A 95,771-nucleotide genomic window follows, 5' to 3' on the forward strand; every position below is an offset into this window, starting at 1 on the left:
TCGGGGGACATAGGCGAATCGCTTCCTGGCACGGAACATACGAGACTATTTCATAGGGGGCCAGTCGACTATAACAGGCGCTTCGACTTCGAACAGGACGGAACCTGGCGTACGAACCCAATAGGACAAAGTGGAGTGCCAAGCCGTGAAACGCCAGTAGGGGCGCCGCGCATCGCGCGGCGCCCCTACTGCTGTAGCTGGGGGTCAGGTCCCTCGTGCTTAGACGAGGCCCTTCTTCTCCAGTGCGGAGCAGACGGTGTCGACGATCTTGCCGGTCACCAGGTACGGGTCCATGTTGGCGTTCGGGCGACGGTCTTCGAGGTAGCCCTTCTTGTCCTTCTCGACCTGCCACGGGATGCGGATCGAGGCGCCGCGGTTGGAGACGCCGTAGGAGAACTGCGAGTAGTGGGCGGTCTCGTGCGCGCCGGTGAGGCGGTCGGCGATGCCGTCGCCGTAGAGCTTGACGTGCTCTTCGGCCTTCTCGCCGAGGGCCTCGCACGCGGCGATGATGGGCTCGTAGTCCTCGCGCATGGCCTTGGTGGAGAAGTTGGTGTGGCAGCCGGCGCCGTTCCAGTCGCCCTTGGCGGGCTTGGGCTCGATCGTCGCGGAGACGTTGAAGTCCTCGGCGGTGCGGTACAGCAGCCAGCGGGCCAGCCACAGCGAGTCGGAGACCTCGAGCGCGGAGGCCGGGCCGACCTGGAACTCCCACTGGCCGGGCATGACCTCGGCGTTGATGCCGGAGATCGGCAGGCCCGCGGCGAGGCAGTTGTCGAGGTGCTTCTCGACGATCTCGCGGCCGAAGATCTCGTCGGAGCCGACGCCGCAGTAGTAGCCGCCCTGGGGGGCCGGGAAGCCGTTCTCGGGGAAGCCGAGCGGGCGCGAGCCCACCATGAAGGTGTACTCCTGCTCGATGCCGAACCAGGACTCCTGGCCGGCGAACTGCTCGGCCAGCTCCGCGGTCTTGGCGCGGGTGTTGGTCGGGTGGGGGGTGAAGTCGGTGTCGAGGACCTCGCACAGGACCAGGATCGAGTCGCCGCCGCGGATCGGGTCCGGCACGACCTTGACGGGGCGCAGCACGCAGTCCGAGGAGTGGCCCTCGGCCTGGTTGGTGCTGGAGCCGTCGAAGCCCCAGATCGGCGGCTCTTCGCCGGCGCCGAGGATCTTGGTCTTGGAGCGGAGCTTGGCCGTCGGCTCGGTGCCGTCGATCCAGATGTACTCGGCCTTGATAGCCATCAGGTAGGAGCCCTTCGATGCGGTGACGCGGTCCAGCCGGGCTCGAACCGCGCCGTGAAGCAGAGCCCTGAGCCGTAAAGCTGTGCTGCCACGCTCCCAAAAAGCAATTTCTCGCTCGTTGATGTCTTGTAAACAATGTGTTAACCGCTGCTGTGCGTGAGCAACGAGACGCTGTGAGTCTGGCTCACCCTATTTTCGGGGATAAAATCTCTTTCACCCCGTATCCCCTATCAGTCCCGTTTCGTTCTACCAATTGCGAGCGGCGAGACCGCCCGCGCTCAGGTTCAGGACGACGGGGGAGACGATGGGAAGCATCGCCGGAGGCAGCGAGGTCACTCGCCGCTTCAGCGTGCTCCGATTCCTCCTCGGCGCCGCGCTCACCGCATTCGGCTCCCTTCTCTTGGGGGCCTTCGCGATGGCCGCATCCGCTTGGGCATCAGAGGAGTCCGCAGCATCGCAGGGCCTTGCCGCGATGACCGACCCCCTCACCGCAGAGGTGTCCGACATGTCGCGCCTGGCCGCGCGACTGGTCCCGCAGAACCAGCTGGGACATCGGGCAGCGGCGGCGCAGGGGGAGGTCTCGGGGCTGGTGTCGGGCCTTGAAGCACCTGTGGGATCACTGGTGGACGAGACGGACGGGGCCGTCCGCACTGCATTGCAGGGCGACGCCGGAACTGGCCTTATCGACTTGGATGACGAGTCTGTCGGAGACAGCACCGCTGAAGTAGTGGCACCTCTGGTGGGAAACCTGGTGAAGGGAACGGCCTCCCCAACGGACGGCCCGGCCCCCGTGGTGTCCGGTGTCTACGAGACTGTCGCGCCCTCGACCGATCCGGTCGACGTACTGGCGCGACTGGTGACCGATGGCCTGCGCCTCGGCGACGGGACGACGCCCGGGAGCGTCCCCGCCGCTGACGCAGGACAACCGCTCACCACACCTTCGGCGCAGCTTGCAAGCCGTCAATTGGCGCTGTGGGCGCAGCAGCTCTCCAACGAGGTGGCGGCGTCGCTCCATGGAGCGGACGACGGCCGGCCGGCCGCCGCCGCCGAGTGCTCCGCCGAAGACGAGCGGAGGACGGACCGATCCGAAGTCGAGGACGTGCGCGGAGCTTCGCGCACCTCGGCCAGACCGTGGCTGTACGACGGCCCCGGACTGCCTGACCTGAAGATCATCCCCGGTGGAGCCACAGGCTCGACCGTTGGTATCAGCGTCGACAGCGTCCACACTGCTGTCTGCGTCTCCCCGTCCGCCGGGGGGGAAGAGGTGTCACTCTCCCGCACGGTGATCGGGGAATTGGGGCGGCCGTTGGACCGCGCCGCCGAGCAGTCCGTCGCCCCAGACTAGGGCCTCCGCGCGTCGGTGCGCGGGGAACTTGAAGTCCGCCTTCAAAATCTCCCTCCGGTTGCAGTGCTTGGGATCTCGTATCCCTTGCGCTCCGGCGTGCCGACGCGCGGAAGCCTGTCGCACCACCGCCCCGAACGGGGCGGGAGATCAGATCGCAGACGCCCGGATCCCCGGGCGCACAACCAAGAAGGAAACGAACAGCATCATGCGCAAAGTTCTTACCGCTGCCACGTTCGCCGCCGGTGTCGCCGTTCTCGGAGCCGCGGCTCCCGCCATGGCCGAAGGCCCGGGCGTCGCCGCCGGCGACCTCAGCCTCGCCAACGTCGACGCCTCGGACGCGGCGCACTGGCAGATCTGCGGCCAGAACGTGCTCGCTCAGCCCGACGGGCAGGACTGCGACAACAGCGACGCCGGCAGCGGCGGTTCGGGTGTGGACGCCGGCTCCCTGTCGCTGGCCAACGCCGACGCGGGGGACGCGGCGCACTGGCAGATCTGCGGCCAGAACGTCGGCGTCTCGCCGCTGTTCGGCCAGATGTGCGACAACGGCCGCTAGACGAGCCGCGGGAGCGGGTCCGGCGCGGCCCGCTCCCGTTTCGAAATCAATCTCAGGAACAAGGTGGACATCCATGCGTAAGTCAATCGCTCTCATCGCGGCCGCCGCAGGCATCGCCGCCATCGGTGCCGCGGCTCCCGCCATGGCCGATGGGTCCGGCGTCGCCGCCGGCGACCTCAGCCTCGCCAACGTCGACGCCTCGGACGCGGCGCACTGGCAGATCTGCGGCCAGAACGTGCTCGCCCAGCCGGGCTGGCAGGGCTGCGGCAACGACGACGCCGGCAACGACGACTCGGGTGTGGACGCCGGCGCTCTGTCGCTCGCCAACCTCGACGCCTCGGACGCGGCGCACTGGCAGATCTGCGGCCAGAACGTCCTGACGCAGATCAGCGGACAGCCCTGCGACAACGGCAACTGAACTCGCTCGCCGGTGCGCAACCGGCATTGAACTTGGGACGGGTCGGATCCCGGTCCGTTCCGCCAACGAAAGGAACTGCAACATCATGCGCAAGACCACAGTCGCCGTCGCCATCGCCGCCGGTTTCGCCGCCATCGGATCCGCTGCCGCGCCGGCCATGGCGCAGGTCAGCCCGGGCGACCTCAGCCTCGCCAACGTCGACGCCTCGGACGCGGCGCAGTGGCAGATCTGCGGCCAGAACGTGCTCGCCCAGCCGGGCGGGCAGGACTGCGACAACGCCGGCTCGGACCAGGGCGACTCCGGCGTCGCCGGCGGCGACATGTCGCTCGTCAACGCCGACGCCTCGGACGCCGCGCACTGGCAGATCTGCGGCCAGAACGTGCTCGCCCAGCCGGGCGGACAGGACTGCGACAACAACGACGGCGCCGGCTCGGGCTCCGGCTCGGGCTCCAGCGACCTGTCGCTGGTCAACGGCGACGCCTCTGACGCCGCTCAGTGGCAGATCTGCGGCCAGAACGTCCTGACGCAGATCAGCGGGCAGGACTGCGGCAACGGCGAGCAGGACGGCCCCGGCAAGGGCGACGACCAGGGCGACTTCTAACCCGCCCGGTCCGAATCCGCTTTCCGTTCGAGCCGGATCCGATAGTTAGGTCGAAAGAGTCATGCAATACAGGACCATTGTCGCGGCTTCGGCCGCCGCTGCCGCCGCTGCCGCCTTCTCATACGGACAGGCCTCGGCATCGACGCCGGACTGGCTGACGGTGGCCTCGGTCGAGACAGGGCCGACGCCGCTGACCGCCGTCTGCGAGGAGGAGGCCGCCGGGACGTTCGCGGATCCCGCCTGCGCGAGCATCCTCGGCACCGGGGAATCCCCCGATGCCGAGGCGTTCGGGGCGGCGACCGCCGAGGCCCCGGAGGGCGGCTCCGGCATGGCGGTGGCCAATGTCGACATGCGCGACTTCGCGAAGTGGCAGGTCTGCGGCATCGCGGTCGCGTCCACCACCGAAAGCGTGGAATGCGACAACTCGATCGAGGACGAGCGTGAACCGATGGCGACCGGAAGCGGGGTCTCATTGGTGAACGTCGACGCCACAGGCGCGTTCGATTGGAGTGTCTGCGGGATCGCGGTGCTTCAGAGCGGTGCCACGGTCGACTGCTGATCCGCTAGACGACCTTCATACCCAAGCGGCCGGAGCCATCAGGCTCCGGCCGCTCCCTTGTGTCTTGACTAGATCGTCGCGGACCAGGTTTCGCCTTCGACCAGGCCGACCGTTTCGCCCAGGACCCGCACCTTGGTGTCGCATGTAGACGTCAGCGTCAGCGCCGTCACCTCGCCGCCGCTCCAGGCCAGCCGCTCCACGGTCACGCCGCCGCGGGCCCGCAGGCCGCGGACCTCGCCCTCGGCCCAGGCGCTCGGCAGCGCGGGCAGCAGCTCGATCACGGGCATCCCGCCCGCGGTGCGGTGCGACTGGACCAGCATCTCGGCGATCGCCGCGGTCGTGCCGAAGTTCCCGTCGATCTGGAACGGCGGGTGCGCGCACAGCAGCGAGTTGTAGACACCGCCGTCCGAGTACTCGACGCCTTCACCGCGGAAGCCGACGGGCGTGAGGAACTCGCCGAGCAGGCGGTGCGCGCGGTCGCCGTCGCGCAGGCGCGCCCACAGCGCGGTCTTCCATGCCAGGGACCAGCCTGTGCCGGCGTCGCCGCGCGCTTCGAGGCTCTTCTTCGCGGCTTCGAGGAGTTCGGGCGAGTCCGCGAAGGAGTCGCCGGGGTAGACCCCGTACAGGTGCGAGACGTGCCGGTGGTGCGGCTCGGACTCTTCGCGTTCGTCGGCCCATTCGAGGAGTCGGCCGTCGGCGCCGATCTTCGGACCGGCCAGGCGCGGCATGACCTCCTTGATGCCCTTGACGAGCTGGAGGTCGTCGCCGTGCAGGGTCTCGGCCACCACGTCGGCGGCTTCGAGGACGAACGCGAACAGTTCGCGCACGAGCGTCGCGTCCATTCCGGTGGACTCGTCGACCGCCGAGTTGCCCTGCGGCGTCACGAACTCGTTCTCGGGGCTGGTGGCCGGGCTCGTCACGAGCGAGCCGTCCTTGCCTTCGGAGAGCCGGTCGAACGCGAACCGGGCCGCTCCCAAGGCGATCGGCAGGTGGTCGGCCAGGAACTCCTCGTCGCGCGAGAAGCGCCAGCGTTCGGCGAGGTGCATCGAGAGCCACAGGCCGGCCATGGGCCAGTTCTGCCAGCACGCCCGGTGCTGCACCGGCGTGGTGATGCGCCAGTAGTCGGTGTTGTGGTGGCAGCACCAGCCGCCGGCGTCGTAGAGGCGGCGCGCGGTCTCCACGCCGGTGCGAGCGAGGTCGCCCACGAGGTCGAACAAGGGCTCGTGGAACTCCGGGAGCGCGCAGGTCTCTGCGGGCCAGTAGTTCATCTCCACGTTGATGTTCGTGGTGTAGTCGCAGTTCCACGGCGGGGTGACGTGGTGGTTCCAGATGCCCTGCAGGTTCGCGGGCTGGGTGCCGGGCCGCGAGGAGCCGATGAGGAGGTAGCGGCCGAACTGGAAGGCGAGCACGGCGAGGTCTTCGTCGGTGCCGCCGGCGGCGCGGCGGTGCAGGCGTTCAGTGGTCGTCGTGCTGTCCACAGTGGCCTGTGGGAGGAGGTCGAGGGCGACCCGGTCCATGATCTCGCGGTGCGCGGCGACGTGGGTTTCCAGAACGCTGGACCAGCCTGCGGCGGTGGCCCTGCGGGCCTCGTCGCGGGCCGCGTCGAGCGCGGTTCGCTCGTCGAAGTCGGAGCGGAGGCCGATGTAGACCTCGATGCTGCGGGCGCCCTGGATGCGGTGGCCGCCTTCGATTTCGGCGATGTCGCCGTCGCAGCGCACCTGGGCGTTGAGGCCGAGTCGGCGCACGCCTTCGGTCTTGGAGTAGTCGGGGTCGCCGCCGACGACGCTGATCGGCGCGAAACCGGTGAAGTCGAATTCGGTGGCGCCCGCGGCGGCGGTGCCGCCTTCGTGGGGCCACTCGAAGCGCAGTTCGAGGTCGAACGCCTCGTCGGCGGTCCAGCGCAGGGCGATGACCTGGTAGTCAGCGGAGGCGAAGGCCTGGTGGGCGACGCGGCCACGGGTGATCGTGGCGACGCCGTCGCGCAGGTCGAGTTCGCGCCGCTCGGACTCGGCGTCATCGGAGTGGGTCACGACGAAGGCGCCGGCGGGCTGGTAGGCATCGGCCTCTTTGCCGGTCATGCCGGTCACGAGCTGGTCGGCGGCGAAGTAGTCGCCGCGGCGGACCGCTTCGGCGGCCTGGGCCGCGAGGCCTTCGGCGCCTTCGGGAACGCTCCAGGAGCCGTCGCCCGCCCAGAAGCCGTCCTCGTTGAGTTCGATGCGCGGGCCCCACAGCATCGCGCCGATGCGGCCTTCGCCGATGGGAAGGCCTTCGTGCCAGGCGCCGGGGGCGGAGTCATACATGAGCTTCAATGCTGCAGACATGCCGTAATCCTATAGGATCTTCTCGCCAAGGGCCGGAGGGCGGATCCGACTTTTTCATCCCGAGCGGCTTCGCCGCGGGGCGCTGTCGTCCGCCGAGGGGAGCACGGCGGAACTCCGTTATCTGATCGTGCCGCAACCTCGCGTTCCTCGTGCGCGTGTCATGAGTGCCCATCACGAATCCGGCGCATTCGTTTCCTCATGGCAGACGGAAAATGGAGCCTCCACACGTGGAACTCAAGCAATCCTTCAAACACGCAGGCATCTTCGGCGTAGCCGCCGCGGCGGGCCTGGTCGGCTCGCTCGCCTTCGCCTCGGCCGCGCAGGCCGAGACCGTCATCATCCCCATCAACCCCGGCAACGTGCCCACGACCGCCGAGGACTTCGAGAACTCCTGCGACAACCTGCCGGACGACCTCGCGGCCGACCTCGACGGCTGGGTCTTCGTGCTCCCCGCCGCGGCTGGGGCCGAAGGCAACTTCATCTCCGTCACCGCGACCTTCGCGGACGACGAGGGCATGGAGCAGACCCGCACCACCGGCGACGACGGCGGCATCGTCGACGGCTCCGGCGACAACAAGGCCTACATCCTGGCGCCCGCCGGATGGACCCTGCTGGACGCCGACGCCGAGGTCACCGACCCCGTAGAGGACGCCCAGTTCAACCTCACCCACACCTGCCCGGGCACCCCGGGCGAGGAGGAGACGAGCCCGGCCGAGGAGACGTCCCCTCCCGGTGAGGAGCCGACCTCCCCGGGCGAGGAGAGCCCGACCCCCGGCGAGGAGTCGACCCCCGGCGAGGAGTCGACCACGCCGGTCGGCTCGAACCTGCCGACCACCGGCACGCCGCTGACGATCGCCCTGGTCTCGGCCGCGGCCCTCGCCGCGGGCGGTGCCGCGCTGTTCATGATCCAGCGCCGCCGCCGCGAGGCCCAGGACTGGTAGTCCGCCGACACTGCACCGACGACGCCCCCGCGGGTTCTCCTGCGGGGGCGTCGTCGTGTTCGGCACCTTCGAACCGTTTTGGCAGGTCAACCGTTCGGTCGAGCACGGAATCAACCGAATGAGACGCAACCTCGGCTTCGCCGTCGACGTGGATGCAATGCCCACAGCCCACTTTGCGCAGTCGAATCCGGCACGTTCGACTTCCTCCGACCACCCGTCACGGAGAACAGACCCTTGAGACTCACACGCCGCCGCAAGGCCATCGGCGCGGCAGCCGCCGCGGGACTGGCGGGAGCCGTCGCGCTCGCCTTCGCCGTCCCCGCGCTCGCGGGTGACGACGCCACCATCGACATCAACCCCGGCAACGTGCCGACCACCGCCGCGGACTTCGAGACCCAGAGCTGCGACCAGATCCCCGGCGACACCGCCGACTGGTTCGACGGCTGGGTCTTCGTACTGCCGAATTCGGTTCCCGCCGTAGGCAACTTCAAGTACATCGAGGCGGTCTTCCAAGACGAGGACGGCAACGTCCTCCGCTACGACACCGACGGCGACGGCGGGATCGTCTCCGGCTCAGGTGACAACAAGGCGTACATCATCACGCCCGCCGGGCTGACCCTCATCGACGCCAAGGCCACGGTCGAGCTCGAAGAGGAGGGCGACGGCGGGAAGAACAAGGGGAACAAGGAACCCGAGTTCAACCTGACCCACGCCTGCCCCGCGACGGAGGAGCCGCCGGGGGAGGAGACCCCGAGCGAGGAGCCGACGAGTCCTAGCGAGGAGCCGTCCTCGCCGAGCGAAGAGCCTTCCAGCCCAAGCGAGGAGCCTTCCAGCCCGAGCGAAGAGCCCTCTTCGCCGAGTGAAGAGCCCTCCAGCCCCAGTGAAGAGCCGTCGTCCCCGAGCGAAGAGCCTTCCAGCCCTAGCGAAGAGCCCTCGTCCCCGAGTGAGGAACCCACCTCCCCGAGCGAAGAGCCCTCCAGCCCGAGCGAGGAACCCTCGTCGCCCGTGGAGGAGTCCTCCAGTCCGGCTGAGGAGCCGTCGAGCCCGGCCGAGTCGACCTCCGAACCGGCCGCGTCCAGCTCTGCGCCCGCCGATGCCTCGACCACGCCGGCCGGCTCGAACCTGCCGACCACCGGTGCGCCGCTTGGCTTCGCGCTGGCCGCCGCCGGGGCGCTCGTCCTCGCGGGCGTCGTGGCCCTGGTGTCGATGCGCCGCCGCAGCGAGCACGGGCAGGCCTGACCTGGGAAGGGTGCGGGGTTGCGAGCAATCCCGCACCCGTTATCGAAATGTTATGCAACCGCCCGTGTCACCCCCGCGTTTAGCAGTTGTCTCAGGGCAGGAAGCCCGGCGCACGAGTGCCGGGGCAGAGACGACCGACTACCGCCCGCTGCTTGACGGTGCGGTCCTTGTCGAGCCCCCGGAATCCTGCCACCGGGGGCTCGACCCTAAGTCGACGCCCCGGAGCCGTCCCCCCCTTGGCTCCGGGGCGTCGCTTGTTTTCCACGTCATATCGGGCGCGTAAAACTCACATTCGCAGGCCCCGAAGACTTTCCTAACCGTGGCGGACCCGGTACATTACCCGCAGGTTCAGTACCTGCCCATACCCTGTTTCCCGAGGTGCCAGCTGCCCGGCATCGCACCGCGCCTGCACAGGAGTGCCCGCCACATGGCCACCGAAGCCACAGAGAAGAAGGACGCGCCCGAGCTCGGACGCGCCGACAAGTTCTTCGGGATGACCGAGAACAAGACCAACTGGAAGCGCGAGGTCCTCGCCGGGACCACGACCTTCCTCGCGATGGCGTACATCCTCGCCGTCAACCCCGGCATCCTCAGCTTCGGTCTTTCCGACGCCGGGGTCGACGCCCCGAACCCCGGCGCGGTCTTCACCGCGACCGCGCTCGCCTCCGCGCTGGGCTGCCTCGTCATGGGCCTGTGGGCCCGCTACCCGATCGCCACCGCGCCCGGCATGGGCCTGAACGCGTTCTTCGCGTTCACGGTGGTGCTCACGCTCGGCATCCCGTGGCAGACCGCGCTGACCGGCACGCTCGTGTCCGGTGTGCTGTTCTTCATCCTCGCGGTCACCGGTGCGCGCGAGGCGATCATCAACGCGATCCCGGCGCAGCTGAAGCTCGCGGTCGGGGCGGGCATCGGCCTGTTCATCGCGTTCATCGGCCTCAAGGGCGGCGGCCTCGTCGTCGACTCCCCGGCCACGCTGGTCACCATCGGCGACTTCACCTCCGGCCCGGTGCTGCTCACCGTGTTCGGCCTCATCGTCACCGCCGTGTTCATGGCCCTGGGCTGGAAGGGCGGAGTCTTCTACGGCATGCTCGCCACGCTGGCCCTCGGCGTCCTCACCGGCGTGATCGACTTCGAGCTCACCGAGGGCTTCACCCCGAACCTCGACTCGTTCGGCGCGGCCTTCACCGGCTTCGAGGACGCCTTCACCGTCCACATGATCGCGGTCATCCTGACCATGCTGTTCGTGGACTTCTTCGACACGGCCGGGACGCTGTTCGCGGTGGCCGGGCAGGCCGGGCTCGTCAAGGACGGCAAGCTGCCGCGCGCCGGCCGCGCCCTCGCCACCGACTCGATCGCGACCTCCGCGGGCGCGGTGCTGGGCACCTCGACCACCACGGCCTACATCGAATCGACCGCGGGCGTCTCGGTCGGCGGCCGCACCGGCCTCACCGCCGTGACGACCGGCTTCTGGTTCCTCGTCTCGCTGTTCGCGTTCCCGGTGTTCGGCCTGGTGGCCAACAACCCGGAGGTCACCGCCCCCGCGCTCATCGTCGTGGGCGTGCTCATGGCGAAGTCGCTCGGCGAGATCGCCTGGAACGAGCTCGAGTACGCGATCCCGGCGTTCCTCATCGTCGCCGTGATGCCGCTGACCTACTCGATCTCCAACGGCATCGCCATGGGCCTGGTGTTCTACCCGGTCATGATGTCCGCCAAGGGCCGCTGGCGCGAGGTGCACCCGATCGCATGGGTGCTCATGCTCGCCTCGATCGGCTACTTCCTCTTCTTGACCGAATAGCCTCGATCTGACCGAAGGGCCGGAAGCGTTGCGCTTCCGGCCCTTCCTCGTGTCCCTAAGCGGCCCTTCGCAAGGCCTCGGTGAGCTTCAGGCGCGAACCGGTGTACAGCACGCTGCGCTTGTACAGCTGCGAGCCGAGCGCCAGCGCGCCCGCCGCGGCGAGGACGAGGAGCCCGATCGCGGTGACGATCTCCCAGGTCGGGACGGTGGTGATCGCCATCCGGGTGGGCATCGTGATGGCGGAGAACGGCGGCACGATCGACAGCACCTGCGCGAAGGTGCTGGTGGGCGCGTTGAGGGTGAAGATCGCGCCGATGTAGCTCAAGGTGAGCGACATGATGAGCGGGGTCAGGACCGACCCGGACTCCTCCTGGCGGGAGACGAGCGAGCCGACGCCGCCTGCGAGCGTCCCGAAGAGGACGAGGGCGATGAGCCACCAGCCGATCGTGGAGAGCGCCGCGGAGGCGGTGCCCGGCGGCAGGTCGCTCAGGACGCCGGTGGCGGCCGAGACGCCGAGGCCGACCGCGACCATGGCGACCAGGTTGACCAGTGAGATGACGCCGAGGCCGATGACCTTGCCGCCCAGGAGCTGCCAGGGTTTGAGGCTGGTCAGCAGGATCTCGACGATGCGGCTGGACTTCTCCTCGACGACGCCCATGGCGATGTACTGGACCGGGGTCATGAGCATCATGAACATGATGATGGAGATGACCAGGCCGGTGAAGTAGCTGGTGACCGAGTCGGTCGCGCCTTCGGCGAGGGTGATGGTCTCCAGGGACCGCGGGGTGAGCGCCGCGGCGATCTCGGCGTCGCTGAGTCCGGCCTCGTGGAGGTTGGTCTGGACGGCGGCGGCCTGCCAGGCGGAGTCGAGCCGGGTCTGGAGCCCCTGGTCGGGGTTCTCCTCGCTGTAGAGCTTGCCGTCGGCGACGGCGGTGTCGACGGTGCCGTCCTCGACGGCCTTCTCGGCCTCGCCGACGGTGTCGTACATGGTGATGTCGAAGCCGCCCATGGCATTGAGCTGGCTCTCCATCGCGGTCGCGTTGGTCCCGGCGAGGCCGATCTTCTCGGCTCCTTCGTCGCCGCCGCCGAGGATCGTGGGCAGCGCGGCGAGCACGCCGACGATGAGGACGGTGACGATGAGGCTGACGATGTTGGACTTCGCGAGGCCGCGCACGCGGATCTCGCGACCGGCCACGAGCATGAGGCCGCGCAGGCGCGAGGTCTCATGGTGCCGAGTCCCGTTGGGCTGAGCGGTCATCGGGTCACGGCCTCTCGGAAGATCTCGGCGATGGTGGGCTGGTCGTAGGCGAAGTGGGTGACGCGCCCGGCGGCGGCGGCGATGCGCAGCACTTCCTGGTCGTCGGCGTCTTCCACGAGGTAGTCGTCGCCTTCGCGGGTGACGGTGCCGGGGAAGGCCGCCGTGAGGTCGTCGGGGGTCTGGACGCTGACGCGGAGTTGCTTGACCTCCTTGGCCTTCAGCTCGTCGACCGATCCGGCGGCGATGATCTTCCCGTTGCCGATGATGACGACGGAGTCGCAGAGCCGCTCGATGAGGTCGAGCTGGTGGCTGGAGAAGATGACGGGAGCGCCGCCCGCGGCGCGGTCCTTGAGGGCGGTGCCCATGACGTCGACGGCGATCGGGTCGAGGCCGGAGAACGGCTCGTCGAGGATGAGCGCCTCGGGGTCGTGCACGAGCGAGACGGCGAGCTGCACGCGCTGCTGGTTGCCCAGCGAGAGGTCCTGCACGAAGTCGCCCGACCGGTCGGTGAGGTTGAGCTGCTCCAAGAGGTCGGCGGCGGCGCGCTTGGCTGCGGCGCGGCTCATGCCGTGGAGTTCGCCGAAGTAGGCGATCTGCTCGGCGGTCTTCATCTTCGGGTACAGCCCTCTTTCCGAAGGCATGTAACCGAAGCGGCGGCGTGCTTCGACGCCGAGCGGGGATCCGTTGTAGACGATCTCGCCGGAGTCGGCGGCGAGGACGCCCATGGCGATGCGCATGGTGGTGGTCTTCCCGGCGCCGTTCGCGCCGACGAACCCGACCACTTCTCCGGGGGCGGCCGAGAGCGACACCCCGTCGAGGGCAACGGTATCGCCGAACCGCTTGTGCAGGTCCTTGATTTCGAGCATGGTTTCACCCTAGAGCGACGGCCGGGCCGGTTCCTCCGCCTTGAGAGGGATTCCGGCCCGGCCCCGTTCCTTCGCGAGGACTAATCACGTCGGCGCGGGGACCGTCCGGAACGCCGCCAGTGCGAACAGCCCGACCAGGTGCCGGGCCGTGGGTGACGCTCGTGCAGTATGCCGATTCGTCCTCTTCGGGTCATTGAGTGCGCCTAATCTGGGCCCTGGCCGAAACCCGAACCGGGACCGTGGCGACTGGGGGCGAACATCGTGGCACTGAAGACGCGGCCGCGCGCTGACCCGAGTGAAGGAGATCTATGCGGCCTGCGGATGGCGACCCGACCCCGCTGAACTCCCCGACCACCTCGCGGTGGTCCTCGAATTCACGGCAGGGGGAGACGCCGTCCGAGGTCAACGTCTCCTTGAGACCTTCCAACCGGGCATCGAACTGCTCCGCGCCGCCCTCCATGACGGCCGCGGCCCTTAAGCCCTTGCCCTCGATGCCGTGGCCGCAACCCTCCCGCCCCCCGACGAAGCCCGCAGCGAGGCCCGCCTGGCCGCCACCGGACCTCCAGTAGAGGACGTCGGCCTCGACCCGTAGGGCATCGGTTCGAACCGCCAGGTCCCACTCGGCATGCCGGTGGCGTTGGGAGCCAGGCGATGAATCCGACAGCCCTCGACTACCCGCCAGCCCCGGTGGTTGTTGCAGACACCGTGCGGCTGCGGTCGCCATTTCGGGAGCCCTGGTGGATGCGGTCATGGTCTGCGTCAGACACGGCAAGATCCCCCCACCCGCCGAGCGATCATCACCATGGCGTCCCGCCCAAGCTGGACGGTCCGCTATCGACCACGATCAGCTTCTCACGCGAATAAGCGTCCAGGTCAGCGTCGAGCCACGACTCGCCCCGCCGGGCGCGATGGAACCGAAAGGTCCCGTTCGTGCTGTTCGCGCCGACAATGCACCGCACCGCGACGGGCTCAGACAGTTCGCTGACGAGCCGGGAGATCTCCACAGCGAACCCCAACCCGTGACGCAGCATCAACACCTGGTCCTCCTCGGAGATCACTGGCTCCCCGTCGTCCAAGGAACCAATCTCAACCGGCACCACATCATCAAGATGGAAGCTGCTCACGAAGCACTCCCAGCCGGTCAGGTCCGGGGACGTCCCCGGCGGCTGCCCAGCCCAGCCGGAGTACCCGGCGAACAGAAGGACCTCGCCACTCCGGATGACTCCCTCACCGACAAGTTCCCGCAGCCCCGGCGCAAGCTCTGCTGGCGGCACCCCGACATAACCTCCGGTCGGCCCAAGCACTCTGGTCGCAACGTCGTTCAACCGCACAGTCAACACAGCACGAAGCCTCTCATCGCCACGCAAGCCGATATCCACCCATGCCTGCCAGGCGATGATCGTTACCGGATATTCGTAACAACTTGCCCCTACGCTGGCAACAAGTCCGGCTGGCCCGAGCAACTCGCACGGTTCGCCGCGCTGCCAACCGAAGCGGCACAGGAAGCCGCACTGGAAGATGTCGTCGACGAGGACGAGGCAGCCGCACAACGATGGGCTCTACTGTGGAGACGGAGCGGATGAGTGGGCGCGCTCCTAACGCGGCTTCGACGAACTCTAGCTGGGTGAGGGCTTCAAACTCGATGGGTGTGAGACAGCCCAAGCCCTGGTGGATGCGGTCGCGGTTGTAGTCGATCTCGATGTACTCGAACAGGGCGGCGCGGACTTCGGCGAGGTCGGCCCAGGTGCGCAGGTTCCTTCTTGATGGTGGCGTTGACGGACTCGGCGGCGGCATTGTCGAAACAGGACCCGGTGCGCCCGACGAGGGAATCACCCGGCGTTGAAGCACTTGTCGCGGAACGCGTTCGAGGTGTATTGCGAGCCGCGATCGGCATGTACCACCAGCTGCCCGACCTCGGGCCGCAAGTCGCCCAGTGCGGCGTCGAGCGCGGTCGTGACCAGGGCGGTGCGCATGTGGTCTGCCACCTCCCAGCCGACGATCCGCCTCGAGGCGCCGTCGGTGAACAACGCCAGGTGCACGAAGCCCTCGGAGGCCGTGGGGATGTAGGTGATGTCGCCGTAGACCACCTCGCCGGGACGGTCGGGCACGAAAACGCGGCCGACCAGGTCGACCAGGCCCGTCCGGGCCGGCCCGCCGATCGTGGTCTTGGCCTTCGGCTTCGGACGCACGCACTCGATCCCGACCGTCCGAGCCAGGCGCCGCAGCCGGCGCCGGGAATGGTGTCGGCCCTCGCGGCGCGGCATCTGATCGAGTCGGCGCAGGCCGTAACGCTGTTTGTACCGCTCGTGCAGCGCCCGCAATCGCTCGGTGCGGACCTGGTCGGCTCTCTCGCGGGCTGAGGGGGCGCGCCGTTTCCACGCGTAGTAGCCCGAGTGCGAGACACCCAACGCCGTACAGGCGGCGCGGATCGCAACTCGCTCGGATCGTGGTCTGCCCTGATGCTCCTGGTCGATGCGCTCGATGAGTGCGAATCTCACAGGCTTCGGTCGGCAAACCACGTCGCGGCCTTTCCCAAGACCTCCAGCTCCTGGGCCTGGCGACGCACCGTCTTGCGGAGCTCGTCGAGTTCGGCGCGCTCGTCGGATGTCAGTTCTTCCCCCGTGATCACCGGCTGATTCTTCCTCGCCTTCTGCCCTTCATGGTGTATCCGCTGTGCGTGTGGCGTGGCCGAGTCGGGTCCTCAAATGCCCGGTCTGGCGGTGCCGTTCGCGCTGGCGGTCGTACCGGTCTTGCCGTTGTGCGCCTCGTTCTGAGCACTGCCTCCGGTCGGGGTGATCCCGACCGGTGATCTCCCACCCAGCACGGCCCCTGAGGGGGTCGTGGTCAGCTGCGGATCCCGATAGCACGAGGGGACTGAAACCCATGCCCCGTAAGGCATCGGTCTCGGAAGCGGTCCGGTTTGGGGTTCGGTCAGAGGCTTGGCTTAGTCTGCTTGCACCTAGTCGCCACCTGTACGTTTTCCGTATCCCTGTGCGTACATCAATCATCCCTCGCACAGCCCCGCCTGTCATCACTCACAAGACGAGAAGACCTTCACGTTCCACCCAACCCGCCTGCGCCCCAAGGCAAAAGGTGCCGCTCGGCCCCGCGGGCGGGAGCGTCGCCCGCCCGCCTCGAAACAAACCCGCCATCCGCCAACCAACCCCACCCCTCCTTGTCGCTGCCCGCTTGAACCCCTACCGAAACCCAACCCCGCTTCGGCAACGGCGGTCCACTTCCGCTCGAGTCGGAGGAAGGATCATGCAAACGTCACCGATTCGGAAGGGGCCCGCGAATGGCGCACGATCAGGAGGTCCGAGCGCTGCTGCGGCACGTCTATTGGATCGGCGGCGGCAGCGGGGCCGGGAAGTCCACTGTCGCAAGGGCCTTGGCTGATCGCCACGGCCTGCGCTACTGCGGCGCCGACGAGTCCATGTACGACCATGCGCGGCGGACCACCGCCGCCGAAGCGCCGTACCTCCACGAGTTCATGGCGATGAGCATGGACGAGCGCTGGATGCTCCGCTCGCCCGAGACCATGTTCGAGACCTTCCACTGGTTCAGGGGCGAGGGCTTCCACCTGATCGTCGAGGATCTGCTTGCAATGCCGCCGGGCCAGGGGATCGTCGTCGAAGGCTTCCGGCTCCTGCCCGCACTTGTCGCGCCGCTGCTCGCCGACCCGGCCAGAGCCGTGTGGCTGCTGCCGACCCCCGACTTCCGAGCGTACGCGGTCGACAAGCGGGCGAAGGCGACCAACCGGCCGGGGTTCATCCAGCAGACCAGCGACCTCGATCGAGCCGGCCGCAACCTCGACGCGCGCGAGCGGTACTTCGTCGAGCGCCTCCGCACCGAGACTCGCGAGCTCGGCCTGCAGGCGATTACAGTCGACTCGGCCGTGGACGAGAGCGAATCGATCCGGCGCGTCAGCGAGCGCTTCGGGCTTTCGTGAAGCGGCCCAGCGGAACCCCCCTTGGAAGGAACTTCCCAATGTTTTTGTCAAGCCCTGATCGTTCAAGGCGATCAGGGTCTGGGCTTGGCGGGCGGCCATGGCCGCGGCCAGGTCCTGGCCGGGCAGGACCGTCCGCTGCGATTTGGCGGCCTCGACCGCGGTCTGGGCGAGGGCGGTGGCGCTGCGGACCCTGCGGCCTCGCAGCCAGGTCTCTACGCGGCGGGCGCCGGCGCGCCAGGGCCAGGACGTCGTCGATCAGTTCAAGCAGCTCGGGCTCGTCGTTGACGACGTTGCGCGACAGCAGTTTGCGCCGGGTGTTCCGATCCTACGAATGACCAGAAGCCAACCCACTTGAAAGGTAAGACCCCATGCCCCAGATCGTCATCGTCGACATCGACGGGACTGTGGCGCTTCGCCTCGGCGAGAAGCCCCGATCGCCGTTCCATTTCCATCGAGTCGGCGAGGACGCGCCGAATCCCGCGGTCATCGAGGTCGTGCAGGCGCTGGCATTGGCCGGGCACAAGATCGTGTTCCTCTCGGGCCGTGACGAAGTGTGCCGCACCGACACCCTGACCTGGCTCAAACGGCACGTCGGCCTGGCGGACTTCGAGTTGTACATGCGCAAGGCAGGCGACCGTCGCCGCGATTCGACCGTCAAGCGGGAGCTGTACGAGACGAAGCTTGCGCACCGCGAAGTCCTCTGCGTCCTCGACGACCGGGACCAGGTCGTGCGCATGTGGCGCGAAGAGCTCAGGCTGACCTGCCTCCAAGTCGCTTACGGCGACTTCTGACATGGAGCGCAACGAAGCCGAGCGGATGCTCGCCGAGCACGCCGATGCCCGCGACGAACTCCTCCATTCGATCACCGCCGAGATCCGCACCGCCGGAAAGACTCTGTGGCAGATCGGCTCCTTCGCCCACGGCCGACCGGACGCCTGGAGCGACCTGGACCTCCTCGTCCCCGATGGCCCCTGGCCCATCGGCCGACCCGCGCTCACGTTGGACAACCCCGCCAACGGCCCGCGCGGAGGCGGCTACACCGGCGCCGCCTACCTCACCGGACCGCTGCTCGTCTGGGTCGACTGGTACACCTGGCCTGCAGCCCTGCCAGTGCCCGAAGAAGCCCGGGTCCTGGCGGGCGAAGGCCCTCAGAGCGGACTCTCGCTGAGCGAGACGCTCGACCGCCACGGCCGCGGACCCGCGCCGGACCGGTTCGACCAGGGCGACTTCGCGCTGGCCATGATTCCCATCGCCGCCAAGTATGTGGCCCGTGGCAATGCTGAGGCGGTCGCTGGAATGGTGTCCATGCTCGGCGGTGACGTCGACGCCGACCCGATCGACGGCCTGCGGGCCCTCGTGCGGGCCACCGGCGGACCCTCGCCGCTCACCGAACGCATCGCGAGAACCCTCGACGTGGCCGAAGCCTTGCGTCGCTAGAGGCCGTGGATCGCCGGGTGCTCCGCGAAGGCGATCGTCACCCCGGTGCGTTGACGCGGATCCGGAGAGGATTGGGCGTTCGCCGATCGGGAATCCGGGCGGGAACCGGCTGAATGGTCCCGCGCGCGCGTGATCGCGGGACAATGGGGCCGAGCTGGGGTCGAGGGGAACCGGAGGAGCAGATGAACAGTGCACCGTACAAAGAGTCGTTGAGCAGCGCACCGTACGTCATCGTCGGGGGCGGCCTGGCCGCCTCGAAGGCAGCGCAGACCCTGCGTGACGAGGGGTTCGAGGGCGATCTCGTGGTCGTCACGGGTGAGGCCCACCGGCCGTACGAGCGGCCGCCGCTCTCCAAGGACTACCTGCGCGGTGAGGCCGACCGGTCGGCCGTGTTCACCGTCGACGAGGACTGGTACGCCCAGAACGCCGAGCTGCGCACCGGCGAGCCCGCCACGGGGCTCGATCCCATGACGCGGCGGCTGACCCTGGCCGACGGATCGGGCATCGACTACAAGAAGCTGCTCCTCGCCACCGGCTCCAGCCCCCGGCCGCTGCCGATTCCCGGCGCGGACCTGCAGGGCGTGCACCTGCTGCGCACCGTCGAGCAGTCCGATCTGCTGCACGCCGCGATCGACAAGGCCGAGCACGTCGCGATCGTCGGCGACGGCTGGATCGGCATGGAGGTCGCCGCGTCCGCGCGGCAGCTCGGCCGCGAGGTCACCGTATTCGGGCTCGGCGCGCAGCCGCTCGAGCGCGTCCTCGGGCCCGAGATGGGGCTCGTGTTCGCCAAGCTGCACACCGACCACGGCGTGGAACTGCTGCGGCGCACCCAGGTCGCCAAGATCCTCGGCGAGGACGGGCGCGCAGTCGGGGTCGAGACCGACGACGGCCGGCGCGTCGCGGCCGACGTCGTGCTCCTTGCGGTCGGGGCGACGCCCAATACGGGCCTCGCCGTCGAAGCCGGGATCAACCTGCGCCCCAAGGAACTCGGCGGCGGGATCGCCGTCGACGGGACCTTGCGCACCAGCGGGCCGGACATCTGGGCCGCCGGAGACATCGCCAGCATTCCGTCCGTCCACTACGGACGTCCGATCCGCGTGGAGCACTGGCAGACCGCGCTCGACACGGGCCCGCACGCCGCGAGGGCGATGCTCGGCGACGAAGCGCCGTACGACAAGCTGCCGTACTTCTACACCGACCAGTACGACCTCGGCATGGAATACCTCGGTTTCGTCGCCGGACCCGACGCCTACGACGAGGTCGTCGTGTCCGGGTCGATCGAATCCCTGGAGTTCGTGGCCTTCTGGACCAAGGCCGGCCGGGTGCTCGCGGCGATGACCGTGAACACCTGGGACCGCATGGCCGAGGTCGAGGCGCTCATCCGGGCCTCGGAGCCGCCGAGCCCCGAGGCCCTGCAGTCATTCCGCTGAGCCCTTGACCAGGAAGGGGCGCAACAGGTCCGGGACGGCGTCGTCCGCGAAGTCGAGGATCTCGTGCTCATCGGCGTCGATCACCGCGTAGTGGCCCTTGCCCGCGGCGGTGGTCGCGTCGAGCGTCATCAGGCCCATGCGCCGCTGGAACACCGACTGCTGGATGCGCCAGCCGATGATCCCCGAGCGGTCGAGGTGGACGGTGGCCCTCCTGGTGCTGCCGCGCCGCGAGACCAGATGGCGCCGGCTGTTCGCGTGGCCAAGGGACGCATAGGAATCGAACGCCGTCCAGACCGCGAAGGCGGAGGTGAGCGCCGCGGCCAGGACCACCGCCGCCTTGAGCAGCGCCGGCATCGACCACAGCAGATGGGCGGTGACCAGCGCCGCGGCGATGAGCGCGATGGCGACCACGGCCCACCGCAGGCGTCGCTTCAAGGCGGTCTTCGGATGCGGGATCAGGTCGGTCCCGACCGGGCCGATCACCGCCTCCGCCGCGGCCAGTGTCTGGTCAAGGGGCGCAGCGGGAACGAGGGTACTCAGGTCGCTGCCCTCCTCGTCGGTCTTGAGGCCGATCGCGACCACGTCGAGGCGGCCCGCGCCCGCCGTGCGCACGCCGAGCGGTTCGACGATCTCGACGCCGCGGATGCGCTCCTCCTCGAGGCTGAGCGAACGGGAGGTCAGCAGGCCGCGGCGCACCCGAAGCGTCCCACCGGGTTCGCGGTCGAGTCGGTGGTTCCACCATGCCTCGCCTTGGAGGACCAGGCTTCCGACCGCGCCGATGACGAGGAGGAGGGCGAGGCCGACGCCGAGCACCGTCCAGGCCCCGTGCTCCTCGACGAGATCGCCCACGATCTCGACGGGCAGCCCGCCCTTGCCGAACCAGTCGGCGACTTGGAAGACCGCGCCGACCACGATGCCCGCGAGCATCGGGGTGAGGAACGACAAGGGCGCGTACTTGAGCCAGCCCGGCTTCCACGTGGCGAGCCGCTGCTCGCCGTCGGGGCCGAGCTCGACCGCGTTGCGGCGCAGCAGTTCGGCGCGGAGGCGGTCCGCTTCGGTGCGGTAGACCGAGTCGAGCGCGAGCGTCTGCTCGTTCGCCGAACCGGATCCGCTGCCGGTCTCGCCCGTGCCCACTTTCACCTTGGTGAGGCCGAAGATCCGCTCAAGCGGGTTGGCGGCCAAGTCGACTGAGCGGATGCGTTCGCGGGCGAGGGAACGGCGGCGCTTGAAGAGGATGCCCGAGACCATCTCGACCCGGGAGTCGGTGACGCGGTATCGGGTGGTGCGCAAGCGGATCGCCTCGGCGATGACGACCGCGCCGACGACCAGCGCCGCGCCCGGCACGACCCAGGCGAGCGCGACGAGCCACGACGTGCCCGAGGCGATCCCGATCGCGGTGGGCACGCCGGCCGCGACCATGGCGCCGAGCATGAACAGGGCCGTGACCTTGAGGCCGTCGCGGTGGAGCCGCAGCCAGGGCGTCTCGGGATCGGTGTCGAGTGCGGTGGCGGTGGGCTGCTCTTCGGTCATGTCGCGTCCCCGGGGGTGACGTCGGTCAGCTCGGTGAGGCGCGCGGCCAGCGCGGAGGCCTCGTCCTGTTCGAGCCCTTCGAGTTTCACGGCGCCGGCGGAAGACGCGGTCGTGACGACCACAGTCGACAGTCCGAAGGAGCGTTGCAGCGGGCCCTGCGTGGTGTCGACGGTCTGGATGCGCGACATCGGGGCGATGCGCCAAGTGCGCCAGAAGTACCCGGTGAGGGTGTAGACGGCGGTGTCGGTGACCTCCCAGCGGTGCACGCGGTGCCACCACACCGGCAGCGCCAGTGCGAAGGCGAAGCCGATCACGGCGATCACGACGCCCGGGCCGAGCAGCCACAGGCGGGCGGGGGCAATGAGGAGGCCGAGTACCGCCAGGGGGACGGCGACCACGGCGGTGGCGATGACGAGTTGCCAATGCCACCAAGGCTTGACGCGCGGGTCGAACTGGTTCTGGGGCGGGCGCAGCGTCGTGCTGGATGGGCTCATGCCCCGAATCGTAGTGAACGGGGGCGGACCGGACTTCCGACTCGGGACGGATATTCCGTGAGTCGGCGTCATACCTAAGTACCGGCCTCAGCGGTTCTCCAAGAGCTCCTTGAGGTGCCGGTAGCTCACGGGCGCGCCCTTCTCGGCCTGGCGGCGGACCATCGGAAGGATCGCGACGCCCATGCCGTGGGCCGCGAACTCGAGTGTGAACGTCACCCGCGAACGGGCGCCGTCGTCGCGGGGCGCGACGGTGATCGTGGCGTGGGGCCGGATGGGGCCGTCGATGCCCTTCGCGGCCCAGTGGAGGGGCGGGTCGTTCGCGGTGATCCGCTGGAGGGTGGTGCGTTCGGCGCCGACGAAGCGGCGGACCGTCACGAACTCCTCGTCGTCGAGGATCTGGACGCGGACGACGTCGCGCTGCCATTCGGGGAAGTGGGCCGGATCGGTGGCGAAGGCGAACACCTCGTCCGGGGGTCGGTCGATGTCGACCGTCGAGACCATCGGTGCCATGGTGCGCTCCTCATTGCGGAAGGCGGTTCGGCTCCCTCCAGCGTCTCACCGATCGAGGCCGCTGTCGCCCCTCCGGAGGCGGGTTAGTTCGCGGCCCGGGCGGGCATCCTTCACGGCGGCCGCACCCGAGCGGCTGCCGAGCGATTGGAGGAGGACCATGACCAGGCTGCCCATGCGCAGAGGCGCGATAGAGCGCTCCGACCCGATGTCCGTCTTGGATGACTTCGCCGGGTATATGAATCGGATGATGGGCCCGTACATGCCGTCCATCGACGTGGGTGATCAGGCGTGGACACCGCTGGTGGACATGTCCGAGAACGACACGGAGTACCACATCGACATCGAGGCCCCCGGCGTCAACCGCGAGGACCTCACGATCGCCGTCGAGGGCCAGGACTTCTCGGTGAGCGGCAAGTACCGCAGCGAGGACCACCACGAGGGCAACGACCTGCGACGCTCGAGCCGGCGCAGCGGCCAGTTCGAGTACACGGTGCGACTGCCGCACGCCGTGGACTCGGACAAGGCGACCGCGGAGCTCAAGGACGGCGTCCTGTGCGTCGCGATCCCGAAGATGGAGTCCCCGGGGCAGAAGAAGATCGCGATCAAGTGAACGTGGCGGGCCCGGGGCTCGCCGAGGGACCGAGCGGCCACCCTGACTGAGCTTCTCAGGGTGGCCCGGTCGCGGCGCGTCTAGCCGATGGCGTACTCGTCGATGGCGGCGAGTTCATCGTCGGTGAAGTCGAGGTTCCCGAGCGCGCCGATGTTGTCCTCCAGCTGCTTGACGCTGCTGGCGCCGATGATGACGCTGGTCATGCGCTCATCGCGCAGCGCCCACGCGAGGGCCATCTGCGCGAGGGTCTGGCCGCGCCCGGCGGCGATGTCGTTGAGGGCGCGCACGCGCGCCATCTTGGCCTCCTCGAGGGCGTCCTCGTTGAGGAAGACGCTGGTGCGCACGCGCGAGTCCTCGGGGATGCCCCCCAGGTAGCGGTCGGTCAGGAGTCCTTGTGCCAAGGGGCTGAAGACGATGCAGCCGGCGCCGACGTCATCGAGGGCGTCGAGGAGTCCGTCGCGTTCGGTCCAGCGGTTGAACATCGAGTAGGACGGCTGGTTGATCAGCAGCGGCGTGCCGAGGTCCTTGAGGATCGCGGCGGCGGCCCGGACCTGCTCCGAATTGTAGTTGGAGACACCGACATAGAGGGCCTTGCCGGAGCGCACGATCGCGTCGAGCGCGCCCATGGTCTCCTCGAGCGGAGTCTCGGGGTCGGGCCGGTGGTGGTAGAACACGTCCACGTAGTCCAAGCCCATGCGTTGCAGGGACTGGTCGAGCGAGGAGATCAGGTACTTGCGCGAGCCCCAGTCGCCGTAGGGGCCGTTCCACATGTGGTACCCGGCCTTGGAGGAGATGACGAGCTCGTCGCGGTAGGGCCTGAGGTCGTCGGCGAGGATGCGGCCGAAGTTCTCCTCGGCGCTGCCCGCGGGCGGGCCGTAGTTGTTCGCCAGGTCGAAGTGGGTGACGCCCAGGTCGAACGCGCGGCGGACGATGCCCCGCTGGGTCTCCAGGGGCCGGGTGTGGCCGAAGTTCTGCCACAGGCCGAGGGAGATGGCGGGCAGTTTGAGGCCGCTGCGTCCGGAGCGGCGGTACTGCATGGTCTTCTCGTAGCGGTCGTCCGCGGGGAGGTGAGTCACGAATGCAGCCTATCCGGTCCGGCAAGCGTTGTACTTACCCTCGGCGACGCTTGCGAGCCGCAAGTTAGCGACCTCGGCGAAGCTTGCGAGCCATAAATTAACAAGGTGAACGCCGGGTGGCCGACCCGAAGGTGACCACTGGGTGAACTACGCGTGGGGGTCGAACTTGTAGCCGAGGCCGCGCACGGTGACGAGGTGGCGGGGCTTGCCCGGTTCGGGCTCGATCTTGGAGCGCAGGCGTTTGACGTGCACGTCGAGGGTCTTGGTGTCGCCCACGTAGTTCGCGCCCCAGACGCGGTCGATGAGCTGGCCGCGGGTGAGCACGCGCCCGGCGTTGCGCAGCAGCATCTCGAGCAGCTCGAACTCCTTGAGCGGCAGCTGCACGTCCTGGCTGGCGACGGTCACGGTGTGGCGGTCGACGTCCATGCGCACCGGCCCGGCCTCCAGGACCGTGACGATCGGGTCGTCGGGCTCGGCCGAGCGGCGCAGGACCGCGCGGATGCGGGCCACGAGCTCGCGGGAGGAGTAGGGCTTGGTGATGTAGTCGTCCGCACCCAGCTCCAGGCCCACCACTTTGTCCACTTCGGAGTCACGCGCGGTGACCATGATGATCGGCACGTTCGAGTGCGCCCGCAGCTCGCGGCACACCTCGGTGCCCGACTTCTCCGGCAGCATCAGGTCGAGCAGGACCACGTCGGCTCCGGCGCGCTCGTACTCCTTGATGGCGGCGTCGCCATCCGCGGCGACGGCCACCTCGAAGCCCTCCTTGCGGAGCATGTAGGAGAGGGCATCGGAGAACGATTCCTCGTCTTCAACTACGAGCACGCGGGTCACGAGTGAACCTTTCTAACGGCCGACCTTGCTGGGTGGTTCCGATTTCATCCGAGTCCGGTGCCGTGGCGTCGGACGGAAGGGAACGAGCAGGCAACATCAAGGTAAACACTGATCCAGCTTCGGGCATACTGGACACTTCGACCCTACCCCCGTGGTTGACCGCCACGTGCTTGACGATCGCCAGGCCGAGGCCGGTGCCGCCCGTGGAACGCGACCGGGCCGCGTCCACGCGGTAGAACCGCTCGAAGATGCGGTCCAGTTCTTCGGCGGGAATGCCGATTCCCTCGTCCCGCACGGCGATGCAGACCATTTGCACACCGGCCAGGTGACCGCTCGGGGACGTGATCGAGGTCGACACCTCCACCGTCGTGTCGTCAGGTGAATAGGAGATGGCGTTGCCAACGAGGTTCTTCACGGCGGTCACCAGTTGCGACTCCGAACCGAGGACCTCGGCGCCCATGACGCCGGAATACTTGAGCTCGATGCCCTTCTCCTCGGCGGTGATGCGCGTCTGGTCGAAGGCCTCGGCCACGATCCGGTCGACCTCGACGGGCTCGGGGTCGGGCAGCTTCTCCGCGCCCTGGAGCCGCGAGAGCTCCAGCAGGTCGGTGACCAGGTGGTTCATGCGCTTGGACTCGGACTGGATGCGGGAGGCGAAACGCGCTGAAGCGTCCGGGTCCTCCGCGGCGTCCTTCAACGCCTCGGCGAGGATCTGCATCGCGCCCACCGGGGTCTTCAGCTCGTGGCTGATGTTCGCCACGAAGTCGCGGCGCACCCGCTCGACGCGGTGGAGCTCGGAGATGTCCTGGAACTCGGCCACCGAGACGCCGTCCGGCAGCGGCGTGATGCGCACGCTCACAGCGCTCGGCTCGCCCATGACCTGCTTGGGGACTTCGATCTCGGCGTCCCGGTAGCGGCCGGAGCGCCGCGCCTGCGCGAGCAGCGCCCGCAGCGTCAGCGAGATGATCTCGTGGTCGTCCACCAGGCCCAGATCGCGGGCGGCCCGGTTGGTGTAGAGGACGCGGTTGTGGTCGTCGACCAGGCACACGCCGGTGCGCAGCAGGTCGGTCGCCGCCTCCCATGGGCGGGAGTCGGCGACGGGGGCGGTGCGGATCTCGGGGCGGGGCGTGCCGCGGTGCCGGGTGCGCAGGAGCGCCGAGGCGGCGGCGCCGAACGCGGCTCCCGCTGCCAGACCGGTGAGCACGCGTCCTGCGCTTCTGCGCAGGGAAGCGAACGGCGGCGGTGAATCATTGTGGGCCACGACCCCAGCCTAAGCGCGAAACGGCCCGACGTCGAACGCCGGGCCGTAACGGATGTCACTTGCCGTTAACGCAGAGTGCGCATTAAGGCTATTTCTACCTACGCGCTATTTCTTTCCCTGTGCGGCGACCGCCGCGGCGGCCTCGGCGGCGGCCTCGGGGTCGAGGTACTCGCCGCCGGTGACCAGTGGCTTCAGCGTGGCTTCGTCCAGCTCGTAGCGCAGCGGCATCCCGGTGGGGATGTTCAGCTTGACGACGGCCTCGTCGGTCATGCCGTCGAGGTGCTTCACCAGCGCCCGCAGCGAGTTGCCGTGGGCCGCGACCAGCACGGTCTTCCCGGCCTTCAGGTCGGGGACGATGCCGTCGTACCAGTAGGGGAGCATCCGCACGAGGACGTCCTTGAGGCACTCGGTGGCCGGGAGGATCTCGGGGGCGAGATCGGCGTAGCGGGCGTCGCCGTCCTGCGCGAACTCCGAACCGGCCTCGATCGCGGGCGGCGGCACGTCGTACGACCGGCGCCAGGTCATGAACTGCTCCTCGCCGTACTCGGCGAGCGTCGCGGCCTTGTCCTTGCCCTGCAGCGCGCCGTAGTGGCGCTCGTTCAGGCGCCAGGAACGCTTGACCGGGATCCAGGAGCGGCCGGCCTCGGCGAGCGCCAGCTCAGAGGTGTTGATGGCGCGGCGCAGCAGTGAGGTGTGCACGACGTCCGGCAGCAGGTCGGCCTCGGCGAGCAGCCGCCCGCCGCGGCGGGCCTCGTCCTCGCCCGACGCCGACAGCTTCACGTCGACCCAGCCGGTGAACAGGTTCTTGGCATTCCATTCGCTTTCGCCGTGGCGAAGCAGCACGAGAGTAGCGGTCATACCCCTATCCTGCCGTGCCTCGCCCCGTCCTGCCGCCCGGTCAGCGCGCGGGTGTGGCGGCCGTCGCCTCCTCACTGAAGAGGGCGGCCGCCGGTGCGTTCTATCGAGCCGTTTCGGTCGGGGTTCGGGCGGCGGCGACGGGAGGTGGTGCTTCGTTCGGGCGCCGTGCGCGGCCGCCTGGTCTGGGCCGGTCGGGGTTCGGGCGGCGGCGAAGGGGCAGTAGGCCGTTGCTGCGCTGTGCGCGGCTGCTCGGCTCCGGATAGAGGCGGGGCGGCCGTGAAGGGTTCGGCTTGCGTTGCACCCCAAAAGGTTTCAGAACGTGACCCACATGACTTTGTCGTTAGTGGATCGACATTTCACGTAAAGTTATCATTGAACTACGGTAGTACAAGCAAGCGAAAACCAACAGGCCGTACGAGAACAGCGAAGGCGGTGAACCCGATGGCCGGATGCACGACTCCCACCCCCCAGGCCCGCGCCGAACAGCGAAACCGCGCCCAGGCCACTCGGGCGCTCCTCGACGACACCGCCGCACTTGTGAACGGCGCCTATGCCACCGCACTGCGCATCGTGATGGACGCCTTCGCGCACCAGGTACACCGCGACTCGGACGGATTCTCCGCGCAGCGGGACTGGCTGCTGTCGACCTTCGACTTCACGTACTCCGCCGCCGGTGAGATCGCCGCGATCGCCAAGTACGCCCCGAAGTTCACGGTCATTGCGGAAGCGGCCCTGACCGGCTATGCCCGGATCGACCAAGCCGCCTTCGCCGTCCGCTCCCTGGCGAGGACCGCCGCTGCCGCCTTGTTCGCCCGCACCCCGTTCCGGTCCCCGGTGCCTTCACCCTTCGACTCCGAGACCCTCTGTGCGACACCTGAGGCGCTCGTGGCCGAGTACGCGGCTCACGCCCCCTTCAAGGTCCTCAAGCGCCACCTGGCCGAACTGCATGCGAACCTTGCCGAAGAGGCTGAACTCCTCGACGGTCTCGGCGAGCAGTCGCTGCAGCGCCTCGAACTCCAAGAGCTCGCCGAGGGCGGCATGTGGATGGTGTCGGGCCTGCTGTCGGCCACCACGGGGATGCTGCTCGACAAGTACCTGAAGACGGCCGTCCCGCCCCCGCGCAAGGACGAGGCTGATGCCGAAGGGGTCCTGCCCCCGCAGGCCACCCGCAACGCCGAAGCCCTCCATCAGCTCCTGGCCGGATACGGCACCTCCCCTGATGCGACCACGCGCCACGGGCACACTGCCACCCTCGACCTGACCGTTGACATCGAGACGTTGCAGGGCAAGGACACCGGCCGCCTGCCATTGCTCGAAGGCCGGCCGATCTCGGTAGCTCGTGCCCGCCTGCTGGCCTGCGAAGCCAGGATCATCCCGAGCGTCTTCGACTACGCCAAAGGTGAGGCCCTCGAGCTGGGCAGGGCGCTTCGGCTCCCCAACACGTCGCTGCGCAGGAAGCTCGAACTCGAACAACTTGAAGGTTGCGCTTGGCGAGGTTGCGGCCGCCCGGTCGCTTGGGCCGAGGCGCACCACATTCGGCACTGGGTGGACGGGGGCGAAACGGTCGCAGAGAACCTGATCCTGCTGTGCCGGTTCCATCACGGCCGCATCCACACCGCGAACTGGAGCGTGACCAAGACCGGGCCCGGCAAGGCCGTGATCGTCCACCACGACCATCCGACCGGCACCGCCGCACCATGCGCGACCGGCCAGGGCACCGCCGACGCCACGAACCACGGCTCCGAGGAGCACGGCTGCGGGTGCGCGGACTGGCGCACCGACACCGACATGGACGCCCTTGTCGCCCACGATGCGAAGAACTTCTTCCCGACCGGGTTGTATCCGGCCGAGTGGTCCGAGGCCGTGAGGCCCGACCTCGAAGCGGTTGCCGCACAGGTCAAAGAAGCCAAGGCCTACTACGCGTTCGGCGGCAGCGCCGCCGAGTTCGACACCCGCGGACTTGACACCGAGCCGTCCGGGGAAGACCAGGGCAGCGTCTACCGAATCCCGGTAACCGACCCGCCCCCGATCTACGGCGACCGATCATCCTCAAGGGACTTGATCCCGTTCTTAACCTGCCCTCAGCGGGCGACTGCTGAGGGGAGCGCAGGTCACCGCCAGCGCAGCCCGACTCCCAGGAGGGACCGGGCCCCTCGGCATGTCCAGGGATGAAAGCAGCCCGGGAGGATCCCTTCACGTCCCCTGGATGGTCCCGCCCGTCAGCCACAGTGCCGCCGGGGAGGAGCAGACCTCGTTGTCGCCGCCCGTATGAAGCAGGGACCGTTCCGGGCCGACGGCCGCAGGCCGACCCCGCCATCCGTTCGCCGCTGCCGCTCGAACAGCGACCGAAACCGGCCGCCGGGGCGACCTTCGACGCCGCCCTGCCTGCCACCCCTTCGTCGTCGCCGATCTGACCGGGATCATCACGAGAGCCCTGAGGGCGCGTCCCTGGTCGGGGATGTACCAGTCCGCACTGGAGGGGTCCGCCTACCATCGGTGTCCATGCAGCACTCCTTCCAAGTCAACCTCGGCGGCATGGTCGACCTCCTCAGCCACCACCTCTACAACAGCCCCCGCGTGTACCTCAGGGAACTGCTGCAGAACGCGGTCGACGCGATCACGGCCCGGCGGGCCGTCGAGCCCGGCGCGCCCGGCGCCGTTCAGATCGATGTGGACGACGAGGGCCTGCTGCACTGCCGCGACACCGGACTCGGCCTCACCGAAGAGCAGGTGCACGAGTTCCTGGCGACGATCGGGCAGTCATCCAAAAGAGATGATCTGGGTTTCGCCCGGCACGATTTCATCGGGCAGTTCGGCATCGGCCTGCTCTCGTGCTTCATGGTCGCCGACGCCATCACCGTCCACACGCGCAGCGCCGACACCGGCGACTCGGTGACCTGGCAGGGATTCGCCGACGGCAGCTACACCCTCACCCCCGGACCGGAACGCGACGAGCCCGGCACCACCGTGACCCTGCGCCCACGGCCCGGCTCGAACCACTGGCTCGACCCCGCCACTGTGGCGGAACTGGCACGCGAGTTCGGCGAGTTCCTGCCCGTCGAAATCCACTGTGGCGGTGAACAGGTCAACGCCGGCGAGCCGCCCTGGGAAGCCGAGTACGCCAACGGCGAGGAGCGGCGGCAAGCCCTGCTCGCCTACGGCCGGGCCGTACTGGGCGAAGCACCGCTGGACGTCGTCGACCTCGCCGCCCCCGAGGCCGGACTCACCGGGGTCGCGTTCGTGCGCGGCTCCACCGCCCGGCCCACCGAGGCAGGCCGCCACCGCGTCTACCTCAAGCGCATGTTCATCGGCGACGACATCGAAGGGCTGCTTCCCGAATGGGGGTTCTTCGCCAGGTGCGTGGTCGACACCCGGGAGTTGCGCCCGACCGCCAGCCGCGAGCGGTTCTTCGAGGACGACCTGCTCGCCGCCACCCGGGAGGTCCTGGGCGGGCAGATCCGGCAGTGGCTGATGCGCCTGGCCGCCATCGACCCCGAGCGCCTCGCCGCCCTCCTCGCGGTCCACCGCTCCGGCGTCATGGCGCTGGCACTCCACGACGACGACGCGTTGCGCCTGGTCGACCGGTACATCGAGTTCGAGACCAACCAAGGGCTCATGACGCTCGAGGAATTCCGCCGCCGCCACCCTGTGGTCCGCTACACCTCCTCAGTGGATGAATTTCGCCAGCTCGCGAAAGTGACCGCAGCACAAGGCATCGGCCTGATCAACGGCGGCTACGTGCACGCCGCCGAGATCGTGCTGCGGCTGGGGCGCCTGGACCCGGACACGACGGTCGCGAGGCTCGACACCGACGACCTCGTCATGAGCTTCGAACCGGTCGACGACGCCGTCGCGGCCGCGTCCCGGGGCTTCCTCGACACGGCGCGGGCGGTACTGGAGCCGCACGGGTGCGAACCGGTGCTGCGCGAGTTCGAACCCGCGAGCCTCTCGGTGCTGTACATGGAAGGCGAGGCCCACCGGCAGGCCAAGGACCTCTCGGCTGCGACCGAGCAGGCCGAAGGTGCCTGGGCCGCAGCGCTGTCCATGTTCGACGCGCCCGCCGTCGCGCAGCTACCGCAGCTGGTCTTCAACCACCGCAACCCGCTCGTCAAGCGCATGGTCACTGTGGACGACCCCAGCCTCGCCGGGCTCGCGGTCGAAGCCCTGTACTCGCACGCGCTCCTCACCGGCGGGCACCCGCTCTCCTCGGCCGCCACCGCGACCCTCAACCGCTCGTTCCTCGGCCTCCTGGAACGGTCCATCCGATGAACCGGAGTCCGCAGGAGCTGCGAGCGCAGCTCGATGCCGCGGCGGCGCTGCCCGACAGCCTCGCGAAGGTGTCGCGGCTGCAGGACCTCGCGCGCTGGGTCGAGGCGGCTGACGACGTCGATCTGCGCATCGACGCGAACCTCGCGCTGGTGGAGGCGCTCAAGGACTCTCCCGAGGTGCGCAACAAGAAGGTCAACCAGCGGTACATCGCGCAGGTCGCCCGCACGGTGGGCCTCCACAAGGCACACCCGTACCGTTTCAGCGAGGACCAGTACCGGCGGCTGTGGGTCGGGTTCTTCTGGGCGGCATTGCGGTTCCTGGAGGACGACCCGACCCTGATCCCCGGGGCGCAGGCGCGTGAACTGCTCGCCGACATGGCCGACCACTGCCCGCCGAACAAGGAGTTCGAGCTGCACCGCATGCGCATGAAGCTGGCGATGCGCGCGGCCGACTTCGCCGAGGCCGAGCGCTGCGAGCGGCAGATGCGGTCGACGGCCCCCTACGACCTCGACCGCAGCCACGAGGCCGTGAGCCTCGGTCTCATGTGGGCGACGGTGGACCGCCACGAGGACGCCGTCCGGGCTCTCTCGGTCTACACGCTCGGCGAGGGCATCGACGACTTCTCGCGCGACTGGGCCGATCCCCGGGAAGCGCTCGGCCAGCTCGCCATGAGCTACCTCCACTTGGGACGGCGGGATGAGGCCCGCCGGGCCCATCTCGAAGGCACCGACCGCGAACGCATCCGGCACGGGTTCCTCCCGGTCCACTTCATGTTCTGCGCCGCCACGGGCAATCTCGACCGGGGCCTGGGCCTGCTCCACCGGCATGTGCACGAGTTGTGCATGGAGTACATCGGCGTCGAAATGACCTGGCTCTACGCGTCCGTCGCGGCGCTGCTGCGCCGCGTCATCGAGCAGGGGCGCGGCCACGAGCGGTGGGAGCTGCCGAAGGACGACTCCGCGCATGCGGGGCTGGCCGAGTGCGGCGGCGGTCGCGAATGGACGTACGAGCAGTTCTTCCACTCGATGCTGACCCAGGCGCAGGACTTCGCCGACCGGGTCGACGACGCGCACGGCACCACGTTCCACGGCCGCAACGCGCACCGGATCGCCTACACCGAACCGGTGGCGCCGATATGGCTGCCGCCGGGGGACTGGGGCCGCCCGGTCGCGATCCCGGTGATCGAAGGCGACCCCGGGCACGTGTTGGACGAGGCCATGCGAAACGAGGACGAGACCCGACGCGCCCAGGCGCTCTGGGACACCTGGAGGGCCGCCGAACTGCAAGGACTCGACGAGGTGGCCTTCGATACGCAAGCGGCCCTGGTCGAGACGCTGCTCGGCCTCACCTGGTCGGCCTCGGTCGCCACGCAGCTCGTGGCGACCAGTGAACGTGTCGCGGCGGGCGCGCGATCCTTTGTCCCCGAACGCCGCAGCGGGTACGTCGCTTTGCTGCTGCGCGCGGCCGTTCGATTGATCGACGAACTGGCCGCGTTCGTGCCCCTGCACCGGATCCGGGCCTTGCTCGAGGCGATCGGACGCCTGCCCGAGGCCAGCGCACTCACACTGTTTGAACTGCGGATCCGCTTGGAGGCCAATGCGAACCAGTCCGAGAAGGTCACTGACCTGTGGGACCGTGCGAGCCGTTCGGCCGCGGCCCAGGAAGCGGTGCCGATCGCCGCGGGCCGTGCGTTCGCCGAACTCGAACGCGACGAAGAGGCGATCGCACTGCTCGAACCGAGGATCGGCACCGGCGGCGTCCGCGCCGACGACCTGCTGCTCCCGTACTTGCGCACCGGCCGTGAGGCTTTCGCCCGCGAAGCGCACGAGTCCCATTGGGAATCCAGCGACATGAACGACGCCCGGCTCGCCGGGCACCTGCTGTTCTGCCTGCGCCACGGCGGCCTGGACCGCGCGCGGGAGTTCCTGCACCGCAACCTCTACGACTACGAGCTGCCCCCGGGCAATCCCGCGGCGATCCGCAACCACGCGGCGTCGGTCCTGCTCGCCAGGCGCCTCGTGGACGCCGGGCTCGGCGACGAGCAATGGACCTGGCCCGAGTCCGACCACTCCACCGGCGGGCCCCAGGAGTGGACGTACGCGGAGTACCACAAGGAGGTCGGCGTCGACATGTGGCGCCGCCTCCACCGGATGGAACGCTGCTACGGCTCCGAGCATCTGCGCCCGAGGATCCTGGCGATCACCACCGCCGATTAGCCCTGAAGAGACGCAGCTCGCCGATCCGGCTAGGCGGGCTCGAAGGCGCCCGCAGGCGTGCGCGGGCTGCGGGAGGCGAGCAGGTTGAAGGAGGTGCCCGCGGCGAGGCCGACCAGGACGGACAGCGCCGAGTTGAGGGTGTCGCTGTCGGCGCCGTTCACCGGCGGGTTGCCCGCGAGGGCGGTGAACGGCGCGCCCAGGTTGAGGATCACGAGCGGGACGAGGAGGCAACCCGCGATCAGCGTTGCGACAGCGACGGCGGGAAGCGCCAGCGCGTGCCCGAGGAGCCCGCCCGGCGGCGTCCACACCCGGATCAGCACGGTCCACAAGAGGATGATCGCCAACGGCGGCGCCGCCCATCCTGCGGCGGGTTCGCCCGGGAATGACCGCCACATCAGGAAGACCAGTGCGGCGCAGACGACGAGTGCGGCGGCCGCGACCGCGCGTTGGCCCGGCCGTCCCGGCGCCGCCGATGCCGCGCAGCCGAGCGTGAGCGCGATCGACAGGCCTGCACCGAGATACCCGGACCACAGCAGGCCGGGTTCGGTGTCAGTGGGCGATTGGATCGCGCCGACGAACGCCGCGCTGGACGCCGCGACGGATGCGGCCGGCACCAGGACGGTCCGGTCATGATGCGGCCGACCGATCGCGGCGGCGATGCACGCGGCCGCGGCCACTCCGGCGGGGACGGTCACCTGCCAGGTCGGAGCGGCGAGGTCGATCCGGTCGAGCCAGGTGTCGACGCCGATCCATGCGAGGGCGCCCGCCGTGCCGATCGCCGATCGCACCCGATCGCCCCGGCAGGACCACACGACGGCGACCAGGACCAGAAGGATCATGGACCACCGCGCCTCGCGCGCCCAGTAGGCGTTGTTGCCCACGGAGGCGAGTCCGGCCAGCTCGGCTTCGAGCCGCGGTTGCAGTACGACCAGCGCGTAACCCCACCAGGCCGCGGCGGTGGCGGCCAGGATCGGCGCTGCGACGCGTTCGCCCCATGTCGTCATGGCGCCACCCTAATCGCGGGATGCGAGGACCCGGTTCAGTCACGGGGTCTGAGGTGCTCGAAGGCCTCCAGGTTCTTCGTGGACTCGCCGTGTGCGAGGCGCCAGGCCCATTCCTGCTCGATGGAGGTCTTGAAGCCGATTTCCAGGATCACGTTGAAGACGTCGTCGGCCGCGACGAGCACCTGCCCGAGGACGAGGTCGAGCTCTGCGGCGGTGATCGCGGCGTGCGGGAGGCGGCCGACGAGGTGGATGTCCTCCATCTCGTCGGTCGCGAACGCCACGGCGTAGAGCTTCCCGTTGCGGCGCAAGAGTTCCGCCCAGACCGCTTCGCGGTCCTCCTCGGGCCGCCTGGCGACGAAGGCCTCGACGCGCAGCGCGTGGTCTTCGATCACGAGGCCGCAGGCGATGTTCAGCTTGCGCTGCCCGGGCAGGGAGACGACGACCGATCGCGGGGTGTCGGCCCGGTAGCCGGCGCCGATCTCGTCGAGGGCCGCGGTGAGTTGGTCGATCACCGGTTCAGGGTAATCGCCTGGGAGCGCGCGAGGAGCGCGCGCCGGTAGGCGCCGCCGAGGCCTTCGGCGGTGGCCTGCCAGGAGAACAGCGCGGCGTGGGTGCGGGCGCCGGCGGCGAGGCGTTCGCGCAGCGCGCCGTCGCCCATGAGCCGGCCGAGGGCCGAGGCCCAGTCGTCGGCGGAGTGGGAGTCGACGAGGAGCCCGGAGGTGCCGTCGTTGACGGCGGTGGTCAGGCCGCCGACTTTCGCGGCGATGACGGGGGTGCCGGCGGCCTGGGCTTCGAGTGCGACGAGCCCGAACGATTCGTTGTAGCTGGGCACGGCGACGGCGTCGGCGGCCCGGTAGACCTGGGCGAGCGCTTCGCCCGATCGCGGGGTGCGCCATTGGACCAAGCCGGCGAGGCCGAGATCCCCGGCGAGTTTCGGCAGCCAGTACAGGTCGGTGTTCGAGGGCCCTCCGACGAACACGGGGACGATGCGTTCGGCCAGCTGCGGGTCGGTCTCGCGAAGGCGCGCGAGGCCGCGGAGCAGCACGTCGGGTGCCTTGGCGGGTTGGATGCGGCCGACGAAGGCGACGACGAGGGCGTTGTGGGGCAGGCCGAGTGCCTGGCGGGCGGCGTAGCGGTCGCCGGGGCGGAAGACGCCGAGGTCGACACCGGGGTGGATGACCTCGACCCGGCGCGCGTCCGCGCTGTAGTACCGGTGGAGCTCTTCGGCTTCGGCGGCGGTGTTGGCGATGAGGAGGTCGGCCTCGGTGGTGATCTGCTCCTCGCCGACGACGCGGCCGATCGGTTCGGGCGAGTCGCCTTCGGCGAGTTGGGCGTTCTTCACTTTGGCGAGGGTGTGGAAGGTCTGGACGAGCGGGACGCCCCAGCGGTCGGCGGCGACCCACGCGGCCTGGCCGGAGAGCCAGTAGTGGGCGTGGATGAGGTCGTAGTGGCCGGGCCGGTTGCGGGCCTCGGCCCGCAGGAGCCCGCCGGTGAAGGCGCACAACTGGGTCGGCAGGTCGTTCTTGGAGAGGCCTTCGAAGGGCCCGGCGGGGATGTGGTGCACGAGGACGCCGGGGGCGGCTTCGACCGTGGGGGGTTCTTCGGAGGTGGTGGCGCGGGTGAAGATCTCCACTTCGACGCCGGTTCGCGCGAGTTCGCGGGCGGTGTTGAGGACGTAGACGTTCATGCCTCCCGCGTCACCCGTACCGGGTTGGGCGAGCGGGGAAGTGTGCACGGAGACCATCGCGACGCGACGGACGGTCTGCTTGCGGCATCGGGCCCTGAAGGCCGGAGTGCGCCGTTGGTTCACGTTGTGTCCTCTCTCGCGGCTGCCTATCCCCTGAAGCAACACGCAAAACCCTCGCAATCCTTCCGTGTCGCGGTGTTAACGCACAACCGCCGCAAGCGTCGAAGTGACGAACTCCGCATCGAGTCAAGTCGTTTTGCGACATGACGGTCGAGACCGCCTCGTCTCACCGGTGCGGGTGAAGCCAGAAATTCCCTCGCGACACGACCCGGAATGAGCCTCAAATCCGGGCAAGTCGTCCATGATGGGGATACTTGTCATCACAGGGGGGAGACAACACCATGAGCACTGCTACCGTGCCGGCCGCAAGGCAGCCCACGATGTCACCGGTGTCGAAATTCGGTGCCACGCATTCGCTTCGGCGCCTGCCCGTCCAGGAGCGTTCCGCCGCTCGGGTGCGCCGCATGCTCGACGCGGCCGCCGACCTGATCGAGGAGGTCGGCTACGACCGGCTCTCGACCACCGCCATCGCCCAGCGCGCCGACGTCGCCATCGGCTCGGTCTACCAGTTCTTCGGCGACAAGCGCTCACTCGCCGAGGCGCTGAGCCAGCGCTACATCGACCTGTACTTCGAGCGTCTCGCCGCCCGTTTCGACGCCGAACCGCCCGCCGACTGGCAGGGCGGGGTAGAGGCGGCCATCGCCGAGTACGTGCACATGTACCGGACGGCGCCGGGCTTCCGCGTGCTCCATCTGGCCGACGCCATCGACCCGGGCCGGGCCGACGCCGTCACCACCGGCGGCGACGTGATCGCCGACCAGATCCTCGCCGGTCTCGCCCAGCGCTTCGGCATCGGCGGCGACGACGAGCTCAACAAGACCGTCACCGTCGCCGTCGAGACCGGGCAGGCCCTGGTCCGCCTGGCCTTCCGCCGCGACCCCGAGGGATGCGCCGCCTCGATCGCCGAGGCCAACGGCGTCGTCTGCGACTACCTCGCCCGCCGCCTGCCGTAGTCTCGCGGCCTGTCTGTCGCAGGCCACTCAACCGACCGCGCCAAGACATGAGGCCGCGCCGGGCCGACTAGTCTCGTAGTCGACCCGGTGCGGTCTTTGACTTTCGAGGAGCAGCATGGCGAACACCCTTGCCGACATCCAGACGGTGCTGCGGATCCGCCCGTTCAGACGCCTGTGGACCGTCCTCGGACTGGCCTCCTTCGGCGACTGGCTGGCGATTTTCGCCACCGCCGGATTCGCGCAGTCCCTGTTCGACGACCCCGCGGCCAAAGGCGCGGCGTTCTCGGCCACGATCGTGCTGCGCCTGCTCCCGTCCCTGGTGCTCGGCCCCGTCGCGGGGGTGTTCGCCGACCGGTTCGACCGGCGCAAGACCATGGCCGCCTGCGACACCGCGCGGTTCCTGCTCATCGCCTCGGTCCCCACGGTCTACCTCGTCACCAACAACACCGCGGTCACCGTCGCCTGGCTCGCCATCGCCCAGCTGTGCATCGAGGGCGCCGTCCTCATCTGGTCGCCCGCCAAGGAAGCGGCCGTCCCGAACCTGCTCCCGGCGGAGAAGTACGAGGCCGCCAACCAGCTCAGCCTCGCCACCACGTACGGGATCGCCCCGCCGCTCGCCTTCGCCATCCTCGCCATCCTCGAACGCGGCTCCGCGGTCTGGTCGAACCTCGGCACCTGGGCCGAGCCGATGGTCATCGCGCTCTACCTCACCGCCGCGATGTTCGCGATCCTCGCCGTCACCGTCTTCTTCTTCATCCCGGAGATCTCCGGCCGCACCGGCCGGATCGCCGCGAAGACCTCCAGCGTCTGGAACGACTTCGTCGAAGGCTGGTCCTACCTGCGCACCTCCGAACGCGTGCGGGGCCTCATCCTCGGCATGCTCGGCGCGTTCAGCGGCGCGGGCATCCTCATCGGCGTCGGCACCGTCTACGCGACCACGCTCGGCGCCGGCGAAGCCGCGTTCTACACCCTCGCCGTGTTCCTCTTCCTCGGCCTCGGCGGCGGTATCGCCTTCGGGCCCAAGCTCATCGGCGAACTCTCGCGCCTGCGCTGGTTCGGCATGAGCATCGTCCTCGCCGGAGCCGGCCTCGCCATCGACGCGGTCGCCCCGCACATGGTGTTCTCCATCATCGGCTCGGTCGTCATCGGCCTCGGCGCCGGCATGGCCTTCCTCGCCGGGATCACGCTCCTGCAGCGCGAGACCGAGGACGAGATCCGCGGCCGCATGTTCGCGTTCATCGCCGTCTCCGCCCGCGTCATCCTCATGCTCTCGATGACCATCGCCGCGCCGCTCGCCGGCTGGCAGGCCGCCCGGCAGCTCGACCTCGGCTTCACCGAAGTGCAGATCTCGATGAGCCGCATCCTCCTGTTCGTCGCCGCCGCCCTCGTCGCCTGGCTCGGCGTCACCGCGTTCAGGTCCATGGACGACAAGCCCGGCGTGCCCGTCCTCGCCGACCTCTGGTCCTCCCTGCGCGGACGCCCGCTCTCGGCGGTCGACCCGATCGCCGGGACCGGCTTCTTCGTCGTCTTCGAAGGCGGCGAAGGCGCCGGAAAGTCCACCCAGTCCGTGAAACTCGCCGCCTGGCTCAAACTCCGCGGCTACGAAGCGGTCCTCACCCGGGAACCGGGCGCGACCGAACTCGGCATGCGCATCCGCTCCCTCGTCCTCGACCCTGCTCCGAACACCGGTAGCGGCGACCGCGCCCCCGGCCCGCGCGCCGAGGCCCTCCTCTTCGCCGCCGACCGCGCCCAGCACGTCGACAAGGTCATCCGGCCCGCCCTCGAACGCGGCGCCGTCGTCGTCTCCGACCGCTACATCGACTCCTCGATCGCCTACCAGGGCTCGGGCCGCGCCCTCGGCAAGAACGAGGTCGCCTGGGTCTCCACCTGGGCCACCGGCGGACTCAAGCCCGACCTCACCGTCCTCCTCGACGTCGAGCCCACGGCCGGCCTCCACCGCGCCAAGGCCGGCGGCGACGGCGACCGGCTCGAACAGGAGGAACTCGAATACCACCAGAAGGTCCGCGAGACCTTCCTCCAGCTCGCCGCCGCCGACGCGCACCGCTACCTCGTCATCGAAGCGGGCGGCACACCCGACGAGATCGCCGCGAAAGTCCGCGAAGCCGTCGCCGAACGCCTCGACATCCGCACCCAGACCACCCGCACCGAGACCGGCTGGCCCGGCCTCGACAGCGCTAAGAACGACAGCGCTAAGAACGACAGCGCCAAGACTGACGCGGTCGAGACCGACGCCGTCCCCGAGGACGCCACCCCCGACAGCACCGACCCCGCCAAGGACTACGGCTGGGACGCCGTCGTCGAGGAAGCCGGCCGGCCGTGACGGTCTTCAACGAGCTGGTCGGCCAAGACGAGGCCCAACGGGTCCTCGCCGAGGCCGCCCGCGGCGTCGGCATGACCCACGCGTGGCTGTTCACCGGCCCGCCCGGCTCCGGACGCTCCACCGCGGCCGTCGCGTTCGCCGCCGCCCTGCAATGCCCCGACGGCGGCTGCGGCGACTGCCACACCTGCCGGACCGTCCTCGGCGGCACCCACGCCGACGTCACCAGGGTCATCCCCGAGGGCCTGACCCTCGGCGTCGACCAGGTCCGCCGGCTCATCCTCGAAGCCAGCCGCGCGCCCACGCAGGGACGCTGGCAGATCCTCATCGTCGAAGACGCCGACCGCCTCACCGAAGCCGCCGCGAACGCCCTGCTCAAAGCGGTCGAGGAACCGCCGGCGCGGACCGTGTTCCTGCTGTGCGCGCCCTCGACGAACCCCGCCGAGATCTCGGTGACCATCCGGTCCCGCTGCCGCGTCATGGGCCTGCGCCAGCCGCCCGCCGGGGCGATCGCCGACCTGCTTGTGCAGCGCGACGGCCTCGACCGGCGCGAAGCCGAGCTGTATGCGGCCGCGGCGCAAGGACATGTGGGCCGGGCCCGGCGACTCGCCACCGACCCCGAGGCGCGCGCGAAACGCCACGACGTCCTCCAGATCCCGCGCCGCCTCACCGGTCTCGGGGCCTGCTTCACCGCCGCGGTCGAACTCATCGAGGCCGCCGAAGCCGAAGCGTCCGGCACGTACACCGACCGGTCGACCGCCGAGAAGGAAGCGCTCGAGACCGCGCTCGGCAAGGGCGGCACCGGGAAAGGCGCCTCGAAGGCGGCACGCGGCTCTGCCGCGGCGCTGAAGGAGCTCGAGAAGCGCCAGAAGACGCGCGACACGCGGGCGCAGCGCGACTCGCTCGACCGGGCCCTGGTGGACCTGGCGGCGTTCTACCGCGACGCGCTCGCGGCCGGGTTCGGCGCGCGGGTGGACCCGATCCACCTCGACATGGCCGACACGACCAGGGCCGCGGCCGCGAAGCTCAGCGCCGAGTCCCTACTGCGGCGGATCGACGCGATCCTGGAGTGCCGCAAGGCCATCGAGGCGAACGTCCGACCGCGCATCGCGGTAGAGGCGATGATGACGAGGCTCTGGCAGAGCTAGAGGGCGGAGCGCCGGTGTCATTGCGTCCACAAGTGCTGGATGTACGCGTCCTGCGCCTTCGGGACCGTTCCCGTTCGCTGCCAGCGGTACCAGGCCCGCTCTTCGACCACCCGCACGCAGAAGTCGCCGTCGACCTCGAAAGCCTCTGAGACGCAACGGAAGTCGTCCCTGAAGGCCCCGTCCGTCCAGTACCAGACCCGCCGCCCGATCAGGCCCGGCACGTCCGAGGCCGGGTAGGGGCGGCGCACCGGCGGCGTATCCGGGTCCGAGAGCCGCTCGATCAGGTATCCCGGTCGCGGCGACCCCGTGCCGGGTTCGGGTCGCTGCACGAACACGTCGTCGGCCGCGACGAGGCTCGCGTACGCGTCCCCGTCGCCGTCCACCGCCCGGTAGTAGTCGGCCTCGGATATCAAGGGCACCAACAGCATGCCGTCGCGCGTGATCGGGTCGTCCGCCCGCAGGTCGAACTGCCAGCCGCAGCCCGCGGCCCCCGCCACCACCCGCGACGAATGCAGGTCGAACGCCCGCGAAGCCCGGACCGGAACCAGCGCCGGAGGCGGGGCGGGAACGTCGAAAGCGCTGCTGGATGCGTTGTCGGACAGGCCCAACGGGAACTCCAGACGTGTGGTGACAGCAGGTGCCAGGGTGACCGGTGAAAAGCATAGGGGGTTGGCACACTCTGGGGATTCACGGCCCTCGCGGCGGTCGTAAAGTTCTTCTCACAAGCACGGAACACTTCTCAACTAAGGATGGAAGAGCGATGAGCGAGTACGAAGAGGCCTCGGTCGAAGAAGACGTCACCACCGACGAGTACGCCACGGAAGAGGAGACCTACACCGAGGACGTCACCGCGGAGGACTACACCGCAGAGGACGAGACCTACGACGACACCTCTGTCTCCACGGTCACCGAGACCTTCGACATCGACGGCGACGGCTATGCGGACGACACCATCACGGTCGACGGCGTGACCATGATCGACACCGACGGTGACGGCGTCGCCGAGGGCGTGGCGACCGACTACGACGGCGACGGCATCTCCGACGACCTGATGGTCGACGCCGACGGCGACGGCAACGTCGAGTCCTACGCCTCCGACTCCGACGGCGACGGCCTCATCGACACCATCGAGTCGGACACCGACGGCGACGGCTACACCGACCAGGTCTCCATGGACACCAACGCCGACGGCTACGTCGACTCGGTCGCCACCGACTCGAACGCCGACGGCTACGCCGACACCGTTGCGACCGACTACAACAACGACGGTCTCGTGGACGAGATCTCGGTCGACTCGAACGCGGACGGCACCGCCGACACCGTGCTCAGCGACAGCGACGAGGACGGCTTCCTCGACACCGTCTACACCGAGGCCACCCCGGAGGGCGACTCCTTCCAGTCGCAGACCGGTCAGGTCATCTAACAACCCAGCGTTCCGATGCCTGGACACCCCTAGGCTCGCTCGCCCCATAAGCGAAGGCCGGATGCAGCGCATCCGGCCTGTTCGCTTGCCCGGGAAGTCGAGTCGCACGGTTGAGGAGCACTGTCGGGTCAGTGCTGCGGGCGGTTCACCGTGTGGTGCCGCGCAGCAGCGACATCGCCTCGGCGCGGGTGCGCGCGTCCGACTGCATGAGGCCGCGCACGGCCGACGTCACCGTGGTCGAACCCTGTTTCCTGATGCCGCGCATGGACATGCAGGTGTGCTCGCATTCGACGACGACGATCACGCCGCTCGCTTCGAGCGAGGCGTAGAGCTGGTCGGCGATCTGGCTCGTGAAGCGCTCCTGCACCTGCGGGCGCTTCGCGTAGACCTCGACGAGCCGCGCGAGCTTGGAGAGGCCGACGATCTTGCCTGCGGGGCCGGGGATGTAGCCGACGTGGGCGACGCCGGTGAACGGCAGCAGGTGGTGCTCGCAGAACGACTGCACGTCGATGTCGCGCACCAGCACGAGTTCGTTGTGGTTCTCGTCGAAGGAGGTCTTGAGGACCTCGGCGGGGTCGACGCGCAGTCCGGCGAAGAGTTCGGCGTAGGCGCGGGCGACGCGGCGGGGGGTCTCCTTGAGTCCGGGCCGGTCGGGGTCGTCGCCGATCGCCGTCAGGATCTCCCTGACGGCGGCTTCGATCCGCTCCAGGTCCACCGCGTCTTCGACGGGGCTGCCGTTGATGCGGCCGTCGAGGAGTCGGGCGGCCAGGTTGTCGAGTTCAGCCATCGCACAAGCTTACGGCTTTTCGCCGACATCCCCAGTGGGCTTTGTCACGCGCCGGGCGCGCAAAAGGGCCCGCCTACCAGGTAGACGGGCCCGTGAACAGTTTCGGCGTCTTACGCCTGCGGAGCCTGGCCTTCGGTGGCGGGCCCGACTTCGATGCCCTCTTCGGGGCCCTCGGCGGGCTTGGAGCCGTTCGGGGTCGAGACGGGCGGGTCGCCGAGCTTGCGGGAGGCGGTGCCGTTGAACGGGGCCATCGGCGGGCGCTTGATCACGCGGGTGGCGATGCGCGCCAGGTCCTCGGTGTTCAGCGTCTCCTTCTCGAGCAGTTCGGTGACCATCTGGTCGAGCACGTCGCGGTACTCGGTGACGATCGCGTACGCCTCGTCGTGGGCGATCTCGATGAGCGCCCGGATCTCGGCGTCGACCTGGGAGGCGATGTCGTCGGAGTAGTCCCGCTGGTGGCCGTAGTCCTTGCCGAGGAACGGCTCGGAGCCGCTGGTGCCGTACTTGATGGCGCCGAGCTTGGCGGACATGCCGTATTCGGTGACCATCGCGCGGGCGACCTTGGTGGCCTTGGCGATGTCGTCGGAGGCGCCGGTGGTCGGGTCGTGGTAGACCAGTTCCTCGGCGGCCCGCCCGCCCAGGGCGTAGGCGAGCGTGTCGATCATCTCCGAGCGCGTCTGCGTGTACTTGTCCTCGGTCGGCAGCACGAGCGTGTGGCCGAGCGAGCGGCCGCGCGGGAGGATCGTGAGCTTGTGTACCGGCGCGGCGTGCGGCAGCGCGTGGGCGACGAGCGCGTGGCCGGCCTCGTGGTAGGCGGTCATCTTCTTCTCGGCGTCGCCCATGACGCGGCCCTTGCGTTCCGGTCCGGCGATGACGCGGTCGATGGCCTCTTCGAGGGCGTGGTTCGAGATCGCCTTCTCGTTGTGGCGGGCGGTCAGCAGCGCGGCCTCGTTGATGACGTTCTCGAGGTCGGCGCCGGAGAACCCGGGGGTGCGGCGCGCGATGGTCTCGAACTCGACGTCGGGGACGAACGGCTTGCCCTTGGCGTGGACCGACAGGATGGCGTGGCGCCCTTCCTTGTCGGGGGCGTCGACGGGGATCTGGCGGTCGAAGCGGCCGGGCCGCAGCAGGGCCGGGTCGAGGATGTCGGGGCGGTTCGTGGCGGCGATGAGGATGACCCCGCCGCGCGTGTCGAAGCCGTCCATCTCGACCAGGAGCTGGTTGAGGGTCTGCTCGCGCTCGTCGTGGCCGCCGCCCATGCCGGCGCCGCGGTGGCGGCCGACGGCGTCGATCTCGTCGACGAACACGATCGCGGGGGCGTTCTCCTTGGCCTGGGTGAACAGGTCGCGGACGCGGCTGGCGCCGACGCCGACGAACATCTCCACGAAGTCGGAGCCGGAGATCGAGTAGAACGGGACGCCCGCTTCCCCGGCGACGGCGCGCGCGAGGAGGGTCTTGCCGGTTCCGGGAGGGCCGAACAGGAGGACGCCCTTGGGGATCTTCGCGCCCAGTTCCTGGTACTTCTTCGGGTCTTCGAGGAAGTCCTTGATCTCGCGGAGCTCCTCGACGGCCTCGTCCGCGCCGGCCACGTCGTCGAACGTGGTCTTCGGGGTGTCCTTGGACACCATCTTGGCCTTGGACTTGCCGAAGTTGAGGACTCGCGAGCCGCCGCCCTGCATCTGCGACATGAAGAACAGCAGGAGCAGGACGATGAGGACGATCGGGAGGAGGCTCAGCAGGAACGACACGAACACGGAGGTCTCGTTGACCTCGGTGTCGAACTTGACGCCGGCGTCCTCGAGCTCGGTGGCGACGGTCTCCATCATCCCGGCGGGGAGATAGGCCTCGACCTGGTCGTCGTTGCTGAGGGTGAGCTGGACCAGCTGCTCCTTGTCGAGGAGGTTGGCCTCCTTGACGTTCCCGTCGTTGATGTCCTTGAGGACCTCGGAGGTCGTGGCCTCCTCGTAGTCCGAACCGCCGGACCAGAAGCTGCCGATCAGGACCGCGATGAGGGCGATGAGCACGATCCAGACCAGCGGCCTGCGGAAGAACCGCTTCCGCTCAGGTGTGGGTCTCCCGGCGTCGGCCACTCGTTTCCTCCTGCGTAGTTCGCGTTCTCGAGAGCGAGGCTGTCGTCATCACGGTTGGCGTGCTTCTCCGTGGCCCCACAGGGTTTCCTGGGCTGCAAGGCGTAGACAACTCGAACGTACACGGTACGGAGGTCCAACGTCCCGCAGCGTCAGCACCGCTGGCACCGCGCGACGGATACCGCCCCTACCTCGCCCGCTGATAGACCGTAATTAGTACCACGGGCAGGTTGACTTCGCCCACCCAAGCCAGCGCCGCCGACGATCGGGTGGCACCCTTGTTACATGACGTCGGAGCTAGCCAGCCCACCATCCGTTCCGTCCGCTGCAGCGCGGGACGCGGTGTTCGATCCTGATTCCTGGTTCGCCGAGCAGATCGAGCGGACCATCATCACCGAGGACGAGATCCGAGCGAAGGTCGCCGAGCTCGGTGCCATCGTCTCGGCCGACTACGCCGACGGCGTGCTCGCGGACGGCGACGAGCTGCTGCTCGTCGGCGTGTTCAAGGGGGCGGTCATGTTCATGGCCGACTTCGCGCGGGCGCTGAGCGTGCCGGTGAAGATGGAGTTCATGGCCCTGTCCTCGTACGGGAGCCACACGACCTCCTCGGGGACCGTGCGCATCCTCAAGGACATCGACTCCGATGTGGCGGGGAAGCACATCCTCGTGGTCGAGGACATCATCGACTCCGGGCTCACCCTCGACTGGCTGCTGAAGTACCTGGAGGGCCTGCACCCGGCCTCGGTCTCGGTGGTCTCGATGCTCCGCAAGCCGGGCGTGCAGCGGGTGGACATCCCCGTGAAGTACCTCGGTTTCGACATCCCGAACGAGTTCGTCGTCGGCTACGGCCTCGACTACGCCGAGCGCTACCGGGAGCTCCCGTTCGTCGGCGTCCTCAAGCCCGAGGTCTACCAGAAGTAACGCCCGGGGCGCATTGGTCGCCCCCTCGTCTCGTCCCCGACGGCCCGCGCGGTGCGCGGGCCGTCCTTCTTTATTTCGCTATAAGCGGAACGCAGCGGCCCGCGGCCCGGACTGTCGGACCCGCGCGTCAGGGTTTCGCTGTGCCAATTGACGGCTCGCAAGCGTCGCCGAGGCTGGGGCGCCGAGGACGCGGGCGCCTGAGGCGACATGCTGCCCGGGTTTCGGCGGCCTCGGATTGTCGGACCCCGCGGGCATCGCGCCCTTGGCGACGCTTGCGAGCCGTCAATTGACACGGCTCACCGGGGCCTTGAAACCAGGCAGCCGAGCGGTGTTCAGGCTGCGCCGGGACCGGCCGGGTCGCCGAGCGCCGCGGCCTCGAGCCGGCCGCCGGTGCGCCGCACCTCGATCCCTCCGGGGAGGAACGTCGGGCCCTGCCCGCGCCAGTCGGCCGCGAGCGCGTCGACCGCGTCCAGGTGCCGGTGGTTCAGCTCGGCCCCGTCGACCCCCGACTCGAGCACCCAGGCCCGCAGCGCCCGCTGCCGCACCGGCCCGGCCAGCGCCGCCAGCCGCTTCGCGTCCAGCCCGGCAGGGCCGCTTCCGCCCGCGACCCTGCAGTCCTCCAGGGCCTCCCGGGCGAGCCCGTCGAGGAAGTCCGTGTCGGCCCCGACCAGGGCCGCCGTCTGCGCCAGGTTCGCCACGAGATCGTCGCCGAGAGTCGCGACCAGCACGTCCATGGCCGGGCGCAGCGCCGACCGCAGATACCTCGGGTCGGTGTTGTGCGGGTCGTCCCAGGGCTCGAGCCCCCGTTCGGCGCAGGCCGCGTGCGTGTCCGCGCGCGCCACTCCGAGCAGCGGCCGCCGGTAGATCCCGCGCACCGCCCGCATCCCGGCGACGCCGCGCGGACCGCCGCCGCGCGCGAGCGCGAGCAGCACGGTCTCGGCCTGGTCGTCCCTGGTGTGCCCCAACAGGATCGCGCTGGCGCCGTGCCGTTCGGCGGCGTCGTCGAGGGCCGCGTACCGGGCCGTTCGGGCCGCCGCTTCGGGGCCGCCGTCGCCGCCGACCTCGACCTTGACCGCTTCGGCCGGGTCGAGCTCGGCCTTTGCCGCCCACGCGGTCACTTCGGCCGCGCGGGCGGCCGAGCCTTCCTGCAGGCCGTGGTCGACGGTGACGAGTCCGGCGCGCAGGCCTCTCCTGGGGGCGCAGAACGCGAGCGTGTCGGCCAGCGCGAGGGAGTCGGGCCCGCCCGAGCAGGCGACGAGTACGAGGGAGTCGGGAGGCAGGTCGTCGAGGGCGTCGCCGACGGCGACGCGCAGGCGCGCGACCGAAGGGGGCAGTTTAGCCATGCCCGGCGCCGAGGCGCTGCGGCGCGAGCCCCCGACCCCTGATGACGCGGGCGATCCACTGCTCGGGGTGGTCGATCTCGGTCTCGGTCGGCAGGTTCGCCGGGTGCTCCCAGACGCGGTTGAAGCCGATGACGCCGTGTTCGGCGACGACCTGGTCGACGAAGCGGCGCCCGGCGGCGTACTGGCGCATCTTGGCGTCGAGGCCGAGGAGCTGGCGCATGAACTTCTGGAGCGTCGTGGGGTGGGTGCGGCGGCGGTCGAAGCGGCGGCGCAGGAGCGCGACGTGGTTGATGGAGGTGCGGCCGACGCCGTCCATGACGGATTCGGCGTGGCCCTCCAGGAGGGTCATGAGGGCCTGGATCCGCGAGATCGCTTCGCGCTGTTCGGGACTGGTGACGGCGGACATGACGTCGGTGCCGGGGTGCTCGAGGGCGCGTCCGCCGGTGTGCTCGTCTTCGCGGGCGGAGGCGAGGGCGCGGCGGACGGCGCGGGCGAGGCCGGCGGCGGAGGACTGCTCGGGTTCGGCGGCGTCGAAGAAGGTGTGGATGAGGTGCTGGAAGTGCTCGCGCATCCAGGGGACGGCGGTGAACTGGGTGAGGTGGGCGGCCTCGTGGACGGCGATCCAGAGGCGGAACTCGCGCGCGGGCAGGCGCAGGCGGCGTTCGACCTCGACGATGTTGGGGGCGACGAAGAGCAGGCGTCCGGTGTCGGTGGAGAACGTCTCGAACTGGCCGAGCACGCGGGAGGAGAGGAACGCGAGGACGGCGCCGGTCTGGACGCCGGTGAGCTTGGCGGTGGCCGACACCGGGGCGGTGGGGTTCGCGCTCTCGGCGCCGAGTTCGGCGAGGAGGCGGCGGAATCCAGCGATGTTGACCTGGCTCCAGCGGACGCGGTCGACGACGTCGACGGGCGCGGTGGACTGGGGGACGAGTCCGGTGTAGTCGGTGACGAGGTCGATGGCCTTGCGGGCGTGGTGGTGGAGGTCGGCGACGACGTCGAGGGCGCCTTCGGGGCTCATGCGGGGGCCGCCGCGGCTGAATGCCCTGGAGCAGGAGGCGGCGGTCTGCCAGTCGACGGACGGCAGCATCGGGTTTCCTGCGGGCGGCGCCATCGGACAAGCCTATCCATAGCGCAGTCGTCTCGCCACTGTCCCGCGCTAGGGCGCCCGTATCGAGGTGTCCCGGGACCTGCGGATTCCGGCGGTCGACGCGCGGTCGCGTCCCGGGCGTGGTTTGCCGCGTTGCCAAGCGCGGCGCGGCCCATTTCACGGGCCGCATCGTTTTGCGGTGATTCGCTCCCTTGTCTGACAACGCTCCGTAGCGGTATGAATTCAAATATCGAACATCTTGAAAGTTATCGACCGGCAATGCTACGTTCTTCTCGAGTCCGCAACATCTTGCAAACTTGCGGGCAGGAATTGCAAAGGGAGCAAAGATGCCTCACCACCTCCGCAGTCGCGTACTGCCCGCGCTCGGCGGCGCCGCCCTAGCGGCCCTCATCGCCGTCGCCGCGGTACCCACCGCCCAGGCCGGGGACGACCCCGACCCGCAGCTCGAGGCCGCACCCGCCGCGGCCCTCACCGGCGGCGACTCGATCCTCAACATGTTCGAGTGGAACTGGAACTCCATCGCCGCCGAATGCGCCGGCCCCCTCGCCGACTCCGGCTACACCCACGTCCAGACCTCCCCGCCGAACGAGCACATCCTCGGCTCCGACGCCTCCCCCGGCGAAGAGAACGCCTGGTACATCCACTACCAGCCCGTCAGCTACAAGATCGAATCCCGCCTCGGCACCCGCGCCGAATACGCCGACATGATCGCCACCTGCGAGGCCAACGGCATCGGCGTCATCGCCGACGTCGTCATCAACCACATGGCCGCCGGCTCCTCCTCCCAGACCCGCACCGGCTGGGCCGGCAGCCAGTACCGGCAGTTCGACTACCCCGACGCCGGATTCGACGCCTCCGACTTCCACAACACCGGCTCCTCCTACTGCGAGATCGACAACTACCAGGACCGCAACGAGGTCCAGAACTGCCACCTCGTCGGCCTCAACGACCTCGACACCTCCCAGGCCGACGTCCGCGAGACCATCGCCGCGTACCTCGACGACCTCCAGAGCCTCGGCGTCGACGGCTTCCGCGTCGACGCCGCCAAACACATCGCGGCCACCGACCTCGCCGCCATCTTCGACCTCGTCAGCGGCGACCCCTACGTCGTCCAAGAGGTCATCGGCGCCGCCGGCGAACCCATCACCGAGGCCGAGTACACCGGCATCGGCGACGTCCAGGAGTTCAGCTACTCCTACGACCTCAAGAACCACATCAACGGCGGCTCCGAGTCCCGGCACCTGACCACCATGGGCACCAGCTGGGGCTACACCGCACCCGCAGGCGTCTTCGTCGCCAACCACGACACCGAGCGCGGCTCGCTCACCATGAACTACAACAACGGCCAGGACTACCTGCTCGGCGAGGCCTTCATGCTCGCCTACCCGTTCGGCACGCCCGCCTCCTACACCGGCTACTCCTTCTCCACCTCCCACGCCGGCCCGCCCCTCAACTCGGACGGCACCGTCGCGGACGTCGACTGCGGCTCCGACGCCTTCACCTGCATCCACCGCTCCCCGTACATGAGCGGCATGGCCGGCTTCCGCGCCGCCACCGCGGGCGAGGCCGTCGTCAACACCTGGGGCTCGGGCGACGCGCTCGCCTTCGGCCGCGGCGACACCGGACACGCGGTCGTCAACGCCGGATCCTCCTCGATCACCCAGACCTTCACCACCTCGATGCCCGACGGCGCCTACGTGGACGTCATCTCCGGATCCACAGTGTCCGTCTCCGGCGGCGCCTTCACGGCCACCGTGGCCGCCAAGACCGCGCTGGCGATCTACGCCGGCAACGAGTCGGGCGGCGGCAACGGCGGCGGCGGGACCACGAACGACTGCGTCGACGTGAACGCCACCGTGAGCGGCACGAGCGTGGGCGACGAGGTGTACATCGTCGGCTCGATCCCGCAGCTCGGCAACTGGACCGCGATCAGCTCGGCGCACCTGTCGGGCGCGTCGTACCCGGTCTGGAAGGGCACGGTCTCGGTCCCGGCCGGTACGACCTTCCAGTACAAGTACGTGATCGTGCGGTCCTCGGGGGCTTACACCTGGGAATCGGTCGGCAACCGGACGGCCACGGTGCCCGCCGCCGGCTGCCTGGAGCTGAACCAGACCTGGAACGCCTCTTAACACCAAGCAGCGCAAAGGGCCCCGGGCGAATGCCCGGGGCCCTTGACGTTTCCTGCCGCGTTCTAACAGCCGCACTGGGACACGGCCGTGGTGATCTCGTCCATCGCCGTCTCGACCGCCGACTCGCCCGTCGTGTGGCCGTTGCTGATGAGCGAGAAGATCACCTGCCGGCCGTTCGCCGTGGTCAACGTGCCGGTCAGCGAGATGACCCCGGTGGGCTGGGTGAGCGTGCCGGTCTTGGCGCGCACCACGCCCTCGCCCTCTTCGGCGGTGCCGAACCGGTCGTCGAGCGTCCCCGAATAGCCCGCCACCGGGAGCGACTCGAACACCGATGAGGCGTGCGAGCCGGCCGCGCCGAGCAGCATCTGCGTGAACGCCTTCGCGGTCATGCGGTTGTCCGGCGAGAGCCCGGAGCCGTCGTGGAACACCAGCCCGGCGGGGTCGGCGCTGAAGCCTTCGAGTGTCGCCAGATGCACGGTGGACATCGCGGCCCAGGTCATCTCGCCCTCGACTGCCAGCGCGGTCTGGAGTGCGACCGCGTCGGCGAGCAGGTTGTCGGAGGTGAGGATGAACGAGTCCGCCAGCGCCGACATGGGCGCGGAGTGGACCACGGCCAGTTCGGCCGCGCCGGCCTCGGCGGTCCCGGCCTCGACCGCGGTCGCGCCGAGGAGATCCGCGAACTCCTGGGCGGCGACCATCGCGGGGTCGGCGTGGTGGGGGGAGTACTTCTGAGTGTTGTCGGTGCGGCCGCCGTCGACCATGATCGGCGCCATCGGCGCGGTCGAGGTGTCCAGTTCGGCCATGGTCACGCCCGTCGCGTTGACGCTGTCGGTGAACACGCTCGTGTCGAGGTACACGGTGGTCGGCGCGGTGCCGCCGCGCGCCTCCAGGACCAGGTCGGCGAGGTCGGTGAGGCTCGCGCCCTCGGCGTAGTCGGTGTAGTAGCCCTTGCCGTCGACCGTCAGGGTCGGGTCGCCGCCGGCCACGAGTACGACGCTGTCGTCGGTCGGGCCCTCGACCACCGTGGTCGGGATGCGGAACTCGGCGCCGAGGTGTTCGAACGCGGCCACGGCAGTGACCACTTTCATGGAGGAGGCCGGCGCGAGCGGGGTCGTGGCCTCCTGCTGGAAGAGGACTTCCCCGGTCAGGGCGTCGGCGAAGGACGCCGAGAGGCTCCCGTTGAGCCGGGAGTCGGCCAGGAGGTCCGGCAGGACCGATTCGAGGTCGGGGAGCGGCGCTGCGGCGTCCGATCCGGCGAGCACGGGCGCCGGGTCGGCCGGGGGATAGGCCTCAGGTGGTGTGAATGTCCCGGTCCGCGGGCTGGCGACGGCCGAGATCTGCCACACCAGGCCGCCCGCGGCGGCTACGGTGACCACGACGGCGAGGGTCGCGAAGACCCAGGTGAGCGCCCGGCGACGGCGGGCCTGCCCCTGCTGGGGGGCGGGCGCGGCGGGTCCGGCGTGTGGCGTACTACTCGCGCCCTTGGGGTCGGCGTTGTCGCTCAGGGACATGCACAGAGACTAGGCCATGAAGAGCACTGCATTTGAGCCTGGAGGAGGTCGGCCGATGGAGTTCGATGTAACTGTTGAGATCCCGAAAGGGAGCGCCAACAAGTACGAGATCGACCACGAGACCGGACGGATCCGTCTGGACCGGACCCTGTTCACCGCGACGGTGTACCCGGCCGACTACGGCTTCATCGACGACACGCTCGGCCAGGACGGCGACCCGCTCGACGCGCTGGTCCTGGTGGAGCCGACGTTCCCCGGTTGCGTGATCCGCGCGCGTGCCATCGGCATGTTCCGGATGCGCGATGAGAAGGGCGTGGACGACAAGGTGCTGTGCGTCCCGGCCGAGGACCCCCGCAAGGACCGGTTCAAGGACATCGCTGACGTGCCCGAGTTCGACCGCCTGGAGATTCAGCACTTCTTCACGGTCTACAAGGACTTGGAACCCGGCAAGAGCGTCGAGGGCGCGACCTGGACCGGACGGGCGGAAGCCGAGGAAGAGGTGCGCCGCTCGTTCGAGCGCGCCAAGACCAACGGCTACCACTCGAACCACTAGCAACACGAAGGAAGGGCCCGGACGCATCGCGTCCGGGCCCTTCCTCTCGCTTTGCCCCCCAGCCACTTCAGCTTGCCTTCAGGTACCCCGGGGCAGGGTGGTCACCGGGGGCGCTCCGAACGAAACGCGACGGTAACTACCGTGATGCCGGGACCCGATTCGGGCTTCAGCGTGGCTTCAGGTTCCCCCGGGGAGGGTTGTTGCCGGGGGCGCTCGCTACTACACGCGAAGGTAACTCCGCTCAGGTGCTCACGATGTCGAGCAGCCAGGGCTTGGCCTTCGTGGCCGGCTCGCTGAGCTCGACCTTCCAGCCTTGGGCGGCGAGGAAGTCGCCGAGGTCGGCGGCCGACTCGGGCCGGGCGCCGCCGGCGAGGAGCGCGCGGGCGACCTCGCCTCGGGTGGCCTTGGCCATGTGGGTGATGACGGTGCGCCCGCCTTCGGCGTCCTCTTTGAACACGCGCACGGCGACGCCGCGGTCCTTCGGGCCCCACACTTGGGCGTACGTGCCCGACCGCAGGTCCACGATGAGTTCGTCGCGGGCGCCGAGCACCTCGGCGACGGCCGGACGCCACAGCTTCGCCAGCGAGTCAAGGCCGGGGAACCGGGTGCTCATCGGCATCCGGTAGGGCGGCACGCGATCCGAGGGCCGCAGGAGCCCCCACAACGGGGACGCGATGAAGACCTGCTCGCCGTCGGGAAGGTCCCCGAGGCCGAGCCGGTCGTAGAGCACGCCGTTGTACAGCTCCCAGGCGGCGAGCGTCGGGGCGGTGCGGAGCGCGCTGTTCGCCTGGATGTAATGGCGTCCGCTCGCGGGCAGCTTGAGGGCCTTCACGGCGGCGTCCTCTTCGGCGCACAGCTCGACCAGACGGTCGACGAGAAGCTCGCGAGTGGGGTTCAGCGCGGGTGAGGAGAGTCGACCGAGGTCGAGGGGAGGACCGTCGCCTTGACCGGCCTTCCCTTCTGACGGCGGCAGCAATATGAGCACAGCAGGCGAGTCTACCTGCTCGTCCACCTGGTGCCGTCGGGGCCGTGCCGGGCGGCGAACGACATCCTCAGATCCCTTGGGAATTCACCCGACCGGGGGTGTGCGGGCTCGACGCGATGGTTTATAGTACATATGTTCGATCAAGCGGGAGCGGGTCCGACCCCACCGAGGACTGCGTGCGACGCTGACCGAATAGGCGCGGCGGCGGTGCTCCGCGACTGCCGCCGCGCCGTCCACCAGCGGCGGTGCCGAGCCCACACCGCCCGCCGCAGGCTCCACCGCCACCGGCCCGGCGGTGGAGTCCGGCCGAAAACCGCCCCCGCCTCGTTATCCACAGGCTGTGGATACTCGTGGCGGCGCGCCGCCATCCACGACTGTCTCACCTGGCACCGACAATCCGAGCGCGCACGAGTCCCGGCGGTGCCGGCGGTTAGCGCAACGCCCGCCGGAGCGCGTGCCGATCCGGCGAGGAGCGGCGGAGGACGCCGGAACTCCCGCCGACAACGGGAAAGAGCGCCGGACCCGAAGGGCCCGGCGCTCGCATCAGTGCTGCAGGTGCTACAGGTTACGGCTGTACAGCAGCTTGTTGGGGCTGCCGGAGCCCGGGCTCGTGACCTTGCCGTTGGTGGCGTTGGACTTGATCCAGGACGTCACCGTGGCAGGCGTCGCGCCCGGGTGGGCGTCCAGGTAGAGCGCGACCGCACCCGCGACATGCGGGCTGGCCATCGACGTCCCCGAGATGGTGTTGGTGTCGCCGGTACCGGAGTTCCAGGCCGACGTGATGTTGGTGCCGGGCGCGAAGATGTCCACGCAGGACCCGTAGTTCGAGAAGGAAGCGCGCTTGTCCGCCTTGTTGGTGGCGGCGACGGTGATCGCCGTACCGGTCGAGGCCGGGGAGTAGTTGCAGGCGTTGTCGCTCTCGTTGCCGGCGGCGACGGCGAAGGTGACGCCCGAGCTGACCGCGTTGGCCACGGCGTTGTTGACCGCCGAGGACTTGCCGCCGCCCAGGCTCATGTTCGCGACGGCGGGCTTGACCGCGTTGTTGGCGACCCAGTTGATGCCGTCGATGACGTCGGCCCAGGTGCCCGAGCCGTTGCAGTCGAGGACGCGGACACCGTGGAGGGTCACCTTCTTCGCGACGCCGTACGTGGTGCCGCCGATGGTCCCGGCGACGTGGGTGCCGTGGCCGTTGCAGTCGGACGGGGTGTTGTCGCCCTGGACGATGTCGCGCCCGGCGCCGATGCGGCCGGCGAATTCGGAGTGGGTGGAGCGGATCCCGGTGTCGATGATGTAAGCGTGCACGCCGGCACCGGTGTAGGTGTAGGAGTACGAGCCCGTCAGCGGCAGGTTGCGCTGGTCGACACGGTCGAGGCCCCAGGTCGCACCGGTCTGGGTGGTGTCGATGGAGACGACGGCGTTCTGCTCGACGTAGGCGACACCGTCGGCCGCGGCCAGTTCGAGGGCCTCGGCTTCGGAGCCTTCGACCAGGAAGGTCTCGACTTCGTCGTATTCCGAGACGACCGTTACTCCGGCCTCGTCGGCGGCGTCCGGGAGCGCTGCGACGTCGTCCATGACGACGAGGTACTCCCCGGCGATCGCGTCGGGGGAGTCGGCGCCGAGGATCTCGACGGTCTGGGCCTGCGCGGGGACGGCGGTGAGGACGACCGCGACAAGGGCCGCGGCTCCGACTCCGGCGGCCGTGGCCTTGCGGATGCTGTTGTGCTTATGGGGCATAGAGGGTTCCTTTAGGGAATCAGTGCCGAGGGTGGCAGGAGACTGATGTGGAATCCGGAGTCGGCGGGGGTCGCCGGCACCGGATGCATTGATGGTACAGAGTGGATGCCAATGGCACGGTCCACCGATCGCCTTACGAAATCCGGTCGGATTCGGTGACCCCGGGCACACCCCGATCGCCTCCATGCGCCAGCCCGACGGTCGGGGGTCGAACCCTTTCGCGGGTCGATGCCGGCCCGTCAGCGTCGCGATCGCACAGCCGGGCTCAGCACTGCGACTTCGGCGGGCGATACGGTATGCTCTCGTGCGGGTCTATAGCTCAATTGGCAGAGCTGCGGACTTTTAATCCGTAGGTTGTGGGTTCGAGTCCCACTGGACCCACCAAAAGCCCAGCTCAGCTAGGGCGAAAAGAACCGAGCGAGCCCGAAAGCCCGCCCGGTACAGCACCGGCAGCTAGCCCAGCTCCTCCCCAAGACGCCGCAGCGCCTCGCGCGTGGCCTCATCCCAGGCCTTCGTGTAGACCTCCAACGTGATGTCGAACTTCGAGTGCCGATGAATGCGCGTGTGACTGCTGCCGACACCCGGCTTCCGACATGCCGGGATCCGTGGCCGGGAGACTGCCGGACCGGGCTTCGTCCACAAGACCAGCGATCCCGAACGAGCGGGGAGCAACATCGCTGCTTCAGCCGAGCCGCATGTACGGGATGGTCAGCGGGTAGTCGCCGAAGGCGGCCTCGGCGTCGGTGCTCGTCAGGCCGTAGCGGCTCAGATCGTGCTCGTGGGCGCGGCCGATCCCTGGGCCGGCCAGGACCTCTTCGAGCCGACCGGAGTCCGCCTGGGTCCACGGGGTGCCGATCTGCTCGTACAGCACCGGCAACTTGGCACGTGCGTCGGCGTCGAGCTGCGGGTACGGCACGTTGATGACGGCATCGCGCGGCAGCTTCATGCGGTCGGCGCGTGCTCGTTCGATCATGGTCGCCATGAGCTTCAGCCAAACCGCGCCGATCGCGTGCAGATCGGGGCCGCGGACATGCAGTGCCATGGACGTCTCGATCAGACTGCACGTCGATCCGACGATCGTGACCGGATCGCGGTGGAGCCAGACGATCTTGGCATCGGGGAAGATCTCCCTGATCACCGCGAAGTTGGCTAGGTTCGCCGACGCCTCCACCACCCATCGGGTGGTCGGCCGCCCGTACTGGAGGACCTGGAGCGCTGCCTTGAGGTGGCGGTAGTCGATACTGAAATCGCGCTTGTACAACCACTCGACGTAATCCGGGAGGATCGCTCGGGTGAGGTGCTGCGCGCCGTGGGGGAGCAGCTGCGAGCAGTCCCATGGCTTCTCGGCATCGAAACCATAGGTGTCGTGGAATTTCGGGGCGAGCCTGCTCAACTGCTTGTACAGAGCGGCCACCGATTTGATGCGCTCGCGCCGCTCGCGTTCGGGCAGTTCAATGTCGGTGAAAGCCATCTCCCACAGCAGTGGGGCACGGTGGTTCGCCGAGCGGGCGAGGACGCCGCGGGTGAGGGTGGCAGCGGTGCGCGGGAGGGCGGCGACGAAGATCGGCGCTACGACCTCCTCGCGGCCGATGTCCGGGTGATCGTGATGCAGTCGCCGAATCCGCAGGCGGTTCTGCAGCCGCAGTTGGATATCGGCCTGGACCGCCTGCCAGCCGATCGCGGTGAGACGGTCCATCTTCGCGAAGGCGTGGAAGAGCCGGCGGTAGTCTTCCACGAACGCCTCATCTCCTAGAGCGCTCCAGTTCGCGTCGCGTTCCGCTTTGGCGACGAGGAGATCGAATATGCGGTCCGGAGTGCGCTGACCGGCGAGGGTGGGCCGCAATAGTGCATTGAGGAGTTTCGTACTGGTCGGTATGCTCGGCATGCTTCGCCTCCGCTTGGGCTGCCGGTTATAAGGGATCAGCGATATTCTTGCACGACAGTCCGTGATCATTTCGTGGCCAAGAGTGGAATCGATTCCATTGTCGGTGGAAATGGATTGAAGTACAAGGAATTCGGTCCTTGCTGTACCGAAGGGGCGAAGTCCGGCGAAGCCCTCAGTCGTTGAGGGTCAGTTGTGGAGCCTGGCGATGCCCGCCATGGCATGGGCGACGCCCAGACGGCAGTCGCGCAATACATTCCAGCGTTTCATCGCTGCGAAGGTCGATACGGGCGGTGGGAAGCGTTGTGCTCCTCCTTGCGCGCGATGAGCGGCTCGTCCTAGAGCTTGCGGCGGTGCGGCATGACCGCGCGGGTGCCGCAGTAGCCGCCGTCAGCGATCACCGTCGCCGTGCGGGAGGCCCGGTCGACGCCAGACTCGCCGAAAGCTCGGGAGTCGTCTCGGTTGTGGGCGCCTCGGCCAGGTCGGAGGGCTGGCGAGCGAGGCGTTCTCGATCTTCTGCCACGCATCATCGGGACTGCTGATCGCGGGGATTTCGTATTGGGCCGCAAGGTCTGTGACGTGCGGCATGATCGGCACCCTGGTGTTCACGGGACTTGTCCGAGGGTTTCCTGGGGCGTAATGAGCCGGTGACACGGGCCGGTCAGAGTAGTCCGCGAGGCCCGGGAACCAACCGCGGCTCCGGAGATCCACTCCGGACGTTCCCACACGCGGATCGGGTCTCACCGCCGCACCGGCGCGGCACGCATCTCGCATCACCGCCCGGAAGGAACACCGATGGAACCCTACGCGCTCTTGGCAATTCAGATGATCCAGTCTGAGGCCCAGTCGGCTCTGCCCGACGCCCCGGTCGTCGCCGACCGCCCCACGCTGCTCGGCCGGATCGCCGGCGGCATCACCGCCGCCCGCCGCGGCCTCATCGCCCGCGACCTGCGGGTGGCCTCCGAGGCCGCGCTCCCGACCCGGGCCGACGTCCGCCGGGCCGCATAGGGCGGGCACGGCACAAGGCACGTACGTCGCAGGGCCGGGAAGCATCCGCTTCCCGGCCCTGCGACGTAGCCGATTCTTCCGGGGCGGCGGCTCAGCCTCCACAGCACCGCCGCCCCGGGCTCACGAACGCCTGTTCGGAAGGCCGAAGCCGCGATCGCGGCGCCTACGCCACCTGCTCGCCGTCGATGTAGGCCCGTTCGACCTTCGAGTAGATGTCGAGCGGGTCGCCCGACCAGATGCAGAAGTCGGCGTCCTTGCCCGCCTCGAGCGAGCCGAGCCGGTCGTCCACGCCCATGATCTTCGCGGGGTTGATCGTCACCGATCGCAACGCCGTGTCGCGGTCGAGCCCGGCCTTGACCGCCAGCATCACCTGGATGATGAGGTGCTCGATCGGGACCACCGGATGGTCGGTGGTGATGGCGAGCCGGACGCCCGCGGCGGCGAGCTTCGCGGCGCTCGCAGGCCAGCGGTTCACCGTCTCCACCTTCGAACGCGAGCACAGCAGCGGCCCGAAGATCACCGGGATCCCGCGCTCGGCGATGACGTCGGCGAGCAGGTGCGCCTCGGTCCCGTGGTCGAGCACCAGGTCGTACCCGAACTCCTCGGCCACGCGCAGCGCCGTCGCGATGTCGTCGGCGCGGTGGCAGTGCTGGCGCCAAGGGATCTCGCGGTCGAGGACCTTCGCGAGGACCTCCAGCTTGAGGTCGCGATCGGGGTCGTCCGCGCCGCGGTAGTTCTCGGCCTCCACGAACGCCTGCCGCAGCACGCCCGCCGTGCCCAGACGCGTCGACGGGGTCTTCTTCTGCTCGCCGTACACCCGCTTCGGGTTCTCGCCGAGCGCCGACTTCACGCCCGACGGCGAGCGGAGCACCATCTCGTCCACATAGCGCCCCACGGTCTTGATCGCGACGGTCTCGCCGCCGATCACGTTGCCCGAACCGGGGTTCACGTTCACGGCCAGCACACCGCCCTCCAGGGCCTCGGCGAAGCCCGGCTCGGCGGGGTTGATGCCGTCCAACGCGCGCACGTACGCGGTGTTCGGGTCGGTCATCTCGTTGGTGTCGTTCCCGGCCCAGCCCTCGGCGACCTCGTGGACGCCCAGGTGCGTGTGGGCGTCGATCAGGCCCGGCACGATCCATTTGCCGGTCGCATCCTCGACCGGGACTCCTTCGGGCACAGGGAGGTCCGCACCGCCGACGGCCTTGATGCGGCCGTTCTCGACGAGGATGACCCCGTGCTCGATGGGCGCCGCGGTGATGGGGACGATCGTTGCGCCGCGTAGCGCGAAGGTTGCCTCGGACATGGACCCGCCTTCCAGGTGGCTCGTGGGGTGGTCGACGGGGCGGTGGCCCCGCCGCCCAATCCTGCCCGACTCACTAGCCGTGCGGCTAGCGCGCTGGCGGTCTCGTGGAGCGCCCCACTCGCCGTGCGCAGTACATCGTGCGGTGTACGTCGTACTTGGTACGAAGTACTTTGTACGACGTCAGGTGGCCCAGCGGATGATCTCCTTCGTGACCGTCTCCGGGACTTCCTGCTGCGGGAAGTGGCCGACCCCGTCGAGGAGCTTCCACTCGTAGCGCCCGTAGACGTACCTGCCCGAGCCCTGCGCGGTGCGCGGCAGCACGCATCTGTCGAGCGCGCCGTGGAGCTGGAGCGTCGGCACCGGCGTCGGCCGCTGCAGGAGCTTCACGAACCGGCGCCCGGCCAGCCCGATCGCGGTGCGGAACGGCCAGCGGAACGCCTCCAGCGCGCAGAACGCGGCCTGCGGGATCTGGATGACGTCGCGGCAGGCCCGCACGTACTCCTGGAAATCGCGGCTGCCGCGCCAGCCCGGCCCCGACCAGGCGTACATGAGGTCGGCGACTTTCCTTGCGTCCCAGTCGGTCAGCTTGTGCTCGTAGCGGGGCATCTGGAAGGCGAACAGGTGCCGGGAGGCCGTCAGCTGGCCTTTCGGGTCGACCGCGAGTGCCGCGCGCTGGCGCAGCGGGTGGGCCGCGCCGAGCACGACCAGGGACTTGAACTGCCGGGGGTGGAACGCGGCGGCGGCGAAGCCGAGGATGCCGCCGAGGTCGTGGCCGACGACGGTGGCCTCGCGCTCGCCGAGGGCGCGCACGAGCCCTACGACGTCGGCGGCCATCGTGTAGGCGTCGTAGCCGTTCGGCGGCTTGTCGGAGGCGCCGTAGCCGCGCAGGTCGGCGGCGACGACGCGGAAGCCGGCGTCGGCGAGGGCCGGGATCTGGTGGCGCCAGGCCCACCAGAACTCCGGGAAGCCGTGCAGCAGCAGGATGAGCGGGCCCTCGCCCGCTTCCACGACGTGGAAGCGCGAGCCGTTGGCGTCGATGTGCCGGTGGGTCCAGGGGCCTTGCTTGATGGCGGCGCTGTCGGCGAAGGTCTTGCGGGTCACGCGCTCAGCGTACGAGGTCACCGCCCGGCGGCGGCGCGGCGGAGGTGGAACGATGACTGCCATCCCTAACCCCCACCCACCCAGAGGGGACTGTGCCGCCAATGCTCCCGCGCGGGTACGACAAGAACCGGGCCCGCCGGCGGTGCTGTCACCCGAAGGTGTGAACCGTAGGCGAACCCGGTGGGCGCGTGACAAGGCCGTGCGGGTGCGAGGCTCCGTCGGAGGCCCGGAGGCCCGGAGGCCCGGAGGCCCGGAGGCCCGGAGGCCCGGAGGCCCGGAGGCCCGGAGGCCCGGAGGCCCGGAGGCCCGGAGGCCCGGAGGCCCGGAGGCCCGGAGGCCCGGAGGCCCGGAGGCCCGGAGGCCCGAGCCTCCGGCCCCGGTCGCTCAGTCTTCCTTGCCGCTCTGCAGACCGACCTTGATGCGGCTCATCACGGCGCCGTCGGCCAGCGTGGTCACGTCGCCGATCTCGCGGTCCTCGGCGATGTCGCGAAGGAGCCGGCGCATGATCTTGCCCGAGCGCGTCTTCGGCAGCTCGGCGACAACGATCACCTGGCGCGGCTTCGCGATGGCGCCCAACGTGGTCGCCACGTGCTTGCGCAGCTCCGCGAGGTGCTCGGGGCTGGAGTCGCGACCGCCCCGCAAGATCACGAACGCGACGATGCCCTGGCCCGTGACCGGGTCCGAGGCGCCCACGACCGCGGCCTCCGCCACCGTCTCGTGGCTCACCAGCGCGCTCTCGACCTCCGTGGTGGAGATGTTGTGCCCGCTCACGAGCATGATGTCGTCGACGCGGCCGAGCAGCCACAGGTCGCCGTCGTCGTCCTTCTTCGCGCCGTCGCCGGCGAAGTACAGGCCGCCGAACCGCGACCAGTACGTGTCGATGAACCGCTCGTCGTCGCCCCAGATGGTGCGCAGCATCGACGGCCAGGGCTCGCGGATCGCGAGGTACCCGCCGCCGCCGTTCGGCACCGAGTCGGCGCGCTCGTCCACGACGTCGACGTTGATCCCCGGCAGCGGCCGCTGGGCCGAGCCGGGCTTGGTCGCGGTCACGCCGGGCAGCGGCGACACCATGATCGCGCCGGTCTCGGTCTGCCACCATGTGTCCACGACCGGGCAGGTCCCGCCGCCGATGTGCTCGCGGTACCACATCCACGCCTCGGGGTTGATCGGCTCGCCGACCGAGCCGAGCAGGCGCAGGCTCGACAAGTCGTAGCGGGCCGGGACGTCGTCGCCCCACTTCATGAACGTGCGGATCGCCGTCGGCGCGGTGTAGAGCGTCGTGACCTTGTACTTCTCGACGATCTCCCACAGGCGGCCGGTGTGCGGCGTGTCCGGGGTGCCCTCGTACATGACCTGCGTGGCGCCGTTCGACAACGGGCCGTAGACGATGTACGAGTGGCCGGTGACCCAGCCGATGTCCGCCGTGCACCAGTACACATCGGACTCGGGCTTGAGGTCGAACACGGCGTGGTGCGTGTACGAGGCCTGCGTCAGGTAGCCGCCCGAGGTGTGCAGGATGCCCTTCGGCTTGCCCGTGGTCCCCGACGTGTACAGGATGAACAGCGGGTGCTCGGCGTCGAACGCCTGCGCCGCATGCTCATTGGAGGCCGTCCCGACGGTCTCCTCCCAGCGGACGTCCTTGTCGGTCCACTCGACCTCCTGGCCGGTGCGGGTGACCACCAGGACCTTCTCCACCGACGGGCACCGCTCCAGCGAAGCGTCCACGGTCGGCTTGAGCGCCAAGGGTTTGCCCCTGCGGAAGCCGCCGTCGGCGCAGATCACGAGCTTCGCGCCCGCGTCGTCGATGCGGCTCGACAGCGCGTCGACGCTGAAGCCGCCGAAGACCACCGAGTGGGGCGCGCCGATGCGCGCGCACGCCAGCATCGCCACCGCGGCCTCAGGGATCATCGGCATGTAGATGACGACGCGGTCGCCCGCCGCCACACCGAGGTCCGTGAGGGCGTTCGCGGCGCGCTTGACCTCGTCGAGCAGCTCGGCGTAGGTGACGGCGCGGCTGTCGCCCGGCTCGCCCTCGAAGTGGATGGCGACCCGGTCGCCGAGTCCGGCCTCCACGTGGCGGTCCAGGCAGTTCGCGGCGACGTTGAGCTCACCGCCGGTGAACCACTTCGCGAACGGCGGATTGTCCCAGTCCAGGACCCGGTCCCAGTCCTTCGACCAGTCGAGCCTGCGGGCCTGGGCCTCCCAGAAGGCCAGGCGGTCTGCCGCGGCCTCCTCGTAAGCGGCCGCGGTGATGTTCGCCTGCCCGGCGAACTCGGAGGACGGCGGGAAAGTCCGGTCCTCCGAGAGCAGATTGGCAAGCGTCTCTTGCGGGGTTGATGCCACGGGTATTTCGCTCCTTACAGATCTACGCGCCGATGCGCGACTGTGAGGCGGGTCTATGTTCGGCAACACTACCGCGATGAACACGTCACGAACACCGGCGGCCACTCCGGCACCGGCATCTGGGAAGGGCCTTCGCCGAACGGCCCGCGGACGGTCGGCGGGCGGTCCGCGAAGGGGCCGATCGTGTGCGATTCCCTCGCATCGGGGACCGCGGACCGCCGATACGGGAGGTATCGTCGTTCCGGTGCACGACCGTGGACGCCGATATATTGCTGTGACTGCCCTCTAGCCCGACCAGTGCGCCGTTTGCGTGCTCCGCCCAAAAGGTAAGGTTCCGCCCGTGGATCCTCTCGCGCCTCTCCTCGAACTCTCCGAGGTTGCCGACGCCCTTGAGAACGCCAGAGCCAACGTAGACCGGATGCTCTGGCACGAGGCCCTCCGCGGCGGCGACGAACTCGTCGCGGCGGAAGTGGCCCTGCACAGCGCGTCCGCGACATTGGCGCTGGACGGGTACGACTGCGACGTCGAGCGCCTGCGCGAGCGGGACTACGACGACCCCGTCATCAGCGGCGTCGTGCGCGTCGTGGAGGCCCTGCCCGGCATCGCCTCCATGTGGCCGGTCTCCCCGCGCTACGTGCTCGCGAAGCTCCACACCCTCGCCACCAAGGAACTCCCCGACGCCGGGGTCGACTTCGAACCCGGACGCATCGAGGTGGACGAGGCGGGGATGAACCGCATCAACGCGCTGTGCGCGCTGGTCACCAACCCCACCAAGGAGATTCCGGCCGCCATGGCCGCCGCCGTCGTGCACGGCGAACTCCTCGCGGTGCGGCCGTTCCCGGTCGCGAACAACGTGGTCGCCCGCGCCGCGGCCCGGCTCTCCCTGGCCAGCAAGGGACTCGACCCGAAGCTGCTCATCGCCGTCGACGCCGGGCACCTCGAACGCGCCCCCGAGTACGTCGGCGCGCAGCGTGCCTGGTCCACGGGCACGCCCGACGGCGTGCGCTCGTGGCTGAAGCACTACGGGAAGTCCCTCGAAGCCGGTGCGGCCGAGACGCTCCAGATCTGCACCGAGCTGATGAAGGACGTCGGGTAGCGCGCAGGCGCCTCCCGCTTACTCGCCTGCGAGCTCGGCTCGCAGGCGTTCCTTCTCTTCCTTGCGGCGCTTGACGCCCGCGTCGATGTGGTCGATCATCGCCTCGCGCTGCTTGCGCAGCAGGACGAAACCGAGCAGCATCGAGCCGAGCAGGCCGATCGCGAGCGCCAGCAGCGCGTTGATGAAGAACATCAGCGGCACGGCGATCACGGCGATCAGCGCGACGCGGAACAGATAGAACTTGACGACCGGGTTGTTCATCGCGATCGCTCCTCTCCGAAAGTTTTGATTCCCGTGTGCCACAAGGGGCCGTAGACGAGTGCGGCCACCAGGCCGCCGAGGCCGCCCGAGACCATGGGCGGCCACGTCGCGGGCGCGATGATCGCGACCGCGAACCCGGCGGCGAGGCCCAGGAGCACCCCGATGAGCATGAGGCCCCAGCGGGACGCGCCGGTGTAGCGCCGGAACTGCTCCGTGTACACCCACACCGTCGGCAGGGCCGCGATCCACCCCGAGGTCTGGCCGAAGCCGCGCCCGGTGGGGAGCACGAACACCAGGTCGATGACGACCAGGACCGCCGCGCCCATCACGAAGTAGGCCAGGGCCGTGCCCAGGAGCTGCCCGAGCGTCTCCACCTTCGGGCGCTCGTTCTCGGCCGACTTGCCTTGGGCCACTAGAACTTCACCGACTGCGGCTCGGCCCGGCGCTCGCCGAGGGTCTGCGGCCCGTCGTACTCGCGCACGACCTCGTAGCGGGTGTTGCGCTCGACCGGCCGGTACCCGGCGTCGCGGATGAGCTCGAGGAGATCCTCACGGGTCATCTTGTCCGGGGTGCCGTACTCGTCGGCGTCGTGCGTGATCTTGTACTCCACCACGGAACCGTCGAGGTCGTCGGCGCCGAACGACAGCGACAGCTGCGCGACGTCGAGACCGTGCATGACCCAGAAGCACTTCACGTGGTCGAAGTTGTCCAGCAGCAGCCGCGAGACCGCGAAGACCTTCAGCGACTCGGCCGGGCTCGCCATCGTGGTGCGCGCCTGCAGCTTGTTGCGGATCTTGCCGTCCTTGGCGTCGTGGAAGTCGTGCTGGTAGCGCAGCGGGATGAACACGGCGAAACCGCCGGTCTCGTCCTGCATCTCGCGCAGGCGCAGCACGTGGTCGACGCGGTGGCGGGGCTCCTCGATGTGGCCGTACAGCATCGTGGCCGGGGTGCGCAGGCCCTTCTGGTGGGCGAGGCGGTGGATCCGCGACCAGTCCTCCCAGTGGCAGGCGTGGTCGACGATGTGCTGGCGGACCTCCCAGTCGAAGATCTCGGCGCCGCCGCCGGTGAGCGACTCCAGGCCGGCCTCGATGAGCTCGTCGAGGATCTCGTCGGCGCTCAGGCCGGAGATCTTCTCGAACCACTGGACCTCGGTGGCGGTGAACGCCTTCAGGTTCACCTCGGGGAGGGTCTCCTTGAGCGCCTTGAGGACCCGCGGGTAGTAGCGCCAGGGAAGGGTCGGGTGGAGGCCGTTGACGATGTGCAGCTCGGTGGGGGCGTCGCCCTTCATCTGCTCGGCGAGGGCCACGGCCTGCTCGACGCGCATCGTGTAGGCGTCGGTCTCACCGGGCTTGCGCTGGAACGAGCAGTACGCGCAGGACGCGGAGCAGACGTTGGTGAGGTTGAGGTGCCGGTTGACGTTGAACATCGTCCGGTCGCCGTTCTTGGCGGTGCGGACCCCGTGTGCGAGCCGCCCGAGCCAGGCGAGGTCGTCGATCTCGTAGAGGCCGACGCCGTCCTCGAAGGTCAGCCGCTCGCCGGCCGCGAGCTTCTCCTCGATGCCGGCCTTGAACTTGGCGTTGTCGTCCATGGCGCTCCCAACGTTGTGCTTGGTCTCGGCGACGCTTGCGAGCCGTCAATTAGCAGAGTCAGGGTAACCCCGCCGAAACACGGTGCCTGGAGCGCACGTTGCGGGATGTGAGGCTGTGAACGCGAACGGAGCGTCCGGGCAAAACGGACAGTCGGACGTTCCGGTCTCGGCGAAGCCTGCGAGCCGTCACTGTGCTGAGATTCGAATCTACGCGGAGGGTCCGACACCGTGTGGTGCCTGTCACGGCACGCGAGTGGCGGGCAACCGCGGATGCGAGACTTGCGTGTCTTCGGTACAGTATTCGTGGCTTCCCCCACAGAAGGACACCTCTCATGCGCGTTTCACGGTTCGGTGCCCGAGTGATCGCCGCCGCCGGTGCGGCCGCCGTTGTCTTCGGCGGCGCGATGCCCACCTTCGCCGAACCCGGCGTCACCGTCCCCGACGACGGCAACCGGCCCGCGGGCGGAGCCGTCGACGACAGCCCCGTCACCAACCCGGCCACTGCGGACGGCCCCCTCGCCGCGCAGATCAACGCCGCCCAGATCGACCTCGCGCAGCTCGCCGAGGAGACCACGGCAGCCCAGGACGAACTCCTGGAGCGCCAGGCCCGCCTCACCGACGCGCAGGCCGACTGGACCGCGACCACCGCCGAACTCGAGACCGCGCAGGCCGCCCTCGACTACGCCGCCGGCGAGGCCTACACCGACATCGCCGGCGTCCCCGACACCGAGCTCCCCGACCTCACCGGCATCACCCCGCTCGGCGGCGAATGGGACCTCCCCAGCCTCAACGCCGACCTCGAAGACGCCGCGAGCGCCGAGTCCGTCGCCCACGCCACCTACGACGCCGCGGTCTTCTCCTCCGCCCGGTCCGAAGCGCGCTACACCGCCCTCGACGCCGAATTCGACCGCGCCCAAACCGCACTCGACCAGCTCGTCGAGGAGAACCGCGAGGAACTCGAAGCGCTCGAGGCCGCCCGCGACGCGGCCGCCGCCGAGTACTCGGGCGACTTCTCGTCCGAAGTCGACGGCTGGGACGCCGCCCCCGAGGCCAAGAAGGCCGTCGAGTACGCGCTGGCGCAGCTCGGCGACCCGTACGTGTGGGGCGACGAGGGCCCGGACTCCTTCGACTGCTCGGGCCTGGTGCAGTCGGCGTACGCCTACGCGGGCGTCTCGCTCCCGCGCGTGGCCGCCGACCAGTACAACGCCACCCGCGACAAGCCCGTCGACACCGAGAAGCTCCTGCCGGGCGACCTCCTGTACTGGTGGGACGACCCGAGCGACTGGCGGTCGGTCTACCACACCGGCATGTACGTGGGCGACGGCAAGATGGTCGTGGCCCCCCGTTCCGGCGACGTCGTGAAGATCAGCTCGATCTCGTTCGAGAACTTCGCGGGCGCGCACCGCGTGGTCGACGCGATCCAGACCGACCCCGACGCCGAGGACCCGACGCAGTCGCCCGGCGACGACGACGAGACCCCGACCCCGACGCCGCGGCCCACGCCGACCAAGCCGGACGATTCCGAATCGCCCACGGACCCCGAGCCTTCGGAGACCGAGACGCCTTCGCAGTCGCCGTCCCCGACGCCTTCGGCGACGCCGTCCACGGGGCCGGAGACGCCGACCGAGGAGCCGCAGGAGACCCCGGATTCGACTACCGCGGACGCGGATTCCAGCACGTCGACGAGTGCTCCCGAGGAGTAGGGGTACTGCCCGGTAGTGGGAAGGCGCGCACGGGACGCCACCGGTTGATGGCACGATGGTTGTTGAGTTGCCCGATTGACGACGCTCCAGCCCCGAGGAGGCTCCGTGGACGGAAACAGCTGTAGCTCCTGCGGTCAGCGATTGACGTCCGGGCAGCGCCGCTGCCCCCAGTGCGGAGCGCCGCTGCCACCGCCGCTCGGAGGCTTCCCGGCCGAGAACCAGTACAGCTCGTACGGTGCGGCGCCGGCCGCGCCCGCGTACGGTGCGGCGGCAGTGCCGCAGTACGCCCCTCCAGGAGGCAGTCCGGGCTACGCGCCTCCGGGCGGCGACCCCGGTTACCCGCAGTCGAACCAGGCCTACGGCGCCGCTTCGGTCCCCGAACCGACGTACGCGCCGCCGGGCGCCTACCAGCCGACCGCCTCCGACAACTACGGCGCGAACCAGGGCTACGCGGCCGTCCCACCCCAGCAGTACGGCCAGCCCGGCGCGAACCCGGCGCCCGGCTCGCCGCCCGTCCAGCACTACGGCGCGCCCGGCGGTTGGGCTCCGCAAGCGGCGCCTCCGGGAATGCCGCCACAGGGCTCTGCCCCTGTTCCCGTCCCCGCGCAGGGCTCTGCCGCCGTGCCGCAGTACGGCGCACCGATGCCGGGCGCCTACCCGGCGGCCCCGCCGCACTCGGGTTCAGCGCAGATCCCGCCGTACCCGCAGCCCGGCATGAACGGTCCCGCCTCGGGCTCCGCGGCGGTGCCGCAGCAGCAGTACCCGCAGCACTCAGGTCCGATCGACGGCTCGCAGGGTTCCTCGCGACCGGCCCCGCCCTTCCAGCCGCCGCCGTTCCAGTCGGCGCAGTCGCTGCCTCCGGTCGCGGCTCAGCCGCCCGCCTCCGCGCCGTTCTCGCCGCCGGTTCCGGAACCGTACGCAGCCCCGCCTGTTCCCGAAGCCCACTTCACGGCCCCGCCCGAGCCGCCCGCCGCGAGCGAGTCGTTCGCCGAGCCGCCGGTGCCTTCGCCGGTGACGGGCGCGCCGTTCGCTGCGCCGCCCACGACAGGCGGTTTCAGCCTGCCGTCGGCCGAGTCCGGCGCGTTCGGCGCGCCGAACGCGGACCAGCCGGGCCTGCCGGCCCCGATCCCGGACGGCACCCAGATCCTGCGGATCAGGCCGAACTCGGCGACGCCGCCCGCAGAGGCGCCCTTCGCGGACCCGGAACCGATGGCGCCCGTTGCCTCGGGTGCGGCTCCCGCCGGTTTCAGTGTGCCGCCCGCCGACAACGTGCCCGGCGCGGCCTACGCGGCGCCGGTCCCGGCGCCCACCGAAACCCCGAGTCCGTCTTCGTACGCCGAAGATGACGCGTCGCTCGACGAGACGTCCTCGCACACCGACGACCATGCGCCGCTTGACGAGACGCCGTCGGAACCTGTCATGTCGTTCGGCGTCCCCGAGATCCCGGCCCAACCCGGACCCGCGGCCGAAGCGGCTCCCGCCGGCGGCCCGACCGTGGTCGAGGCCGTCGAGGACGATGACGACGGCGCTTGGGACGAGCTGCCCGACCCCGAGGAGGACGACGAGGACGTCGAGCTCTCCGCGGAGGAGGAGTCCTCGCTGGCCGGTCTGGGCGACGACGTGCCCGGGGAGTCCCTGCCGCCCGCCCCGGCCTCGTCTTCCAGCGCGGAGCCGGATGAAGACGAAGCGGACGAGCCCGGGATCGAACCGGAGCTCGACGCGGCGCTCGCTGAGACCGCCGTGGTCGAGGCCCCGACCCCCGGCGCGGACCTGGTCGAGGCGGCCGAGGCCGCTTCGGATGTCGCCGAGGCGGTCGGCGTCGAGGTTCCCGAACCCGAGTCGGCCGAAGCGGCTCCCGCCGGCGGCCCGACCGTGGTCGAGGCCGTCGAGGACGATGACGACGGCGCTTGGGACGAGCTGCCCGACCCCGAAGACGATGACGAGGACGTCGAGCTCTCCGCGGAGGAGGAGTCCTCGCTGGCCGGTCTGGGCGACGATGTGCCCGGGGAGTCCCTGCCGCCCGCCGAAGCGCCTGCGGCGACAACGGGTTCGGCCGAGGCTTCAGACGGGGGAGCGATCTCGCCCGTGCTGGACGCGGTGCTCGCCGAGGCCGCGGTCGTGGAGGCGCCGAGTCCCGGTGCCGACGCGGCTGAAGCGGTCGAGGCCGCCGAGCAAGTTGCCGATGCCGAACCGGTCGTGAGCGGTACCGTCGCGGACCCGATCGTGGATTCAGTTGCGGCCGGGCCGGAGTCCAGTTTCGTGGAGTCGGGGATGACGGTCCAGGAGGTGTCGCCCTCTGCGGACGCCGCCCCCGAGCCGCCGATGCTGACCGATTCGCAGCCGACCCCGCCCGGTCCGCTGCCGGATCCGTTGCCGGGCCCGGAGCCGACGCCGCCTCAGCCTCGCCCTGAGCCGGTGCCGCATCCCGAGCCCACGCCGCCGCGTCCTTCGCCGCATCCGGAACCCGTGCCGAATCCGGAACCGACACCGCCGCAGCCGGAGCCGCTGCCGCCCAATCCTGAACCCGGCCCGCCGATCCCGCGTCCGGAGCCGTCGCCGCTGCCGCGCCCGGAGCCGCTGCCGCCGAACCCGGAGCCGGGTCCGCCGATGCCGCCGATCCCGCCCGTGAACGACAGCCCGTTCTCGGACGCGGCCCCGATCGAGCCGTACCCGACGCCTGAACCGGAGCCCGCCGCGGTGCCGGAGAAGGCCCCTGAGGAGGGGCCGCAGTCGGCGGTCGGGTCGACGCGCAAGAAGGTCGTGAACGCGCCGGACATCAGCCTGTTCGAGGAGCCGTCGACGAAGACCGGCGCGCACCAGCTGCCGACGGTCAAGCCGGCCGCGGACGCGGACGGTTTCAAGCCCGGTCGCGCCCGGGTGAAGAATCTGCTCGACCGCTCCGAGCTGCCCGACCACATCCCGCTGCCCCGCCCGACCGTCTACGGCGCCAAGCCCGCGGACACCGAGGACTGACCCCCTCCGACCGCTTGCTTGCCTGACACGTTCGGGTGACAAGCGGGCCGGAGGGCCCGGTTCTTGTCGTACCCGGGCGGGACGATCGGCGCTACGGTTCTTTCCCCTCTTGTGGTGGGCGGGGGCTGGGGACGGCCTGAGGCGGAAGGCGGCGGCAAGCCCGGGGAGGCAAGGAAGCGGCGGGCCCGAGGAGGCAGCGGCACGCCCGGCGCGGCAGACAGCGGCAGGCCCAGGGCGGTATAGGGCCGCAAACGCCGACCGACCCTCTTCCCGCGCCGAGTGTCCCGCTTCCCGTCGCAATCGCCGAAAACGCGTCCGCCGTCCCCGACCGCGGTTCATCCTGGTGCTGACGGGCCGCTCGACGCGGCCCTCGAGCTTCGCGGGGCGGGCCGTTCGCGGCCCGCGGCCCGCGTGATCGGGGAGGGTGAGAAGCATGGCGGAACGCCGTGTCAAAGTGACCACGGAGGTCGGCATCCAAGCGCGGCCCGCGACGGTCTTCGTCGGGACCGCCGCCGAGTCCCGAAACGATGTGGCGATCGCGAAGCCGGGCGGAGACCCGCACGACGCCAAGTCGATCCTGCAGGTGCTGACCCTCGACGTGCGGTCCGGCGACGAGATCGTCCTGACCGGCGACGACGAAGCCGTCCTCGACCGTCTCGTCGCCCTGGTGAGCGAGGACATGGACGCGGGCGGCGTCGACATCGTCGACATCGACGAGAACTGACCGGGGTCGCGGACCGGCGAAGGCCGCATTGCAGCGAACAGCCAAGACCGAAGGCCGAACCTCGCGCGGGCCCGGCGGACGGAGACCGTCCGCCCGGCCCGTCGTCGGTGATGTCCGCGACGCCGCCTCCGCGCCGGTACCCCCTAGCCGCGCGACAGGCTACCGTCGAAGCGTGAACATCGCACGGCGCCCCAGGGTCGGCCACATCGCGTTCCTCAACTGCCTGCCCATCTACTGGGGACTGGCGCGGACGGGCGCGCTGCTCGACGTCGACCTCCACCGCGCCCCGCCCGACGAGCTCAGCCGCCGCCTCGTCGCCGGCGACCTCGACATCGGCCCGATCACCCTGGTCGAGTACCTCCGCCACGCCGATGACCTGCTGCTCATCCCCGATCCGGTCGTGGCCGCCGACGGGCCGGTCCTGAGCGTCAACCTCGTCACCAAGACCCCCCTCGCCGACCTCCCGGAAGCCCCGCGCGTCTCGCTCGCCTCGACCTCGCGCACCGGCGTCCTCCTTGGACGGATGCTCCTCGAGGACCGCTACGGCCGCAAACCCGCCTACACGGTCACCCCGCCGGAGCTCGATGCCGCACTCCAGGACGCCGACGCCGCAGTCCTCATCGGCGATGAAGCCCTCCGCGTCCACCACGACCCGGCCGGGCATCACGTCCTCGACCTCGCCGCCGAATGGAAGGACTGGACCGGCCTGCCGATGGTCTTCGCCGTCTGGGCCGTGCGCCGCGCCTACGCCGAGGCCCACCCGGGCCTCGTCAAGGACGTGCACCTCGCCTTCCGCGACTCGGTCCAGAAGAGCCGCGAGGGGATCGACGAGGTCGTCGCCTCCGCCGCCCGCTGGGAGCCGTTCCCGCCCGCCGCGCTCGCCGAGTACTTCGAGCGCCTCCAGTTCGGCCTGAGTGAGCGACACCTCGCGGGGCTGCGGGAATTCGCGTCCCGTGCGTCCCGTTATGCGGATATAGCGCCCCTCCGGGACGACGGGCCGGAGTTCTTCCAGCCGTGAACCGGTGCCGGGCCCGAAGCCCGCACCTCCGAGACGGACGACGAAGGGACCCTGCTGTGGCCGTCGAGTTGAAGAAGCCCCGCAAGAACCGCCCCGCGTGGCACAAGCTCACGGTGAGCCGCGTGCGGTCGCTCACCGAGGACGCCGTCGAGGTCACCCTCGCCGTACCCGAGGAGCTCCGGGCGGCCTTCGACTTCAAACCCGGCCAGCACCTCACCTTCCAGCGCGTCGAGCCCGACGGCTCCGAAGTGCGCCGCTCCTACTCGCTCGCCTCCACGCCCCGCGAACTCGCCGAGCACGGCACGCTGCGCCTGGGCATCCGCTCGATCCCCAAGGGCAACTTCTCCGGGTACGCGAACCGGCAGCTCCTGCCCGGCGACGTGCTCGAAGTCCTCCCGCCGCTCGGCCACTTCTGGACCGAGATCCGGCCCGACCGCCACTACGGCTCGGTCGTCGCCGGTTCCGGCATCACCCCGATCATCGCCATCGCGACCGCCGCCCTCGACGCCGGCGCGACCGTGACCCTCCTGTACTCCAACCGCACCGAGGAGTCGACGATGTTCGCCGCCGAGCTGCGCGAGCTCCAGCGCGAGCACGGCGAGCGGCTCCGCCTCCACCACGTCCGCACCCGCGCCGAAGGCGACTCCCCGCTGCTCACCGGGCGGCTCACGCCCGAGCGGCTCGGCGAGGTCGTCGACGCCGGGCTCATGGACCCGCACGAGGTCGACGAGTGGTTCCTCTGCGGCCCCTACGAGATGGTCCTCGGCGTCAAGGACGTCCTCGAGGACGCCGGAGCGCAGCGCATCCACACGGAGCTGTACACGGTCTGAGGCGAGACCCACCAGTCACGGCGCGCGGGCGCACTGTCCCGAACGGCGCTCCGGCGATACGCTTCGTGCATGGCCGAGATTGACGATGTCCTCGCCCGCGCCGCCGACGGCGGCGCCATCAGTGCCGAGGAAGCCCTGCTGCTCTACACCGAAGCGCCCTTCCACCCCCTCGCCGAGGCCGCCGACACGGCCCGCCGGCGGGTCATCGGCGACAACATCGTCACCTACATCATCGATCGCAACATCAACTACACGAACGTGTGCGTCACCGCGTGCAAGTTCTGCGCGTTCTACCGCGCCCCCAAGCACGACGAGGGCTGGGCGCACCCGATGGAGGAAGTCCTGCGACGCTGCGGCGAGGCCGTGGGCCTCGGCGCCACGCAGGTCATGCTGCAGGGCGGGCACCACCCGGACTTCGGCGTCGAGTACTACGAGGAGCTGTTCTCCTCGGTCAAGCGCGAATACCCCGAGCTGGCGATCCACTCGATCGGGCCCTCGGAGATCGCGCACATGTCGAAGGTCTCCGGCGTGGCGATCGACGAGTCGATCCGCCGCATCAAGGCCGCCGGGCTCGACTCGATCGCGGGGGCCGGGGCCGAGATGCTCCCTTCGCGCCCGCGCACGGCGCTCGCGCCGCTGAAGGAGTCGGGGGAGCGCTGGCTGGAGATCATGGAGGCCGCGCACCGGCAGGGCCTGGAGTCGACGGCGACCATGATGATGGGCACCGGCGAGACCGCGGCCGAGCGGATCGAGCACCTGCGGATGATCCGCGACGTGCAGGACCGCACGGGCGGGTTCCGGTCGTTCATCCCGTGGACGTACCAGCCGGAGAACAACCACCTCAAGGGCCGCACGCAGGCGACGACGCTGGAGTACCTGCGGCTCTTGGCGACCGCGCGGCTGTTCTTCCACAATGTGCGGCACCTGCAGTCCTCGTGGCTGACGACGGGGAAGGCCTCGGGTCAGCTGAGCATGCACCTCGGCGTGGACGACCTCGGGTCGATCATGCTGGAGGAGAACGTGATCTCCTCGGCGGGCGCCCGGCACCGGTCGCGGCTCTCGGAGCTCATCGGCCTGATCCGCACCGCGGACCGGATCCCGGCGCAGCGGAACACGCTGTACGAGCGCATGTCGATCCACTGGACCCCGGAGGACGAGCCGACCGACGACCGGATCCGCTCGCACTTCTCGACGATCGTGACCGAGCTGCAGATCCAAGCGAAGTAGAGGTGAGCGGAGGGTCCTGGCAAATCGGACATCGTCGGGCCCGGTCTCGGCGAAGCTCGCGAGCCCTGAATTGGCGCAGCCTTGACCCTGCATCAGGGGTATGACAAGACGGTGGGACGGGAGCCGATCGGCTCCCGTCCCACCGTTTCATTCGGTCAGATCAAGTGGTCGATCTCGGCCTTGATGAGTTGGGTGCTCACACCCGAGTTCGGGCAGCCGCCGAAGTGGTGCAAGGCGATCACCTCGTGCGAGTCGCGCGACAGCACCGGTGAACCGGATGATCCGAACTCGGTGTCGCAGTAGTACGAGACGTCGCTCCCGGCCACGTAACCGTCGTAGACCGCGTGCTTCACCACGCAGTTGCCGCCATCCACTGAGGACTCCATGGCGATCTCGGTGGGTCGGCCCGCGGGGTGCTGCGGGATGTAGATCGCCTCGCCGCTGCGCGCCGGGCGGTCCGCCAGATCCAGGTATCCGAACCGCTCGACGCGGTCGAAGTCGTCGACGCTGAACAGCGTGTAGTCCAAGGACTTCGAGGTCGCGAGCACCTGCGAGCCGTTCACCTTCACCGGCGTGTTCGCGATGTCCGCCCCGCACGCCACGCAGCCGTAGCCGAACCACACCTCGGTCGCCTTCGCCTCCCGCGACTCCGTGAAGCAGTGGTGGTTGGTCAGCAGCCGGTTGCTCTCGCCCACCCGGAACGCCGTGCACAGCACGGTCCCGTCGATGAGCAGCCGCGCCACGGGGTCGGCGTGGTCCACCACGTCCGGATAGGACGTCCGGTAGCAGACCGAGGCCCGCTTCTCGTCGCCCTCGCAGACGCTCTCCTCGGGCCGGGACCGCTCGGCCTGCTCCGCCGCGAAGCCGTCCACCACGTCGGCGGCGAACCCGTACGCGGCCTTGTCGATCAAAGCGCCGAGCGCCGAAGAGCCGCCGGAGTCGGACTCGCGGTGCAGCTCCACGATCGCCGTGTCACCGGTGATCGAGGTCGCCCACTGGTCGATCATCGACTCCTCGTAGCGGTACGACTCGGCCCCGTCGGGACTGGAGACCGTCACATAGTCGCCCGCGTTCAACAGCAGCCGTTCGAAGTGGACCTTGACGTAGCCCGCGTCGGGACCCGAGACCTGCAACGAGTCCGCGTCGTCCGCGTACGTCAGCGACTCCGCCACCTCGGTGACCTCGCCGACGTCGACCAGGCCGAGCAGCTCGTCGTCCACCGGCAGGAGCTCGGTGGTGCCGTTCAGCAGCGCCTCGTCGAGGACCGTCGTCACCGGCTCGTCCTCGGCGAACGCGCTGGGGACCACGACCGCGGCCCCGCCCAACGCGAGCGCCCCGGCGCTCGCCGCGAGGATCAGTTTGCGGCGCTTGCGTTCGGCCCCGCCCTGCCCGGATCGCGATGCCCTGTGCCGCGATTGTCCGGTTCGTGGTTTCCGCACGCTTGCCGCCACGGTCGGCCCCTTTCGTGAGAGATGTGTCGACCGTTCAACGAGCGAGGCGGACGGAAGTTGCGCCACGAAAGGCGGGAAGGCGTGGGTCACACGGAAAGGCGTCAGCAGGGGACTGCGCGAGCGCCGTCACGCGCCCCGGGAAGCCGCAAGGCCTACCAGTCGGCCCCGCCCGGCCGGCAGCGCTCCAGGATGTCGTTGAGGCCCTTCCTGGTCGCCACCACCAGGAGCGTGTCGCCGCGCTCGACCCGGAAGGCCGCGTCCGGGTTCCAGCTGATGGTGCCGCCCGCCCGCTTGACCGCGATCAGCCGGTGCGAGCCCACCTTCGTCGCCCGGTGCGCCGCCGCGTCGTCCATCATCGAATCCGCGCCGACCTCGAACGCCTCGATGTACGCGATGTGCCCGCGCACCGGGATCGTCACCAGCACCTTGTCGTCGGTCAGCCGCTGCGCGAACCGCGCCGAAGCCACCTCGGGCGCACTGTAGGACGCATGCGGCGGCGCGTCCTGCGGCGGCGTCGCCCGGTTCAGGTTCTGGCGGATCAGCGAAGCGAACTCCGGGTTGTAGATCCGCATCACCGTGCGCAGCCCCGGATTGCACTCCAGGCCCGACAGCGCCGCCTCCAGGTTCGCCTCGTCCTGCTTCGCCATCGCCACCAGCGACCGGCAGTGCTCGATGTCGGCTTCCTTCAAGATCTCCTGGCTCGAAGCGTCGCCCAGGAGCACCTGCGCTCCCTGCGCCCGCGCGGCCCGCACGCCCATCGCGTCGCGGTTCTTCTCGATCGCCACCACCGGGATCCGGCGCGCCCGGAGGTTCTCCACCACCCGGGTCCCCATGTTGCCCAAGCCGACCACGATCACGTGCTCCCGCACCCGCCGGGTCCGGCGGCCCTCCGAGAGCGCGTACCGCCGGTCGACCACGGCCTGCACGATCGCACCGGTCGCGAACGGGATGAGGAGCGAACCGGTCAGCACCACCACCGCATGCGTGGTCTTCAGCCACGGGTCGGCGGTCATGTCCGGGTCGATCCCGCCGCCCGCCAACAGCGCGAGCAGGTAGAACACGTCCCCTTCGCCGCCGGCCGGATTCGAGCCGCTGTCGTTGCCCAGCAGCACGAAGAACCCCGCGGTGAAGATCGCGAACAGCGACACCGCGAGGATCACCAGGCTCTTGTTGAGCATGCCCCGCAACGTGCTCGCCGACTCCTTGACGCCCAGCACCGCCTTCGTCCACCGCGGCCGGATCCGCCCCGGCCGCTTGTCGTAGGCCAGCCACAGATACCGCAGCGCCTCGGACTCGTCCTCGGGGATCAACTCGACACCGGCCTGGTTCCCGCCAGCCACGACCCATTGCGCCTCGGCGCGCTCGTCGCGCCGCCGCGCCAGGTAGAGCCGCCGCCCCCACACGTTGATCTCGCCCGGCGGCAGCTGCTGCAGCGCGGCGAGCGCGTACGTGTCGGCGACCATGTCCGCGTCGGACTCGACGTACACGCCGTCCTCGCTGTCGCCCAACAGCTGCTGGATGTTGTCCCGCAACCCGCTGTTGTACATGCGGATGACCAGCCGCGGCAGCGACTCGTCGCCCAGGTAGTGCGACATCTCGCGGATCTTCAGCGCCAGATGGAGGTTCCCGACGTCGTTCTGGTCCATGAGCGCCACGGCGTAGGCGTCGGTGAGCCCGGCCTCGCGCACCGTCTCGGCGGTGACCTGGGGCCTGGTGAAGACGACGAGGTTGCGGTTGGTCTCGGCTTCGCGGCGGATCTCGTCGCGCTGGCCGCCGGGGCCTTCGGGGAAGACGGCGATGACGCGGAAGGCGTAGCGCTCGATGAGGTGCTTGATGAAGCGGAGGGTCAGGCCGTTGTCGCCGACCACGATGACGCGGCGCTCAGCGGGGGCGTCGTCGTAGCGCGCATGCCGGGGGTGCATGTGTGAATTCTACGGACCGTTGGCGAACGATTGCGGCACAAGGCCTTCCGGGGCCTCAGCTGGGGCGGGTGAGGCGGGTGAGGAGCTTGTCGATGTCGGCTTCGTAGTCGTACCAGTCGACGTCGTGCACGAAGCCGAGTTCGGCGTTGATCCAGCGCACGTCGTCGGCGGTCTCGAGGGTCCAGGTCTGCACGTCCACGAGCTGGGGTTCGGCGCGGCGCAGTTCGGTGAGCAGGCGGGCCTTCATGGTCATCGCGAGCCCGTAGGAGCGGTGCTGGGGGGCGACGACGGTGTCGTACTGGTCGGCGCGGGTGGGCCGCTGCGCGGAGACGACGAGCTCGGTGAGGCCGACGACGTGGCCGAAGGGCTCGGCGATGGCGACCGCGATGTGCGAGCGCATGCCGCGCTTCGCGAGGGTCTTGAAGGAGTCGCGCAGGCCCGGGGCGTAGGCGGAACTGCGCCATTCGGGCACGAAGGCGACATTCGCACCGCTGCGCAGATTGGCCTTGACGTCCGCGTAGGAGTCCATGAGCCGGTCGGGGACGCCGCCCGCGTGGTATTCGAGCCGGTATCCGGCGGCGAGGCGCCCGGCGGCGTGCTCGATCTTCTCCCAGTCGATGTCGGCCCAGCGCAGGAGGTGGCGCTGCTCGACGACCGAGCGGGCGAAGCCGTGCCGGTCGTAGAAGCCGACCGCGGGCGTGGTGGCGATGACCTCGACGGAGAGGGTCCGGCAGCCGTTCGCCTTGGCGCACTCGGCGACGGCGCGCAGGAGCCGCGAGCCGACGCCCTGGCCGCGCGCGGAGGGTCGGGTGGACATCTCGACGACGCCGGTGCCGGCCTGCTCGCCGCCGAAGACGATGAGGCTGGCGTGTCCCACGAGGTCGCCGTCGGCGTCGCGGTCCATGAACAGGAACCGGCGGTCGTCGGGGAGCGACGCGGTGAGGTAGTCGCGGAGGCGGTCGGTGCGCCAGCGCGGTTCTGCCGGCATGTCCGCTGCGGTCATGTCGTTGAGCACCGAGCACCAGTCGTGGAGGTCGTCGGCCGTCATCTCGCCGGGAGCGAGCTGCTTCAGGGGCATCTCTTATCCTTACCCGAAATCGTCACCGAACGGAACCCCATCCTCACCGCACGCAGCGATCAGGGGTGCTGTCAGGCGGTGCTCTCCCGGCCGTACTCGTCGGCGCGGTCGAAGACCTTCTTGACGTAGTCCTCGCGTGGGTTGTAGCTGTGCACGGCGGCGTACCAGCCGTCGGGGGTGCTCATGTCGCGGTCGTCGTGGCAGAGGTAGTTGGCGGCGGCGGTGACGGCGTCGTCGATGTCGTGCGGGTTGGTCTGCCCGTCGCCGTCGCCGTCGGCCTTCCAGTTCTCCCATGTGCTGGGGAGGAACTGCATGGGGCCCATCTCGGCGTATCCGGAGCCGATGATCTCGGTCAGGGTGGTCCCGTCGGCCTGGATGTGGTTGCCGCCGGTGGTGCCGTGGGTGGTCTCGGTGGCGCCGATGCCCGCGAGGGTGGTCCAGGAGAGGTTGCAGCCGGGGTTGGCAGTGGCCGAGACGAGCTCGGCGCGGCCGTAGGCGATGAGCGCCCGTTCGGGGATGCCGAGGGCGGTGAGGCTCGCGGCCCACGAGTCGAGGCTGGTGGTGCCGGCGGGGGGCGTGGTCGGTGCGGTCGTTGGGGACTCGCCGGTGAGGTTGTCGCCGACGGGTGCGGTCTCGGCCGGCAGGCCTGCGTCGGGGGCGTTCTCGAGCGCGTCCTCGGGGGTGAGGACGAGCGGGGCCTCTTCGGCTTCGGGGGTGGGTTCGGTGCCGAAGGACCAGGCGGGGCCGGCGCCGGGGACGATGAACCAGCCTGCGGCGAGTGCGCCGATGAGGGCCAGTGCGGTGACGGCGACGTGGACGGTGAGGCGTCCGGCCGGGGCCCGCAGTCCCCGGTAGGCGGCTCGCAGGCCCCTGCCGATGGTCTTGACGCCGCGCCACAGTGCCTTCGGGGTGCCCTTGACGGCGCGCCACAGCGCTTTGGGGCTGCGCTTGACGGCGCGCCACAGTGCTTTGGGGCTGCGCTTGAGGGCTTTGAGGGCGAGGCGGGGGAGGGCGGCGATGCGGCGGGGGAGGGTCGCGAACCACACGGGAGGGGGTCGTCCTTTCTCGGTCGGGGCTGCTGGCGCAACTCGAGCGGCGTGCGGCGGGGGAGGGTCCGGCGCGGTGGTCCGGCACCGGTGCCGACGGGCCGAAGGTGCGTCCGGGACCTGGCGGGGTGGTCGGTCGGTCAACGCTGCGAGGCGTATTCGCGAGGGACCGGACTGCAAGCGAGTATTCCCTAGTTTCGTCCCCACGGGCAACGCCTGAGCGTCAATAATTCCGAAATCGGCCGCGACCGAGTGGCGTGCGACTCGTTCTCCTATCGGATCGGTGGTTGCCACGAGCAAACCCGCGGCGAGAGTGCCTCATGTCCGCGTCTGCGCTGGAAGCGGCGTTCAGACCTTGTGCCAGTTCCCATCACGGCAGGTAACCGACTGAGATGGGGGTGACACTGTGAGGCCGCTGGGCATTGTGCCCGCGCACCAGCGCGCCACAGCCCGGCATACGGGGGCTGAACGAAAGTTGATCGACACGTGGATACGACAACGGCATCGCACGCCGCACTGACCTCTCTTGCAATGCCCTTCGGAGACACTGGAACGAGATATCGGAACGCGTCCGCCCCGCCCTTGGGGGACAACGGACCGGAGTATCAGGATTCGTCTGATGTGGCCGGTCATCGCGCCGGAGGGGACGCTGCCGAAAGCACCATTGGGGACCTCGGCGAGGGTGCCCGGTCCGCCGCACTGCCCTCTGGTGACGTCACGTTCATGTTCACCGACATCGAGGGTTCGACGCGCCTGGCCTCCGGGCTCGGCGCCGAGCGCTACCGGGTCGTCCTCCACCGCCACCGCGCGCTCGTCCGCGAGGTCCTGCGCGCGACCGGCGGCACTGAGATCGACACCGAGGGGGACTCGTTCTTCGTCGCCTTCCATCACGCCGCGGACGCCTGCGCCGCCGCGATCGGCATACAGACCGCTTTGCGCGCCGCCGACTGGCCCGATCACGGACCGGAGTCCGGCGCGCCGCGGCCGCGAGTCCGCATTGGACTGCACACGGGGGAGGCCTGGCCCTCCGCGGGCGGCTACGCCACACCGGAGGTCCACCGCACCGCCCGCATCTGCTCCGCCGCACACGGCGACCAGGTCCTCGCGTCCGCTGCTTGCGCCTCCGCCGCCGCACTGCCGCCCGCGGCGGTGCACCGCTTGGGCGACTTCGAACTGCGCGGCCTGCCCGGCGCGACCGAACTCGTCCAGCTCGCCGCACCGGGACTGCCGAGCGCCTTCCCGCCGCCGCCCGTGCGGCCCCTCACCCACCACCTGCCCGCCGACCTGAAGACCCCGGTGGACAGGCCCGCGGAGTACCGCGAACTCGACCGCGCCTTCGCCACGCACCGGCTCGTCAGCCTCACCGGCCTCGGCGGCTGCGGCAAGACCACCGTCGCGAAGGCCTGGGCGCGGCGGCGGCTCGCGTTCTACGAGCACGGCGTCTGGTACTGCCGCGCCGGGGACGACCTCGGCGCCGCGCTCCTGCACGCGCTCGGCCGCCGGCCCGAGGTGTTCCGGCCCGCGCTCGACACCGCCGCGGACCGCCTGCGCGAGGCCAAGGCGCTCCTCGTCCTCGACGACCTCGACCGCGCCCACGCGGGCGATGTCGAACGGCTGCTGCAGAGCTGCCCCGACCTGTCGATCCTCGCGGTCGGCGCCCGCCCGCTCGAACTCCCCGGCGAGGCCAAGCGCGCCCTGGGCCTGCCGCCCGAGGACGTGGGCGCGGGCATCCTCGCCGGGTACTGCGAGGAGCGCGGCGCACCGTGGACCTTCGCGGACTGCCGCGTCCTGGCGGCCACCGTCGAAGGCTTCGTGCCCGCGCTGACGGCCCTCGCCGAGGTGACCGCGCTCGGCTCGCCGGGCGTGGCGCTGCGGTACCTCACCGACGACCCGGTCGGCGCGCTCGACGCGGGCGGCCGCTTCCGGGCCGCGATCGAAGAGGCGGTCGCGGCGATCTCGGGCCCGGCCCGCGCGGTGCTGCTCGAACTGGCCGGCCGGGCGGGCGGCGCCACGGTGGACGCGGTCCTGGACCTGTGCCGCCAGCGCGACGGGAGCCTGGAGGCGCTGGTGGAGCTCGTGGACGTGGCGCTGGTGGTGATCGAGCGGCCCGCGATGGACCAGGCGGTCTACCGGGTGCCCGCGCCGCTGCGGTGGCTGCTGGTCGGGGCGCCGGTGGAGGAGGCGACACCAGGGGAGCGGTCCCCGGCGACGGAGCCGACGCGGGCCGACCGGCTCCAGCCGCGCGCGGCCGTGGCCGCGAGTCTCGCGGACCGTCTGGTGCACCCGGTGAACTTCGACGGCGCGAGGATCAGGGCGGTCGCCTAGCGCGCGCAATGGGATCGGCGGCCGGGGCGGCGGGCGAAGTGCCCGCCGCCCCGGCCGGTCCCGCGCCGAACCTGGGACCTCTGCCTGGTGACACCCCGGCCGCCGGGGCCCGCTTCGGCGGGATTCCTGTCGGACCCCTGCGGGAGGATCGAGCGGCGCGACGATCTTCTTTCCCCTCTAGCCGGTGGGTGGGGGTCTTGTGGACGGCCATTGCCGGGCGATCGCGAAACGCCCGCAACCCGCGCATCGCAGAGCCCCGCAAGCACCGCGCATCGCCTGCGCACATGGCCTGCGCGATAGCGGTGCGGGCCGATTCCGGTTCGCCCGCACGCCGTGTGCGATGCTGAGCCGGTGACTGACAGGCAACCGCAGGCCGCTCGAACCCACACCGCCTCCGCAGCCGCCATCGCGCGCGCCGCCCGGGTCATCCCCGGTGGCGTCAACTCGCCCGTACGCGCGTTCCGCGGCGTCGGCGGCGACCCGGTCTTCATCCGCGAGGCCTTCGGCGCCCGCATGACCGACGTCGACGGCAACGTCTACATCGACCTCGTCGGCTCCTGGGGCCCGCTCATCCTCGGCCACGCCCACCCCGACGTCGTCGCCGCGCTGACCGCCGCCGCGGCCCGCGGCACCTCCTACGGCGCCCCCACCGTGGGGGAGATCGAGCTCGCCGAGCTCATCGTCGAACGCACCCCCTGCGAGATGGTCCGCCTCGTCTCCTCCGGCACCGAGGCCACCATGAGCGCCGTGCGCCTGGCCCGCGCCGCGACCGGCCGCGACAAGATCGTCAAGTTCGCCGGCTGCTACCACGGCCACGCCGACTACTTCCTCGCCGAAGCCGGCTCCGGCGTCGCCACCCTCGGCCACCCCGACTCGCCCGGCGTCCCGGCCGCCGCCGCGGCCGACACGATCGTCGTCCCCTACAACGACATCGACGCCGTCGAAGCCGCCTTCGCCGCCCACCCCGGGCAGATCGCCGCGGTCATCACCGAGGCCGTCCCCGGCAACATGGGCGCGATCGTCCCGTTCGACGGCTTCAACGAGCGGCTCCACGCCCTCACCCTGGCCCGCGGCGCGCTCCTGATCTCCGACGAGGTCATGACCGGTTTCCGCGTCGCCCCCGGCGGCCTCGCCGCCCCCGCCGACCTCTACACGTACGGCAAGGTCATGGGCGGCGGCCTCCCCGCCGCCGCGTTCGGCGGCCGCGCCGACCTCATGAACCGCATCAGCCCCGCCGGGCCGGTCTACCAGGCCGGGACCCTCTCGGGGAACCCGCTCGCCGTCGCGGCCGGGCTCGCGACCCTCCGCGCGTGCGACGACACCGTGTACCGGACCCTGGACGCCACCGCCGCCGAACTCCAGCGGATGGCGACCGAGGCGCTCACCAAGGCCGGCGTCCCGCACCACGTCTCGGCTCCCTCGAACCTGTTCAGCGTCTTCTTCAGGGAAGGTCCGGTCCGCAACTTCGACGAAGCGAAGGCCCAGGACACCGAGGCGTACGGCGCGTTCTTCCACGCCATGCTCGACAACGGCGTCTACCTGCCCCCGAGCGCGTTCGAATGCTGGTTCACCTCGGCCTCCATCGACGAGGAAGCCCTGTCACACATCGAACAGGCCATGCACATCGCGGCCGAAGCCGCGGCTAAGGTGCGATCATGAGCGGTACCACGACCATCGTCCACCTCTTGCGCCACGGCGAGGTCCACAACCCGGACGGCATCCTCTACGGGCGCATCCCGGGCTTCGGCCTGTCCGAGCTCGGACGCGAGATGGCCGTGGCCGCCGCCGAGCGCCTCGCCGGAAGGGACGTCGTCCACGTCGGCTCCTCCCCGCTCCAGCGCGCGCAGGAGACCGCCGAACCGGTCGCCGCCTCGTACCGCATGGACGTCACGACCTACGACGGCCTCATCGAGGCCGGGAACTCCTTCGAGGGCCTGCGAGTCGGCGTCGGCGACGGGGCCCTGCGCCGGCCGCGCTACTGGTGGCGCCTGCGCGACCCCTTCCGCCCCTCCTGGGGCGAGGCCTACCTCGACATCGCGCGCCGCATGATGGACGCCCTCGAGCAGGCCCGCATCGCCGCCGAAGGCTCCGAGGCCGTCCTCGTCAGCCACCAGCTGCCGATCTGGACCGCCCGCCGCTTCGCCGAGCGCAAGCGCCTGTGGCACGACCCGCGCAACCGCGAATGCTCGCTCGCCTCGATCACGAGCTTCGTCTACGAAGGCACCTCGCTCGCCCGCATCGAGTACTCCGAGCCCGCCGCCCACCTGCTGCTCAAGTCCGAGACGGCTCGGAAGGCCAAGGGCGCCTAGCGATGGGCCTGCGGCGGAGGACGATGCTGGCGGCCGTGCCGCTGCTGGGCCTCGCGGCATGCTCCGAGTCCGGCGGCGAGAACGCGAACCGCGTCAACGAGATCAACCGCGACCGGTACGTCTCCGGCGACGGCTCCAACTACCGGTGGGAAGAGCCCGGCGACCGCTTCGAAGCGCCCCGCCTCACCGGTGACGACCTCGACGGCAACCCGATCGACACCGACGACTGGGCCGGATCGGTCCTCGTCGTCAACTTCTGGGGCTCCTGGTGCCCGCCCTGCGTGGCCGAGGCGCCCTACCTCGTCGAAGCCGCCGCCGAGTTCAAAGACCAAGGCGTGCAGTTCCTCGGCGTGAACATCCGCGACACCGAGGACCCCGCGAAGGCCTTCGAACGGCGCTGGGCCGTCGAGTACCCGTCCATCAGCGACGAAGCGGGCCGCATCGCGGACCAGTTCGTCGACTACGGGCTCTCGCCGAACGACATCCCCGCCACCATCGTGATCGACGCCGAGCACCGCGTCTTCTCCATCTGGCGCGGCGAGCTCGACGACGCCGAGACCCTCATCGCCGACGTTCGCAAAGCCCTGGAGCCGTCATGAGCCAGCCGCCCGCCCCGAAGTCCGCTCTCCGCAAGGCCGCCAAGGGCGCATGTCTAGCCGGAACCGCCGCGCTCGCCGCCGTCGCGGTCGGCACCCTCGTGAAACGCCGCCTCGAGGCTCCTTCGGATCCCTTGCCGCGCAAGGAGTCCGAGTGAACTCCGCTCCCAGGCTCCACCGCCCGGTGGAGGCCGCATGAACCCGGCTGAGACCGCCGCGTCGGGTCCGCTGCTGCTCGCCTTCGGCGTCGCCGCGCTCGCCGGACTCGTCTCCTTCGCCTCCCCGTGCACCCTCCCCCTCATGCCCGGGTACGTGTCCTATGTGACCGGCATGAGCGGCCAAGAGCTCACGAAAGACCGCCGCACCGGACGCGTCCTGGTCGGCGCGCTCCTGTTCGTCGCCGGATTCACCGCCGTCTACACCACGGTCGTGTTCGCCCTCCAGAGCGCCGGACGCGCCCTCCTCACCAACTCCTCCACCTTGGAGACCGTGGCCGGGATCGTCATGATCGCCATGGGACTCATGTTCATCGGCCTCATCCCGACCCGGGGCGGGTTCGCCCCCAAATGGCGCCCCGCCGTCGGCCTCGCCGGCGCCCCGCTCTTCGGCGCGGTCTTCGCGCTCTCCTGGATTCCTTGCACCTCACCGGTTCTCGCCGCGATCACGAGCCTCGCCGTCATCCAGGACGGCTCCGCCCGTGGCATCGGCCTCATGATCGCCTACTGCGCCGGACTCGGCGCGCCGTTCGTGCTCTTCGCCGTCGGCATGCACCGCCTCGCCGGCGCCCTCGACTTCCTCAAACGCCACGGCCGCGCGATCTCCATCGCCGGCGGCGTCATGCTCTGCCTCGTCGGCGTGGCCCTCGTCACCGGCGCCTGGACCGAGTTCACGAACTGGCTGCGCGCCACCGTCGGAGCCGGGGTGAGCCTGCTGTGACCGCCACCCTCGCCCCGCCGCCCCGCTCCAAACCCAAGGCCGTCAAGCGCCTGCGCTCGTTCGTCCGCCGCTGGTGGCACCAGCTGACCTCCATGCGCACGGCCCTGCTGCTGCTCCTCGCGCTCGCGCTCGCCGCCATCCCCGGCTCGACGTTCCCGCAGCGCTCCATCAGCGCCACCGACGTCGCCGGCTACTTCGACGAGCACCCCGACCTCGCGCCGGCGCTCGACCGGTTGTGGGCCTTCGACGTCTACACCTCGCCGTGGTTCTCCGCGATCTACCTGCTGCTCATGGTCAGCCTCGTCGGCTGCATCATCCCGCGCCTCGGCGTCCACTGGAAAGCCCTGCGCGCCAAGGTCCCCGACGCCCCCAAGCGGATGTCGATCCTGCCCTACCACCGCGTCCTCGACACGGAGGCGAACCAGTCGATGGCCCGCGCCGTGCTCAAGCAGCGCCGCTGGCGCACCACGGTGCGCGAGGCCGAGGACGGCACCGTCACGTTCGCGGCCGAGAAGGGCCATCTGCGCGAGACCGGGAACCTGCTGTTCCACACCAGCATCATCTTCATGCTCGTCGGCGTCGCCGTCGGCAGCCTCATGAGCTGGTACGGCAACCGCATCCTCTCCGAGGACAAGGCCTACTGCAACAACCTCCAGCAGTACGACGAGTACGGCCTCGGCGCGTGGGTCGACGAGACGAGCCTCCCGCGGTTCTGCCTGACGCTCAACGCCTTCGACGCCGAGTTCACCAACGGCGGCCCCACCGCCTACGACGCCGACGTCGCGTATGAGACGAGCGACGAGGAAGGCGACTACGCCCTCGAGGTCAACCACCCGTTGAACATCGACGGCACCAACGTCTTCCTCATCGGCCACGGCTACACCGCCGTCGTCACCTACACCGACCGCTACGGCCAGACCCAGACCCTCCACCAGGAGTTCCTGGCGATGGACACGGCGATGAACTCCGAGGGCGCGTTCAAGTTCCCCGACGTCAACTACAACCCCGAGACGGGCGCGGTCGACGAGGACGCCGAGGTCGGGTTCGACGCGATCCTCGTGCCCACCTACGACGACACGACCGCGATGCTCCTCGGCACCGAACCCGAGCTCAACAACCCCGTGCTCGCCCTGACCGCCTACACCGGCGACCTCGGACTCGCCGACGGGCAGCCCGAATCGGTGTACGCGGTCAACGAGACCCAGATCGCCTCCGGGAACCTCGAACAGGTCAACGACGAGGTCGAGGTCATCGGCGTCGGCGACGCCATGGCACTGCCCGACGGCTCGACCCTTACCTTCGACGGCGTCGAGCAGTACGCCGTCCTCCAGGTCCGCCACGACCCGGGCGGCCCCATCGTCCTCGCCGGCGCGATCCTGCTCCTCGGCGGCCTGCTGCCCGCGCTCGCGGTGCGCCGCAGGCGCTTCTGGATCCGGTGGAACCCCGACGGCACCGTGGAGACCGCCGGGCTCAACCGCAACGACTACGACGGCCTCGACGAGGAATGCGACGAGCTCACCGCTGCGATCGCGCCCGGCAGCGAGCCGCCGCCAGCATCTGAATCCGACGACTCGATCGGGAGCAAGCAATGACCGGGGCCGAAATCGCGAACGCGCTGTTCGTCGCCACCATCCTCATCTACGCGGGGGCCATGTTCGCCTACGCGGTGGAGTACGCCTTCGACAAGCGCGCCCCCAAGCGCGCCAAGCAACTCGCGGCCGTCGGCGCCGACAGCGCCGACGCCGTGGACGAACCCGCCGCCGAACCCCCGATCAGCCCGGCCGCCGCGCGCGGCGCGGGCCGCCTCGGCCTGATCCTGACGTTCCTCGGCACCGCGACCCTCGCCGCGAGCATCGTCATCCGCGTCATCTACACCGGACGGTGGCCGTGGGGCAACATGTTCGAGTACACCGTGGGCGTGGCGCTCGCGGGCATGACGACCTGGCTGATCCTCGTCTCCAAGGGCAACGTCCCGCGCCGCCTCGGGCTCTTCGCGACCTTCGCGGTGACGATGGTCCTCGGCACCTCCGTGCGGGTCTACACCGAGGCCGGACCGCTGGTCCCGGCCCTGGACTCCTACTGGATCATCATCCACGTGACGGCCGCGATCGCCTCCTCGGGCATCCTGCTCATCGGCTGCGTCTTCGCGATCCTGCACCTGATGAAGCGCCGCTACGACCGCCAGGTCTCCGACGGCAAGGCGATCCGCTTCCCGCTCAACATCGCCGAGCGCCTGCCGGACGCGACCGCCCTGGAGCGCTTGACCTTCAAGATCCACGTCTTCGCGTTCCCGCTCCTCACCTTCGGCATCCTCGCCGGCGCGGTCTGGGCACACTTCGCCTGGGGCCGCTACTGGAACTGGGACCCGAAGGAAGTGTGGGCGTTCATCGCCTGGGTCGTCTACGCCGCCTACCTGCACGCCCGCGTCTCCGGCAAGAGCGCGAAGGCCAACGCCCCGTGGCTCGCCATCCTCGGCTACGCGGTGATGCTCTTCAACCTGACCGCTGTGAACCTCGTCTTCAGCGGCCTCCACTCCTACTCCGGAGTCTGAGGGCCGGGTCACGGCCCGAACGTGAACGGCGGGCCTCGGGCAAGTCGGACTTCGATGGGTCCGGCCTCGGCGAAGCTCGCGAGCCGTAGATCTGCACCGGTCTTAACCCTGAAGTACTGGTACGACATCCGCATTCGCCTACCCTTCGAACGGACACCCCCGTGACCCCCGAACACCTCCGCGACGCCGCCGGACTGGCGGCCGTCTTCGGCTTCTTCGCCATGGCCTGGTTGGGCTGGGCCCAGGAGGGCCCGCCGAAATCCTGGGTCAAGTACCTGGCCGCGGGCTCGATCCTGAGCATCCTCGTCGCGATCGGCGGCGGTCTCCTGCTGTGGCGGCACTGGTCCGACGGCACCGTCTTCGACGACGCCACCGGCCCCCGCTTCGGCATCATCGTCGGCATCGAATTCGCAGCGGCCGCAATCGGATCGGGACTCCTCGCCTGGCGCAGACGCGGCGACCTCATCGCCGCGTGGATCGCCTTCGTCGTCGGCGTCCACCTGTTCCCGGTGGCGGTCGTCCTGGAGATCCCCGCGGTCCACCTCGTCGCGGCCCTTATCACCATCGCCGCGGTGGCCGCGGTCCCGCTCGCGAAAGCCAAGGGCCTCAAGACCAGCGCCGTCGTCGGACCGCTCACCGGCACGGTCCTCCTCGCCACCGCCGCGGCCTCCCTCATCGACGCCCTCACCCGCTGACCCCGACCGGGGCCATGGCGCCGCCGAGACTGCGGTGCGTAATCGGCCCCTATATATAAGGCATGGAACGGGAACGGCCCCATCCGATCGGATGGGGCCGTTCCCGCTGCCTGACGGATGCGCGAGCTATCTGCGCGGTGTCTGCCGAGGAGTGATGTCGAAGTGCTCGGCGGTCTGCTCCAGATTCGCCTGCTGGAACGAGCGCTGCCCGCGGGCGCCGGGCCGGTCGGGGACGATGAGCGGACCGTCGTGGCCGCCCTGCGGCGCCTGCACCGGGTTGCCATGCGGCGCGGGCATGGCCCGCTGATCCGGGACGAAGCCCTGCGCGCGTTCGCTCTTGTTGCGCACCCGGCCCGGCCGGGCGCTGCCGCCCGCCCGGTTATCGCGCGGCTGGGGCCCGCGCAGCTTGTCCACCGGGATCGCGCCGGTCGCGGTCGGGAGCGCCTCGTCGTCGTCGACCTCGATGCCGAGCTGGTCGCGCTTGGTGACCATCTTCGGCTGCGTGCCCATGAGTGCGAACAGGAGCACGATGATGCCTATCGTCGCGACGCCGAGGATCGGCAGGATGAGCATGATCGGGTCGATGCCCTCCACCGAGTTGCGGCCCTGGTCGTCCAGGGTCACCCGCACGCCGGCCATGCCCGTGAAGTGCATCGAGCAGATCGCGGCCGCCATGATGACCGCCGCGCCGGACTGCCACCGCCAGCCGTCGAGGTACATGCCGCAGAACAGGGCCGCGGTCGCCGCCACGACCGCGATCGCCACGGACGCGATGAAGTAGCTGCGCTCGTAGGTGATCTGCCCCGAGACGTTGATGGCCGCCATGCCCGAGTAGTGCATGATCACGACGCCGATGCCGGTGATCGGCCCGGCCATGAGGATCTTCGCGACGGTGTTGCGCCGGCCCAGGCCGGCCACGAGCAGGCCGAAGAACACGGCGCCGATCGAGGCCACCAGGCTCAGGCCCGTCTTCACCGGGTCGTAGGCGATGTCCGACTCGGTGACCTTGAAGCCGATCATCGCGGTGAAGTGCATCATCCAGATAGCCGTGCCGCCCAAGGCGAACGCCGCCATGGCGATCCACTGGACGCGCTTGCGGGCGGCCTTGACGGTCGCATCCTGCAGGCGCGCCTGCGTCATGCACATGAGCGCCAGGATCGAACCCGCGAAGGCGAATCCGAAGGCCATGATGGGATTGATCCAGCCGTAAGTGAAGTGACTTACGTGTTCCATCCGTGGTCTTCCTCCCCGGGCTCGGCCCGTATCCGGAATGTTGCGCTGAAGGGTCGGCGCGGTTCGAAACCTATACGACTACTGTCCGGCGGCATCTGCAAGACGGACAGTTGCACTAGGACGGTCATTTCGCTCCGCCGCCGGTCGGTCCAGCGACGGCGAGGCCAGCACGCCGAACACCATCCCGACGATCGCGATCATCGCGAGGATCAGGATCGGCAGCAGCAGCACCAGCGGGCTGATGCCGGTGACGTCGGCCTGCGGCGGCCCGTGGACCTCGACGGCCGCCATACCTGTGTAGTGCATGCCGACCACTGCGACGCTCATGACCGCCGAGGCCAGCGCCATGCTCCCGCGCCGGTCGACGACCGCCGTGAACCGCAGGGCCACAGTCGAGGCGACCACGGCCACGACGGCCGAGGCCGCGACCAGCAGCGGGTCGTACTCGACCCGTCCGCCGGTCGCGACCGCGGCCATACCCGTGTAGTGCATCCCGACCACGCCCGCGCCGCACACGAGACCGCCGAGGATCAAGCGCGGCCAGCCGGCGTGCTTGCCGCCGGACACGAACAACCCGATGCCGACCGCTCCGACCGCGAGTGCGAACGAGGCGGCGGTGAGCACGGGGTCGTAGGCGATGTCGGCGCCGGTGACGGTGAAGCCGACCATCGCGATGAAGTGCATCATCCAGATGCCGACTCCACCGATGGCCAAGGCGGCCAACAGGGTCCAGCGGAGGCGCCCTCCGGCGGTGGCGGCGGCGCGGGCGTAGCGGGAGGCCGACAGGCCGAGGAACGAGCCGGCGGCCGCGAAGGCGAGGCCCATCACGGGATTGAGCCAGCCGTAGGTGAAGTGGTGGTGCTCGAGAGTCGCTGCGAGCACGTCGTTCAGTGGCACTGCCATGGGGTTGCCTCCTGGAAGGTCGTGGGTCAACCGTGCCTAATGGAGGGCGAAGTCTGTCGCACAGCGTGTGCGAGTTCTGCGAGGGTCTGCGGCGGCTATGACGGATCTGTGCCCCGCTCGTGTTCACGCGAACGCGTTCCGTCACTGGACTAAGGTGGCGAAACGGTCATCACCAACAGTGGTCACGTCGCCGCTGTTCGTGTCGCGTCGAGGGATTCGGGTCCCGTACTCAAGACTCGGCCGACCGGGATGCCAGTCGTCGTCCGAACAGTCGGAATTATCGGCCGATCAGCCGAATACCGCATAGGCATGTGTCCAAAAGATCAGTGTATCTTGGGATTCGCCCCGCAACACGGTGGCTTACGGAGGGGTGTTCAGTACTCCAGTACGCCCCTGGATTTCGCCGCCCGCATTCGTCATGATGGAATCTGCTGGGCTTCACATGCCGACCCCGCCGCCCCCCGGCGGCAGGACGGCAGCCGACGCGCGACGTCGGCCCGAGACCGATCCCGCCCGGCCCGGGCCCTTCGGTCTGACACAGAGGACCACCCCAGGAGGCTAGACAAGGTGAGCAAGCGCAGCGCGAACCGTGCGGGTTCAGCGGCTCGACGAGGACCGCTCGGCCTGCCGCGCATCGCCGACATGCGGATCCGGTCCAAGCTGGGACTGATCCTCCTGGTCCCGCTCACGGTGCTCGTCGCCGTGGCCGGCCTCCGCCTCTACGACCTCTCCGACCGGGTGTTCGAGTCCACCGACATGGTGGACCTCGTCCAGTTCAACACCGTCACCGCGGACCTCCGCTACAACCTCCAGGTCGAGCGCTCCCTGCTGCTCACCTACCTGCAGGTCGACGACAACTACGTCGCGGACATCGACGCCACGCAGTACGACCAATCCGCCGTCAGCGCCCAGCAGACCGCCACCGACCGGGCGCTCGAAGCGTTCGACGACAAGGCCGGAACGCTCCCCTCGCTCTCCGACGACATCGACAACCGCATCGACGCCGTCGGCACCCAGTACGAGAGCCTCCGCAAGATCCGCGCCCAAGCGGCCGAGGACACCGAAGGCGCCTCCATCGAGGCGACCTCCCGCGTCTACCAGCGGCTCATCGCCGAACTGGTGACCATCACCGACATCTCCTCGCGCATCGTCAACGACCCCGAGATCGCCCGCAACCTGCAGACGATCGCCGCGGCCACGAGCATCCTCGAAACCCTCGAGGAAGAGCGCGCCATCGCCCTGAACGTCGGCAACGACCGCCAGTTCATCAACAACACGCGCTGGCAGAACTTCATCTCGTACGCGAAGCTCCGCGAAGCGGCCGAAGAGGACTTCAAGACCGTCGCCACCCGCGACCAGCAGCTCGCGTTCTTCTTCAGCGAAGGCGGCCTCAACACCGAAGCGGCCCAAGCGGCCCTGACCTTCGAGAACGACGCCGTCAGCGCCTCCACGACGCAGAAGCTCCAAGTCAACGCCGCGCTCATGGACTCCTACAACCTGGTCCTGAACAACGGCCTGGACTTCATCAACGACGAGTCCGAGAAGGTCCTCGACGACGCGCGCGGCAACCAGAACGCGCAGATCTTCCAGCTCCTGCTCGAATCGGTGCTCATCCTCGCCGCCTTCGTCGTCGCGACCGTGATCGCCCTGCTCATCGCCCGCAACATGGCGACCGGCCTCCGCCGGCTCCGCGAGGGCGCGCTCGACGTCGCCCACGTCAGCCTGCCGCAGGCCGTGGCGCAGATGCGCGACGCCGAGACCATCGGCAACCGGACACCGGACGAAGTCGCGGCCGACACGGGCGCGGTCATCGACATCGACCAGCGCGACGAGATCGGCAACGTCGCCCACTCGTTCAACATCGTCCACACCGAGGCCATCCGCATCGCGGCCGAGCAGGCCGCCCTGCGCGCCAACGTCTCCCAGATGTTCATCAACCTCGCCCGCCGCTCCCAGAACCTGGTCGACCGCCTCATCGGGCACCTCGACCACCTGGAGCGCGGCGAGGAGAACCCGGACCGCCTGGCCGAGCTGTTCCAGCTCGACCACCTCGCGACCCGCATGCGCCGCAACGACGAGAACCTCCTGGTGCTCGCCGGCGCGGACTCCACCCGCCAGGAGCGCTACCCGGCGCCGATCGGCGACATCCTGCAGGCCGCGCAGTCCGAGGTCGAGCAGTACACCCGCATCGAGTTCGGGAACCTCGAGGCCGAGCGGGAGATCCGCCCGGCCGCGGTCAACGACCTCGTGCACCTCATCGCCGAGCTCATGGACAACGCGACCGCGTTCTCCCCGCCGGAGTCCCCGGTCGTCGTCGAGGCCGAGCAGATGCGCACCGCCGACAGCCCCCAGGGCGCGATCCGGGTGCGCATCAACGACATCGGCATCGGCATGCCGCCCCAGCAGCTCGACGACATCAACCGGCAGCTGTCGGAATCGGCCGACGCCATCGACCTCGCGTCCTCGCGCATGATGGGCCTGGTCGTGGTCGCGCGCCTGGCCAAGCGGCACGACGTGCGCGTCGAACTGCGCCCGGGCGACCAGCGCGGCACCGTCGCCGAGGTCATCCTGGGCGAAGCGGTCCTGACCGACCCGAAGCTCCCCGAGCGCGGCATGCGCAGCGGGGTTCCCTTGGACGGCACCAACTTCGACACCGGCGACACGTTCTCGCTCCAGGGTCGCGAGGACGGTCCCCGCGGCGCGCTCGGCATGAACTCCGGTGCGCTGCCGCAGGTCCCGGAGAGCCCGGCGGGCCTGTTCGACACCGTGGCCCAGCCCGGGCCGCAGTCGCCGCCCCCGGCGCAGTCGCAGCCGATGTGGCAGCCCAGCGCCCCGCAGATGCCCTCGCGTCCGCCGACGCAGGCCCAGCCCGTCGAGCCCATGACCGGCGAGCACCACCTGCAGGGACGCCAGAGCCAGCAGCCGGTCCAGGCCGCCGCCGAGGAGGAGCCGGGCTTCATGTTCCGGCCCGGCGGCCTCGCCGACGAGCGCCGCCCCAGCGGCAAGGTCATGGAAGTGACGGGGGAGATCGTCTCCTCCGAGCACGTGGCCCTGCCGAAGATCCAGCTCGAGGCGTTCACGCCCGAGCCGGAGCCCGCCCCGCCGTCGTGGCCCGACGTGGCCGCCGGCCCCGCCGGCACCGAGGCCCCGCGCGCCGCCAAGAAGGACCGGGTCTCCGCGCTCGACGCGACGACCGAGCTGCCGATCTTCCGCGAGGTCGAATCGGCCTGGTTCAAGGCCGTCACGCCCGCTCCGAAGAAGGTCGAGGACGACGCGCCGAGCGTGCTCTCCTCGCCCACCGAGGAGTCCCCGCTGGTCGTGGACGAGCGCCCCGAGTCGTCCCGCACCACTGCCGACACTTCCGGCTACGAGTCGACCTTCAGCCCTGCGAGCCCTGCTTCCTTCGAGGAGCCCGCGGAGGTGGCGGAGGCAACCTCGCCGCGCTACGCTGACCAGTCAGAAGCGGCCGAGTCCCCCGCCCCGGCTTGGGAGGCGGCACCGGTCTCCCCTCCGCAGCCCACGGAAGGCTCGACGCCCATGCAGAGCAAGCCCGCCGACGAGCCCACGGGCGCCCCGGGCCTGGAACGACGCCGCCTCACCTCCCCCGAAACCGAGTCCGGCTCCTACGCCTGGCGCACGGCCGCCGATGACGGCTGGTCGCGGGTGGACAACGCGTTCGCCGAGACCGTCTCCGCAGAGACGACCTCGGTGGGACTTCCCAAGCGCCGCCCCATGGAACGCCTGGTTCCCGGGGCCGTGGAGGAATCACAGGAGACCGTCAGCGCGCAGAAGCGCAACCCCGAGGGCATTCGGGGCCTGCTGTCGGCCTATCACCGTGGGGTGCAGCGAGGACGTGGCAATGACGGTAACTGAGTCGCTGAACCGCAACACGGAAGACGCTACTAAGGAGCGCAAACGATGAGCACTGGTGGAACCTCGGTCCAGGACCTGGGCTGGCTGCTGGCCGGCTTCGCCGAACGCGTGCCGGGAGTGGCCCACGCCGTGGCGGTCAGCGCCGACGGTCTGCTGCTGGCCTCCTCGCGGGACCTGCCGCGGGACCGGGCCGACCAGCTGTCGGCCGTGACCTCGGGACTGGTGAGCCTCACCCAGGGCGCCTCCCGCTGCTTCGAAGGCGGCGCCGTCCTCCAGACGGTCGTCGAGATGGACCGCGGCTTCCTGTTCCTCATGTCCATCAGCGACGGCTCCTCGTTCGCGGTCCTGGCCTCGAAGAACTG

The 95,771-nt window shown here is 69.8% G+C and carries 82 protein-coding genes, 1 tRNA gene and 1 pseudogene (1 of these 84 only partly in view); 44 read left to right on the forward strand and 40 right to left on the reverse strand.

From position 1 onward, the window contains the following. Both ACFO8M_RS07095 and glnII read right to left on the reverse strand, forming a co-directional pair. Positions 1-11, reverse strand: the 5' end (the start) of a protein-coding gene (locus tag ACFO8M_RS07095) for a DUF6270 domain-containing protein (RefSeq protein ID WP_387972528.1). The gene continues 727 nt to the left of window position 1, outside the view; 11 of the gene's 738 nt are visible here — the first part of the coding sequence; it begins with the start codon at positions 9-11; its stop codon lies off the left edge, out of view. A gap of 208 nt (positions 12-219) precedes the next feature. Next, positions 220-1,233, reverse strand: a complete 1,014-nt coding sequence (glnII, locus tag ACFO8M_RS07100) for a glutamine synthetase (RefSeq protein WP_387972530.1) — start codon at positions 1,231-1,233, stop codon at positions 220-222. A 304-nt stretch (positions 1,234-1,537) separates the two neighbouring features. On the opposite strand from glnII, the gene ACFO8M_RS07105 reads away from it, so the two are divergent. The 5 genes from ACFO8M_RS07105 to ACFO8M_RS07125 all read left to right on the forward strand — a co-directional run bounded on the left by ACFO8M_RS07105 (position 1,538) and on the right by ACFO8M_RS07125 (position 4,709). Beyond that, complete coding sequence (locus tag ACFO8M_RS07105) at positions 1,538-2,578, forward strand: hypothetical protein (RefSeq protein WP_387972533.1); 1,041 nt, start codon at positions 1,538-1,540, stop codon at positions 2,576-2,578. A 205-nt stretch (positions 2,579-2,783) separates the two neighbouring features. Further along, positions 2,784-3,131 carry a hypothetical protein gene (locus ACFO8M_RS07110; RefSeq protein ID WP_387972536.1) on the forward strand — a complete coding sequence of 116 codons (348 nt, stop codon included), beginning with the start codon at positions 2,784-2,786 and terminating at the stop codon, positions 3,129-3,131. 73 nt (positions 3,132-3,204) lie between these two features. Further along, positions 3,205-3,549 (forward strand): hypothetical protein, encoded by a 345-nt coding sequence (locus ACFO8M_RS07115; protein WP_387972539.1) that lies wholly within the window; start codon positions 3,205-3,207, stop codon positions 3,547-3,549. Between the two features lie 85 nt (positions 3,550-3,634). Further along, positions 3,635-4,150: a hypothetical protein gene (locus ACFO8M_RS07120; protein WP_387972542.1), complete on the forward strand. Its 516-nt coding sequence runs from the start codon at positions 3,635-3,637 to the stop codon at positions 4,148-4,150. Positions 4,151-4,211: 61 nt separating this feature from the next. Further along, positions 4,212-4,709 carry a hypothetical protein gene (locus ACFO8M_RS07125; protein ID WP_387972545.1) on the forward strand — a complete coding sequence of 166 codons (498 nt, stop codon included), beginning with the start codon at positions 4,212-4,214 and terminating at the stop codon, positions 4,707-4,709. A 68-nt stretch (positions 4,710-4,777) separates the two neighbouring features. Here the strand turns inward: ACFO8M_RS07125 and ACFO8M_RS07130 are convergent, their stop codons facing one another. Continuing rightward, positions 4,778-7,030: a glycosyl hydrolase family 95 catalytic domain-containing protein gene (locus tag ACFO8M_RS07130; RefSeq protein WP_387972548.1), complete on the reverse strand. Its 2,253-nt coding sequence runs from the start codon at positions 7,028-7,030 to the stop codon at positions 4,778-4,780. A 227-nt stretch (positions 7,031-7,257) separates the two neighbouring features. Between ACFO8M_RS07130 and ACFO8M_RS07135 the strand changes: the two genes are divergently transcribed. The 3 genes from ACFO8M_RS07135 (at position 7,258) to ACFO8M_RS07145 (ending at position 11,005) form a co-directional block, all read left to right on the forward strand. Beyond that, positions 7,258-7,971 (forward strand): hypothetical protein, encoded by a 714-nt coding sequence (locus ACFO8M_RS07135; protein ID WP_387972551.1) that lies wholly within the window; start codon positions 7,258-7,260, stop codon positions 7,969-7,971. 234 nt (positions 7,972-8,205) lie between these two features. Beyond that, positions 8,206-9,210, forward strand: a complete 1,005-nt coding sequence (locus ACFO8M_RS07140; RefSeq protein ID WP_387972552.1) for a hypothetical protein — start codon at positions 8,206-8,208, stop codon at positions 9,208-9,210. A gap of 427 nt (positions 9,211-9,637) precedes the next feature. Continuing rightward, positions 9,638-11,005: an NCS2 family permease gene (locus ACFO8M_RS07145; protein ID WP_387972555.1), complete on the forward strand. Its 1,368-nt coding sequence runs from the start codon at positions 9,638-9,640 to the stop codon at positions 11,003-11,005. A 55-nt stretch (positions 11,006-11,060) separates the two neighbouring features. Here the strand turns inward: ACFO8M_RS07145 and ACFO8M_RS07150 are convergent, their stop codons facing one another. Both ACFO8M_RS07150 and ACFO8M_RS07155 read right to left on the reverse strand, forming a co-directional pair. After that, positions 11,061-12,263 (reverse strand): ABC transporter permease, encoded by a 1,203-nt coding sequence (locus tag ACFO8M_RS07150; protein WP_387972558.1) that lies wholly within the window; start codon positions 12,261-12,263, stop codon positions 11,061-11,063. Beyond that, entirely contained in the window at positions 12,260-13,129 is an 870-nt protein-coding gene (locus ACFO8M_RS07155) for an ABC transporter ATP-binding protein (protein ID WP_387972561.1), read from the reverse strand. Before ACFO8M_RS07155 ends, ACFO8M_RS07150 begins: the two co-directional genes overlap by 4 nt. A 286-nt stretch (positions 13,130-13,415) precedes the next feature. Here ACFO8M_RS07155 and ACFO8M_RS07160 point away from each other — a divergent pair, with 286 nt between their 5' ends. Then, on the forward strand, positions 13,416-13,607 hold the full coding sequence (locus ACFO8M_RS07160; RefSeq protein ID WP_387973073.1) for a molecular chaperone TorD family protein: 192 nt from the start codon (positions 13,416-13,418) through the stop codon (positions 13,605-13,607). A 319-nt stretch (positions 13,608-13,926) separates the two neighbouring features. On the opposite strand, the gene ACFO8M_RS07165 is transcribed toward ACFO8M_RS07160, so the two are convergent. The 4 genes and pseudogenes from ACFO8M_RS07165 to ACFO8M_RS07180 form a co-directional block, all read right to left on the reverse strand. After that, entirely contained in the window at positions 13,927-14,679 is a 753-nt protein-coding gene (locus tag ACFO8M_RS07165) for a hypothetical protein (protein ID WP_387973088.1), read from the reverse strand. Positions 14,680-14,773: 94 nt separating this feature from the next. Next, a pseudogene (locus tag ACFO8M_RS07170) lies at positions 14,774-14,923 on the reverse strand (IS3 family transposase); the annotation flags it as partial. A gap of 35 nt (positions 14,924-14,958) precedes the next feature. Next, complete coding sequence (locus ACFO8M_RS07175) at positions 14,959-15,627, reverse strand: IS3 family transposase (RefSeq protein WP_387972564.1); 669 nt, start codon at positions 15,625-15,627, stop codon at positions 14,959-14,961. Beyond that, positions 15,624-15,758, reverse strand: a complete 135-nt coding sequence (locus ACFO8M_RS07180) for a hypothetical protein (RefSeq protein ID WP_387972566.1) — start codon at positions 15,756-15,758, stop codon at positions 15,624-15,626. Before ACFO8M_RS07180 ends, ACFO8M_RS07175 begins: the two co-directional genes overlap by 4 nt. Positions 15,759-16,424: 666 nt before the next feature. Between ACFO8M_RS07180 and ACFO8M_RS07185 the strand changes: the two genes are divergently transcribed. The 4 genes from ACFO8M_RS07185 to ACFO8M_RS07200 all read left to right on the forward strand — a co-directional run bounded on the left by ACFO8M_RS07185 (position 16,425) and on the right by ACFO8M_RS07200 (position 19,945). Beyond that, positions 16,425-17,078 carry a hypothetical protein gene (locus ACFO8M_RS07185; RefSeq protein ID WP_387972569.1) on the forward strand — a complete coding sequence of 218 codons (654 nt, stop codon included), beginning with the start codon at positions 16,425-16,427 and terminating at the stop codon, positions 17,076-17,078. Positions 17,079-17,446: 368 nt separating this feature from the next. After that, complete coding sequence (locus tag ACFO8M_RS07190; protein ID WP_387972572.1) at positions 17,447-17,869, forward strand: phosphatase domain-containing protein; 423 nt, start codon at positions 17,447-17,449, stop codon at positions 17,867-17,869. Between the two features lies 1 nt (position 17,870). Beyond that, on the forward strand, positions 17,871-18,515 hold the full coding sequence (locus ACFO8M_RS07195; protein ID WP_387972575.1) for a nucleotidyltransferase domain-containing protein: 645 nt from the start codon (positions 17,871-17,873) through the stop codon (positions 18,513-18,515). A gap of 209 nt (positions 18,516-18,724) precedes the next feature. Beyond that, a complete protein-coding gene (locus ACFO8M_RS07200; protein ID WP_387972578.1) occupies positions 18,725-19,945 on the forward strand; it encodes an NAD(P)/FAD-dependent oxidoreductase in 1,221 nt (406 codons plus the stop codon). Here the strand turns inward: ACFO8M_RS07200 and ACFO8M_RS07205 are convergent. From ACFO8M_RS07205 to ACFO8M_RS07215, 3 genes are all read right to left on the reverse strand, one after another. Next, the gene (locus ACFO8M_RS07205) at positions 19,934-21,475 is read right to left on the reverse strand and encodes a PH domain-containing protein (RefSeq protein WP_387972581.1); all 1,542 of its coding nucleotides are present in this window, start codon (positions 21,473-21,475) and stop codon (positions 19,934-19,936) included. The genes ACFO8M_RS07200 and ACFO8M_RS07205 overlap by 12 nt on opposite strands. Beyond that, complete coding sequence (locus ACFO8M_RS07210) at positions 21,472-21,969, reverse strand: PH domain-containing protein (protein WP_387972584.1); 498 nt, start codon at positions 21,967-21,969, stop codon at positions 21,472-21,474. Before ACFO8M_RS07210 ends, ACFO8M_RS07205 begins: the two co-directional genes overlap by 4 nt. A gap of 87 nt (positions 21,970-22,056) precedes the next feature. Then, entirely contained in the window at positions 22,057-22,479 is a 423-nt protein-coding gene (locus ACFO8M_RS07215; RefSeq protein WP_387972587.1) for an SRPBCC family protein, read from the reverse strand. Between the two features lie 157 nt (positions 22,480-22,636). Between ACFO8M_RS07215 and ACFO8M_RS07220 the strand changes: the two genes are divergently transcribed. Further along, complete coding sequence (locus ACFO8M_RS07220; RefSeq protein ID WP_387972589.1) at positions 22,637-23,089, forward strand: Hsp20/alpha crystallin family protein; 453 nt, start codon at positions 22,637-22,639, stop codon at positions 23,087-23,089. 80 nt (positions 23,090-23,169) lie between these two features. Here the strand turns inward: ACFO8M_RS07220 and mgrA are convergent, their stop codons facing one another. The 4 genes from mgrA to ACFO8M_RS07240 all read right to left on the reverse strand — a co-directional run bounded on the left by mgrA (position 23,170) and on the right by ACFO8M_RS07240 (position 27,118). Further along, positions 23,170-24,165 carry an L-glyceraldehyde 3-phosphate reductase gene (gene mgrA, locus ACFO8M_RS07225; RefSeq protein ID WP_387972592.1) on the reverse strand — a complete coding sequence of 332 codons (996 nt, stop codon included), beginning with the start codon at positions 24,163-24,165 and terminating at the stop codon, positions 23,170-23,172. Positions 24,166-24,312: 147 nt separating this feature from the next. Continuing rightward, positions 24,313-24,999 carry a response regulator gene (locus ACFO8M_RS07230; RefSeq protein ID WP_387972595.1) on the reverse strand — a complete coding sequence of 229 codons (687 nt, stop codon included), beginning with the start codon at positions 24,997-24,999 and terminating at the stop codon, positions 24,313-24,315. After that, entirely contained in the window at positions 24,977-26,260 is a 1,284-nt protein-coding gene (locus ACFO8M_RS07235) for a sensor histidine kinase (RefSeq protein WP_387972598.1), read from the reverse strand. Before ACFO8M_RS07235 ends, ACFO8M_RS07230 begins: the two co-directional genes overlap by 23 nt. A 105-nt stretch (positions 26,261-26,365) precedes the next feature. Continuing rightward, complete coding sequence (locus ACFO8M_RS07240) at positions 26,366-27,118, reverse strand: phosphoglyceromutase (protein ID WP_387972600.1); 753 nt, start codon at positions 27,116-27,118, stop codon at positions 26,366-26,368. A 441-nt stretch (positions 27,119-27,559) separates the two neighbouring features. Here ACFO8M_RS07240 and ACFO8M_RS07245 point away from each other — a divergent pair, with 441 nt between their 5' ends. The 3 genes from ACFO8M_RS07245 (at position 27,560) to ACFO8M_RS07255 (ending at position 33,603) form a co-directional block, all read left to right on the forward strand. Next, positions 27,560-29,290 carry an HNH endonuclease signature motif containing protein gene (locus ACFO8M_RS07245; RefSeq protein WP_387972603.1) on the forward strand — a complete coding sequence of 577 codons (1,731 nt, stop codon included), beginning with the start codon at positions 27,560-27,562 and terminating at the stop codon, positions 29,288-29,290. A 330-nt stretch (positions 29,291-29,620) separates the two neighbouring features. Continuing rightward, complete coding sequence (locus ACFO8M_RS07250) at positions 29,621-31,387, forward strand: HSP90 family protein (RefSeq protein WP_387972606.1); 1,767 nt, start codon at positions 29,621-29,623, stop codon at positions 31,385-31,387. Next, positions 31,384-33,603 carry a hypothetical protein gene (locus tag ACFO8M_RS07255; RefSeq protein ID WP_387972609.1) on the forward strand — a complete coding sequence of 740 codons (2,220 nt, stop codon included), beginning with the start codon at positions 31,384-31,386 and terminating at the stop codon, positions 33,601-33,603. Before ACFO8M_RS07250 ends, ACFO8M_RS07255 begins: the two co-directional genes overlap by 4 nt. A 29-nt stretch (positions 33,604-33,632) precedes the next feature. Here ACFO8M_RS07255 and ACFO8M_RS07260 read toward each other — a convergent pair whose 3' ends face one another. From ACFO8M_RS07260 to mshA, 3 genes are read right to left on the reverse strand one after another with little or no spacing between them, the layout of a single operon-like run. Then, a complete protein-coding gene (locus tag ACFO8M_RS07260; protein WP_387972611.1) occupies positions 33,633-34,607 on the reverse strand; it encodes a hypothetical protein in 975 nt (324 codons plus the stop codon). Positions 34,608-34,642: 35 nt separating this feature from the next. After that, positions 34,643-35,119: a type III secretion system chaperone family protein gene (locus ACFO8M_RS07265; protein WP_387972613.1), complete on the reverse strand. Its 477-nt coding sequence runs from the start codon at positions 35,117-35,119 to the stop codon at positions 34,643-34,645. Continuing rightward, positions 35,116-36,351: a D-inositol-3-phosphate glycosyltransferase gene (gene mshA, locus ACFO8M_RS07270; protein ID WP_387973076.1), complete on the reverse strand. Its 1,236-nt coding sequence runs from the start codon at positions 36,349-36,351 to the stop codon at positions 35,116-35,118. Before mshA ends, ACFO8M_RS07265 begins: the two co-directional genes overlap by 4 nt. A 344-nt stretch (positions 36,352-36,695) precedes the next feature. On the opposite strand from mshA, the gene ACFO8M_RS07275 reads away from it, so the two are divergent. The 3 genes from ACFO8M_RS07275 to ACFO8M_RS07285 all read left to right on the forward strand — a co-directional run bounded on the left by ACFO8M_RS07275 (position 36,696) and on the right by ACFO8M_RS07285 (position 40,853). Next, positions 36,696-37,367, forward strand: coding sequence for a TetR/AcrR family transcriptional regulator (locus ACFO8M_RS07275; protein WP_387972616.1), 672 nt, complete (start codon positions 36,696-36,698; stop codon positions 37,365-37,367). A 115-nt stretch (positions 37,368-37,482) separates the two neighbouring features. Beyond that, entirely contained in the window at positions 37,483-39,708 is a 2,226-nt protein-coding gene (gene tmk, locus ACFO8M_RS07280) for a dTMP kinase (RefSeq protein ID WP_387972619.1), read from the forward strand. Then, positions 39,705-40,853: a DNA polymerase III subunit delta' gene (locus ACFO8M_RS07285; RefSeq protein WP_387972622.1), complete on the forward strand. Its 1,149-nt coding sequence runs from the start codon at positions 39,705-39,707 to the stop codon at positions 40,851-40,853. The genes tmk and ACFO8M_RS07285 overlap by 4 nt, the downstream gene beginning before the upstream one ends. Before the next feature lie 17 nt (positions 40,854-40,870). On the opposite strand, the gene ACFO8M_RS07290 is transcribed toward ACFO8M_RS07285, so the two are convergent. Then, positions 40,871-41,461 (reverse strand): hypothetical protein, encoded by a 591-nt coding sequence (locus tag ACFO8M_RS07290; RefSeq protein WP_387972624.1) that lies wholly within the window; start codon positions 41,459-41,461, stop codon positions 40,871-40,873. A gap of 152 nt (positions 41,462-41,613) precedes the next feature. Here ACFO8M_RS07290 and ACFO8M_RS07295 point away from each other — a divergent pair, with 152 nt between their 5' ends. Then, positions 41,614-42,276 carry a hypothetical protein gene (locus ACFO8M_RS07295; RefSeq protein WP_387972626.1) on the forward strand — a complete coding sequence of 221 codons (663 nt, stop codon included), beginning with the start codon at positions 41,614-41,616 and terminating at the stop codon, positions 42,274-42,276. A 145-nt stretch (positions 42,277-42,421) separates the two neighbouring features. Here ACFO8M_RS07295 and folE read toward each other — a convergent pair whose 3' ends face one another. Both folE and ftsH read right to left on the reverse strand, forming a co-directional pair. After that, positions 42,422-43,063 carry a GTP cyclohydrolase I FolE gene (folE, locus tag ACFO8M_RS07300; RefSeq protein WP_387972629.1) on the reverse strand — a complete coding sequence of 214 codons (642 nt, stop codon included), beginning with the start codon at positions 43,061-43,063 and terminating at the stop codon, positions 42,422-42,424. Between the two features lie 110 nt (positions 43,064-43,173). Further along, positions 43,174-45,153: an ATP-dependent zinc metalloprotease FtsH gene (gene ftsH / locus ACFO8M_RS07305; protein ID WP_387972632.1), complete on the reverse strand. Its 1,980-nt coding sequence runs from the start codon at positions 45,151-45,153 to the stop codon at positions 43,174-43,176. A gap of 339 nt (positions 45,154-45,492) precedes the next feature. On the opposite strand from ftsH, the gene hpt reads away from it, so the two are divergent. Then, positions 45,493-46,071: a hypoxanthine phosphoribosyltransferase gene (hpt, locus tag ACFO8M_RS07310; RefSeq protein WP_387972635.1), complete on the forward strand. Its 579-nt coding sequence runs from the start codon at positions 45,493-45,495 to the stop codon at positions 46,069-46,071. A gap of 332 nt (positions 46,072-46,403) precedes the next feature. On the opposite strand, the gene tilS is transcribed toward hpt, so the two are convergent. Both tilS and ACFO8M_RS07320 read right to left on the reverse strand, forming a co-directional pair. Further along, a complete protein-coding gene (tilS, locus tag ACFO8M_RS07315) occupies positions 46,404-47,414 on the reverse strand; it encodes a tRNA lysidine(34) synthetase TilS (RefSeq protein WP_387972638.1) in 1,011 nt (336 codons plus the stop codon). Next, positions 47,407-48,525 (reverse strand): zinc-dependent metalloprotease, encoded by a 1,119-nt coding sequence (locus ACFO8M_RS07320; protein ID WP_387972641.1) that lies wholly within the window; start codon positions 48,523-48,525, stop codon positions 47,407-47,409. Before ACFO8M_RS07320 ends, tilS begins: the two co-directional genes overlap by 8 nt. Before the next feature lie 323 nt (positions 48,526-48,848). Between ACFO8M_RS07320 and ACFO8M_RS07325 the strand changes: the two genes are divergently transcribed. Further along, positions 48,849-50,651: a carbohydrate-binding module family 20 domain-containing protein gene (locus ACFO8M_RS07325; RefSeq protein WP_387972644.1), complete on the forward strand. Its 1,803-nt coding sequence runs from the start codon at positions 48,849-48,851 to the stop codon at positions 50,649-50,651. A 62-nt stretch (positions 50,652-50,713) separates the two neighbouring features. Here ACFO8M_RS07325 and dacB read toward each other — a convergent pair whose 3' ends face one another. Further along, positions 50,714-52,162, reverse strand: a complete 1,449-nt coding sequence (dacB, locus tag ACFO8M_RS07330; RefSeq protein ID WP_387972647.1) for a D-alanyl-D-alanine carboxypeptidase/D-alanyl-D-alanine endopeptidase — start codon at positions 52,160-52,162, stop codon at positions 50,714-50,716. A 55-nt stretch (positions 52,163-52,217) separates the two neighbouring features. Here dacB and ACFO8M_RS07335 point away from each other — a divergent pair, with 55 nt between their 5' ends. Next, positions 52,218-52,715: an inorganic diphosphatase gene (locus ACFO8M_RS07335; RefSeq protein ID WP_270108197.1), complete on the forward strand. Its 498-nt coding sequence runs from the start codon at positions 52,218-52,220 to the stop codon at positions 52,713-52,715. A gap of 241 nt (positions 52,716-52,956) precedes the next feature. On the opposite strand, the gene ACFO8M_RS07340 is transcribed toward ACFO8M_RS07335, so the two are convergent. Beyond that, positions 52,957-53,700: a YaaA family protein gene (locus tag ACFO8M_RS07340; protein ID WP_387972651.1), complete on the reverse strand. Its 744-nt coding sequence runs from the start codon at positions 53,698-53,700 to the stop codon at positions 52,957-52,959. A gap of 558 nt (positions 53,701-54,258) precedes the next feature. Further along, positions 54,259-55,434 carry a S8 family peptidase gene (locus ACFO8M_RS07345; protein WP_387972654.1) on the reverse strand — a complete coding sequence of 392 codons (1,176 nt, stop codon included), beginning with the start codon at positions 55,432-55,434 and terminating at the stop codon, positions 54,259-54,261. Positions 55,435-55,742: 308 nt separating this feature from the next. On the opposite strand from ACFO8M_RS07345, the gene ACFO8M_RS07350 reads away from it, so the two are divergent. After that, positions 55,743-55,818 (forward strand) — tRNA-Lys (locus ACFO8M_RS07350). Between the two features lie 298 nt (positions 55,819-56,116). Here the strand turns inward: ACFO8M_RS07350 and ACFO8M_RS07355 are convergent. Further along, entirely contained in the window at positions 56,117-57,319 is a 1,203-nt protein-coding gene (locus ACFO8M_RS07355; protein WP_387972657.1) for a sulfotransferase family protein, read from the reverse strand. A gap of 792 nt (positions 57,320-58,111) precedes the next feature. Between ACFO8M_RS07355 and ACFO8M_RS07360 the strand changes: the two genes are divergently transcribed. Then, positions 58,112-58,324, forward strand: coding sequence for a hypothetical protein (locus ACFO8M_RS07360; protein ID WP_387972660.1), 213 nt, complete (start codon positions 58,112-58,114; stop codon positions 58,322-58,324). Between the two features lie 163 nt (positions 58,325-58,487). On the opposite strand, the gene ACFO8M_RS07365 is transcribed toward ACFO8M_RS07360, so the two are convergent. The 3 genes from ACFO8M_RS07365 to acs form a co-directional block, all read right to left on the reverse strand. Next, positions 58,488-59,627: an amidohydrolase gene (locus tag ACFO8M_RS07365; RefSeq protein ID WP_387972662.1), complete on the reverse strand. Its 1,140-nt coding sequence runs from the start codon at positions 59,625-59,627 to the stop codon at positions 58,488-58,490. 180 nt (positions 59,628-59,807) lie between these two features. Next, on the reverse strand, positions 59,808-60,728 hold the full coding sequence (locus ACFO8M_RS07370; protein WP_387972665.1) for an alpha/beta fold hydrolase: 921 nt from the start codon (positions 60,726-60,728) through the stop codon (positions 59,808-59,810). Between the two features lie 384 nt (positions 60,729-61,112). Further along, on the reverse strand, positions 61,113-63,071 hold the full coding sequence (gene acs, locus ACFO8M_RS07375) for an acetate--CoA ligase (RefSeq protein ID WP_387972667.1): 1,959 nt from the start codon (positions 63,069-63,071) through the stop codon (positions 61,113-61,115). 340 nt (positions 63,072-63,411) lie between these two features. Between acs and ACFO8M_RS07380 the strand changes: the two genes are divergently transcribed. Further along, positions 63,412-64,167: an oxidoreductase gene (locus ACFO8M_RS07380; protein ID WP_387972670.1), complete on the forward strand. Its 756-nt coding sequence runs from the start codon at positions 63,412-63,414 to the stop codon at positions 64,165-64,167. 18 nt (positions 64,168-64,185) lie between these two features. Here ACFO8M_RS07380 and ACFO8M_RS07385 read toward each other — a convergent pair whose 3' ends face one another. Genes ACFO8M_RS07385 through mqnE form a run of 3 tightly spaced genes read right to left on the reverse strand, consistent with a single transcriptional unit; the run spans position 64,186 to position 66,016 of the window. After that, complete coding sequence (locus ACFO8M_RS07385) at positions 64,186-64,428, reverse strand: DUF4229 domain-containing protein (protein WP_387972673.1); 243 nt, start codon at positions 64,426-64,428, stop codon at positions 64,186-64,188. Next, the gene (locus ACFO8M_RS07390; RefSeq protein WP_387972675.1) at positions 64,425-64,841 is read right to left on the reverse strand and encodes a hypothetical protein; all 417 of its coding nucleotides are present in this window, start codon (positions 64,839-64,841) and stop codon (positions 64,425-64,427) included. Before ACFO8M_RS07390 ends, ACFO8M_RS07385 begins: the two co-directional genes overlap by 4 nt. Then, the gene (mqnE, locus tag ACFO8M_RS07395) at positions 64,841-66,016 is read right to left on the reverse strand and encodes an aminofutalosine synthase MqnE (protein ID WP_387972678.1); all 1,176 of its coding nucleotides are present in this window, start codon (positions 66,014-66,016) and stop codon (positions 64,841-64,843) included. The genes ACFO8M_RS07390 and mqnE overlap by 1 nt, the downstream gene beginning before the upstream one ends. Before the next feature lie 332 nt (positions 66,017-66,348). Here mqnE and ACFO8M_RS07400 point away from each other — a divergent pair, with 332 nt between their 5' ends. The 6 genes from ACFO8M_RS07400 (at position 66,349) to mqnC (ending at position 74,491) form a co-directional block, all read left to right on the forward strand. Next, a complete protein-coding gene (locus tag ACFO8M_RS07400; protein WP_387972681.1) occupies positions 66,349-67,719 on the forward strand; it encodes a C40 family peptidase in 1,371 nt (456 codons plus the stop codon). A gap of 141 nt (positions 67,720-67,860) precedes the next feature. After that, positions 67,861-70,692, forward strand: a complete 2,832-nt coding sequence (locus ACFO8M_RS07405) for a hypothetical protein (protein WP_387972684.1) — start codon at positions 67,861-67,863, stop codon at positions 70,690-70,692. Positions 70,693-71,125: 433 nt separating this feature from the next. Further along, on the forward strand, positions 71,126-71,416 hold the full coding sequence (locus tag ACFO8M_RS07410) for an HPr family phosphocarrier protein (protein WP_387972686.1): 291 nt from the start codon (positions 71,126-71,128) through the stop codon (positions 71,414-71,416). A gap of 172 nt (positions 71,417-71,588) precedes the next feature. Next, on the forward strand, positions 71,589-72,434 hold the full coding sequence (locus ACFO8M_RS07415; protein ID WP_387972688.1) for a menaquinone biosynthetic enzyme MqnA/MqnD family protein: 846 nt from the start codon (positions 71,589-71,591) through the stop codon (positions 72,432-72,434). A 56-nt stretch (positions 72,435-72,490) separates the two neighbouring features. Further along, positions 72,491-73,264, forward strand: a complete 774-nt coding sequence (locus ACFO8M_RS07420) for an FAD-binding oxidoreductase (RefSeq protein WP_387972690.1) — start codon at positions 72,491-72,493, stop codon at positions 73,262-73,264. Between the two features lie 69 nt (positions 73,265-73,333). Beyond that, entirely contained in the window at positions 73,334-74,491 is a 1,158-nt protein-coding gene (gene mqnC, locus ACFO8M_RS07425; protein WP_387972693.1) for a cyclic dehypoxanthinyl futalosine synthase, read from the forward strand. A 155-nt stretch (positions 74,492-74,646) separates the two neighbouring features. On the opposite strand, the gene ACFO8M_RS07430 is transcribed toward mqnC, so the two are convergent. The 4 genes from ACFO8M_RS07430 to ACFO8M_RS07445 form a co-directional block, all read right to left on the reverse strand. Then, positions 74,647-75,930 carry a trypsin-like serine peptidase gene (locus tag ACFO8M_RS07430; RefSeq protein WP_387972695.1) on the reverse strand — a complete coding sequence of 428 codons (1,284 nt, stop codon included), beginning with the start codon at positions 75,928-75,930 and terminating at the stop codon, positions 74,647-74,649. Between the two features lie 164 nt (positions 75,931-76,094). After that, the gene (locus ACFO8M_RS07435; RefSeq protein ID WP_387972698.1) at positions 76,095-77,864 is read right to left on the reverse strand and encodes a potassium channel family protein; all 1,770 of its coding nucleotides are present in this window, start codon (positions 77,862-77,864) and stop codon (positions 76,095-76,097) included. Between the two features lie 55 nt (positions 77,865-77,919). After that, positions 77,920-78,942 (reverse strand): GNAT family N-acetyltransferase, encoded by a 1,023-nt coding sequence (locus ACFO8M_RS07440; protein WP_387972700.1) that lies wholly within the window; start codon positions 78,940-78,942, stop codon positions 77,920-77,922. Between the two features lie 71 nt (positions 78,943-79,013). Then, on the reverse strand, positions 79,014-79,988 hold the full coding sequence (locus tag ACFO8M_RS07445) for a lytic transglycosylase domain-containing protein (RefSeq protein ID WP_387972702.1): 975 nt from the start codon (positions 79,986-79,988) through the stop codon (positions 79,014-79,016). A gap of 621 nt (positions 79,989-80,609) precedes the next feature. Between ACFO8M_RS07445 and ACFO8M_RS07450 the strand changes: the two genes are divergently transcribed. The 9 genes from ACFO8M_RS07450 (at position 80,610) to ACFO8M_RS07490 (ending at position 89,400) form a co-directional block, all read left to right on the forward strand. After that, complete coding sequence (locus ACFO8M_RS07450) at positions 80,610-82,313, forward strand: adenylate/guanylate cyclase domain-containing protein (RefSeq protein WP_387972705.1); 1,704 nt, start codon at positions 80,610-80,612, stop codon at positions 82,311-82,313. 351 nt (positions 82,314-82,664) lie between these two features. Then, entirely contained in the window at positions 82,665-83,972 is a 1,308-nt protein-coding gene (hemL, locus tag ACFO8M_RS07455) for a glutamate-1-semialdehyde 2,1-aminomutase (RefSeq protein ID WP_387972708.1), read from the forward strand. Continuing rightward, the gene (locus ACFO8M_RS07460; RefSeq protein WP_387972709.1) at positions 83,969-84,622 is read left to right on the forward strand and encodes a histidine phosphatase family protein; all 654 of its coding nucleotides are present in this window, start codon (positions 83,969-83,971) and stop codon (positions 84,620-84,622) included. The genes hemL and ACFO8M_RS07460 overlap by 4 nt, the downstream gene beginning before the upstream one ends. A gap of 2 nt (positions 84,623-84,624) precedes the next feature. Continuing rightward, the gene (locus ACFO8M_RS07465) at positions 84,625-85,221 is read left to right on the forward strand and encodes a TlpA family protein disulfide reductase (protein WP_387972712.1); all 597 of its coding nucleotides are present in this window, start codon (positions 84,625-84,627) and stop codon (positions 85,219-85,221) included. Beyond that, positions 85,218-85,376 (forward strand): hypothetical protein, encoded by a 159-nt coding sequence (locus tag ACFO8M_RS07470; RefSeq protein WP_387972715.1) that lies wholly within the window; start codon positions 85,218-85,220, stop codon positions 85,374-85,376. Before ACFO8M_RS07465 ends, ACFO8M_RS07470 begins: the two co-directional genes overlap by 4 nt. Before the next feature lie 37 nt (positions 85,377-85,413). Continuing rightward, complete coding sequence (locus ACFO8M_RS07475; RefSeq protein ID WP_387972717.1) at positions 85,414-86,154, forward strand: cytochrome c biogenesis CcdA family protein; 741 nt, start codon at positions 85,414-85,416, stop codon at positions 86,152-86,154. Further along, positions 86,151-87,746, forward strand: a complete 1,596-nt coding sequence (resB, locus tag ACFO8M_RS07480; RefSeq protein ID WP_387972720.1) for a cytochrome c biogenesis protein ResB — start codon at positions 86,151-86,153, stop codon at positions 87,744-87,746. The genes ACFO8M_RS07475 and resB overlap by 4 nt, the downstream gene beginning before the upstream one ends. Beyond that, complete coding sequence (gene ccsB, locus ACFO8M_RS07485) at positions 87,743-88,705, forward strand: c-type cytochrome biogenesis protein CcsB (protein WP_387972723.1); 963 nt, start codon at positions 87,743-87,745, stop codon at positions 88,703-88,705. Before resB ends, ccsB begins: the two co-directional genes overlap by 4 nt. Before the next feature lie 161 nt (positions 88,706-88,866). Further along, positions 88,867-89,400 (forward strand): hypothetical protein, encoded by a 534-nt coding sequence (locus tag ACFO8M_RS07490; protein ID WP_387972725.1) that lies wholly within the window; start codon positions 88,867-88,869, stop codon positions 89,398-89,400. Between the two features lie 126 nt (positions 89,401-89,526). On the opposite strand, the gene ACFO8M_RS26580 is transcribed toward ACFO8M_RS07490, so the two are convergent. Both ACFO8M_RS26580 and ACFO8M_RS07505 read right to left on the reverse strand, forming a co-directional pair. After that, complete coding sequence (locus tag ACFO8M_RS26580) at positions 89,527-90,633, reverse strand: MHYT domain-containing protein (RefSeq protein ID WP_449267469.1); 1,107 nt, start codon at positions 90,631-90,633, stop codon at positions 89,527-89,529. Between the two features lie 78 nt (positions 90,634-90,711). After that, positions 90,712-91,536, reverse strand: coding sequence for an MHYT domain-containing protein (locus ACFO8M_RS07505; protein WP_387972728.1), 825 nt, complete (start codon positions 91,534-91,536; stop codon positions 90,712-90,714). A gap of 567 nt (positions 91,537-92,103) precedes the next feature. On the opposite strand from ACFO8M_RS07505, the gene ACFO8M_RS07510 reads away from it, so the two are divergent. Both ACFO8M_RS07510 and ACFO8M_RS07515 read left to right on the forward strand, forming a co-directional pair. After that, positions 92,104-95,409, forward strand: coding sequence for a sensor histidine kinase (locus tag ACFO8M_RS07510; RefSeq protein ID WP_387972731.1), 3,306 nt, complete (start codon positions 92,104-92,106; stop codon positions 95,407-95,409). 45 nt (positions 95,410-95,454) lie between these two features. After that, positions 95,455-95,771, forward strand: a 317-nt coding sequence (locus ACFO8M_RS07515) for a roadblock/LC7 domain-containing protein (RefSeq protein WP_387972734.1), incomplete at its 3' end; no start/stop codon positions are given.

Origin of the sequence: Glycomyces rhizosphaerae, assembly GCF_042647865.1 — a bacterium.
Classification (GTDB): domain Bacteria; phylum Actinomycetota; class Actinomycetes; order Mycobacteriales; family Micromonosporaceae; genus Glycomyces; species Glycomyces rhizosphaerae.

Coding starts and splice junctions, on each gene's coding strand:
- ACFO8M_RS07295 (WP_387972626.1), top strand. CDS start 41,614: ATGAGCGAGTACGAAGAGGCCTCGGTCGAAGAAGACGTCACCACCGAC.
- mshA (WP_387973076.1), bottom strand. CDS start 36,351: ATGGTCTCCGTGCACACTTCCCCGCTCGCCCAACCCGGTACGGGTGAC.
- ACFO8M_RS07360 (WP_387972660.1), top strand. CDS start 58,112: ATGGAACCCTACGCGCTCTTGGCAATTCAGATGATCCAGTCTGAGGCC.
- ACFO8M_RS07365 (WP_387972662.1), bottom strand. CDS start 59,627: ATGTCCGAGGCAACCTTCGCGCTACGCGGCGCAACGATCGTCCCCATC.
- ACFO8M_RS07245 (WP_387972603.1), top strand. CDS start 27,560: ATGGCCGGATGCACGACTCCCACCCCCCAGGCCCGCGCCGAACAGCGA.
- ACFO8M_RS07115 (WP_387972539.1), top strand. CDS start 3,205: ATGCGTAAGTCAATCGCTCTCATCGCGGCCGCCGCAGGCATCGCCGCC.
- ACFO8M_RS26580 (WP_449267469.1), bottom strand. CDS start 90,633: ATGGAACACGTAAGTCACTTCACTTACGGCTGGATCAATCCCATCATG.
- mqnC (WP_387972693.1), top strand. CDS start 73,334: ATGGCCGAGATTGACGATGTCCTCGCCCGCGCCGCCGACGGCGGCGCC.
- ACFO8M_RS07325 (WP_387972644.1), top strand. CDS start 48,849: ATGCCTCACCACCTCCGCAGTCGCGTACTGCCCGCGCTCGGCGGCGCC.
- folE (WP_387972629.1), bottom strand. CDS start 43,063: ATGGCTGAACTCGACAACCTGGCCGCCCGACTCCTCGACGGCCGCATC.
- ACFO8M_RS07185 (WP_387972569.1), top strand. CDS start 16,425: ATGGCGCACGATCAGGAGGTCCGAGCGCTGCTGCGGCACGTCTATTGG.
- glnII (WP_387972530.1), bottom strand. CDS start 1,233: ATGGCTATCAAGGCCGAGTACATCTGGATCGACGGCACCGAGCCGACG.
- ACFO8M_RS07255 (WP_387972609.1), top strand. CDS start 31,384: ATGAACCGGAGTCCGCAGGAGCTGCGAGCGCAGCTCGATGCCGCGGCG.
- ACFO8M_RS07320 (WP_387972641.1), bottom strand. CDS start 48,525: ATGGCGCCGCCCGCAGGAAACCCGATGCTGCCGTCCGTCGACTGGCAG.
- ACFO8M_RS07250 (WP_387972606.1), top strand. CDS start 29,621: ATGCAGCACTCCTTCCAAGTCAACCTCGGCGGCATGGTCGACCTCCTC.
- ACFO8M_RS07460 (WP_387972709.1), top strand. CDS start 83,969: ATGAGCGGTACCACGACCATCGTCCACCTCTTGCGCCACGGCGAGGTC.
- ACFO8M_RS07240 (WP_387972600.1), bottom strand. CDS start 27,118: ATGACCGCTACTCTCGTGCTGCTTCGCCACGGCGAAAGCGAATGGAAT.
- ACFO8M_RS07205 (WP_387972581.1), bottom strand. CDS start 21,475: ATGACCGAAGAGCAGCCCACCGCCACCGCACTCGACACCGATCCCGAG.
- ACFO8M_RS07410 (WP_387972686.1), top strand. CDS start 71,126: ATGGCGGAACGCCGTGTCAAAGTGACCACGGAGGTCGGCATCCAAGCG.
- ACFO8M_RS07110 (WP_387972536.1), top strand. CDS start 2,784: ATGCGCAAAGTTCTTACCGCTGCCACGTTCGCCGCCGGTGTCGCCGTT.
- ACFO8M_RS07470 (WP_387972715.1), top strand. CDS start 85,218: ATGAGCCAGCCGCCCGCCCCGAAGTCCGCTCTCCGCAAGGCCGCCAAG.
- ACFO8M_RS07400 (WP_387972681.1), top strand. CDS start 66,349: ATGCGCGTTTCACGGTTCGGTGCCCGAGTGATCGCCGCCGCCGGTGCG.
- ACFO8M_RS07345 (WP_387972654.1), bottom strand. CDS start 55,434: ATGCCCCATAAGCACAACAGCATCCGCAAGGCCACGGCCGCCGGAGTC.
- ACFO8M_RS07155 (WP_387972561.1), bottom strand. CDS start 13,129: ATGCTCGAAATCAAGGACCTGCACAAGCGGTTCGGCGATACCGTTGCC.
- ACFO8M_RS07190 (WP_387972572.1), top strand. CDS start 17,447: ATGCCCCAGATCGTCATCGTCGACATCGACGGGACTGTGGCGCTTCGC.
- tilS (WP_387972638.1), bottom strand. CDS start 47,414: ATGGCTAAACTGCCCCCTTCGGTCGCGCGCCTGCGCGTCGCCGTCGGC.
- ACFO8M_RS07275 (WP_387972616.1), top strand. CDS start 36,696: ATGAGCACTGCTACCGTGCCGGCCGCAAGGCAGCCCACGATGTCACCG.
- ACFO8M_RS07260 (WP_387972611.1), bottom strand. CDS start 34,607: ATGACGACATGGGGCGAACGCGTCGCAGCGCCGATCCTGGCCGCCACC.
- ACFO8M_RS07145 (WP_387972555.1), top strand. CDS start 9,638: ATGGCCACCGAAGCCACAGAGAAGAAGGACGCGCCCGAGCTCGGACGC.
- ACFO8M_RS07210 (WP_387972584.1), bottom strand. CDS start 21,969: ATGAGCCCATCCAGCACGACGCTGCGCCCGCCCCAGAACCAGTTCGAC.
- ACFO8M_RS07440 (WP_387972700.1), bottom strand. CDS start 78,942: ATGCCCCTGAAGCAGCTCGCTCCCGGCGAGATGACGGCCGACGACCTC.
- ccsB (WP_387972723.1), top strand. CDS start 87,743: ATGACCGGGGCCGAAATCGCGAACGCGCTGTTCGTCGCCACCATCCTC.
- ACFO8M_RS07215 (WP_387972587.1), bottom strand. CDS start 22,479: ATGGCACCGATGGTCTCGACGGTCGACATCGACCGACCCCCGGACGAG.
- mqnE (WP_387972678.1), bottom strand. CDS start 66,016: ATGGACGACAACGCCAAGTTCAAGGCCGGCATCGAGGAGAAGCTCGCG.
- ACFO8M_RS07335 (WP_270108197.1), top strand. CDS start 52,218: ATGGAGTTCGATGTAACTGTTGAGATCCCGAAAGGGAGCGCCAACAAG.
- ACFO8M_RS07355 (WP_387972657.1), bottom strand. CDS start 57,319: ATGCCGAGCATACCGACCAGTACGAAACTCCTCAATGCACTATTGCGG.
- ACFO8M_RS07195 (WP_387972575.1), top strand. CDS start 17,871: ATGGAGCGCAACGAAGCCGAGCGGATGCTCGCCGAGCACGCCGATGCC.
- ACFO8M_RS07120 (WP_387972542.1), top strand. CDS start 3,635: ATGCGCAAGACCACAGTCGCCGTCGCCATCGCCGCCGGTTTCGCCGCC.
- ACFO8M_RS07105 (WP_387972533.1), top strand. CDS start 1,538: ATGGGAAGCATCGCCGGAGGCAGCGAGGTCACTCGCCGCTTCAGCGTG.
- ACFO8M_RS07150 (WP_387972558.1), bottom strand. CDS start 12,263: ATGACCGCTCAGCCCAACGGGACTCGGCACCATGAGACCTCGCGCCTG.
- ACFO8M_RS07130 (WP_387972548.1), bottom strand. CDS start 7,030: ATGTCTGCAGCATTGAAGCTCATGTATGACTCCGCCCCCGGCGCCTGG.
- ACFO8M_RS07125 (WP_387972545.1), top strand. CDS start 4,212: ATGCAATACAGGACCATTGTCGCGGCTTCGGCCGCCGCTGCCGCCGCT.
- ACFO8M_RS07435 (WP_387972698.1), bottom strand. CDS start 77,864: ATGCACCCCCGGCATGCGCGCTACGACGACGCCCCCGCTGAGCGCCGC.
- ACFO8M_RS07465 (WP_387972712.1), top strand. CDS start 84,625: ATGGGCCTGCGGCGGAGGACGATGCTGGCGGCCGTGCCGCTGCTGGGC.
- dacB (WP_387972647.1), bottom strand. CDS start 52,162: ATGTCCCTGAGCGACAACGCCGACCCCAAGGGCGCGAGTAGTACGCCA.
- ACFO8M_RS07385 (WP_387972673.1), bottom strand. CDS start 64,428: ATGAACAACCCGGTCGTCAAGTTCTATCTGTTCCGCGTCGCGCTGATC.
- ACFO8M_RS07220 (WP_387972589.1), top strand. CDS start 22,637: ATGACCAGGCTGCCCATGCGCAGAGGCGCGATAGAGCGCTCCGACCCG.
- ACFO8M_RS07505 (WP_387972728.1), bottom strand. CDS start 91,536: ATGGCAGTGCCACTGAACGACGTGCTCGCAGCGACTCTCGAGCACCAC.
- tmk (WP_387972619.1), top strand. CDS start 37,483: ATGGCGAACACCCTTGCCGACATCCAGACGGTGCTGCGGATCCGCCCG.
- ACFO8M_RS07475 (WP_387972717.1), top strand. CDS start 85,414: ATGAACCCGGCTGAGACCGCCGCGTCGGGTCCGCTGCTGCTCGCCTTC.